A 115,343-nucleotide genomic window follows, 5' to 3' on the forward strand; every position below is an offset into this window, starting at 1 on the left:
CCAGTCCTGCGCGTCCGTTCGGCACCCTTTTCCTCACGTCTGCCTGTCAAGCGGAGCCTCAAGGAGCCAGTCCAGATGGCCAATTTCTCGAAGTCGAACGTGCCGCAGTTCTCCGTCGAGGTGTACCAGAACGAGTTCCTGCCGGAAGGCGGGCGCGAAGTGAACGCGATCGTCACCGTCACCTCCACCGGCGGAGGCACCAACGGTCGCGCCCCTACCTCCGGAACCGCCTCCTCCCCTTCGTCGATACCGGGGCAGCGCACGGACGCCGCTGTAGTGATCATGGTCGACTGCTCGGGCTCGATGGACTATCCGCCGACGAAGATGCGCAACGCGCGCGATGCCACGGCCGCCGCCATCGACACCCTGCGCGACGGCACGGCCTTCGCGGTGATCGCGGGTACGCATGTGGCCGCGGAGGTCTATCCGGGCGGTGGCCGGCTGGCGACCGCCGATCCCTCGACGCGGGGGCAGGCCAAGGAGGCGCTGCGCCGGCTGAGCGCGGGCGGCGGCACCGCGATCGGCACCTGGCTGCGCCTGGCCGACCGGCTGCTGGGCTCCGCCGACGTCACCATCCGGCACGGCATTCTGCTCACCGACGGCCGTAACGAGCACGAGTCGCCGGAGGATCTGCGGGCCGCCCTCGACGCGTGCGCGGGCCGTTTCACCTGCGACGCCCGCGGTGTGGGCACCGACTGGGAGGTCAAGGAGGTCACGGGCATCGCCTCCGCGCTCCTGGGCACGGCCGACATCGTCGCCGATCCGTCCGGCCTCGCCGCGGACTTCACGCGGATGATGGAGAACGCGATGGGCAAGGAGATCGCGGATGTCGCGTTGCGGCTGTGGACGCCCGTCGGCGTGGAAATCACGTTCGTGAAGCAGGTGGCGCCGACGGTCGAGGAACTGACCGGCCGGCGCACGGAGGCGAGCCCGCGCGCCGGGGACTATCCGACCGGTTCATGGGGCGACGAGTCCCGTGACTACCACGTGAGCGTGCAGGTGCCCCAGGCAGCCATCGGCCAGGAGATGCTGGCGGCCCGGGTCTCGCTGGTCCTTCCCGACCCGGCGGGCGGCACCCCGCAGACGCTCTCCCAGGGTCTGGTCCGGGCGGTGTGGACGGATGACATGGCGGCGTCGACGTCCATCAACCCCCAGGTCGCCCACTACACGGGTCAGGCCGAACTGGCGCACGTCATCCAACAGGGGCTCGATGCCCGCAAGTCGGGAGATTTCGACGGCGCCACGGCGAAACTGGGCCGGGCCGTGCAACTGGCGGCGGCCTCCGGAAACGAGGACACTGCGAAGCTGCTGGCGAAGGTGGTGGACGTCGTCGATGCGGCGACAGGTACTGTGCGGCTGAAGGCAAGGGTCGCGGAAGCGGACGAGATGACGCTCGAAACGCGCTCCACCAAGACAGTTCGCGTGAAGAAGTAAGTCACGCGGCGGTCACAAGCAGTCAGGAAAGCACAACGTGTCCGGCTCGCCGGCCGGACGAAGGAGAGGGGGAAGCGCCGACATGCCGACCTGCCCGAACGGACACCAGTCGGGTTCCGACGACTGGTGCGAGGTCTGCGGCCATCGCATGGCCGGGGCGGGGGCTCCGGCGGGCGCGGTTCCGCCGCCTCCTCCCCCGCCGCCCGGATACGGCCACCCGGGCCCGGGCGGCCCCGACGCCACGGCCCAGGCGGAGCTGTGCCCGCAGTGCCGTACGCCGCGCGAGCCGATGGCGCCGTTCTGCGAAGAGTGCCGCTGGAACTTCCTCACCAACACGGCGACGTCGTACACCCCCCTCGCCCCGCCCGGACGACCGGGCCCCGGAGGTCCCGGCGGCCAGGTGCCCGGGCTGAATCTGCCGCCCGGATTCCAGGCCCAGCAGCCTCCGCGCCCGCCGGACCCGTACGAGTACCAGGGCTCACGGCCCTCGCAGATGAACCGGCCCGCCGAGCCGCTGACCGGCGAAGCGTCCGCGCCGCGTCCTCCGCAGCCCGGCCCGCCGGCACCGCCCGCGTTCCCGCAGCCGGGCCCGCCCGGCCCGCCGGAGTTCCCGCAGCAGCACGGGCAGCCCGGCCAGCCCGGTCCGTCCGGCCCGCCGGAGTTCAGCCGGCCCGGTCCGCCCGCGCAGCAGCAGGGATTCCCGCCCGGGCCGCCGGCGCCGCCCGGATTCCCACAGGCCGTGCCGGCACCGTCGCAGCGGCAGCAACAGCCCCCGCAGTCGCAGGGAGGCGGGGACGACTGGATGCTGCCGCCACCCTCGCAGCAGCAGTCCCCGCAGCGGCCCACGCCGCCGCAGCCGCAGGCGCCGTACCAGCCCCCCGCCGGCTGGACGGCGGTCATCGCGCCCGACCGCGAGTACTTCATGGCGATGATGCAGCGCAGCGGCCCCGAGGCGGCCGGGCTGAACCTGCCCGCGTACTCCCCGGAGCAGCAGCTCCAGCTCTCCGGCAACCAGGTCACCATCGGGCGTCGCCGGCACTCCACCGGAGAGTCGCCCGACATCGACCTGTCGGTTCCGCCGGAGGACCCGGGCGTCTCGCACCAGCACGCGGTCCTGGTCCAGCAGCCGGACGGCTCCTGGGCCGTGGTCGACCAGAACTCCACGAACGGCACGACGGTGAACGGCGGGGAGGACCCGATCCAGCCCTACGTCCCCGTCCCGCTGATGGACGGCGACCGGGTGCATGTGGGCGCCTGGACGACGATCACCATCCGTCGCGGCTGACGATCACCGTCGACGGCGGCCGGCACTCGTCGTCCGCCGCCGACGGTCACCGCCCGGCATCGCCGGGCACGTCGAGGGGCCAGGCGTACGGCCCTTCGGGATCGTCCAGCCAGGCCCACTGGCGGCCGCCGCTGACCGTGGCACCGAAGCGCTCCCGTTCCGGCCGCTGCTCACGCTGCCAGAGCGAGAGCGCTTCGTGCGGATCCAGGCTCCCCGCGGTCAGCGTGAGCAGGAAGCGGAACAACTCGCTCCCGGCCACGCGCCGCGGCAGCCCGCCGACATGCGGTATCGCCGTCCGCACGGGCCCGCCTCCGCGCAGGGGGACGAAGAACGCGGGGGTGTGCAGGAAATGACCCTCCGCATGGTCCGCGTCACGCACCCGCAGCAGGATGAGACCGTTGGCGAGCGGGGCGAGGACCAGCCCGCCGGGCCGGCACTGCGGCAGCCATGACTGCGGTACGGACGGCAGGGCGCAGGTCGCGATGACCCGGTCGAAGGGGGCGCGCCCGGGACAGCCGCGGGCGCCGTCGCCGGTGATCACGGTGGGGTGGTACCCGGCCGCCTGGAGATGGCTTCGCGCGGACTCGGTGATCTCCGGATCGAGATCGACGGTGGTCACGTGCGAGTCGCCGAGGCGGTGTGCCAGCAGGGCCGCGTTGTAGCCGGTGCCGGCGCCGATCTCCAGCACGCTGTGCCCGTCCCGCACCTCCAGCGCGTCCAGCATCCGGGCCATCAGGGACGGCTGACTGCTGGAGGAGACCAGTTCACCGTCGCGTACCCGGGTGGCGAGCGGCCCGTCGGCGTAGGCGCCCCTCAGCCAGCGCTCCCGCCGGTCCGGATCGGAGTCGCCGGACCACAGCCGCTCGTACCCGGCGAAGGTCGACACGTAGTAGTACGGCACGAACAGATGGCGGGGCACCTCGGCGAAGGCCGCCCGCCAGGCCGGATCCTCCAGCGCCCCGGTAGCGGTGATCCGGCGCAGCAGCGCCGCGCGTACTTCGGCAGCGGGACCCGCGAAGGGATCCCGCATGCGCGCGTCCTGGTCTGCACCCATACCTCCACTTTCCTGCGCCCCCGCGCGGGAGGCGAGGACCCGGCGGGTGCTTTTCGCCGGGGTCCGGCCGAAGTCCTAGGGCCCAGGTCCTCGTCCGGTCCGTCTGAGACCATGGACCGGTGAACGAGATTCCGCGGGGCACACTTCAGGAGCAGACCTTCTACGAGCAGGTCGGCGGCGAGGAGACCTTCCGCCGTCTGGTGCGACGTTTCTACGAAGGCGTCGCCGAGGACCCCCTGCTGCGCCCGATGTACCCCGAGGAGGACCTGGGCCCGGCCGAGGAGCGCCTGAGGCTCTTCCTGATGCAGTACTGGGGCGGCCCCCGCATCTACAGCGAGAACCGCGGCCACCCCCGGCTCCGGATGCGCCACGCGCCGTTCACCGTCGACAAGGCCGCGCACGACGCCTGGCTGAAGCACATGCGGGTCGCCGTCGACGAACTGGGACTCTCGGAGGAGCACGAGCGGCAGCTCTGGAACTACCTCACGTACGCGGCCGCATCCATGCTGAACACGGCGGGCTGACCGGCCGGCCCACGGCGCGGGCCACCGGGCGGCCACCCCGCCCCAACGCGTCAGCAGCGCGAGCGCCCGGGTGCGTTGCACGTCACAGCGGCCTGCCTGGAGCGAACAGGTCGATGGGGTGGGCGGTGCCGCCGGTCAGCGCGAGATCGGCGAGGATCTCGCCCACCACGGTGACGAACTTGAAGCCGTGGCCGGAGAATCCGCAGGCGACGGTCACGGACTCCGGGTGCGCGGGGTGCCGGGCGATCACGAAGTGCTCGTCGGGCGTGTTGGAGTACATGCAGGTGGCGGCCCTGAGGAAGGTGCCGGGAAGACCGGGGAGACGGGGAGCGACCTGGTCCGCCATGGCCCGGATCTCGTCGTCGTGGACCGTGCGGTCGATGGTCTCCGGTGTGCAGACCGTGCCCTTGCGGAAGAAGGCGACCTTGGCGCCCCCTTCGGGGCCGTCGATGGCGGGGAAGCCGTAGAAGTGGACGCCCGCCTCGTCCTCCCAGACGTAGATGGGATGCCGGTCGGCGGTGTAGGGGCCGGTACCGCCGGTGGGCTGGAACCAGTACATGACCTGGCGCTCGATCGTGATCGGCACCCCGAGACCGGCGAGCAGCTCGGGCGCCCACGCTCCGGGGCAGACGACGAGCTGTCCTGCCGTGTACACGCCGGTGGCGGTGTGCACCCGTACGCCGTCGCCGTACGCCTCCCAGCGGGTCACCGGCTCCTCGAAGCGCAGCTCGGCCCCGCCACGGGCGGCGAGCCGGAGCTGGGCGGACACGGTGCTCTCCGGCCGCAGCAGCCCCGCCTTGGCCTCGTACAGGGCGACCTCGTCGTCCTGCGGGGCGAACGTCGGGAAGCGGCGCCGGAGTTCGCGCGCGTCGAGCAGCTCGTGCGGCAGGTCCCACTGGCGGGCCGAGCGCAGGGCCCCGGCGACGGGAAGGGACTCCGGGCGGCCGACCATGAGGCCGCCGCAGAGGGTGGCGATGTCCTGACCGCTGTCGCGCTCCAGCCGCTCGTACAGCTCGTACGCGCGCAGCAGCAACGGCACATAGGCCGGGTCCTCGAAGTACGACTGGCGGGTGATGCGGGAACCGCCGTGGCTGGAGCCCTTGTTGTGCGCCGGGCCGAACTTCTCCAGGCCGAGGACACGGGCACCGCGCTCCGCGAGATGGTGCGCGGCGGCGCTGCCCATACCGCCGAGTCCCAGGACGATCACGTCGTACGTCGTCTGTGCCATCTGCCGCTCCTCGGCGTCGGATGCGGTCGTCCGCGGTCGGCCTCAGGCCGGGGTGACGGTCAACGCGCCGAGCCCGGCCCTGCGTATCGCGATCGAGCCGAACGGCGTCCGCAACCGGAGCCAGCCGCCCGAGGCGAGCAGCGCCGCACCGGTGACGTCATCGGGGGTCGGGCGCAGAAAGCCCAGCGACTGGGCGGCGTGCACGGCCCGCAGCGGCAGTTCCGTGTCGCCGAGGGTCCGGGACCAGATCTCCCGCCCGATCCTGTCGCGCTCGGCCCGGGTGCGCCGCTCCGCGGGCAACACCTCGTCACGGGCGCGGAATTCGGCGACCGCGGCGGCCACCGCGCCTCGCATCTGTACGACTCCGGGCAGCCCCGGCAGCTCCCGCCAGCCTCCTCGGGGCGGCAGCACACCCGCCCACGGCGGGCCCGTGACGGCGGCGGGCACGGCGAGCGCCGTGCCCTCGACGGACTCCAGCAGCTCACCCGCCGAGACGGTGACATCCAGCTCCACCGGCTGCGCCAGCCGCGCCGTACGGATCGCGAGGACCTCGAACGACGGCGGACGGCCGAACACGGCGAGCGCGCCCCCGCCCGCCTGCAACCGGACCGCGGCGGCCCGGTCGTAGTGGATCAGCCGACCGAGGAAGGCGGCGAGATCCGCCGCCTCCCTCGCGTCGGCCAACCACAGGGCCTGCACGGGCGCAGTCATGCCGCGAGCGCGTCCTTCACCGCGTCGTCCAGGTACTCCTGGAGGAAGGACTTCTCCTCGGCACTGATCCGGCGCGGACGCGCCGCCGCCAGGTCGTAGGGGACGACGACGGTCGAGGCCCGGACGTACACCTGGTCCGGATCCTTGATCTCGTACGCGATCGTCAGCGACGCAGCGCCGATCTTCGTCACCCAGGACTCGACGGTCACCGGCTCGTGCCGGTGCACCAGCGGGCGTACGTAGTCGATCTCGTGGCGGGCCACGACGGACCCGCCGGAGAACGACGGCGAGCCGTCCCCCGGCGCCAGCCGGAACATGAAGTCGATGCGGGCCTCCTCCAGATAACGGAGGAAGACCACGTTGTTGACGTGCCCGAAGGCATCCATGTCCGACCAGCGCAGGGGGCAACGGTAGATGTGACGTGCCAAGAGATCAGCCCCGGGTGAGCTTCTTGTAGGTGGCGCGGTGCGGACGTGCGGCGTCCGCGCCGAGCCGCTCCACCTTGTTCTTCTCGTACGACTCGAAGTTGCCCTCGAACCAGAACCACTTCGATTCGCCCTCGTACGCCAGGATGTGCGTCGCGACCCGGTCCAGGAACCAGCGGTCGTGGGAGACGACCACGGCGCAGCCCGGGAAGTCGAGCAGGGCGTTCTCCAGCGAGGAGAGCGTCTCGACGTCGAGGTCGTTGGTCGGCTCGTCGAGGAGCAGCAGGTTGCCGCCCTGCTTCAGGGTGAGCGCCAGGTTGAGGCGGTTGCGCTCACCGCCGGAGAGGACCCCGGCCGGCTTCTGCTGGTCCGGGCCCTTGAAGCCGAACGCCGACACATAGGCACGCGACGGCATCTCGACCTGGCCGACGTTGATGTAGTCCAGCTCGTCGGAGACGACGGCCCACAGCGTCTTCTTGGGGTCGATGTTCTCGCGGCTCTGGTCGACGTACGAGATCCTGACGGTCTCGCCGATCTTGATGTTGCCGGAGTCGGGCTTCTCCAGACCCTGGAGCATCTTGAACAGCGTGGTCTTGCCGGCGCCGTTCGGGCCGATGATGCCGACGATGCCGTTGCGGGGCAGGGTGAAGGAGAGGTCGTCGATGAGGACCTTGTCGCCGAAGGCCTTGTTCAGGTTCTCGACCTCGACGACGACGCTGCCCAGACGCGGGCCCGGCGGGATCTGGATCTCCTCGAAGTCCAGCTTCCGCATCTTGTCGGCCTCGGCCGCCATCTCCTCGTAGCGCGCCAGACGGGCCTTGGACTTGGCCTGGCGTCCCTTGGCGTTGGAGCGGACCCACTCGAGCTCTTCCTTGAGCCGCTTCTGGCGCTTGGCGTCCTTCTGGCCCTCGACCTTGAGGCGGGACGACTTGTTCTCCAGGTACGTGGAGTAGTTGCCCTCGTACGGGTGGGCGCGGCCGCGGTCGAGCTCCAGGATCCACTGGGCGACGTTGTCGAGGAAGTACCGGTCGTGGGTCACGGCGACGACGGTGCCGGGGTACTTGGCGAGGTGCTGCTCCAGCCACTGCACCGACTCGGCGTCCAGGTGGTTGGTGGGCTCGTCGAGCAGCAGCAGATCGGGGGCTTCGAGCAGCAGCTTGCACAGGGCGACACGGCGGCGCTCACCACCGGAGAGGTTGGTGACCGGCCAGTCGCCGGGCGGGCAGCCCAGCGCGTCCATGGCCTGCTCCAGCTGCGTGTCCAGGTCCCAGGCGTTCGCGTGGTCGAGGTCCTCCTGGAGCTTGCCCATCTCCTCCATCAGCGCGTCGGAGTAGTCGGTCGCCATCAGCTCGGCGACCTCGTTGAAGCGGTGGAGCTTCCCCATGATCTCGGCGGCGCCGTCCTGGACGTTCTGCAGGACGGTCTTGGACTCGTCGAGCGGGGGCTCCTGGAGGAGCATGCCGACGCTGTACCCGGGCGAGAGGAAGGCGTCACCGTTGGACGGCTGCTCAAGACCGGCCATGATCTTCAGCACGGTGGACTTACCGGCGCCGTTCGGGCCGACCACACCGATCTTCGCACCGGGCAGGAAGCTCAGCGTGACGTCGTCAAGGATCACCTTGTCGCCGTGCGCCTTGCGCGTCTTGCGCATGGTGTAGATGTACTCAGCCAAGAGAAACCGTCCGGCAATCAGTGAGTGGGCAGATACACCCCATCTTGCCTGACCGCCACCCCTGGAACGAAACCCGTATCTGGCGGGCCTCCTGAGCTGCCGGTTCCCCGGCCTCCCTGTAGTGGATCTGTCACCGGTCGTCGCCGTCGGCCGCCGACGGGCGCGCTCCGGAAGGCAGGATGGAGCCCCCGCCGGCTGTGGCCGAGCCCGGCGGAGGCTGGTCGTTCCGTCGCTCACTCCTCGGTGGAGGGAGCCTTCTTCCTGCGGACGAAGAGGATGGCGGCGCCGCCGATGACGACGAGGCCGATCGCCGTGCCGGCGATGATCGGGGTGACATTGGACGCGCCGGTCGCGGCGAGGTTCTCGTCACCGCCGAAGGTGCCGCCCGCCGAGGCTGCGCTGGGCTGGGGAGCCGGCTCGGCCGGGGCCGGTCCTGTGCTGCCGGTGGTCTTGCAGTCCAGCACGCCCTTGAAGTTCTTCGAGAACCCGCCGGGCCCGGTGATCGTGAAGTCGTACGCCTGGTCCTCGGGGACCGGGACGGTGACGGTACGGGACTCACCGGGGGCTACCGAGTGCTTGAAGCCCATCAGGCTGAAGGTGAACGCCTCGTCGCCCTTGTTGGTGGCGGTGATGTCGACGCTGCCCGTGGCGCAGTTCTTCTCCGCGGTGAGCGCGGGGATCGGACCGGCCTTGGCCCACGTGGCGGTCGCCGTCGAGGAGACCGTGGACTGGCTGGACCCGGCGAGGATCTGGGTCTGGCTCTTGGTCACCCCGGCGAACGCCCGCCCGACGGGCACGTTGGTGGTGGCCTGCACGCTCAGCGCCGCGGTGCCGTCAGGGGTGCCGGACGGTATGCCGAAGTAGAGCCGGCTGCCGTCGGCCGCGGTCGTGACGCGCTTGCCGGCCTCGTCCGTCACCGTGACACCGCTGGCGGCGGAATCGGCGGGCGGGGTGACGGCGACGCGGTCGGCGTCGGTGCGGACCGTGACCGGTCCGAGCCGCCCGCCCGCCTTCCCGGAGACCGCGCTGGGCTCCAGGCTCAGCGAGGCCCGGGGCTCCGCCACGTTCTTCGCCTTCTTCTCCAGCCAGTCGGCGAGCTTCTCGGCCGCGGGGTCGATCGCCTCGACATCGGCACCGTCCGAATAGCGCCAGATCGCGACCTGGGTGCCGGCCGCGGCGGTCCGCTCGGTGAGCGCACCCGTCCCGGCCCGCTCGGCCAGCCCCATGAGGTCGTCGACCTGGGGGTAGGAGTGCTGCAGAATCCAGCGGATCCGGCCGGCGTCCTTGTTCGCACCGAGCGAGGTCTGGTCCCAGGGGGTCTCGAGGTACTTCGCCTGCTCCTGGGTGGGGTTGTGGATGTCGATGCAGTACGTCTTGAGCCTGCCACCGCCGTCGACGGTCATCTCGAACAGCCCGGCGGGCAGCTCGTGCTCCTGCCCGCCGTCGCGCAGCACGGCGCGGTCGAACGTGGTCAGGCCGTCCAGCGTGGCGGAGGCGCCAGCCTGGTGCTGGGGAGTCTCCTCGGCGGCGGCAGGTCCCGCGCCGGCCAAGGCACCCGTCGCGAACAGACCGGACACCAGGGCCACCGCGGCGCGCCGGGCGGCTCCCCGCCCACGTACAGAGAACGCAGAAAACACAGAATTCCCCTCCGGGCGAGGCCCTTTCGCTTGGGGTGCGTGGGGGGAGTGCCTCGCCAGCAGACTCAAGTGCCCCGTGAGTACTGAGAAATCCTAGGGACGCGATGCGACCCGATCTCCCGTCATGCCGTCAGATAACCATTCCGAATCAGAATCGTTATCGCCGACTGCACATCCCCCCGATTGACTATCGACAAATCTCCACAACCGCAGGTCAGTGCGGTCAGGGCACGGCCGCGGGAGTCCCGGCTTCGGCAGCTACGGCGCCCGGACCGCCGGCCGGCCCCCGGCCGGCCGCGTGGTCCTGCCCGTTCGAGCCTGGCGGTCCCGGCGGGCCGCCGTCCGGGCTCGACGGCCCCGTACGCACGGGGAATTCGGGCGAGTCGAAGGGGCTCGCGAACCCGGATGGATCGGCAGGACGGCCCGTCAGATGTGGTTCGCCTTTCATCGTTCGCCGGAATGCCGATGTCCCTCGGGTCATGTCGTGTCCGACGGCGACCGCGTCGACGTCGACGGACGTCCGGCGCTGCCCCTCCTTCTCCTCCTCCCGCACCTTCAACCGGCCGTGCACCACAAGCGGTTCGCCGACGGCCACCGAGGCCGCGAGATTCACGCCCAGCGTCCGCCGGGCCCACACCGTGTAGAAGCTCGTCGGCCCGTCGGCCCACAGCTCCCGCTGCCGGTCCCAGTGGCGCGCGGTCACGGCGAACCGGAACCGCGCCCATCCCCCGGTCGCCGACTCCCGGTACTCCACGGCGGTCGCGACATTGCCCACCAGCGTCACCATCGTCTCGTTCATGACGATCCCCTCCCGCTTTCCTGCTTCCGGCCGGTCCGGCCGTTGCGCTGACGGATCTCATGCTCGACCGGCCGGCGGATTCCCGCTCACGCCTGTGGAAACCGGAGCAGCTGTGGAAAACCCCGCCACCCTCCCGGGTGACGGGGCCGCCGTGTCCCAGCGTCAGAAGGACCTCTCAGGGCCTGAAGGACGTCTCAGGGCCTGAAGGACGTCTCAGGGCCTGAAGGACGTCTCAGGGCCTGAAGGACGTCTCAGGGCCTGAGGGATCTCCTCAGAGCCCGTGGAAAGCGGAGGAACCTCCTCAGGGCCCGTGAGAAAGCCTCCGAGAGCCCCGACACCTCTCAGGACGCCTCAGGTCGCCTCACGACGCCTCACGACGCCTCACGACGCCTCACGACGCCTCAGCGTTTGAGAGACACCGTCACGTACTGCTCCCGCACCTCCTGGTACCGCAGCAGCTCCGCCGCGATCGGATCCAGGACCTTCGCCCGCCCGCAGGCCGCGGCGGCCTCCCGCAGGCGCCGCTCCGCGTCCTGCCCGTACCGCCGTGCGGGCCCCTTCGCGGCGGTCGCGCACGCCCACTCCACCAGCGGCCCGCCGATGATCCCGCCGAGCATCACCAGCACCGGCGGCACCAGTCCCGGCTCCAGGACCCCGATGATCTGGCCCAGCAGCCACAGCCCTCCGAAGATCTGCAGCAGCGTCATGGCGGCCTGCGCCAGCACCGCGGCCGGCCACCACGCGGGCCGCGGCGGGCGTTCGTTCGGCGTGCCCAGCGTGACGGCGAGCTCGTCGAGCTCCTCGGGCAGCCCCTTCGACCCGCGCACCGCCGCCTCGCGCACGGCCTGTGCCCACGGCACCGGCAGCCCGTGGGCCGCGTCGTCCGCGACGGTGCGTACCGCCTGTTCGACCCGCTGCCGCGCCGTCAGCTCCTCCTCCGCGGGCTCCGGGGGCTGCGGCAGCCCGCCGCCGGGGGTGCGGACGCGCTCGTACCAGCGCCACAGCCGCAGCCACGGCGTCCCGCAGGCGCGCCCGGCGTTCCTGCGCCACTGGCGTTCGGCCTCCTCGCCGACCGCCGTGGCCCCGACCGCGTTCGCCAGCCGGGCCGTGAAGTCGTCGCGGGCGCGCTCGCCGAGCCCCGGGCGCCCGTCGGCGACGTACACGGGCCGCAGTCGTTCCGCGGCCGCGTCGATGTCGGCGGAGATCCGCCGGGCCGCGGCGCTCTTCTCCTGGACGAGCCGACCGATCAGTTCGCGCAGGTCACCGACGCCCTCGCCGGTCAGCGCGGAAAGGGCGAGGACCGTGGCGCCGGGATCACCGTGCTCGCCGACGGCGATGCCGTCCTCGTCGAGGAGGCGGCGCAGATCGTCGAGCACCTGGTCGGCGGCCTCGCCGGGCAGCCGGTCGATCTGGTTGAGGACGACGAAGGTGACTTCGGCGTGCCCGGCGAGCGGACGCAGATAGCGCTCGTGGAGGGCGGCGTCCGCGTACTTCTCCGGATCGACGACCCACACGACCGCGTCGACGAGCGCCAGGACCCGGTCCACCTGTTCCCGGTGCACGGTCATCGCCGAGTCGTGGTCGGGCAGATCCACCAGGACGAGCCCCTGCAGCGCCTCGTCACCGCTTCCGCCCGCGAGGGGCCTGCGGCGCAGCCGGGGCGGGATGGCGAGCCGGTCGAGCAGCCCGGCGGCCCCTTCCGACCAGGTGAGGGAGATCGGCGCGGAGGTGGTCGGACGGCGCAGCCCCGTCTCCGAAATCGGCACCCCGGCCAGGGCGTTGAACAGCGTCGACTTGCCGCTGCCGGTCGCGCCCGCGATGGCGACGACGGTGTGCCGCGCCGACAGCTGCTGCCGTGCCGCCGCTTCGTCGAGCACCCGGCCCGCTTCGGCGAGGGCCTTCTCGTCGAGCCGGGCACGGGACAGGCCGACGAGCTCGCGGAGCGAGTCCAGGCGGGTGCGCAGCGGGGCGGCGTAGGGGCCGCCGATGGGGACGTGCCCCTCGTCGCCGACGAGGGACCCGTCGTCCCCGGCGAGGGCGGAAGGGTCGACGGCGCGGCGGGCGATGAGACCGTCGTCCCACCGTTCCCCGTCGGCGTCGGCGTCACCATCACCGTCGCGATGAGCGCCGTCGCTGCCGTCGGCTCCGTCACCGCCCTCGGCGAGAGCGGGCTGCTCGCCCTGCTCGTCCGGTGCCTGGGACTCCTGCCCCCCGGCCGGCCCGGCGACGCGCGTGCCCTCCGCGTCCTCCCCGCGCGCCCCCTCGGGGCCGATGTCGGGACGGGCGTCCGGACGGGCGTCGGGACCGTCGGGGCCCGCGACCGTTCCGGCCGCGGGCCCGTCCTCCGTCCCCGCCTCGGGGCCGGGCCCCGAGCGACGGCCCTCGGTCTCCCCAGTGACAGCAGTCACCGCGGTCACCTCTCCTTCTGCAGTACGGACAGCGCGGCGATCAGCTCGGCCTGCGGCTCCGGGCACAGCTCGAGAGCGTCGAGCGGGGCGAGCCGCCGGTCGCGCTCCTCGTTCAGTACGCGTTCGATGTACGTCATCACCAGCTCCCCGCCCTTGTCGCGGAGCCGCAACGCGCCCTGCGCCCCCATCCGCTCCGCCAGCCGCTCCCCCGCGACCCGGGCCCGCCGGCCGCCGAGCAGCGTGGTGGCGAGCAGCGCGGCGACGGTCTCGGGGTCGGGCGCGGCGGAGCGTTCCAGGTCCCGCACCTCCTCCTCGGCCAGCTCCTCGAGGACGCGCCGCCAGCGCCGCACGGCCATCCCGATGCGCTCGGGGGCCTCCAGGTCGGCTCGCGCGTTCCCGACGCCGGCCGCCCCGGCGGCCGGTTCGCGCCGCCACGCTTCCTGGAGCCGCTCGTCGGCGGCGGCCACGGCGCACTGCAGCAGGGCGGTCAGGCTCTCCGCGAGCGCGTCGAGGAGCTCCACGGCCGAGCTGTCGCGCGGATAGCCGCGCCAGCGGGTGCGTGCGTCCCCGGCGAGGACCGCGCCCCGGCGAACCAGCTTGCGCACCCGCTCGGCCTCCTGCGCGTACGCCTCCTCGACGGCACCGGAGAGCCGTACGGCGGCGGCGTACTGCGCGGCGACGGCACCCGCCAGCTCCGGCATACGGGCATTCAGGGAGTCGATGACGCCGGCGGCGGTACGGACGACGGTCTGCTGGCGCGCGGCGGGGTCCAGGGCGCGGTGGGCGAGCCATTCGCGGAGCGCGGCGACGGCGGTGTCCGGCAGCAGCCCCCTGCCACCGCCCGCGGACTCGGGCAGCTCCGGGATCGTGAAGCGCGGTACGTGTCCGAGGCCGGCCTTGGTCAGCAGCGCCGCGTACTGCCGGGACACCTCCGTGAGCACCTGGTGCGGCACCCGGTCGAGCACGGTCACGAGCGTGGCGTCGTACTCCTTCGCCGTGCGCAGCAGGTGCCAGGGGACGGCGTCCGCGTACCGCGAGGCGGTGGTGACCATCACCCACACGTCGGCGGCGCAGATCAGCTCGGCGGCCATGATCCGGTTCTCGACGACGAGGGAGTCGATGTCGGGCGCGTCGAGCAGGGCGAGTCCGGGCGGCAGCGACGCGGAGGTCTCGATCCGCAGCGCACGTTCCTCGGGCTTCCCTCGTGCCCCGACAGGCGACGACGTCGCCTCGGTCTCCTCCTGCTGCGGCAGCCATACGCGGGTGAAGTTCGGCAGTACGCGCATGTCGGCGAACCACTGGTGATCGTCCGGGTGGCATACGAGCACAGGCGTACGCGTCGTGGGCCGCAGCACCCCGGCCTCGGTCACCCGTCGCCCCACAAGAGAGTTGACCAGCGTGGACTTGCCGGCTCCCGTGGACCCTCCGACGACCGCGAGCAGCGGTGCTTCGGGGTCTTTCAGCCGGGGCACCAGATAGTCGTCGAGCTGCGCGAGAAGCTCGGCCCGTGTCTGCCGCGCCCGCGGAGCACCTGGAAGGGGGAGTGGAAGACGCACGGCAGCGACTCGGTCGCGCAGGGCGGAGAGTGCGTCGATCAGCTGAGGCCGTACTTCCATGGTCACCACATGCGAAGAATGCCCAATTTTGGCTGCTTTTTGAAGCGTATGGACCCTCCTGCGCGCCGATCAGGCAGACGGGACAGACGGGACGAGTGGGGCGCAGGCATAACGAGTGCACAACACCCGAGGTGTCAGGCGAAAAAAGCGCTGCGAGAATCGCACCTGCCTGCGATTATCGGTTCGCTTCACCGAACCTCCACATCGTGCCACGGAGGTGAAGCAACCGGGTCAAGGCGATCGGAGCCCTATCCTTGTCCCGGCAAGGTCACGGACGACCCATTTGGGGCTCCAGGCCACCGAGGCCACATCCGGGCCCCCGTAGCTCAGTGGATAGAGCAGGCGCCTTCTAAGCGCTTGGCCGCAGGTTCGAGTCCTGCCGGGGGCGCACAGTTCGGACGACGGTTCGGCCCTCCCACCGGGAGGGCCTTTTTGCTGGTCGGAGGCAATCTAGCGGGGGCGTCGTAGCGAGGACGTAAACGACGGACCACTCCCAGGTGATCATGAGAGCGGCCCGGTACCGTCCGGCTGCGACCGGGCTTCCGGCCTCCGGCGTGCTCGGGATCCGCTTCCGGCGGGACCTTGAGCCGGCCGCGAGGCAGCGGGCCGGCGCGGCGAGCAGAGCCCGTAAGCCGCCGCCCGCGCGTCCCGCGGCCCGCGATCCGGGGGCGAGCCACGCCGACATCGGCGGCTCCCGGGTCTCCTGCGGCGCGCCCTCTTTGCCGTACAACAGGGCGCGGCGCCCCTATGCGCCCATGAAGCCGCCCCACTCCCGATCTCGCATGACCGGCCGGACAGCAGCCCTTGCTGACGGCCCGCCGTTGCGTGACGCATGGCGGTCAGTCGCAGGGCGACTTCACGGCCAGGTGGTCGGCAACCGCCCGTTCCAGCCGTTGACTTGAGTCGTGAGGCTCCACCAACTTTGATCTGCCTCCGACTGCGGACGCAACTTCTGGTAGGAAGCAGCCATGGAGGCTGCACTGGTCGGACTTGCAGGTACAACGGTGGGGGCTGTGACCGGCTTTGCGGGCGCATGGCTTGCTCAGCGCGGGCAGGTACGCATCCAGCAGGAACAACGGGCGCATGCGGAACAGGTCCGCTGGTTGGACGACAAGAAGGGCCTGTACAGGGACCTGTTGATCACTCTGTACGGCTGGCACGACTCTCTTGCCTCCATCCTGAGAGGCGAGGACGACGGCAAGCTGTCCGAGCATCGGTCGGCCGCCTACAAGTGGATCGTCGAGGCGTCCCTGATAGCCGACGACGAGGTTCGCTCCGCTGTGAGTGAGGTGCACCATGCCCTGCTGCGGGTTCAGCCCGTGGTCTTCGAGGGCACTTCGGCGACGGACGAATGGCCGCTTGAGGCGGTGGAGGGCGGCCTTTCAGCGCTGGAGGACGCGCTTCGGGCCGAACTGGCCATGCCGGGCCGTGTGGGTGCGCGCCCCAGGCTGGGGCGCCGTTGACGAACGGTGCTGTGCAGAACGCGGGGCGGTGTCTCACCTGAGGCTGCCGCGCGCTGACATATCGGGATGAATGGCCATCCAGGTTGAAGGGCCGGTGAATATCCCACCATCCTTTCCGCCATGCCTCTCGCATCTGCCGCTCTCGATGTGTCCGGCCCGCGTGACTACGCCTTCGACTGGGCGCTGGTGGACGTGGAAACCTCGGGGTTGGTCGCGCGCCGGGACCGGGTGCTGTCCGTGGCCGTGGTCACGCTCGGCCCGGACGGTGAGCAGACCGGGGAGTTCTCCACCCTGCTCGAACCCGGCTGCGATCCCGGACCGGTGCATGTGCACGGTCTGACGGCCGAGCGGCTGAGTGGTGCACCGACCTTCGACCAGGTCGCCGGGCGGATCGGGGCGATGCTGCAGGACAGGGTGCTGGTCGCGCACAACGCGCAGTTCGACTACGACTTCCTCGCACACGAGTTCGCTCGGGCACGGATGTGGCTGCCCGTCTCCCAGCGGCTGTGCACCCTCGCGCTGAACCGCCGCGTCGACCCGCCGACCGGCGATCTGAAGCTGGGCACGCTCGCCGCCCACTACGGCGTCCGGCAGCTCAGGGCGCACGACGCACTGGACGACACCCGCGTGCTGGCCGGAGTGCTGCGCCCCTCGCTGCGGGAGGCCGCGCGGCTGGATCTGCCGTTGCCGCTGGTGGCCTGCCCACCGCGACAGGACCCGCAGTTCGCGCCCAAGCCGCCGAAGACCGCGTGTTCCTTCCGCAACCCGGGGCGGCTGTCACCGGGCGGCCCGCTGGTGCAGGGAATGAAGATCGCCATGACCGGGGAGACCGCGACGTCGCGGGCCGAACTGGTCGGGCGCTCGGTCGCCGCCGGGCTGAACATGATGGCCTCGGTCAGCCGGCACACCAGCGCGCTGGTCACCAACGACTCCTCGTCGGGGTCGGCGAAGGCGCGGCGGGCCGCGGCCGAGCGCGTTCCCATCATCGACGAGTACACCTTTCTGCGGCTGCTGCGCGACGTACGGCCGGGGACGCCGCACACGCCGACCACCGCCACGACCACCGCCACACCCGTACCCGTGCCCGTACCGGCCTCCATTCCGCCGGCGCGCGCACCGCAGGATGCCGCCGATACGCCCGCCGCCGCGCCCCTGCCCATGCCCGCACCCGCACCCACGCCCCCCGCGAAACCGGCCGCTCCGGTCAGGGCGCTGGCCGGGCGTCGCGTGCTCGTCCTCGGCGGCACCCACCCGGACGCCGCGGCCGCCCGCGCCCGCGTCGTCGAGCTCGGTGGAGCCGCCGCGATCAACCTCTCCGCGAGCGTCACCGACGTCGTGCTCCTCACCGGCGGCGACGCCGACCGCCGTATGCGCCGGATCTCCTCCCTCGCCCTTCCCACGTACGGCGTCGGCTGGCTCGACGCACCGGTCATCGCCCCGCTGCCCGGGCTCAACGACCGACGGGAGGCAACACACGTCCTGCCCCGCGGCGGTGTCATCGATCTGCCCGACGGGAAGGCCGCGGCCGCCCGTTGGACCGTCACGGCGTCCTGGGCCCAGCAGACCGCCTGCGAGATCGACGTGGTCGCGCTCGTGGTCGACGAGGACGAGCAGGTCTCCTTCGACGAGGACTTCGTCTTCTACGGAGCACCGGAGAACCCGGGCGGCACCGTCCGCCTCCTCGGCGACGGGCCGACCGAGCAGACCGTCAGCATCGATCTCGCCACCCTGCCGCCCGCCGCCCACAAGGTCGTCGTCGCCGCGTCCATCGACGGCCCACCCACCTTCGGCGACGTCGGCGCCATCCAGATCAGCGCCGGCCCCGGGACCAGCGCGGCACCGCTCGTCCAGGCCACGCTCGACGCCGCGACCACCGAACGCACCATGCTGCTCGCCGAGATCTACCGCCGTGGCCCGCGCTGGCGTCTGCGCGCGGTCGGTCAGGGTTACGACGACGGCCTCGGCGCCCTCGCCCGCAGCTACGGGGTCGACGTCGCCGAGTGACCCACGGGCGAGCCATGGTCAGGCGCGGAGTTCGACGGGCCGGCCGGGCTGGTGGCGGGGCCCGCCCGATGCGCGGAATGCCGTGATCGTTTGTTGTGCCGCAAGTCTCACGTACCTCAACTCCAGGCACTACTTTGTGCATTGCCCTCTCGACAGGCCGACTGGAGACGACCCCATGACCGACGCCACGGCAGCTTCCGATGACCTGCGCGACAGAATCAACACCACACAGCCGCACACCGCCCGCATCTGGAACTACTGGCTGGGCGGGAAGGACAACTACGAAGTCGACCGCGTGACCGGGGACCAGATCCGCAAACTGCACCCGGGCATCGGCGACTACGCCCTCGCTGACCGGCAGTTCCTCGGACGTGCCGTGAGCCACCTCGTGAACGAGTGCGGCATACGCCAGTTCCTCGACGTCGGCACGGGCCTGCCGAGTGCGGACAACACTCATGAAGTCGCCCAGCGGCTGGCTCCGGAGTCCCGCATCGTCTACGTCGACAACGACCCGTTGGTGCTCGCCCATGCACGTGCCCTGCTGACCAGTACGCCCGAGGGCAGGACGGACTACCTGGACGAGGACCTGCGCAACGTCGATGCCATCCTCGAACAGGCGGCGAAGACACTGGACTTCAGCCGACCGGTGGCGCTCATGCTGCTCGGCGTGGTCATCTTCATCGGGGACGACGAGGAGGCCTCCGGGATCGTCCGGCGCCTCTTGGACGCGCTCCCGTCCGGCAGTCACCTGGTGCTGACCCACACCATCACCAGCCCCGCCATGCCCGATGTCGACGCCGCGGTGGCGTTCTGGAACGAGCACGGCACTCCGAAGCTGACCCAGCGCACGCCCGAGGCCATCGCTCGGTACTTCGACGGTCTGGAACTCCTCGAGCCCGGTGTCGTGTCCTGCAACCACTGGCGTCCGGACGCGGACGGTGAGCCGCTGCCCGACGAGGTGGCCATGTTCGGCGGGGTCGGGCGCAAGAACTGATCCACGAGGCGGGCCGGGCATCCGACGTCGCGGCGGCGACTCCGCGGCGTCGGGCGGCCGGCAGGGCCCACCCTGCCCGGCCACCCCGCCCGACCGGCCCGCCCCGGTCGGCCCCGGTCGGCGCCGAGCGCCGTCCCCATGCCGCAGCACCTGCGCGGCCCGTCGGTGATCGCCGTCTAGGGTGTGCAGACCGGGCGCGTTCTCCCGTGCCTGCGGCTCCACGCTCTTCTCAGGAGGATCACATGCCCTGGACGCTCTGTGCGGAGCCACGGGCCCTCGCGCCGCTCCGGCTGGTCTGCTTCCCGCACGCCGGCGGCTGGCCCTTCTTCTTCCAGAGCTGGAGCAAGGAACTGACCGATTTCGAGGTCCATTCCGTGTGCTACCCGGGACGCGCCGAACCCGTTGCCGAGGAACCGGTCCGGGAACTCGTCCCGATGGCCCGTCTGATCGCGGAGGAGACCGCAGCGTCGGCCGACGGCCGGGGCCTCGTCCTCTTCGGGCACAGCATGGGGGCGATCGTCGCCTACGAGACCGCACGAGCTCTTGAGGCCCGCGACTGTCCGGTGGACCGTCTCATCGTGTCGGGCGCTCGTGCACCGCAGTTGCTGGCGGCCGGGTCGCCGAAGGTCCCGCGCGGCGAGCAGGCCGTCATCGAGACCGTGACCGAACTCGGGGGTACGGACCCTGAACTGCTGCGCGACCCCGACTTCCGTGAGCTGCTGCTTCCTGCGATCACCGCCGACTTCGAGATGCTGGGCGCGTACGTGCAGACGGACCGCGCTCCCCTGGAATGCGCTGTCACCGCACTCGTCGCGGACGCCGATCCCCGGGTGACGGTCGCGGAGGCCGCCGCCTGGCAGGAGTCGACCCGCGGCCCGTTCCGGTTGCGGACCGTGCCCGGCGGCCACTTCTATCTGGCCTCGGATCCGCCGTTCGATGCCGTACGCGAGGACTGCGGGCGGTGAGGAGGGCCTGGCACCGGGGTTACGGCCCATGTCCGGCCACAGGGGAATGGCCGCTTTCGCCCGCGCCCCGGGATCACGACGCGGAGTAACATGCGTGGCTTTGGGGTCCGGCGTGGATCTGGTGGGGGTCGAGCGCAGGAGGAGTAAGTAATGGCGCCGTCTTCCCGGCCAGGCGTGCTCGCGCGGCTGGCGGAGCTGACCAGTGGCGTACCCGCAGGTCAGGGTGGGGCGCTGTGGCGGCTGGCGGAGGAGGGGAGACAGCTGGATGCGAATGTGGTGCGGCTCCCTCCGCACGGCCGGGTGGCCGAGCATGTGGAACCCGATCTGGATGTGTTGCTGTACGTGACCGCCGGGAGCGGCTTCCTCGAACTGGAGGGAATCCGGCAGAACGTGGTCGCGGGTTCGGTGGTGTGGCTGCCGCGTGGCAGCGTTCGCCGGCTGCACGCGGGCCCTGACGGTCTGGTGCAGCTGAGCGTGCACCGTCGGCGTCCCGGACTGACCATCAAGGCCAGTGCGGAGAAGGCGGCGGGCGGTGAGCCCGCGTGTCTGCTGGACCGGGTGTGCGCGGAATGCGGGCGCCTCGCGACGGAGTCGGACGCGCGGTTCTGCGGCCGTTGCGGTGCGAGCCTGCCCGGCCGCTGAACCGGTCCGGAAAGGGGCTGCCCGTCCGGAAGGGGGACGGGCTGCCCCGGGTGGGGGAAGTCGACCCCCGTCGGCGTGGGGGAACGACCGGGACAGCCCGCCCCCGGCCTCGTCCGGCGGTCGGTCGTGCGTCGTGCGTCGTGCCGGAAGTTCGGTCGGCCGAGTCAACCGCGCCTGCCGAGTCTGCTGATTCTGCTGGGAACGACAACGTTGTCCGCATGTGCCGCTACGAACCGTACCGGGACACCCGCCCTTGTGAGAGTCGGTTGTGCGCCACTGTCGGGTTTCCGTCACGCCAGCGAGGCGCCGGCGAGGAGGGCGAACGAGACGACGATGAGGGCCGTACGGATGCGGTGGAGTTGGTTCCACCTGCCCTCGAAGGCGGCGCGGACCTCGGAGTCGGGCTCCGACTCGGACGACGCCAGCGCGTTGTTCAGCGGAATGTTCCCGGCGATCGTGATCAGGTGATTGAGCACGGCGCACACAAGGCCCGCCACGATCAGCCACATCCGGGTGTCCGAGCGGTCCTCGCCCGGGACGGCGAGTGCGGCCGCCGGAAACACCACGACGGCCAGAAAGACCGCCAGGAACACGGCGCGCGGCACCTCTTCGTTGATGCGCCGCATGGCCGGTACGAACTGGTCGTCGGAGAGCCTGGCCAGCGCGGGCATGATCCCGATCTGGAAGATCAGCATGAAACCCGCGTACAGGCCGGTGGAGATGACGGCAAGGGCGAGCAGCAAGGTAGCCATGGCGGACATCATGTCGCGGACAACCTCCTTGCGCAGCAGGCCTGGTAGGCCGAGGGCCCCGGCGGAAGGCCGGGGCCCGGGCGGAAGGGCCGGGCCCACGCCCGCTCCCTCCGTCCGGCCCGCCCATCCGCCCTGGTTCGCTCGTCCGCCCTGGCTCGCCCTCGCCGCCCCGCCTGTTCAGTCCAGCAACGCGTCAGCGCTGCGTATCGACTCGGCCAGCTGGCGTACGGAAGCATCCTCCGTGCTCCGCGCGAGGCTTCCGGCCCGTTCCGCGAGATCGCCCAGTCGGGGCGCGCCCGGGGTCTCGGCGCCTCGGAGCCGCTGGGCGAAGTAGGCGGCGACGGCGCTGACCTGCAGTCGCGGCGCGGTCCGTGGCGCCCACAGGTCCCTGTCGAGGGCGCCGGCCTCCACGGTGCCCGTCGCCTCGTGCGGCGCCCGGGTCCGCGGGTCGAGCCAGCGCACGGTCGCCGTGGCGACGTGTCCGCTCGCCCCTTCCTTCAGCCGTACCGCGTACAGCGCCGTCACGGTGTGGCCGGGGCCGACCTCGCCGCCGTCCACCCGGTCGTCGCGGAAGTCCTCGTCGGCGACCGCCCTGTTCTCGTACCCGATCAGCCGGAACTCCTTCACCGTCTGCGGGTCGAAGGCGACCTGTGCCTTGGCGTCCCGGGCACGCAGCTCCACGTGGGCGGGCAGCTGGTCGACGAAGACCTTCCTGGCCTGCGCCGACGTGGACACGTACGTGGTGTGGCCGTCGCCCCGGTTCGTGAGCCGTTCCATCAGACTGTCGCCGTACTCGCTGCCGACTCCGACGCCGAAGAGCGTGATGCCGAACTCCCTGCGGGAGCTGTCGATCCGCTCCAGGATCGCGTCGGCCTCGGTCTCGCCGGTGTTGGCGAGCGCGTCGGAGAGGAGCACGACCCGGTTGTTGGCGCCGCGCCTGCGGCCGTCCACGGCGGCGTCGTAGCCGGTGCGGACGCCCGCCTCCACATTGGTGGAATCGGACGGCTCCAGCGAGTCGACGATGTCGTGGATCCGTGACCTGTTGCCGTCGATCCGGGTCATCGGCAGCCGTGTCTCGGCCTCGCCGCTGAAGGTGACCAGGGCGAGGGAGTCGTCGTCGCGGAGCTGGTCCGTGAGGATGCCGAGCGACTCCTTGACGAGGTCGAGCCGGCCCGGCTCGGCCATCGACCCTGAGATGTCGACCACGAAGGTCAGGGCGGCCGGGGGCCGTTCGGCGGTCCTGGTCGACGCACGGGTGGCCAGGCCCACGCGCATCAGCGACCAGCCGTCACCGCCTCCGTTGCCCGCCCGGGCACCGTCCACGGTCACCGAGAAGCCGTTGCCCCCTGGGCGTGGATAGTCCTGGCGGAAGCTGTTGACGAACTCCTCGGGGCGTACGGAGTCCGGGGCCGGCAGCCTGCCCTCGGAGAGGCTGCGCCGTGCGTAGCCGTACGAGGCCGTGTCCACGTCCAGAGCGAAGGTGGAGAGGTAGTCGGGCGCCGGTGCGAAGTCCCGTTGCGCATCGTCTTTCTGCTCGCCCTCGCGCCCTTCGCCACGGTCGCCCTCGGCGCCCTCGGCGCCCTCGGCGGGCCGGCCGCCGCCGTCGGGCGGCATCGGCGCCTGTTGGCCTTCGTCGGCGCGCTGCGCGCCGCCCCCGGTCGCGCGGTCCGTCTGCCCTCCCGCGCCGCAGCCGGTCAGCAGCACGGCCCCGGCGAGCAGCGCCACGAGTGCTCCCCTGTACGTCCTTGCGGACGCCTTTCCGCGGATTTCCATCCCCGCCCCCTCCATCGTCAGCACTTGTGAATGTGACGTGCGAGACGGCCGGAAGGAGCAGTCGAACGAGTTGCGGATGAATCTCAATGCGGCAACGGCCGACGGAGGGGGGAACCTCCATCAGCCGTTCCGGAGGAGCGAGTTGCCGCGCCGCCGCTGCCGGCTTCGGCGCCGACACCCGTGCGACCTCGGCCGAAGCCAGACAATCGCAAGCCCAGACCATCGCAGCCGCGGCGCGCGGCGCGTGCCGGAGGCCCGGCCGGTGTCAGGACACGATGTCCTTACGGGCGAACCCGCGGAAAGCCAGGGCGAACAGCACGAGAGCGTAGGTCACGGACACCGCCGCGCCCTTCAGCATCCCGCCCCACTCCAGTTGGGGCTGCAGCGCGTCCGCCCAGGCGAACTGCCAGTGCGCCGGAAGGAAGTCGCGCCAGGACCCCAGCGCCGTCACGGCGTCCAGGACGTTCCCCACGATCGTCAGCCCGACCGCACCGCCGACGGCGCCCAGCGGCGCGTCCGTCTTGGTCGACAGCCAGAAGGCCAGCCCGGCGGTGACCAGCTGGGAGACGAAGATGAACGCGACGACGAGCGCGAGCCGCGGCAAGGTGTCCGCGGTCGCCAGGGATCCGCCGGTGGGCAGTTGCAGCGGCCCCCAGCCGTACGCCACGGTGCCGGCCGCGAGCGCGACCAGCGGCAGCAGCAGCATCGCCGCCGCGCTGAAGCCCAGCGCGACCGCCAGCTTCGACCACAGCAGCCGGGACCGCGGCACCGGTGCGGCGAGCAGATACCGCAGCGAGGACCAGCTCGCCTCGGACGCCACGGTGTCCCCGCAGAACAGCGCGACGGGCACCACCAGCAGGAACCCGGCCGACACGAAGAGGCAGGTGGCCGCGAAGTTCGCGCCGGACGCGGTCGCCGTGTCCATGAGCGTGATCCGGCCGCCGCCCCCGCCCCGCTCGTCCGGGGTGCCGCCGATCGCGAAGGCGACGATCAGCACGAACGGCAGCGCCGCCAGGATCGCGCCCATCACGAGCGCCCGCCGTCGCTTCAGCTGCCGCACCGCCTCGACGCGCAGCGGGAGCGTGTGCCGAGCCCGGTAGCCGGGCGCGGTCGCCACGGCAGCCCCGCCGCTCACCGTCCTCGTGTCACCACCGGTACTGCCGCTACCGGCAGTACCGCCAGTTTCGGTACCGGTGCTGGTGCTGGTGCTGGTGCTCATGCGGATGCTCCTCCGATCAGGGTGAGGAACGCGTCCTCCAGGCGCCGGTGCGGTCCCGCACCGGTCACCGGCACGTCCAGCCGTACGAGTTCGGCGATCAGCCCTGCCGCGCTCGCACCGTCCAGCCGGACCAGCAGCCCGGCTCCGTCGTCCGTCGGGACCGCGGAGCCGACCCCGGGCAGGGCCGCGATCTTCTCCACGAGCGGCGCGGACAGCTCTTCCGCCGTCGTCACCAGCAGCGTGTCGCCAGCGCCGGTGATCTCCGCGACCGGTCCCGCCTGCACCAGCCGGCCGCGGTCCATCACGACGAGATCCGTGCAGGACTGCTCGACCTCCGCGAGGAGGTGGCTGGAGACGATGACGGTCCGGCCCCCGGCCGCGTACCGGATCATCACGTCCCGCATCTCGCGGATCTGCGGCGGATCGAGCCCGTTCGTCGGCTCGTCGAGGATCAGCAGGTCCGGCAGGCCGAGCATGGCCTGCGCGATGGCCAGACGCTGCCGCATGCCCTGCGAGTACGTGCGTACCGCGCGGGCGAGGGCGTCGCCGAGGCCGGCGATCGCGAGGGCCTCCTCGATGTGGGAGTCCTCGGCGGGACGGCCGGTGGCGCGCCAGTAGAGCTCGAGGTTCTCCCGGCCGGACAGATGAGGCAGGAAACCGGCGCCCTCGACGAACGCGCCGACCCGGGAAAGGACGGGTGCGCCCGGCTTGATGGCGTGTCCGAAGACGCGGATCTCGCCGTCGTCAGGAGTGATGAGGCCCATCAGCATGCGCAGGGTGGTGGTCTTGCCCGCGCCGTTCGGGCCGAGGAGTCCGAGCACCTGGCCCTTCTCGACGCGGAAGGAGAGGTCCCGTACGGCGTACCGGTCGGCGGACTTGGCGTACCGCTTGGTGAGTCCGGTGATCTGCAGCGGAACGTCGGCGAGGCCGGGGTCGGGCGCGGGCGCCGACGTCCGGCGGCGCGCGGTGAGCAGCAGCGCGGCGGCGACGACCGCACCCGCGGCGGGCAGGCCCCACACCCACCAGGGCATCCCTGTGGCCTGTGTGGTGACTCCGGGTGCGGTGGGCACCGTGAGCGGCCCGGTGAGGGAGACGCGGTAGGTGGCGGGGGCGGCGGGCGAGGAGTAGCCGAGGTCGGTGGCCGCGAGGACGAGGCGCAGCCGGTGCCCGGCCTCGACCTCGTGGTCCACGGCGGGCAGGGTCAGCTCGACGGCCTTGCCCGCGGTGGCGCCCTCGACCCGGACCGGGGCGACGAGCTGCGCGGGGAGCACCTGCTGACGTCCGTCGGGTCCGACGTCGTACACCTTGCCGAAGAGGACCGCCTCCCCGCTGTCCGAGGCGACCTCGACCCGGACGGTGGGTGAGCCGGTGATCCGGGTGCCGCGGCCCAGGGGCGCGGAGTCGAAGCGTGCGTACTGCCCGGGGAAGTCGAGGGAGAGTCCGACGCCGAAGGAGGACAGCTGGGAGAGCCCGCCGCCCACGCCGGGTACGGCGGAGATCCCCGGCGGAGTCGCGCCCGCCGGGTTGCGGAAGGACTGCGGACGACCGGTGAGTTCGACCTCGCGGCCGCCCGCACGCAGGCCCGGGTACGCGGCGGCGGTGGCGCCGCGCAGGGTGGCCTGGCCGTCGGTGGAGTCGACGCCGCCGGTCCTGCTGACCCGGAAGCCGGGGCCGGTCCCGGCGGCCTCGTCCCCGTTCAGATACCGGTCGAACCAGGAGGAGACCCGCCCCCGGATCCGGTCCCCCTCCAGATCACCGCCGTCGTGCCCACCGGCGATCCAGTCGACGGCGACGGGCGCGCCGTTCCCCGAGATCGCCTTGGCCATCGCGTCGGCGTGCGACAGCGGGAAGAGCGAGTCGGACTGTCCCTGCACGATCAGTGCGGGCACCTTGATGCGGTCGGCGACGGCGGACGGGCTGCGCGCCTCCAGCAGGGTGCGGGCCTCGGCGTCGGGCTTGCCGCTGGTGGCGACGCGTTCGTACATGGCGCAGAGGGTGGGCTGGAAGCGTCCGCATGCGGCGGCCGCGGGCCCGGTGGGGGCGCTGGCCGCAGGCCTGGTGGAGGCGGTGGCCGCCTCGGCCCCGCCTCCCGTCCGCGCCGGTGCGTCCGCCGGAGCCTGTGTGCCTGCCGGGGCCTCGGGGGTGTCCGGTGCCTCACGGCTGTCCGGCGTGAGTCCGGCCGAGCTTGCCGAGCCGGTGGTGAAGAAGATCCCCGCCCAGAGTTTCTTGAAGACTCCGTCCGGGAACAGCGCGTCCGCGAGGTTCCAGTACGTGATCTCCGGAGCGATCGCGTCGACCCGCTGGTCGTACCCCGCCCCGAGGAGCGAGATCGCCCCGCCGTACGAGGCGCCGGTCAGCCCGACGCGCGGATCGCCCTTCTTGTCCAGCCGTACCTCGGGGCGCTCGGCGAGCCAGTCGATGAGCCGGGAGACGTCCTTGACCTCGTGGTCCGGGTCGTTCAGCCCGATCTGGCCGGTGGACGCGCCGAAGCCGCGCGCGGACCACGTCAGCACCGCGAACCCGTCCCGGGCCAGCGCCTCCGCCTGTGCGCGCACGGACTCCTTGCTGCCGCCGAAGCCGTGTCCGAGCAGCACGGCGGCCCGGCGGCCGCCGTTGCCGTCGCCGTCGCCAGAGGTGAAGTAGGAGGTGTCGATCCTCGCCCCGGGCATGCTCAGCACCTGGTCCTCGCGGTGCACGGAGGGCTGCTCCTCCGATGCGGCGACCGTCCATGTGCCCGCGCCGGCGAGCACGGCGAAGGCGGCGACGGCCGCGAGCCACCGCCCACGACGACGGGGCACGGCGGCCGGCCGGGGAAGTCGGATCTTCATGCTTGAAACCTTAGGCGGACGGCGACCCGGGTGCGGCTGCCGCCGGGCGGAACTCTGCGACCTCCTCGGGTAGTACCGGGTACCGTCCCCGTACACCAGACGCGGTACGCGACGGCGGGACGCGGACCCGGGACGCGGACCGGGATGCCGCGGCGTGCACGGACAGGGACCCGGGACGCGGAGCCGGAGACGGACGGGAGTCGGGAGAAGGGGAGGGGCCCTGCCATGGAGATCCGCCGTGCGACGACCGTCGCCGAGCTCATCGCCGCCGAGCATCTGTACGACGGCCCTGCGCGCACGGAGTGGGCGGAGCGCTTCCTCGCCGCCCCCGGCCATCTGATGCTGATCGCGTACGTCGACGGCGCCCCGGCCGGGATGGTCTCCGGCATCGAGATGCTCCATCCGGACAAAGGCGTGGAAATGTGCCTGTACGAGCTGTCGGTGGCGGAGAACCACCGGCGCCGCGGTATCGGCCGGGCGCTGACCGAGGCTCTCGCCGCGGCCGCCCGGGAGCGCGGCTGCTACGACATGTGGGTCGGCGTCGGCACGGACAACGACCCGGCGCTGGCGACGTACGGCTCCGCCGGTGCCGCGAACGAGGGTGAATTCACCATGCTGACCTGGGACTTCATGACAGGTGGCGGTTCGGGCGATTCGCGCTGACACACCACCGGGGGCGGGGCACCCCCCACGTGCGGTGCCGATGTCGGTGATGTCCGCCAAATTCCGCAGAACGCGCGGGCATTGAGTTGAACCCTTCAGTAACAACCCCTTGTGCACTCGATCACCGCACGAGACGCTGTGCCGCACATCCACTCCGCCACGTGGATGTTTGTCGTGTTCCGATCAAAGAGAGAGGTCAGGTGCACGAGATGAGATTCACTGCCCGCCGCTCCATACGTGTGGGCGCGCTGCTTCCCGCAGTCGCCCTCGCGGCCGGTCTCCAGTTCGCCGTCACCCCCACCGCGCAGAGCGCGTCGCTCGGCGATCTCCGTCTCGCCCCCACTGCAACCGCCGTACAGAACAGCTGGATCGTCGTCCTGAAGGACGGCAGCACTCGTGTCTCCGATCTCGCCGCCGACGAGGGTGTGACCCCCAAGCACACCTACCGCTCGGTCCTGAACGGCTTCTCCGCCTCGATGTCCAAGGCCAAGGCCGCGCGGCTCGCCGCCGACCCGCGCGTGGCGTACGTCGAGCAGAACAGCGTCATCCGCCTCAACGAGACCCAGTCGAACGCGACCTGGGGCCTCGACCGCGTCGACCAGCGCAACCTTCCGCTGTCGACCACGTACACGTACAACGCGACCGCGTCGAACGTGAACGCGTACATCATCGACACCGGCATCCGCACCTCGCACAGCGAGTTCGGCGGCCGCGCGCGTGTCGGCACCGACACCGTCGGCGACGGCCAGAACGGTCAGGACTGCCAGGGCCACGGCACGCATGTCGCGGGCACGGTCGGCGGCAAGACCTACGGCGTCGCCAAGTCCGTGAAGCTGGTCGCGGTGCGCGTACTGGGCTGTGACGGCTCCGGTACGACCGAGGGTGTCATCGCCGGCGTCGACTGGGTGACGGCGAACGCCGCCAAGCCGGCCGTGGCCAACATGAGCCTGGGTGGCGGCGCCAGCGCCGCCCTGGACAACGCGGTGAAGAAGTCGATCGCGTCGGGTGTCAGCTACTCGATCGCGGCCGGCAACGGCATCCTCATCGGCATCCCCGTGAACGCCTGCAACTACTCGCCGGCGCGGGTCCCCGAGGCGATCACGGTCGGCGCGACGGACAGGACCGACCGGCGGGCGTCGTTCTCCAACTACGGCAGCTGCCTGGACCTGTTCGCACCGGGCGTGGACATCACCTCCGCGTGGATGGACAACGACAGCGCCACGAACACCATCTCGGGTACGTCGATGGCCACCCCGCACACGGCGGGCGTCGCCGCGCTCTACCTGGGTGACCACCCCACGGCGACGCCGGCCCAGGTCCGCGACGCCCTGGTGAACAACGCGACAGACGGCAAGGTCGTGGACCCGCGCACGGGCTCCCCGAACAAGCTGCTGCACTCGTTGTTCTGACCCCGTCACCACCCCGGATGCCCGAGGAGCCCCTCCCCCACCAGGGAGGGCCGCTCCTCGGGCATCTGTCCTGACGATGACGCGTCGCGCGGTCGGCGTGTCGCTTCTCGTGTCGCCCTTCGTCGGTCCGGTGACCGTCCGTTAGGCTCGCGTCGCTCACCACGGTGCTGATCTTCACGGAGGGCAGGACGACGGGGATCAATCGAGAACGCCTCGTCAGAACACTGACGTTCTGGCTGCGGCCTGCCTTCACGTTGCGGGTCATCAACCGCTTCCAGAAGATCGTGGGTTTCGACCGCTCGATGGCCCTGGCATCCAGCGCCTTGACGGCACTGATCCCGCTCTCCATCCTCCTTGGCGCCGTCTTCGTGCACTACGACGCCGCAGAACAGATCATCGGGCGCTACCACCTCACCGGAGCAGGTGCCACCGCCGTCAGCTCGCTGTTCTCCGCCACGGACGGGACCAGTGTCAGCTTCGGCATCTTCGGGAGCGTGTTTCTGACGATCTCGGTGCTGAGTTTCGCCCGAGCCGCGCAGCGACTCTTCGAACAGACCTGGGAACTCAAGCCCCTGAGCGTACGCAACACGCGCAACGGCTTGTGGTGGATTCTCACCCTGGGCGGCTACGCGGTGGTCACCACGCTGCTCTCCGCGCTCCTCGGCGGTTACGCGCTGGGGCTGGCCGCCGTGGTGTGCCAGGTACCGGTGACCGCCGCGTTCCTCGTCTGGAGCGGCTGGATCCTGTCGGCGAAGCGGATCAGCCGGCCGGCCCTGCTTCCCTTCGGCGTGGTCGGCGCCGTTCTGACGGCAGCCTATTCGGTCGGCGCGACCATCTACATGCCGCGTCTCTTCACCTCCTCCGCAGCACGCTACGGAGTGGTCGGCGCGGTCTTCGCGATGATCTCCGCCCTCTTCGCGGCCATGCTCGTCCTGGTCGCGTCGGCGGCACTGGGACGAGAAGTACGGGACGAACTCAGCCGGATCCGTCGGGGCCACCGCCCTTCCGACCGCGAGGTCCGCCGGCAGTGGGACAAGGTGGTCGAGCAGACCCGGTCACAGTGGCGCACGGTACGGAAACAGATCTCTCATCGTCAGAACAAGAACAAGAACAGGAACGAGAACAAGAACTCGAATCCCTGATGGCACCACCGGCCACCGCCGGCATCCACGCTCCAGCGTCATCGGTCAGGGAACCGAACGCGGCGCGCGGCCCGTACGGGTCAGGGTTCCGTACGGGCCGCGCGGCGCTCTTCGTCCGACGAGTCGGCGTCAGTGGTTGCGGGGGAAGCCCAGGTCGACGCCGATGTGGCCCTCGGAGGGGTCGGGCCAGCGGGTGGTGACGACCTTGCCGCGGGTGTAGAACTGCACGCCGTCGTTGCCATAGATGTGCAGGTCTCCGAAGAGCGAGTCCTTCCAGCCGCCGAAGGAGTGGTAGCCCACCGGGACCGGGATCGGCACGTTGACGCCGACCATTCCGGCCTCGACCTCCATCTGGAAGCGGCGTGCGGCGCCGCCGTCGCGGGTGAAGATCGCGGTGCCGTTGCCGAACGGCGAGGAGTTGATGACCGCGAGGCCCTCCTCGTACGTCTCGGCGCGCAGCACGCACAGCACGGGGCCGAAGATCTCGTCCCGGTAGGCGTCGGAGTCCGTGGCGACCTTGTCGAGGAGGGACAGGCCGATCCAGTGGCCGTCCTCGAAACCGTCCACCGTGTAGCCCGTGCCGTCGAGCACGACATCGGCGCCCTGGTCCGCCGCACCGTGGACGTACGAGGCGACCTTGTCGCGGTGGACCTTCGTGATGAGCGGGCCCATCTCGGACGTCGGGTCGTTGCCCGGGCCGATCTTGATCTTCTCCGCGCGCTCGCGGATCTTGTCGACGAGCTCGTCGCCGATCGCACCGACCGCGACGACCGCGGAGATCGCCATGCAGCGCTCGCCCGCGGAACCGTACGCGGCGGAGACGGCGGCGTCCGCGGCCGCGTCCAGGTCCGCGTCCGGGAGGACGAGCATGTGGTTCTTGGCACCGCCGAGCGCCTGGACGCGCTTGCCGTTGGCGGAGGCGGTGGTGTGGATGTGCCGGGCGATCGGCGTCGAGCCGACGAAGGAGATCGCCGAGACGTCAGGGTGCTCCAGGAGACGGTCCACCGCGACCTTGTCGCCGTGGAGGACGTTGAAGACACCGTCCGGCAGGCCCGCCTCGGCGAGCAGCTCGGCGATCTTCAGCGACGGCGACGGGTCCTTCTCGCTCGGCTTGAGGACGAAGGTGTTGCCGCAGGCGATGGCGAGCGGGAACATCCACATCGGCACCATCGCCGGGAAGTTGAACGGCGTGATGCCGGCGACGACGCCGACGGGCTGGCGGATGGACGCCACGTCCACGCGGTTCGACACCTGGGTGGACAGCTCGCCCTTGAGCTGGGTGGTGATCCCACAGGCCAGGTCCACGATCTCCAGACCGCGGGCCACCTCACCGAGCGCGTCCGAGTGGACCTTGCCGTGCTCCGCGGTGATCAGCTCGGCGATCGCGTCACGGTTCGCGTCGAGCAGCGCGCGGAAGCGGAAGAGGATCGTGGTGCGCTGGGCCAGGGAGGACGTGCCCCAGGTCTCGTACGCGGCCTTCGCCGCGGCGACCGCCGCGTCGACCTCGTCGACGGAGGCCAGGGCGACCTGCGTGGTCACGGCCCCGGTCGCCGGGTCGGTGACCGGGCCCCAGTTGCCGGACGCGCCCTCGACGGTCTTGCCACCGATCCAGTGGTGGACGGTCTTCGTCATGTCGGAAAGCTCCTTCGGGTCCCTCAGAGATGGCGGCGTCGGGCTGCGACTTGCCGGTCGTACTCTCCCCGTGCCTTGACCGCCGACGGGCGGGTCGCGGTCTCGGCCACAGGAACATCCCACCACGCCTGCGCCGGGGGCGCGCCCGACACAGTGTCTGCCGTTTCGGTCTCGGTGTAGACACATGTGGGGCGGTCCGCCTCACGCGCCTCGGCGAGGGCTTCGCGCAGGTCACGCACGGTCTTGGCGCGGATCACCCGCATCCCGAGGGACTCCGCGTTGGCCGCGAGGTCGACCGGGAGCGGCGCTCCCGTGTACGCGCCGTCGGACTCTCTGTAGCGGTAGGCCGTGCCGAACCGCTCGGAGCCGACCGACTCGGACAGTCCCCCGATCGACGCGTATCCGTGGTTCTGCAGGACGACCACCTTGATCGGGACGTTCTCCTGCACCGCGGTCACGATCTCGGTCGGATTCATCAGATACGTACCGTCACCGACGAGCGCCCACACCGGCCGTCCGGGCGCGGCCATCGCGACGCCGATCGCGGCCGGGATCTCGTAGCCCATGCACGAGTAGCCGTACTCGACGTGGTACTGGTCGCGGGAGCGGGCGCGCCACAGCTTGTGGAGGTCCCCGGGGAGCGAGCCCGCCGCGTTGATCACGATGTCGTCCTCGGTGACCAGGCCGTCGAGCACGCCGAGGACCTGCGGCTGGGTGGGGCGCATGTCCTCGTCCGCCGCCTCGTAGACGGCGTCGACGCGGTGCTCCCAGCGCTCCTTGGCGTCCGTGTACTCCGTCTCGTAGCCGTCCTCCACATGGTGGCCATGGAGGGAGGCCATGAGGCCGTGGAGGCCCGCCCGGGCGTCCGCGACGAGCGGGAGCGCGGAGAGCTTGTGGGCGTCGAAACCGGTGATGTTGAGGTTGAGGAAGCGGACTCCGGGATGGGTGAAGAGGGTGCCGGAGGCGGTGGTGAAGTCGGAGTAGCGGGTGCCGACGCCGATGACCAGGTCCGCGGCGCGCGCCAGCTCGTCGGCGGTCGCGGTGCCGGTGTGGCCGATGCCGCCGACGTCCTGCGGATGGTCGTGGCGGAGCGAGCCCTTGCCCGCCTGGGTCGAGGCGACGGGGATGCCGGTGGCCTCGGCCAGCGTCTTCAGGGCGATCTCCGCACGGCTGTGATGCACGCCGCCGCCCGCGACGATCAGGGGACGCCGGGCCGACCGTACCGCCGCTGCCGCCGCCGCCAGTTGGTCCGGGTCGGGCTGCGGACGGCCTACGTGCCAGACGCGCTCGGCGAAGAACTCCTCGGGCCAGTCGTACGCCTCCGCCTGCACGTCCTGCGGAAGCGCGAGCGTGACCGCGCCGGTGGCGGCCGGGTCGGTGAGCACCCGCATCGCCGCGAGTGCGGCCGGGATCAGCGCTTCGGGGCGGGTGATCCGGTCGAAGTACGCCGACACCGGGCGCAGGCAGTCGTTGACGGACACGTCGCCCGCGTACGGCACCTCCAGCTGCTGGAGGACCGGGTCGGCGGGGCGGGTCGCGAAGGCGTCGCCAGGGAGGAGGAGGACCGGCAGCCGGTTGATGGTGGCGAGGGCGGCGCCGGTGACGAGGTTGGTGGCTCCCGGCCCGATGGAGGTGGTGACGGCGTGCGTGGAGAGCCTGCCCGACTGGCGGGCGTAGCCGACGGCCGCATGCACCATCGCCTGCTCGTTGCGGCCCTGGAAGTAGGGCATGTCCTCGGCGGATTCGAGCAGGGCCTGACCGATCCCCGCGACATTGCCGTGGCCGAAGATGCCCCAGGTGGCGCCGATCAGCCGCTGTCTGCGGCCGTCGCGCTCGGCGTACTGGCGGGCCAGGAAGCGCACCAGCGCCTGGGCGACGGTCAGCCTCTGTGCGCTCATCGGTAGCCCTCCGTGTGGTCGGGGTGGAAGCAGATCCGCCATTCCCGCTCGGGCCCGGGGCCCGCCATGACGTTCAGGTAGTACATGTCGTGGCCGGGAGCGGCGATGGACGGGCCGTGCCATCCGTCGGGGACGAGGACGGCGTCTCCGCTGCGGACCTCGGCGAGCAGATCGGTGCCGCCCGGGCGGGACGGGGACACCCGCTGATAGCCGAAGCCGTGCTCGCCCTGGATCTCGAAGTAGTAGATCTCCTCCAGCTTCGTCTCCTCGCCGGGCCGGTGCTCGTCGTGCTTGTGCGGCGGGTACGACGACCAGTTGCCGCCCGGGGTCAGGACCTCGACGGCGATGAGACGGTCGCAGTCGAAGGAGCCGGCGGCGGCGAAGTTGTTCACCCGGCGGGCGCAGCTGCCCGAGCCCCGGTCCTCGACGGGGACCTCCGGCGCGGGGCCGTGGCGAGCGGGGAGTCGTCGCTCGCATTTCGCTCCTGCCAAAGCGAAGCGGCCTCCCGCGCCGGAGGCGATCTGCGCATGGGCGTCGCGCGGAACGTACGCGAAGTCGGTGACTCCCGCGAACACGCTGTCCCTGCCCAGCAGTTCCATGGTGATGCCTTCGGTCTGCACCGTGCATCCGCCGCTCAGCGGCAGCACGATCCACTCGCTGCCCCCGGTGCCCAGGAGGTGGGAGCCGCCCGGGGGCAGCTCGAGGATCCGCAACGCGGAGTAGCCCCAGCCCGCCGTCTTGGGGTCGATGTCGAGCGCGTACGGCCCGTCGGCCGCGGTGCCCGCCCGTACGTGCCTGTCGTGTGCGGTGTCCCTGTGGTCCATGAGTCCTCCGTACCCCCTAGAGCAGTCCTACGGCCGTATCGACCGCTCCCGCGACGTCTCCGTCGACCGGATAGAGCAGCGAACGGCCCACCACCAGACCCTGGACGGTGGGCAGTTGCAGCGCGCTCCGCCACTTCTCGTACGCCGCCGCCTGGCCGTCGGCGGAGTCGCCCACGTCGCCGCCGAGGAGCACCGCGGGCAGCGTCGAGGTCTCCATCACCTGTGCCATGTCGTCGGGGTTGTCGGTGACGGGGATCTTCAGCCACGTGTACGCCGAGGTGCCGGCGAGGCCCGACGCTATGGCGATGGAGCGGGTGACCGCCTCGGCGGACAGATCATTGCGCAAAACCCCGTCCACCCGGCGGCAGATGAACGGCTCGACGAAGACCGGCAACCGGTGGGCCGCCATCTCGTCGATGGCGCGGGCGGTGGAGTGGAGAGTGGCGAGGGAACCGGGGTCGTCGTAGTCGATACGGAGGAGCAGCTTCCCCGCGTCGAAGCCGAGCCGGTCGAGGTCCTCCGCGCGGTAACCGGTGAACCGGTCGTCCAGTTCGAAGGCGGCGCCCGCGAGGCCGCCCCGGTTCATCGAGCCCATGACGACCTTGTCGTCGAGGGCACCGAGCAGGAGGAGGTCCTCCAGGATGTCGGCGGTGGCGAGGACGCCGTCGACGCCGGGACGCTCCAGGGCGGTGCAGATCCGCTCCAGGAGGCCGAGGCGGTTGGCCATGGCGAGCCGCTGGTCGCCGACGGAGAGCGCGCCTCGGGCCGGATGATCGGCCGCGATGATCATCAGCCGGCCGCTGCTTCCGACGAGCGGGCGCCTGCGCCGGCGGAGGGCCGCCTCGGCGACGGCCTCGGGGTGATGGGCCCTGATCCTGACGAGGTCGGCGACATCGACGCGGGTCACGACGCCGCTCCGGATTCCGGCGCCGCTCCGGGTTGGGGGCCAGAGGTCGGGTCGGGACCGGGTGCGTGGCCGTCGAGGAGGGCGTCCACCTCGGCGGCGTAGGGCATCGCCGAGGAGCAGGCGAGCCGGGCGGCGACGATCGCGCCCGCGGCGTTCGCGAACCGCATCACCCGCTCCAACTCCCAGCCGGCCAGCAGTCCGTGCACCATCGCCCCGCCGAACGCGTCTCCCGCACCGAGCCCGTTGACCACATCGACTTCCACCGGTGGAACTTCGGCGGTCGTGCCGTCCCGGCGTACGGCAAGCACCCCCTTCGGTCCCTGCTTCACCACCGCCAGCTCGACTCCCGCCCCGAGCAGCGCCCGGGCCGCGGCGCCCGGCTCGCGCTCGCCGGTCGCGATCTCGCACTCGTCGAGGTTGCCGACGGCGACGGTCGCATGGGCGAGCGCCTGGGCGTAGTACGGGCGCGCCTCGTCCGAGGCCGTCCGTGCCGTGCTCTCCCAGAACATGGGCCGCCAGTCCAGGTCGAACACGGTCGTCCCGGACTTCGCGCGGTGCTCCAGCGCGGCCAGGGTCGTGGCTCTGCTCGGCTCCGCGCACAGCCCCGTGCCGGTCATCCAGAACACCCGCGCCGAACCGATCGCCGCCAAGTCCAGCTCGTCCCCGCGCAGTTCGAGATCGGGCGCTTTGGGCTGACGGTAGAAGTACAGCGGGAAGTCGTCCGGCGGGAAGATCTCGCAGAAGGTGACGGGCGTCGGCAGCCCCGGCACCGGCGTCACCCAGCGGTCGTCGACCTCGAACTCGCGCAGCGCCTCGTGGAGATACTCCCCGAAGGCGTCCTGCCCGGTGCGGGTGATCACCGCGGTGCGCCGGCCGAGCCGGGCCGCCGCGACCGCCACATTCGTGGCGGAACCGCCGAGGAACTTCCCGAAGGTGTCGACCCGCGCCAGGGGGACCCCGGTCTGGAGGGGGTAGAGGTCCACTCCGATCCGGCCCATCGTGATCACGTCGTACGGCTGAGGCATACGTGTCCCTTCGGTTCCACGCCCGGCTGTTCCCTGGTCTAGCCCGCCTCCCGGAGCACTGTCAACATTTTGTCCTTACATTCGGACGAAAGCTTGACACCTTTCTCCGGCGGCCGGAAAGCTGACCGCCATGACCTCCTCCGCACCCTCGCTCAACCGCATCCGGATCGGGTCGGCCCCGGACTCCTGGGGCGTGTGGTTCCCCGACGATCCGCAGCAGGTCCCCTGGCAGCGTTTCCTCGACGAAGTCGCTCGGGCCGGTTACGAGTGGATCGAACTCGGCCCGTACGGCTACCTCCCCACCGACCCCGCCCGGCTCGCCGAGGAGACCTCCGCCCGGGGGCTCAAGGTCTCGGCCGGAACCGTCTTCACCGGACTGCACCACGGTCCGGCCGTCTGGGAGAAGACCTGGGCCCATGTCGCCGACATCGCCGCCCTCACCCGCGCGATGGGGGCGGACCATCTCGTCGTCATCCCCTCCTTCTGGCGTGACGACAAGACCGGTGAGGTGCTGGAGGACCGCACCCTCACGGCCGAGCAGTGGCGCGACCTCGCCGGCCAGACCGAGCGTCTCGGCCAGGAGGTCGGCGACCGGTTCGGGCTGCGGATCGTCGTCCATCCGCACGCGGACACCCATATCGACAGCGAGGACAACGTCAGCCGCTTCCTCGACGCGACCGACCCGGACCTGGTCTCGCTCTGCTTGGACACGGGGCACTACGCCTACTGCGGCGGCGACAGCGTCAAGCTCATCGAGACCTATGGCGAGCGGATCGGCTACCTCCATCTCAAGCAGGTGGACCCGGAGATCCTCGCCGAAGTGACCGCGAACGAGATGCCGTTCGGCCCTGCCGTGGCCCGTGGCGTGATGTGCGAACCGCCGGCCGGCGTGCCCGCGCTGGAGCCGGTGCTGGCAGCGGCCCAGCGGCTCGACGCCGAACTCTTCGCCATCGTCGAGCAGGACATGTACCCCTGTCCTCCGGACAAGCCCTTCCCCATCGCCGAACGCACCCGCCGCTTCCTCCGCTCCTGCGGCGCATGACACCCCGCCAGGCCTGCCGCACGGTCGGCGTCGGCCGGGTGGTCGTTGCCGAGCCGTGGCCCACCGCCCCCGTCGCCCCTTGATCCGCTTTACGTCACAGCAGTCGCCTCCTCGTTACACATGTCTCCGTTACGCGAGGCTTCCGTCACAGGCCCTCAACAGCCCCTCCCCTGTCATCACTCTGCGTCGTTCAACGGACACAGGCTCAGTGATCGCCAACGCCCGCGCCGCAGCTCCCCCGACGGCTCCCTGCCGCCGCTGCGGTGCGCGCAGGGAGGTGCCCCGGATGACGGACAGAAAGCTCTGGTCGTACAAGGAGATCGCCGCACACATCAAGGTGCAGCCGGACACGGTTCGTTCGTACCGCAAGCACGGTCTGCTGCCCCCTCCGGACCATGTGGAAGCCGGCAAGCCCTACTGGTACGCCGACACCATCCGCATCTGGGTGGCCAATCGCCCAGGCAACAGGGGACGAAGGGAGTGAGTTCCCCGGTCCTTACCCGCAGGCGCTGGGCCGGGGTGTGAAGGTTCAACCGCGGGCCGGCTCGATGACCGTCACGCCCGCGCCCGGCGCCTTGCCCATGGCGGACAGGGCAGCGGGGGCGGCGTTCAGAGAGATCACCGACGTCACCAGGAGGTCCGGCCGCAACGCCCCGGATCGGACCATCTCCAGCATGGGACCGTAGGCATGCGCGGCCATTCCATGGCTGCCGAGGATCTCCAGCTCCTCCCCGATGACACGGCCCATCGGCACCACGGGGTCTCCCGCGGCCGAGGGCAGCAGACCCACCTGCACATGCCGTCCCCGTCGGCGCAGGCCCTGCACCGAGGCCACGCAGGTGACCGGAGAACCCAGCGCGTCGAGCGAGAGATGAGCGCCGCCGCCCGTCAGCTCACGCACCGCCTCGGCGGTGCCGTCCGCGCCGGCGAGAGCCGTGGCGTCCACGCACTCCGCGGCACCGAACTTCCTTGCCAGCTCCAGGGCCCGGGGCGAGACGTCCACCGCGACGACCCGCGCCCCGCAGGCGGCCGCGATCATCACCGCGGACAGCCCGACCCCGCCGCAGCCATGGACCGCGACCCATTCACCCGCGGCCACCCGGCCCTGGGCGACCACGGCACGGAAGGCGGTCGCGAAGCGGCAGCCGAGTCCTGCCGCCGTCGCGAACGACAGCTCCTCGGGCACGCCCACCAGATTGACGTCCGCGTGCTCCAGCGCCACATACTCGGCGAAGGATCCCCAGTGGGTGAATCCGGGCTGTGTCTGGCGCTCGCAAACCTGCTGGTCCCCCACCGCACAGGCGGCGCAGCGACCGCAGGCGCAGACGAAGGGCACGGTGATCCGGGCTCCTGGCCGCCAGTTGACGACCCCGGGGCCGACCGCCTCGATCACTCCGGCCAGCTCATGGCCGGGGACATGCGGAAGGGTGATGTCCGGGTCGTGGCCCATCCAGCCGTGCCAGTCACTGCGGCAGAGGCCGGTGGCCTCGACGCGAACGACCACACCGTGCTCCGACGGCTCCGGGTCGGGCACCTCGCGCACCTCGGCGTCCTGCCCGTACCGCTCGAACACCACAGCCCTCATCGGCCCCGCCCTTCCCTGGCTCCGCCCGTCTGCTCGGCTCGAACCTATCCGCCCACCGGGACGTTGTCCCGGTCCCGGTCCCGGTCGTCGTCCCGGCCCTCGACGATGCCCTCCCCGGCGAGGCGCTCCGCCGGGGCGGGCCCGGGTATCTCGCCCTCGCTGAGCCCGAACCGTGCGTGGAAGGCCCGCAGCGGAGCAGGTGCCCACCAGGTGGCCCGTCCCGTCAGCTTCATCACCGACGGCACCAGGAGACTGCGCACCACCATCGCGTCCATGACGACGGCGAGGGCGATCCCGAGGCCGAGCATCTTGGTGTTGGTCACCCGCGAGGCGCCGATCGCGACCATCACCACCGCGAGGATCACGGCCGCGGCCGTGATCAGCCCACCGGTGCGGCGCAGTCCGTGGGCCACGGCGTGCTCGTGGTCGCCCGTCCGGTCGTACTCCTCCTTGATTCGGGAGAGCAGGAACACTCCGTAGTCCATGGAGAGTCCGAAGGCGACACAGAACATCAGCACCGGAAGCGTCGTCTCGATGTCGCCGGTGGAGGTGAAGGAGAGTGGCCCGGATAGGTGCCCCTCCTGGAAGACCCAGACGACGGCACCGAACATCGCCGTGAGACTGAGTCCGTTGAGCACGACGGCCTGGAGCGGGATCAGCACGCTGCCGGTGAGCAGGAAGACCAGCAGCAGCGTGACGACGGCGATGATGGCCGCCGCATACGGCAACCGGTCGCCGATCGCGTCCTTGGAATCCACGAGCATCGCCGCCGCGCCGGAGACGGACGTGTCGAACGGGGCCGGCTCCGCACGCAGTTCCCGGACGAGACGCTGGGACTCCTCGCCCACGGCCTCCTCCTCGGGCAGCACCGTGAACACCGCGTGCCCGGCGGAGACGAGCGGTCCGTCCACTCGCAGCACCCCGGGGAGCGCCTCGACACGAGTGCGGTACTCGGCGTACTGCGCGGAGGTGGCCGCACCCTCGGCGAGGACGTCGAGACTGCCGCCGGGGCTGCCGGGGAACCCGTCCCTGAGGTGCTGCTGCACGACATGCGACTCGGCGGTCGGCGGCAGCTGACGGTCGTCGGCGGGCCCGAACTTGACACCCAGGAAGGGCAGTCCGAGAAGCACCAGCCCGGCGGAGGTGGCCACGGCGAAGACCGGCGCCCGGCGCATCACCAGGGCCACGAGCCTGCCCCAGCCCGCGCCGTCGGTGTCGCCCGTGGAGCCGGATCCTGCGGCGGAGGACGAAGGAGACGACGAGTCCGTCCGGTCCTTGCTGCCGCGGCGCAGCAGGCGGCGCAGGTCCAGTGCGTTCACCCGCTCACCGAGCAGCATCAGGGCGGCGGGAAGGAGCACGAGTGCGGCCGCTGCGGCCAGCAGCACCACCGCGATCCCGGCATAGGCGAACGACCGCAGGAAGTACTGCGGGAAGACCAGCATCGCGGCGAGCGACACGGCCACCGTGAGCGCCGAGAACAGCACCGTACGGCCCGCGGTGCGGACGGTGGTCCCGATCGCCTCCCGGGTGTCGGATCCGCCGGCCAGCTCCTCCCGGAATCTGCGCACGATGAACAGGGCGTAGTCGATGGCGAGTCCGAGGCCGAGCGCCGTGGTCAGGTTCTGTGCGAAGACCGAGACATCGGTGAACTCGGTGAGTCCGCGCAGGACCGCGTTCGTCCCGAGGATGGCGACGATGCCGATGCCCAGGGGCAGCAGGGCCGCGACCGCGCTGCCGAAGACCATCACCAGCAGCACCAGGGTCACCGGGAGGGCGATCATCTCGGCCCGGAGCAGGTCCTCCTGGATGATCGTCTGCATGTCGTGCATGACCGCGACGGGGCCACCGACCGAGATCTTCACCGGGCCGTGCGTGCCCCGGTACTCGGGCGCGATGCGCTCCAGCACCTCGCCGGCAGCCTTCTCGTCGCCTTCTATGCGGGCGGCGATGAGTGCTTCGCGGCCGTCCTCGGCGCGCAGGGCGGGCGACTTGGTCTGCCAGTACGAGCCGACACCCGTGACGCCCTTCTCACGCGCGAGCCGCTCGGTCAGGCGCGCCGCCTCCGCGGCGACGGCCGGATCGTCCACGCCCGCAGGCCCGCTCTCGACGAGCAGCAGCAGATTGGGCCGCGCGGCCGGGAACTCGCGGTTGAGCACCTCGGTGGCATACGTCGACTGCGCCTCGGGGTCTTCCCATCCCCCGCTGCCCATGCGGTCGGCCACCCCGCTGCCCGCGAACACGGCGAGTGCCGTGACGACCAGGGCGAACAGCAGCGACAGCCGTGGTCGCGCCGTGACGAACCGGGTCCAGCCGCCGAGGCGCGGCCCACTGTTGACATCGGACATGGTGCGGTGTCCCCCCTACGCCGAGACCGTGTTACGCAGGAGGCAGCACGAATCGGCCGTTGCCATAGACTGACAAACACGAGTCTTCGCTCGCATTTCTCAAGAATGCGAGCGACCACTCGCGTTTGTCAACCCAACCTGGAAAGCCGGGGATTGGTGGTCCACATGCCAGAGGCACCCGACGACGGGGAGCAGGCCAAACCCGCACAGCCGCGCCGCCGCCAGGCCCGGGGCGAGCGCCGCATCGCCCAGCTCCTGGAGGCCGCGGCAGGGGTGTTCTGCCGCAGCGGGTACACCGCCGCCAGCACCAACGCCATCGCCCGCGAAGCAGGCGTCTCTCCCGGCACGCTGTACCAGTTCTTCCCGAACAAGGAGGCCATCGCCGTCGAACTCGGCGGGCAGCTGATGCAGCGCTGGCGCGAGACCCATGGCGCCGCATTCGACGCACTCGACCCCGCCCTGCCGCTCGACGAGCTGCTGGACTCGGTCCTGGACCCACTGATCGAGTTCAACTGCGAGAACCCGGCCTTCGCCGTCCTCATGCACGGCTCCGAGATCCCGGGCCGGATCACCGAGGAGCACGACGCCGTCCACTCCGCGCTGCTGGAGCGCGTCGAGGGCATCCTCGGCGAATTCCTTCCGGACGCCGGCCCCGCCGAGCTGAAACGCACGGCGAACATGACGTTCTGCGTGGTCAAGGCGGGACTGGAGCTGATCCTCGCGTACGAGGGGGACGAGCGGGACGCCTACAAGGCGGAGCTGAAAGCGCTGGTGTACCGCTACCTCTCGCCACTCTTCGACGAGACGTCGCGGCCGGGGCACACGTCGATTCATACCCCCTAGGGGTATTATCGAGTGAGAGCCGGGGAGTCCCGTCTTCCCCAGGACTCCCCTGAGGCACCATGACTTCGTTGCACGAAGTGATCGCGAAGCGACACACCCTCGAAGAGGAGAACGCCATGACCGTCGAGACGACGACCGGAACCCCCGCCGCCACCGGCTCCTGCTGCTCGCCCTCCGGTTCCTGCCACGGCGGCGCGGCCGACGTCCAGATCGGCAGCACCACGGTGTACGAGGTGAAGGGCATGACGTGCGGCCACTGCGAGGGGGCCGTGACCGAGGAGATCTCCGCGATCCCCGGCGTCACGTCCGTCAAGGCGGTCGCCGCGACCGGTCAGGTCACGGTGGTCTCCGCGGCACCTCTGGAGGAGTCCGCGGTACGCGCCGCGATCGACGAGGCCGGCTACGAGCTGGTCGGCCGGGCCTGACCCCCGCCGGGCCGGGCCGCCCCCGTGGCGGGAGCCCCACGACGGGGGCGGCCCGCGCCCGATGCCCGCGTCACCCACAGTGGCGGCGCACAGCGCCCTCCGGGCGCGCACGAGACGTTCCGTACCGCCACCCGGACGGATCCGTCGCCACCGCCGCCGCGACGATCACCGCGGTGGTCACACGATCGTCACCGTCAGGCCTCACCGCGATCAAGGGCAGACCTTTTTCGAGACGTCACCCGCAGCCTCGCGACGCCGCAGCCGACCCTCTCCGACCTGCCGAAACCCATGATCACGGGAATTTCCACGGGTTTCTCGTACGTTTTCGTGGTCAGCAAGAGGCTTCGTCTGCGATCCTTCACGTGGTACACAGGACCTTCACAAAGAGATCCAGATCACAGATATTTGAGGGTAACCATTCGGGCTCTTCGCGAGTCTAAGTGGGCGATGCCAGAGCGTCTTGGGGGACGTTCATGGGATGTCTTGGGGGACGTCCCAGGCAAGCGTTGGCCGGGGCACGTACGACCGGGGAGCTTTGAGCGGCCCTCCCGTAGATACGTACCCCGGCAGACCGCGTCGCGAAGAGCTTCTGCTGGATTACCAGCAGACGCCCGGCCGGATCCCGTGGGGGGAATCCGCACCGGGGATATGGGAAGCGCCCCGCTCGTCGACCCGTGGGGGGATCGGCAGCGGGGCGCTTCTCGTCGTTTCAGGTCCCGGAGTACCTCGACGGATCAGCGGGCCTCGACGGGGACGAAGTCGCGCAGGACCTCGCCCGTGTAGATCTGGCGCGGGCGGCCGATACGGGAACCCGGCTCCTTGATCATCTCGTGCCACTGGGCGATCCAGCCGGGCAGCCGGCCGAGGGCGAACAGCACCGTGAACATCTCGGTGGGGAAGCCCATGGCCCGGTAGATCAGGCCGGTGTAGAAGTCGACGTTCGGGTAGAGGTTGCGCGAGACGAAGTACTCGTCGGAGAGCGCGTGCTCCTCCAGCTTGAGGGCGATGTCGAGCAGCTCGTCGGACTTGCCCAGCGCCGAGAGGACGTCGTGCGCCGCCGCCTTGATGATCTTGGCGCGCGGGTCGAAGCTCTTGTAGACGCGGTGGCCGAAGCCCATCAGACGAACGCCGTCCTCCTTGTTCTTCACCTTGCGGATGAAGGAGTCGACGTCACCACCGTTGGCCGAGATGCCCTCGAGCATCTCCAGCACCGACTGGTTGGCGCCACCGTGCAGCGGGCCCCACAGGGCGGAGATACCGGCGGAGATCGAGGCGAACATGTTCGCCTGCGAGGAGCCCACGAGGCGCACGGTGGAGGTCGAGCAGTTCTGCTCGTGGTCCGCGTGCAGGATGAGCAGCTTGTCGAGCGCCGCGACCACGACCGGGTCGAGCTCGTACTCCTGCGCCGGGACCGAGAAGGTCATCCGCAGGAAGTTCTCCACGTACCCGAGGTCGTTACGCGGGTAGACGAAGGGGTGACCGATCGACTTCTTGTAGGCGTACGCCGCGATCGTCGGCAGCTTGGCCAGCAGCCGGATCGTGGAGAGGTGACGCTGCTTCTCGTCGAACGGGTTGTGGCTGTCCTGGTAGAACGTCGACAGCGCGCTGACCACGGAGGACAGCATGGCCATCGGGTGGGCGTCACGCGGGAAGCCGTCGAAGAACCGCTTGACGTCCTCGTGCAGGAGGGTGTGCTGGGTGATCTCGCCCCGGAAGGCGGCCAGCTCGTCGACGGTCGGCAGCTCACCGTTGATCAGCAGGTACGCCACCTCGAGGAAGGAGGAGCGCTCGGCCAGCTGCTCGATCGGGTAGCCGCGGTAGCGCAGGATGCCCTGCTCGCCGTCGAGGTAGGTGATCGCGGACTTGTAGGCGGCCGTGTTGCCGTACCCGCTGTCCAGGGTCACCAGACCGGTCTGCGCCCGGAGCTTCCCGATGTCGAAGCCCTTGTCACCAACGGTGCTCTCGACCACCGGGTAGGTGTATTCACCGTCCGCGTACCGCAGTACTACAGAGTTGTCGCTCACGTCATCCCTCACCGACGTAGTGCCTCTTCTTCGAGGTGCCCTGACTGTCTCTACCATCCCCCATTTGGCTGAGGAGAGTGCACTCGGGGTCGACCATTCGGCCGCTCGACGGCACTCAGTGCCGTCCAGCCTGCTCATCCTGCCCCCTTCGCCCCGGTTCCGGAAGTGTTAGGTGATCTTTCCCACGAAGCCTCCACCTGCCAGCCGATGGTCGAGTGCGGTAAAACGCCGCCCTGCCGAAACCGTGCGAACCGCCTGCCCTATGGCCTTGCGGGAGCCGACGAGCACCACGAGCCTCTTGGCGCGCGTGACGGCCGTGTAGAGCAGATTGCGCTGGAGCATCATCCAGGCCCCGGTCGTGACCGGGATCACCACGGCCGGATACTCGCTGCCCTGGGAGCGATGGATCGTCACGGCGTAGGCGTGTGCGAGCTCGTCCAGCTCGTCGAAGTCGTACGGCACCTCCTCGTCCTCGTCCGTCAGCACCGTCAGCCGCTGGTCGTCCGGATTGAGCGAGGTGACCACGCCGACCGTGCCGTTGAAGACTCCGTTCTTCCCCTTCTCGTAATTGTTGCGAATCTGGGTGACCTTGTCGCCGACGCGGAACACCCTTCCGCCGAATCTCTTCTCCGGCAGATCGGGACGGGCGGGAGTGATCGCCTGCTGCAGCAGCCCGTTGAGCGTGCCGGCCCCGGCGGGGCCGCGGTGCATGGGGGCGAGCACCTGCACATCGCGGCGCGGGTCCAGCCCGAAGCGGGCTGGGAGGCGCCGGGCCGCCACGTCCACGGTGAGCCTGCCCGCCTCCTCGGTGTCGTCCTCGACGAAGAGGAAGAAGTCGTCGAGGCCTTGGGTGAGGGGGTGCGACCCGGAGTTGATGCGGTGGGCGTTGGTGACGACCCCGGACTGCTGGGCCTGGCGGAAGATCCGGGTCAGACGGACGGCCGGGACCGGGCTGCCGTCGGCCAGCAGGTCACTGAGCACCTCGCCGGCGCCGACGCTCGGCAGTTGGTCCACATCTCCGACCAGCAGCAGATGCGCGCCCGGGGCCACGGCCTTCACCAGTTTGTTGGCCAGCAGCAGATCCAGCATGGAGGCCTCGTCGACCACGACCAGGTCGGCGTCGAGCGGACGGTCCCTGTCGTATGCCGCGTCGCCGCCCGGCTTCAGCTCCAGGAGCCGGTGCACGGTGGACGCCTCTGCTCCGGTGAGCTCGGCGAGCCGCTTGGCCGCCCGTCCCGTCGGCGCGGCGAGCACCACCTTGGCCCTCTTGGCGCGGGCCAGCTCGACGATCGAGCGCACCGTGAAGGACTTGCCGCAGCCCGGGCCGCCGGTCAGGACGGCGACCTTCCGGGTGAGGGCGAGGCGCACGGCCTGCTCCTGCTCGGGCGCCAGCTCCGCGCCCGTACGCTCCGAGAGCCAGGCCAGCGCCTTGTCCCAGGCCACGTCCTGGAAGCCCGGCATACGGTCCTCGTCGGTGCGCAGGAGCCGGAGCAACTGGGCGGAGAGGGACAGCTCCGCGCGGTGGAACGGCACCAGATAGACCGCGGTGACCGGAGCCCCGCCGTCCGGTCCCGGCACCTGCTCGCGCACGGCTCCTTCGGCGTCGGCCGCGAGCTCGGCCAGGCAGTCGATGACCAGGCCCGTGTCGACCTGGAGGAGCTTCACGGCGTCCGCGATGAGCTGCTCCTCCGGGAGGTAGCAGTGACCCTGGTCCGTGGACTGCGACAGGGCGTACTGCAGACCGGCCTTGACCCGGTCGGGGCTGTCGTGGGGTATCCCGACCGCCTGGGCGATCCGGTCGGCGGTGAGGAACCCGATGCCCCAGACGTCCGCCGCAAGGCGGTACGGCTGGTTCTTCACCACGGAGATCGAGGCGTCGTCGTACTTCTTGTAGATCCGCACGGCGATGGAGGTGGAGACGCCCACTCCCTGGAGGAAGACCATGACTTCCTTGATGGCCTTCTGCTCCTCCCACGCGGCGCCGATCATCTTCGTGCGCTTGGGGCCGAGGCCGGGGACCTCGATGAGCTTCTTCGGCTCCTGCTCGATGACGTCGAGGGTGTCCGCGCCGAAGTGGTCGACGATCCGCTCGGCGATTCTGGGGCCGATGCCCTTGATGAGGCCGGAGCCGAGATAGCGGCGGATACCCTGAACGGTGGCGGGGAGGACCGTCGTGTAGTTCTCGACGGTGAACTGCTTGCCGTACTGGGGATGGGAGCCCCAGCGGCCCTCCATCCGCAGCGATTCACCCGGCTGTGCGCCGAGGAGCGAGCCGACGACCGTGAGGAGCTCACCGCCGCCGCGACCGGTGTCGACGCGGGCGACCGTGTACCCGTTCTCCTCGTTGGCGTAGGTGATCCGCTCGAGGACCGCTTCGAGCACTGCCGGATTGGACATGAGCCGACGCTACCGCCCCGGTCGGACACCGTGCCGGGCCTGTGGAAAACCTCGCGCGACCGCGTCGCCAACGACATCCGACGGCATCTGGCGCGGCTCCGGGGCAACTTCAAGGGGCCCGGTCGATTGACCGGGCCCCGCGTACCCCCCGCATTCAGAGCTCCCCGATCCCCCCAGACCCCTCCCCGGGAACCCTGACACCACATACGACTCGCGTCACGCCGGAAGGGTTGCACGACTGCGGGCAGTAATTTTTCCGGAATCTCGAAGTGCCGACATAACGGGGCACCCTTAGCGTTTTCGGCATGAGCGACGATTCGTTTCAGCGGGAAGTACTGAACGAGCTCGGGGACGGCGGGCTTCAGGAGATCGCGGACGCGCTCGGTACCGACGCGACCGGGGCGCAGGATGCCGTCGGCACCTCGGTGTCCGCCCTGTCGGGCGGTCTGCGGGAGGCCGCGGCCGAACCGGCACAGGCCGACGAGGTGCGCGAGGCCGTCGGTGACATCTCCGAGCCGCCCCTGGAAGGCGTCGTGACGCTGGGCGGCGGGCTGGGCGGCGGCCTGATGGCGGGAGTCCTCGCGAAGCTGGCCAGGCCCGCCGCCGCCGCGCTCGCCAAGCGGACCGGCATGCCCGTGGCCACGGTCAGCCGGGTCTTCGAGGTGGTGATCCCGGTGGTGGTGACCGTCCTCGCCCAGCGCGCGGCGAGGCGCCGTTCCGCGGGAGCCGCACCCGGCTCGCCCGGTTCACACGGCACGCCCGGCCCCTCGACGGGCAGCGTGGGCGATGTGCTCGGCGACCTGCTGGGCGGCGGCCCGCGGAAGCCCTGACCGCAGGGGTGAGGGCGCCGCGGGCCACACCGGCAGGGGCGTGGACGCCGGCGGGCGATGCCGCAGCACCGGCTACACCGTGTGCCGCACGTACCGCATCGCCGTCTCCGACAGGACCTCGACGCCGTCCCGCGCCCACAGCGCGTCGTTGAAGAGCTCCACCTCGATCGGGCCCGTGTAGCCCGCCGCGTCGACCTGTTCGCGCCACGCCCGCAGATCGATCGCACCGTCGCCCAGCTGACCGCGGCCGTTGAGCACCCCCGCCGGCAACGGAGTGACCCAGTCGGCGAGCTGGAAGGAGTGGATCCGGCCGCCCGCGCCCGCTCGTGCGACTGCCGCGGGCGCCTGGTCGTCCCACCAGATGTGGTACGTGTCCACGACGACGCCCACCTGCTCCGCGGGGAACCGCTCCGCGATGTCGAGCGCCTGGGTCAGCGTGGAGACCGCACAGCGGTCGGCCGCGAACATCGGGTGCAGCGGCTCGATCGCGAGGCGCACGCCGTGCTCCTGTGCGTACGGAGCGAGGATGCCGAGTGCGTCCGCGATGCGCTCCCGCGCACCGGGCAGATCCCGGCTGCCGGGCGGGAGTCCGCCCGAGACCAGGACGAGTGTGTCCGTGCCCAGCGTCGCCGCTTCGACGACGGCCGCGCGGTTGTCGTCCAGTGCCCGGGTCCACTCGTCCGCGTCCGTCGCGGTCAGGAAACCGCCCCGGCACAGCGTGGTGACGGTGAGCCCCGCCTCGCGCACGAGCTTGGCCGCCGCCTCGACGCCGTACGCCTGAACGGGTTCGCGCCAGAGGCCGATCCCGGGGACGCCGAGCCCCAGGCACGCCTCCGTGAGCTCCGGCAGGCTGAGCTGCTTGACGGTCATCTGGTTGATGCTGAACCGGGAGAGGCCGTCGGAGGTACCGGGCCGACCGGGGGAACCGGCGTCCGCGGTGCGGGGTTGAAGGTGGGGTCGGTCGGTCACTGGGTGGCTCCGTACACCGTGAGCAGGGATGTCATCCGGACTTCGGCCAGCTCCGGGTCCGGGAACAGGCCCAGCCGGTCGGCCAGTTCGTACGCCCGCGCGAGATGGGGCAGCGACCGCGCGGACTGGAGGCCACCCACCATGGTGAAGTGCGACTGGTGGCCCGCCAGCCAGGCCAGCAGGACGACTCCCGTCTTGTAGAAGCGGGTCGGCGCCGCGAAGAGATGGCGGGACAGTTCGACGGTCGGGTCGAGCAGTTCGCGGAAGCCCTTGGCGTCGCCCCTGTCCAGGACGCGGACCGCTTCGGCGGCCAGCGGTCCCAGCGGGTCGAAGATCCCGAGCAGGGCGTGGCTGAAGCCCTGGTCGTCACCTGCGATCAGCTCGGGGTAGTGGAAGTCGTCGCCCGTGTAGCAGCGCACCCCCCGGGGGAGCCGGCGTCGCAGGTCGATCTCCCGCTGGGCGTCCAGCAGGGAGATCTTGACGCCGTCGACCTTGTCGGGGTGTTCGGCGATCACCTTGAGGAAGGTCTCGGTGGCCGCGTCGAGGTCGGTGCTGCCCCAGTAGCCGTCGAGGGCGGGATCGAACATCGGCCCGAGCCAGTGGAGGACGACCGGCTCGGACGCCTGCCTCAGGAGGTGGCCGTAGACGGCGAGATAGTCCTCGGGGCCGCGGGCGGCCGCGGTCAGCGCCCTGGACGCCATGAGGATCGCCTGGGCGCCGCAGTCCTCGACGAGGGCGAGCTGCTCCTCGTACGCCGCGCGGACGGTGGCGAGGTCGGCTGGGCGGTCGGCCGGGACCAGCTGGTCGGTTCCGGCGCCGCACGCGATCCGGCCACCGACCGCCTTCGCCTCCGACGCCGAGCGCCGGATCAGCTCCGCCGCGCCCGCCCAGTCCAGCCCCATTCCCCGCTGTGCGGTGTCCATCGCCTCGGCGACACCGAGCCCGTGCGCCCACAGATGGCGCCGGAAGGCGAGCGTGGCGTCCCAGTCGACGGCGGCCGGTCCGTCCGGGGTCGTGTCCGCGTACGGATCCGCGACGACGTGCGCCGCCGAGAAGACCGTACGGGAGACGAGTGGAGCACTGCCTACGGAGTAGGCAGTGCTTTCGGTGCGCGGCTCGTACGTACGGAAGGTGCCGTCCGCGCCCGGGAGTCGGATCGTCACAGGGTCAGCTCCGGAACGTCGAAACGGCGCCCCTCCGCGGACGACTTCAGCCCCAGCTCGGCGAGCTGGACGCCCCGCGCGCCCGCGAGCAGATCCCAGGTGTAGGGCTCCCCCAGGGCGACGTGCTTGAGGAACAGCTCCCACTGCGCCTTGAAGCCGTTGTCGAAGACGGTGTTGTCGGGCACTTCCTGCCACTGGTCGCGGAAGGACTCGGTGGCGGGCAGGTCCGGGTTCCACACGGGCTTCGGTGTGGCACTGCGGTGCTGGACACGGCAGCGGCGCAGCCCCGCGACGGCCGATCCGTGCGTACCGTCCACCTGGAACTCGACGAGTTCGTCGCGGTTCACGCGGACCGTCCAGGAGGAGTTGATCTGGGCGACGGCCCCGCCCTCCAGCTGGAAGACGGCGTACGCCGCGTCGTCGGCGGTCGCCTCGTACGGCTTGCCGCGCTCGTCCCAGCGCTGCGGGACGTGGGTCACGACGTGTGCCTGAACGCTCGTCACCCGGCCGAAGAGCTCGTGCAGTACGTACTCCCAGTGCGGGAACATGTCGACGACGATGCCGCCGCCGTCCTCGGAGCGGTAGTTCCAGGAGGGACGCTGGGCCTCCTGCCAGTCGCCCTCGAAGACCCAGTAGCCGAACTCTCCGCGTACGGAGAGGATCTCGCCGAAGAAGCCCCCTTCCACCAGGCGCTTCAGCTTCAGCAGCCCGGGCAGGAAGATCTTGTCCTGGACGACGCCGTGCTTGATGCCGGCGGCTTGCGCCAGGCGGGCCAGTTCGAGGGCGCCCTGCACGTCGGTCGCGGTGGGCTTCTCCGTGTAGATGTGCTTGCCGGCGGCGATCGCCTTCTTGATGGCACCGACCCGGGCGGAGGTGACCTGCGCGTCGAAGTAGATGTCGATCGTCTCGTCGGCGAGCACCGCGTCGAGGTCCGTGGACCACTCGGTCAGCCCATGGCGCTCGGCGATCTCCCGCAGAGCCGGCTCGCGGCGGCCGACGAGGACCGGCTCGGGCCACAGGACCCCGCCGTCACCGAGGTCGAGACCGCCCTGCTCACGGATCGCGAGGAGCGAGCGCACCAGGTGCTGCCGGTATCCCATCCGCCCCGTGACGCCGTTCATGGCGATCCGCACTGTCCTGCGTGTCACGAAGTTGCCTCCATGTTTCCTCGATACGGCAGCGAAACCGTGATAGCAAGCGCTTTCTATACGCTATGACGCTAGCCTGCGGACAGCAGGCCGGACAAGGGCCTGGCGAGATCTCCCTCGGAGGAAAGCGATGACAGTCACGCTGGCTGATGTGGCGGCCCGCGCCCGGGTGTCCCCGGCCACCGTCTCCAGGGTTCTCAACGGCAACTACCCGGTCGCCGCGTCGACACGGGAACGGGTGCTCCGTGCGGTGGACGAACTCGACTACGTGCTCAACGGACCGGCCAGCTCGCTCGCCGCCGCCACGTCCGACCTGGTCGGAATCCTCGTCAACGACATCGCCGACCCGTTCTTCGGGATCATGGCCGGGGCGGCTCAGACCGCGATCGGCGAGGGTGCGTCGGGTCGGGCAGGCGGCGAGAAGCTCGCCGTCGTATGCAACACGGGCGGCTCGCCGGAGCGCGAACTGACCTATCTCACGCTGCTGCAACGGCAACGGGCAGCGGCGGTCGTCCTCACCGGAGGGGCACTGGAGGACCCGGCCCACATCGCCGCGATGTCGGCGAAGCTGGCGCGGCTCGCGGACGCGGGCACGACGGTGGTGCTGTGCGGCCGGCCGCCCATGTCCGGCGGCGCCGTCACGGCGACCCTCACCTTCGACAACCGGGGCGGCGGACGCCGGCTCGCCGAACACCTGATCGCGCTCGGCCACCGGCGGATCGGATACGTCGCGGGCCCGGCGGAACGGACGACGACCCGGCACCGGCTGGAGGGCCACCGGGCGGCACTGGCCGCGGTGAGCGCCGCCGACGGCGCGGACGGCGGCGCCGGGACCGGGCCCGTGCCCGACGATCAGGAGAGGCTCACGATCCACGGCCCCTACGACCGCCGTTCGGGTTACGACGCCACGCTGGAACTGCTGCGCCGGGATCCGGACCTGACCGCCATCGTCGCGGCCAACGACACCGTGGCACTGGGTGCCTGCGCGGCCGTGCGGGATCTGGGACTGCGCATTCCGGAGGACGTCTCGGTGGCCGGCTTCGACGATCTGCCGTTCTCGGTGGACGCGGTGCCGGCACTGACGACGGTGCGGCTGCCGTTGCACGAGGCGGGGGTGCGGGCGGGCCGGCTCGCCATGGGCAAGGAGGCCCCGCCGCCGGGCGGTATCGCGACGATCGGCGCCGAGTTGATGGCGCGGGAGTCGACAGCGCCACCGCGCAAGCTCTGACCTGCCGGTTTCCGCCCCGGCGGGGCGGGCCGGCTGGAGTTTTCCACAGGCCTTGCCGAGGGTTGACGCCCGAACCTAACCTTGACTCAGTCAAAGGAAAGGTCGGGACACGTCATGGCCGTTCACGAGATCCGCGCCTTCAACCGCTTCTACACGAACCTCATCGGCGCGCTCGACTACAGCAAGCATCTCTACACGCCGTACACGCTCACCGAGTCGCGAGTGCTCTACGAGCTGGCCCATGCCCCGCGCACCGACGCCGCCGACCTCAGGCTGGAGCTGTCCCTGGACGCGGGCTACCTGAGCCGGCTGCTCGGCAAGTTCGAGCGCGACGGGCTGGTCGAGCGCTCCCCTTCCGCGGTGGACTCGCGTCGCCAGCGCATCACGCTGACGACGCGCGGGCGCGAGGCGACCGCGCTGCTGGACGAGCGTTCCCGGGAGGCCGTGGGCAAGCTCGTGGCCGCCGTGCCCACGGACGACCGGCCCCGTCTGACGGAGGCGATGCGCACGGTGCGGGACATACTGGCCGAGGCCAGGCCCGACCAGGGCCCGCGCGGCGAGGGTCCGGTGCTGCGCGATCCCGCACCCGGCGACCTGGGCTGGATCGTCCAGCGCCACGGCGCGCTCTACGCCGCCGAGTACGGGTGGAACACGGACTTCGAAGGCCTGGTCGCCCGAATAGTCGCCGACTTCGCCCAGGACCACGACCCGCATCTGGAGCGCGTGTGGATAGCCGAGCTGGACGGCCGCCCGGTCGGCTCGGTGATGTGCGTGCGGGACGAGGCACCGGCCACCGCACGGTTGAGGCTGCTCCTGGTCGAGCCCGCAGCACGCGGACACCGCCTCGGAGAACAACTGGTGGGCGCCGTCGTGGATTTCGCCCGTGAGGTGGGGTACCGGGAGCTGGTGCTCTGGACCAACGATGTCCTGGCCTCCGCCCGCAGGATCTATCAGCGCGCCGGGTTCACTCTCGTCGCGGAGGAACCGCACCGCTCGTACGGGGCCGATCTCGTCGGCCAGCACTGGCGGCTCCCCCTTCAGGAAGGATCACCCAAGTGAATTTCGCGTTCTCGACCCTCGGTGTCCCCGGTATGCCCGTCTCCGAGGTGGCCGACCTCGCCGTCGCGACCGGCTGTCACGGCGTGGAGCTGCGCACCCATCCGGAGGAGCCGGTCCACCTGCGGATAGGGGCGCGTGAACGGGCGGCGGTGCGGGAGGAGTTCGCCCGGGCCGGAGTGGAGATCCTGACGATCGCCGGTTACGCACGGGTGGCGGCCGCGGGCGACGAGGAGGCCGTGGCCGAGGAGCTCTCGGAACTGGTCCGGCTGGCCAGGGACTTGGGAGCGTCCTTCGTGCGGGTCTTCCCCGGCGGCGGCGACCAGGATCCGGAGATCGCGGACGCGACGGCCGCTCGCCGGCTCGCCCTCGCGGCGGAGAGGGCGGCCGACGCGGGGGTGCGGATCGTGCTGGAGACCCACGACTCCCACCGCACGGGCGCGGCGGTGTCCCGCGTCGTCGGCCAGGTCGGCCACGGGCACGTGGGCGCGCTGTGGGACGTCATGCATCCCTGGCTGGGGCATGAGCGGCCCGCAGCCACCCATGCGGCGCTGAGTCCCTATCTCGGCTATCTCCAGGTCAAGGACGTCGCCTCGGCGGAGGACCTGACCCCGCTGCCGCTCGGGGCCGGTGTGCTGCCGCTCGCGGAGTGCCTGGCGCTCACCGGCGACGACGGCTGGGTCTGCTGGGAGTACGAGAAGCGCTGGCACCCGGACGCGGAGGACCTGCCGGGGATACTGGCGGCTGGCCGGCAGCATCTGGAGTCACTGGCCCACGCCTGACGCACCGGCCCAGGCCCTGCGCACCGGGTCGGGCATGGTGGGCGCGCCACTCGCCGGCGGGACACCGAGGGCACCGCGCCGCCCGGCCGGACACCCCCGGCAGGCGACTCCGGCAGGTCGCTGCAGGCAGGACACCACCGGCCGGACACCCCGGCCGGACCTCCCAACCGGAGACCACCGGCAGTCCACTCCCGGCAGGCCACTCCCGGCAGGACACCGCCGACCGGACACCGCCGGCCGGACACATCGGACAGATCACCTGCGGACCTGCCGCAGTAGGCTGATCTCCATCGGCGACCCGTGGAGAACGCCAGTGAGCCACCGCCCTCAGGACCCGCAGCATCAGGACCCCGCCGTCATCGGCTGGAGCCACGGCGACCATGCCGTCCGCTGGTCGCACGCGGACCGGACGGTGGAGAAGGAGTTCGCCGGCCCCACACAGGCCGCATTGGCGTGGGGCAGCCGGATCCTCGTGGTCGAGGCGCTGGACGACACGCCCTACACCCCCACGGACAACGCGGTCGTGTACGAGGCCGACGGGACGGAGCTGGTCCGGCTGAGGCCGCCGCGGGACCTGGTCGCCGAGCCGTCGTGGGTGTTCGGGTTCTTCACGGCGCACCTGGACAGCGAGGGGCGGCCGGTGCTGGTGATCGCGACCCAGGTCGGGGACTTCTGGGGGCATCCGGATCTGGCGACGGGCACGGTCGTCGACGTACAGGAGTGGCGCTGAGACCGGAGGGACGCAGCGGGGTGCGCAGGGCCACAGCGGAAGGAAAGGGCCACATCCGCAGCATCCGCACCTTCGTCAGGAAACCCAAGAACCTTCGCAAGACGGGAACCCGTGACGCCTCCTAGGCGTCCAAGTGCCGTGCTGCCGGTGAGTCACCGCAGAGCGGCGTCGGCCTCGTTGCCGGCGCGATCGCTGACTCCCTCTCCAGCCGTCTGCGGCCTGCGGCACGCCGCCACCGGTGCACCCCCTCCCCTGCTCCGGTGGCGGCCCCTCGCCGGCGCGCCCGCCTCCAGCCACCCCGTCCCGCGCGCCCGTCCAGCCGAATCCCTTGACTGGCAGTAACTTTCCGGATATCCGTGACCCTTGGAAGTTTCCTTCACGGAAGGAGCACTCGTGCCCGCCCGGAGCACCCCGTCCAGACGTACTCTCCTCACCGCGACCGCCGCCGCGGCGTCCGCCGTTCTCGTCTCCCCACCCGCACACGCCGCCACCCCCGCCGCCCACGCCGGCACCCGTGACCGCCTCCGGCGGCTCATCTCCCGGATGAGTCTTGAGGAGAAGGTCGGCCAGCTCTTCGTGATGCGGGTCTACGGACACTCGGCGACGTCCCCCGACCAGGCCGACATCGACGCCAACCTCAGCGAGATCGGCGTCCGTACGGCGGCCGAGCTGATCGAGCGTTACCACGTCGGCGGGATCATCTATTTCGCCTGGGCGCACAACACCCGCGACCCGCACCAGATCGCCGATCTCTCCAACGACATCCAGCAGGCGGGCCTCGCGAAGTCCACGCCCATACCGCTGCTGGTCTCCACCGACCAGGAGCACGGCATCGTCGCCCGGGTCGGCAAGCCCGCCACGCTCGTACCGGGCGCGATGGCCCTGGGCGCGGGCGGTTCGCGCTCCGATGCGCGCGAGGCCGCGCGGATCGCGGGCGCCGAACTCGCGGCGATGGGCATCGTGCAGAACTACGCGCCGGTCGCCGACGTGAACGTCAATCCGGCCAACCCGGTCATCGGCGTACGGTCGTTCGGCGCCGATCCGCAGGCCGTGGCCGGGCTGGTCGCCGCACAGGTCCGCGGCTATCAGGGTGCGGGCATCGCCGCCACGTCCAAGCACTTCCCGGGGCACGGCGACACCAAGGACGACAGCCACTTCGCGCTGCCCACGATCCATCACACCCGCGAGCAGTGGCTGGAGTTGGACGCTCCGCCGTTCCGGGCCGCGATCGCGGCCGGGATCGACTCGATCATGACCGCGCACATCGTGGTCCCGGCGCTGGACCCGAGCGAGGACCCGGCGACGCTGTCGCGCCCCATCCTCACCGGCATTCTGCGCGAGGAGCTCGGATACGACGGCGTCGTGGTCACGGACTCGCTCGGCATGGCGGGCGTGAGGGAGAAGTACGGCGACGACCGTGTACCCGTGCTCGCGCTGAAGGCCGGCTGCGACCAGTTGCTCAACCCGCCCAGCCTCAGCATCGCCTGGAACGCCGTCCTCCAGGCCGTGAGGAACGGCGAGCTGACGGAGGAGCGCATCGAGGAGTCGATCCTGCGCATCCTGCTCCTGAAGTCGAAGCTGGGGCTGTTCCGCGATCCGTTCGTCTCCCACCGGGACGTGGACCGCACGGTCGGCAAGCGGTCCCATCTGGCCGCCGCCGACCGGATCGCCGACGAAACCACCACCCTGCTCGCCAACGAGAACGGCCTCCTGCCGCTCTCCCGCCGCACGCACCGCAACGTCCTGGTCGTCGGCGCTGACCCGGCATCCCCGTCCGGGACCACCGGTCCGCCGACGACGACGCTCGCCGGTGCCTTCACCGAACTGGGATTCACCGCGACGGCGCTGTCCACCGGCATCACCCCGACCGCCGCGAAGATCGACGAAGCGGTGGCCGCGGCAGCCGGGAAGGACGTGGTGATCGTCGGCACGTACAACGTCTCGGCGACCAGTCCGCAGCGCACCCTGGTCTCCCGGCTGGCCGCGACCGGTGTGCCGGTGGTCACCGTCGCCATCCGCAATCCGTACGACATCGCCCAGCTGACGGGCACCGGCTTCGCGGCCTCGGTCGCCGCGTACAGCTGGACGGACGTCGAACTGCGGGCGGCCGTCAGGGCGATCGCGGGCCGGTCGGAGCCGGAGGGCAGACTTCCCGTGCCCGTTCAGCGAGCGGACGACCCGACGCAGGTGCTGTACCCGATCGGATACGGCCTGAGGTACTAAGACGTAGCGCGGTGTACGCCGCGCTACCGGCGCACCACCCTCACACGACGGAAAGCCCCCTGCTCCACTGGCGTGCGCCCGCTCCGGCGGGTCACGCTGGGTCCACCGAGCAGGGGGATTCATGCGTGTACGGCGTCTTTGGGTGGGGGTGGTGTGCGTGCTCGCCATGGCCTGCCAACGGATTCCGGGAAGCGACGGAAGCCAGACGTCCGGCGGGGGCGGGCTCCGGGAGACGCAGAGCGCGGCACCGTCCGGGTACGGGGCGGTGTTCCTGGACCGGGGTGACTGCAGCGGCCGGGACGGGGACGGCGTCCACGAGGTGCCCTGCACGAGCGAGAAGGCGGCGGCTCGCGTCCTCGCACGCCACGAGGGAGGAGGGACGGACGGTCATGCCTGCCCGGCCGTCACCGACTTCGTGCTGCACCTCTCGGAGCGCCGTCCGGGGCTCGACGAGGACGGCGACGGTTCGGTGCCCCAGGGATACGCCTGTATGCGCAATCTGGAGCCGCCGCATCCCGGCGATCCGGGAGGCGGCGGCGGACCGCACACGGTGGTCGGCGACTGTCTCTCCAGCTCACGCAAGGGCCAGGTGAAGGAGACGGCCTGCGACGGATCGGGCGAGCAACGGCCCGAGTTCGAGGTGACGGCGGCCGTGGACAAGCGGTCCACCTGCCCGCCCTCGACCGATCTGTTCGTCCAGCTGCCTGCCGGGAAACGGCCGGTGGGCTGTGCCCGCCGCGTGTGACACACCCGGTCAGGCACAGCCCACGGCAACCCACAACGCCTAGACACCTACATGCCTACGCGCCTACGCGCCTACGCGCCTACGGCCGCAGCATGAACGGCTCGCGCTCGACGTCCTGCCTGTCGAGCTTCGCGTCGTACCGCGTCAGCCGCTTCGCGAGCCCGGGGTTCTCCTGGACGGCGGCCGGGGCCACGCCCGCCCACTCCAGGATGCGGGCGGTCGCCTTCGTGCGGTCGGCGTCCCGCAGGCCCGCGACGCTGGCGCCGTGGTTGCCGCCGTACTCGGTGAAGACGTACGCGTCGCGCGAGCCCTTGCCGGTGCGGAAGCGCTCCGCGCCGTACGGGTCGTTCTCGCCGTACACCCACATCATGCGCTGGGCGTTGTGCCGCAGCCAGCCGTCGACGTCCGCCATCGCCCGCCGGTCGAACTTCGGCATCGGGATGTCACGCGGCACGTACGAGCGCGGGCTGAAGTAGCCCGGGTAGCGCAGCAGGTCCTTCAGCAGCGGGTAGGCGAGCGTGGGCGCGCCGAGCTGGGTGCCCGCCTGGTAATAGTACGGCGTGTACGGCTCCAGGCCCTGGTCGGTGTAGAAGGCGAAGCCCGAGATCGCGTCGAGGGAGTCGTAGATCTCCTGGTCGGTCGCGGTCCGCGCGTCCGGCACGGAGGCGCAGTCGGCGAGCAGGCTGTACTGCCAGAAGGCCCAGGCGTAGTCCGAGACGAGGCTCTCGTACGCCTTGTCGAGCGAGCCCATGGTGCGGAAGGTGCCCGCGTTGGCAGTGGCCCACTCCCGGTACGTGGCGGTGAGCGCGGCGCGCCGCTTGCCGAGCGCCTCGCGCTGCACGGCCGTCAGCCTGTCGCGGCACTCCTTGGTGCCGACCTTCTCGAAGAACCGGTCGTACGCCGAGTCCTCCTTGTCGTTCACGTCGTTGGGGGCGACGTACGCGACGATGCCGTCCATGTCCCGCGGGTAGAAGCGCTCGTAGTACGTCGCCGTCATCCCGCCCTTGGAGATGCCGGTGGCGATCCACTTCTTTCCGTAGATCTTCTTCAGCGCGGCGAAGACGCGGTGCTGGTCGCTCGCGGCCTGCCAGATGTCCAGCTTGCTCCAGTCGGCGGGACTGGGGCGGGAGGGGGTGAAGAAGCGGTACTCCATGTCGACCTGGTTGCCGTCGACGATCTGGGTGGGCTCACGGCGGCGCGGGGTCGTTCCGACGTGGTAACCGCTGGTGTAGAAGACGGTCGGCCGGGTGGTGTCCTTGTGCAGCACGGTGATGCGCTGCTGGAAGGTGCCCTTGGACGGGCGCCGGTGGTCGACCGGCTGGGTGTACTCGAGGACGAAGTAGCGGTAGCCGGGGTACGGCTTCTCCTCGACGAGGCTCATTCCGGGGATCGCGAGGATCCGGTCCTTGATGTCCTCGGACGTACCGTCCTGGGACGTGGTGTCACCGGGCGCGGTGCCCCGGGGCGTTCCCGGTGAGCCGATGGCCGGCTCGGCGGCGGTGGCCGCACTCGCCGTCGTCCCTGCCATGCCTATGAGCACCACGAGCGACAGCAGCCATCTCAGCGTTCTGCGCATGCGCACACTCCCCTTGGTTCACAGCGGTCGCGGGTGAACCTAGCGGGGTCAATGCGTATACCGCCAGGGCAAGTTGTACGGGATCGCGGAAGTCAGCACAGGATCCAGCCGGTCGAGGCGCTCTTCCCGGCGACGGCGCCCGAGACACGGACGCAGCGGTTGAGGGCGTGCACGGTGACGGGGCCCGCCTGCCGGGTGAAATCTCCCTTGTCGACGGCCGCACGCCCGCCGCGCGGCTGGAGGGACACCGACATCGCCCTCCGGGTGCCGGGGTTCTTGGCGACGGTCATGGCACACGCGTACTGCCGCTGCTTGTAGACGCGCAGTTCCCCGGTGGCGAACCCCACCGTCTTCACCGGCCGGCCGGCACAGGCGGACATGGCCTCGGCCGACTGCACGCCCGGACCCGTCAACGACACGGCCCCCACCATCGCGAGCACCGCGAGTACATGCCTCAGTAGTCTTCCGAACACACTTGCTCCCCTCCTTCACCGAGCCGTACTGACGTACGACGCAACGAGGGCCCGGACGGTTGCCGTCCGGGCCCTCGGCCGTGCCGCATCAGGCCATGCGCCTGCTCAGGCCGGGGTGGGTGCCTGCTCCCCGATGAACGTCCGCCACAGCTCGGCGTACCGCCCCTCCAGCGCCAGCAGTTCGTCGTGCGTGCCGTCCTCGACGACGCGGCCGTGATCCATGACGACCACGCGGTCGGCGCGGGCCGCGGTGGTGAGGCGGTGGGCGACGACCAGCGTCGTACGCCGGCCGGTGAGCCGGTCGGTGGCCTGGTTGACCTGCGCCTCGGAGGCGAGGTCCAGTGCCGCGGTCGCCTCGTCGAGCAACAGCACGTCCGGGTCGACGAGTTCCGCCCGGGCCAGGGCGATGAGCTGGCGCTGGCCGGCGGAGAGGTTGCGGCCGCGCTCGGAGACCTCGTGGAGATAGCCGTCGTCCAGCGTGGCGATCATGTCGTGCGCCCCGACCGCGCGGGCGGCCGCCTCGACCTCCGCGTCGCTCGCACCGGGCCGCCCGTACGCGATGGCGTCACGGACCGTACCGGCGAAGAGGTACGCCTCCTGCGGGACGACGCCGAGGCGGTGCCGGTACGCCGTGAGGTCCAGGTCGCGCAGGTCGGTGCCGTCGGCCGTGACCCGTCCGCTCGTCGGGTCGTAGAAGCGCGCCACGAGTTTGACGAGGGTCGACTTGCCCGCGCCGGTCTCGCCGACGAACGCGACGGTCTGCCCGGCCGGGATCCGCAGATCGACGCCGCCGAGCGCCGCTTCCTCCCCCTTGCCGGTGTCGCCGCCGTAGCGGAAGGAGACGTTCTCGAAGGCGATCTCGCCGCGCAGCGACAGCACGTCGAGGGGCTCGCGGGCCTGCGCCGTCGACGTCGGCTCACGCAGCAGCTCGCGGATCCGGCCCAGCGACACCGTGGCCTGCTGATAGCCGTCGAAGACCTGGGACAGCTGCTGCACGGGGGCGAAGAACAGATCGATGTAGAGGAGGTAGGCGACGAGCGCGCCCGTGGTGAGCGTGCCCGCCTCGATCCGGCCGGCGCCGACGATCAGCACGGCCGCCGCGGCCACCGAGGCCAGCAGCTGTACGAAGGGGAAGTACACGGAGATCAGCCACTGGCCGCGTACCCGCGCCTCGCGGTAGCTCTCGCTGCGCTCCACGAAACGCCGGTTCCCCGAGCGCTCACGGCGGAACGCCTGCACGATCCGCAGCCCGCTCACGGACTCCTGCAGGTCGGCGTTGACGACGCTGATCCGCTCACGGGCCAGCTCGTACGCCTGCACCGACCGGCGACGGAAGAAGAACGTCCCGACGACGAGCACCGGCAGGGTCGCGAAGACCACCAGCGCCAGCTGCAGATCGAGCACGACCAGCGCGACCATGATCCCGAAGAAGGTGACGACGGAGACGAACGCGGTGACCAGCCCGGTCTGCAGGAACGTGGACAGCGCGTCCACGTCCGTCGTCATCCGGGTCATGATCCGGCCGGTCAGCTCGCGCTCGTAGTAGTCGAGGCCGAGCCGCTGCAGCTGGGCGAAGATCTTCAGCCGCAGGGCGTAGAGGATGCGTTCGCCCGTGCGTCCCGTCATCCGGGCGGCGCCGATCTGACCGGCCCACTGGATGACGACGGTCAGCAGCGCCAGCGCGGAGGCCGCCCACACCGCGGCCATCACGGCCCGCTCGACGCCCTGGTCGATGCCGTGCCGGATCAGCACCGGAAGCAGCAGGCCCATGCCCGCGTCGATGGCGACCAGCAGCAGGCTGAACAGCAGCGGCAGCCCGAAGCCGCCCAGCAGCCGGCGCAGACCGTACGACTCCTCGCGCATCACGGCCCGCGCCTCGTCGACCTGCGGGGTGTCCTCGGCCGGCGGCAGCGCCGCGACCTGGGCGAGGAGTTCGGGGGTGGCACCGGCCACCTCGTCCTCCTCCGCCTCCTCCTTGCGGACCCACAGCGGCGGCGTGATGCCGCGCCCCGCGTCGAACTCGGCGTCCATCTCGGCGCGCAGCGTGCGGTCCTCGGGGATCTCGACGGGGAAGGTGTGGCCCGGGGACACTCCGCCCAGCTCGTCGGGGTCGGTCAGCAGCCGCCGGTACAAGGCGGAGCGTTCCTGCAGCTCCTCGTGGGTGCCGATGTCGGCGAGCCGGCCGTCGTCGAGGACGGCGATACGGTCGGCGAGTCCGAGGGTGGAGCGGCGGTGGGCGATCAGCAGGGTCGTGCGCCCGGCCATCACATCGCGCAGCGCCTCGTGGATCTCGTGCTCGACGCGTGCGTCGACGGCGGAGGTGGCGTCGTCGAGGAGCAGCAGCCGAGGATCGGCGAGGATCGCGCGGGCGAGCGCGATGCGCTGGCGCTGGCCGCCGGACAGGGTGAGGCCGTGCTCGCCGACCTTGGTGTCGTAGCCGTCGGGCAGTTCGCTGATGAAACGGTCCGCTTGTGCCGTTCGCGCGGCCTGGACGATCTCCTCGTCCGTCGCGTCCGGCTGTCCGTACGCGATGTTGGAGCGGACGGTGTCGGAGAAGAGGAAGCTGTCCTCCGGTACGAGCCCGATGGCGGCCCGCAGCGAGTCCAGGGTCAGCTCGCGGACGTCGTGTCCGCCGACGAGGACGGCGCCGTGGGTGACGTCGTAGAAGCGCGGCAGCAGCAGGGAGACGGTGGACTTGCCGCTGCCCGAGGAGCCGACGACGGCGACGGTCTCGCCGGGGCGGATCTCCAGCGAGAAGCCGTCGAGGACCGGGCGGGCGCTCTCTCCCTCCCCGTAGGAGAAGGCGACGTCGTCGAACTCGACGGTCGCCGGGGCGTCGGCCGGGAGTTCCTTGGTGCCGTCCTTCATGGTCGGCTCGGTGTCGATCAGTTCCAGCACCCGCTCCACACCGGCCTGCGCCTGCTGGCCGACGGTGAGCACCATGGCCAGCATCCGCACGGGCCCGACGAGCTGGGCGAGATATGTCGAGAAAGCGACGAACGTTCCGAGGGTGATCTGCCCCCGGGTGGCCAGCCAGCCGCCGAGCGCCAGCATCGCCACCTGCCCGAGCGCGGGCACGGCCTGCAGTGCCGGGGTGTACTTCGCGTTCAGCCGTACGGTGCGCAGCCGGCCGGCGAACAGCCTGCGGCCGACGTCCCTCAGCTTTCCGGTCTCCTGGTCCTCCTGGCCGAAGCCCTTGACGACCCGGACACCGGAGACGGCCCCGTCGACGACTCCCGCGACGGCGGCCGCCTGCTGCTGTGCGTACCAAGTGGCGGGGTGGAGCTTCACCCGGCTGTGCTTGGCGATGAACCAGAGGGCCGGGGCGACGGCGAGCGCGACCAGGGTGAGGGGCGGCGACAGCCAGGCCATGATGCCCAGGGAGATGAGGAAGAGCAGGAAGTTCCCGATGGTCATCGGGAGCATGAAGAGCAGGCCCTGGATGAGCTGGAGGTCGCTGGTGGCGCGGCCCACGACCTGGCCCGTGGACAGCTCGTCCTGACGGCGCCCGTCGAGCCGGCTGATCGTGCGGAACATGTCGGTCCGCAGGTCGTGCTGGACGTCGAGAGCAAGACGTCCGCCGTAGAAGCGGCGGACGTAGGTGAGCGCGTAGACGACGGCCGCGGCGGCGACCAGCAGACCGGTCCAGACGGCCAGTGACCGGGAGTGGTTGCCGATGACGTCGTCGATGACGACCTTGGTGATCAACGGGACGACGGCCATCACGGCCATTCCGGCGAGGGACGACCCGAGTGCGAGCACGACGTTGCGCCGGTACCGCCAGGCGTATCCGGCCAGCCGTCGTGCCCACGTATGCTCTGTCGCCGACGTCACCGATACCTCCCGTTGTCCTGCTCTGCCGGAAGGCTGCAACGCGGACGGGAGCGGATTTCATCCCGCCGCAACGTGCCGGGACGAAGTACGGTCCCTGGTCCTAGGACCAGGGACCGTACGCATACGTCGTACGACCGACGCTCGTGCGTCGCACGAGCGACGGAACGACGAGGCCGGGGTCGGCTACCGGAGCGCCGGGTTCGCAGGCACCGCGTCCCGCGCCGGGCGTCCCGGGACGGCCGGGATCGCTTCCTCCGGAGTGGCCGTCGGTACGTAACCGAGGCGTGCCGGAGCGGTGGGGTTGAGGTCCTTGTGGACGGCACGGGCGACGGCCTGGATGGTGTTGATGCCGTCGTTCATGGTCTTGTTGTCGTGCGTGAGCACGGTGATCTGGTAGTTGTGCGTCGGGCCGGTGAAGGCGCCGATCGAGTGGACCCGCCAGCCGTGCGTGGCCCGGGACAGCCAGCCGTTCTTCACGTGGATCTTGGCCGTGGAGGGCGCGCCGGCCGGGGTGCCCCAGCGCTGCGACGACACCACGGAGTTCATCAGCTGCAGGACGTAGCCGCGCGAGGCGTCCGTCAGGACGTTGTTCTTCGCGGTGAGCATCCCCAGCAGTTTCTGCTGGTCACGGGCGGTGATCTGGGTGAGCCCCCAGTAGCCGTTGGCGCCGGGGACGGTCTTGGTCATGCCGACCGCGGTGAGGAAGCCCTTGACCTTGGTCGTGCCGAGCTGCTTCCACAGCGCGCTGGTGGCGTCGTTGTCGGACTTCGTGATCATGGCCGTGGCGCGCGACTTCTCCGTGGCGGTCAGCTGGCGGCCCGTCTTCTGCGCGTCCCAGAGGAGCGTCGCGAGAACGGTCACCTTGACCACGCTGGCGGAGTCGAACTGCGTGTCCGGCCGGAGTATGCAGCTGGTCTTGGTGACCCTGTCGTTGACCAGCACGGCGGTGGTCGAGGCCCGGCCCTTGAGGGCCGCGGTGATGTCCGTGACCAGCTTGGCCGCGAGACCGGCCTTCTGCGAGGTGCAGGCCACGGCGGGCGTCGCAGCGCCGGCGGAGTCCTGGGTGGCGCTGACGGTGATCGGCACGAGGACGCCGAGGGCCGCGGCCGCACAGAGAGCCCCGCGTCTGCGGCGAGGTATGGAGTGTCTCTTCACGCCTAGATGACTCCGCAGGACACGAAAGGTTGTAGGGAAACCGGGTGGTTGTGCGAAGTGGCACGACGCGTCCGAGGCGCGGGTCGTGGGTAGTCATGATCGGCACGCGTCGGACGGGGCGGACGGGCCGGACAGCTGGAACGGGGGAGGTCGGTCGATGGCGGACGGGCAGGAGAGCGAAGCGTACCGGTGCGGGCGGTTGTGGGCGGCCCTGCACACGTTGCGTTCCCTGGGTGGCGGCAGGGACAGGCGGAAACTGGCGGCGCCGGACGAGGTCCGCCAGGCGGAGAAGCAGCCGCACATCCACATCCCGCGGCAGCTGGACAAGATCGGCGGGCATTTCCTCGCGGCCCGCAAGCGGGGCGCCGAGCACGGGAAGGCGGCCGACGCACTTGTCAGAACGGCCCTGGACCTCCTGCCGGACGGCGTCAGGTTCCCCCAGAACCGGACCGTGGCCGAGCAGGACGACTTCCGCAAGGGGTTCCACGCCGGACTGAGCCACTACGAGACCACGCATCGGTCACTCATGGAGTGACCGGTGCGTGGCCGCGCGAGCGTTCGACCGCGTGGACTCAGAGGTGCGTCGGCGCGAACATCCGCAGCAGCGCGGGCAGCACGACGACCGAAGGGCCGGGCTGTGCGAGGGCCTTCGTCAGGTCCTCGCGGAGCGACTCCGTCGTCGTACGGACCGCGGGCACGCCGAACGACTCGGCGAGCGCCACGAAGTCCGGGCGGGACAGCTCGGTCGCGGTGGCCTCGCCGAAGGCGTCGGTCATGTACTCGCGCAGGATGCCGTAGCCGCCGTCGTCGACGATCAGCCACGTCACCGGCAGGTTGTACTGCCTGGCCGTCGCCAGCTCCGCGATCGAGTACATCGCGCCGCCGTCACCGGACACCGCGAGCACCGGCTTCGTACGGTCCGCGGCGGCGGCGCCGATGGCGGCGGGGAAGCCGTAGCCGAGGCCGCCCGCGCCCTGTGCGGAGTGCATCGTGTTCGGGTGCCGGGCGTCGAACGCGGACCAGGCCCAGTAGGCCAGGATCGTCATGTCCCAGAAGCTCGGGGAGTCGTCCGGAAGCGCCTCACGGACCGCGGCGAGCACCTCCTGCTCCAGGGTCAGCTCCTGGCCGGCGATCCGCTCCCGCACCTTCGCCAGCAGGGTCGCGACCCGCTCGGCGCCCGACGGGCCGCCGCTCCCCCGTGGCCCTTCGGACACCGGAGATGCGCCCTCGACCGTCTCCAGGAGCGCGGCGAGCGCGATGCGGGCGTCGGCGTGGATGCCGAGGCAGGCGTGGTTGGACTCCAGCTTGCCGAGGTCCGCCTCGATCTGGACGACCCGGCCGCGCGGGGCGAACGTGTGGTAGTTCGACGAGAGTTCGCCGAGCCCCGAGCCGACGACCAGCAGGACGTCGGCGTCCTCCAGCAGGTCCGTGGTGTGCCGGTCCTCCAGCCAGGACTGCATCGACAGCGGGTGCTCCCACGGGAAGGCGCCCTTGCCGCCGAAGGTCGTGACGACCGGCGCGTCCAGCTTCTCGGCGAGCGCCCGCAGCTTGCCGGACGCGTCGGCTCGTACGACACCGCCGCCGGCGATGATCGCCGGGCGCTCGGCGTTCTGCAGCAGATGCGCGGCGACGGCGGTGAGTTCGGGGCGCGGCACGAGGTCGTGCGGGGTCGCGTCCATGGCCGTGACGACCGGCAGGGTCGTCTCGGCGAGCAGCACGTCCTGGGGGATCTCCACCCAGACGGGGCCGTGCGGGGCGGTCAGCGCGGACTCCCAGGCGGCGGCGATCGCGGACGGGATCTGCGAAGCGGCCCGTACGGTGTGCACGGACTTCACGATGTCGCGGAACGACGCCTTCTGGTCGCGCAGTTCGTGCAGAAAGCCGTGGCGGCCGCCGCCGAGACCGGCGGACGGGATCTGGCTGGAGATCGCCAGCACGGGGGCGCTGGCCGCGGCGGCCTCCTGGAGCGCGGCGAGCGAGGTCAGCGCGCCGGGCCCGGTGGAGAGCAGCAGCGGGGTGGCCTGGCCGGTGATCCGGCCGTACGCGTCGGCGGCGAAGCCCGCGTTGTTCTCGACCCGCAGCCCGATGTACGTCAGGCCGGAGCGGCGCAGCGCGTCGAACATTCCGAGCGCGTGCTGTCCCGGCAGGCCGAAGACGGTGTCCGCGCCGAGCCCGGTCAGCGTCTCGATGACGAGGTCACCGCCGTTCCGCCCGGCGGGCGGGTCGAGCGCGGCCGCGGTCTGCTGCGGCGTCGGCCGCAGTACGAGGTCGTGGTCGTGGGTCATGCGGTGTCCCTTTCTTGGTGCCCGTCCGCCGAAACGCACCGGCCGCCGTGGTCGTGGGCGCCGGCCGGGCCGTGACCACGCTGGCCTCGGTACCGGCCCCGGTTCCGGCCCGGGCTCCGGCTCAGGCTGCCGCCCGGTGCCTGCGCCGACGCCGGGCCCGGGTCCTGCTCTTGGGTCTGTTTCCGGTTCTCGTGCCGACGGTGGCACTCGGCCCGGCCCGGCCCGGTCCGGCCGCCGACCGCCGCCGCGGCTCGAATCAAGCCCGGGCGGGCTGCCCGGCCCGGGCTCGATCCCCAGCCGGCCGGATGCTCCGGCCGATGGTCCGGGACCGTCCCGGTCCCGATCCGGGATCCGTCCCCGTCCCGATCCGGGCCCGGCCGGTCCGGTGGACCGGCCGTCCGGCGCGCCGTGTGCCGCGTACGAGGGCCCGGCTCCGGACCCTCGCGCGCGGAACCGCGCGGAACTACTTGGCGCCGGCCGCCCGGCCCGCCGCGATCTGGCGGGACATGATCGTGGTCAGCTCGTAGGCGGTGTGGGAGGCCGCGACCGAGGTGATCTCGGCGTGGTCGTAGGCGGGGGCGACCTCGACCACATCGGCGGACACCAGGTTGCAGGAGGCGAGCCCCCGCAGGATCTCCAGCAGCTCGCGGGAGGTGATGCCGCCGGCCTCGGGGGTGCCGGTGCCGGGCGCGTGGGCCGGGTCGAGGACGTCGATGTCGATCGAGATGTAGAGCGGACGGTCGCCGATGCGCTGGCGGAGCTGGTCCGCGACCTCGTCCGCGCCGCGCCGGTAGACGTCGGCCGAGGTGACGATGCCGAAGCCCATCTTCTCGTCGTCGGTCAGGTCCTGCTTGCCGTAGAGCGGGCCGCGCGTACCCACGTGCGACAGCGCCTCGGTGTCGAGGATGCCCTCCTCGACGGCCCGGCGGAACGGAGTGCCGTGGGTGTACTCGGCGCCGAAGTACGTGTCCCAGGTGTCCAGGTGCGCGTCGAAGTGGAGCAGCGCGACCGGGCCGTGCTTCTTGGCGACCGAGCGCAGCAGCGGCAGCGCGATGGTGTGGTCGCCGCCGAGGGTCATCATGCGGGCGCCGGTGCCGAGGATGTCGTCCGCGGCGGCCTCGATGGTCTCGACGGCCTCGTTGATGTTGAACGGGTTGGCGGCGATGTCACCCGCGTCCGCGACCTGCGCGAGCGCGAAGGGCGAGGCGTCCTGCGCCGGGTTGTACGGGCGCAGGAGCCTCGACGCCTCTCGGATGGCGTTGCCGCCGAAGCGCGCGCCGGGCCGGTAGGAGACCCCGGCGTCGAAGGGCACACCGACGACGGCGACATCGGTGGTGCCGACCTCGTCGAGCCGTGGCAGCCGGGCGAACGTCGCGGGTCCGGCGTACCGCGGGACGCGGGACGAGTCGATGGGGCCGCGCGGCGTCTCGTTGCTGCTCATGACCTATGCCTTCTTCCTACGCTTTTCCTACTGTTCGCAGTCGTTCGACTGTAACGGGGTTCAGGGGGTGGCCGGGACCGACGTCGCGTCTGCCGGCTGCTCGGCGGACTCGGGACCGCCGCGGCCCGCGAGGCGCTCGCGCCAGTTGGCCAGGATCGCCTCGTCCGTCGGCTTGGTGGCCAGCGAGACGACGACGTACGTGACGAGGGAGGCGAGCAGGCCGTAGTAGATGGGCTCGTTGGCGAGGATGCCGAACTTCCACATCAGGGTGATGACGGCCAGTCCGCCGACGACCACGGCGGACAGCGCGCCGTTCACGGTGCCGCGCTTCCACAGCAGTCCGCCGAGGATCGGGACGAGCAGCCCGCCGACGAGCAGGTTGTAGGCGACCGTCAGGGCCTCGACCACGTTGTTCAGGGCGATCGCGATGCCGATCACGCCGACGCCCATCACCAGGATGAACATCCGGTTGCCCTTGACCTCGTCGTGCGCTTCGCCGTCGGCGCGGTGGGTGACGACGCCGCGCAGCCGCTGCCAGATGTCGTTGTTGGCGACGGTGGCGCAGGCGATCAGGGCGCCGGAGGAGGTGGACATCACCGCGGCGAGCGCCGCGGCCAGCACCAGGCCGCGCACACCGATGGGGAGTTCGTTCTTGACGATGGTGGCGAAGGCGTCGTCGGCGTTGGCGAGGTTCGGGTAGAGCACCTTCGCCGCCGTGCCGATGACGGCGCCGGCGAGGGCGTAGACGAGGCAGTACGTACCGGCGACGGTGCCGCCCCAGCTGGCGACCTTGTCGTTGCGGGCGGTGAAGACGCGCTGCCAGATGTCCTGGCCGATGAGCATGCCGAACGTGTAGATGAGCACGTACGTGAAGATCGTCTCGCCGCCGATGCCGAGCGGGGCGAAGTACTCGGTGGGCAGCTGGGCCTTCATCTCGGCGAAGCCGCCGGCCTTGATCACGGCGATGGGCAGCAGCAGGATCAGCACGCCGATCGTCTTGACGACGAACTGCACCATGTCGGTGAGGGTGATCGACCACATGCCGCCGAGCGCGGAGTAGGCGACGACGATCGAGCCGCCGAGGATGATCGCGATCGTCCGGTTCATGTCGAAGAGGACGTCGAAGATCGTGGCGTAGGCGATGGTCGAGGTCACCGCGAGCATCAAGGTGTACGCCCACATGACGACACCGGTGATGAGTCCGGCCCGGCCGCCGTAGCGCAGGTCGAGCATCTCGGAGACGGTGTAGACCTTCAGCCGGGCGATGCGCGCGGAGAAGAAGACCGAGAGGGCGAGGAGGCCGAGGCCGATGGCGAAGACCATCCAGGCGCCGGAGAGCCCGTACTTGTAGCCGAGGCCCACGCCGCCGATGGTGGAGGCGCCGCCGAGGACGATCGCCGCCATGGTCCCGGAGTACATCCAGGGTCCGAGCCGGCGGCCGGCGACCAGGAACTCGCTCTTGGACTTGGCGCGGCGCATGCCCCACCAGCCCATCGCGAGCATGCCGGCCAGATAGACGACGATCAATGCGTAGTCGACGGCCATGGGGCCCTCCTTCGTTACCTCGGTGGCGTGTCGTGCAGAAAGACGAGGGGGACGCAGCGGCTCTTGCGCGGGGACATCCGCCCGTACCCGCGGCCGCTGGACGACTCGACGATAGGTGGCCGAAAAGCGACGATGAAGTGTACGTTTCCTCCATTCTCGAAGACGATCACGGATGGAACGTCCACCATGCCGGACCGCACCGCTCACACCCCCGCCCCATTGGCCCCCTCTGCCCCTTCGGCCCCACCGGCCCCGCCGGTTCCGCTGACCGCGCTGCTGGCCCGTGAGGACCTGGGGCTGCGGCTCGTCACCGGCCCCGAGGACGTCGACATCCAGTGGGTCCACACGTCGGAGATGGCCGACCCGTACCCGTACCTGCTCGGCGGTGAGCTGCTGCTGACGGCGGGCGTCCTGCTGGAGGACCCGGAGATGTACGCGGCTCGGGTGGTCGAGGCCGGCGGCGCGGCGATCGGCTTCGGTGTCGCCCCGGTGTACGACACGGTCCCGGACGCCCTCGTCGCCGCGTGCGAGCGGCACCGGCTGCCGCTGATCGAGGTGCCGCCGCAGACCCCCTTCACCGCGATCGCCCGCGCGGTGTGGCGGCTGATGGCACAGGCACGCCTGCGGGAGGTGCGCCGGGTGAGCGAGGCCCAGCAGGGCCTGGCCGTCGCGGCGGCCAGGCCGGACCCGGTCCCGGCCGTGCTGCACCAGCTGGCCTCGCGCCTGGGCGGCTGGGCGGTCCTGCTGGCCCCGGACGGTTCGGCGCTGCAGATGGCCGGGCGGGCGCCCTCACGGGAGGCCCGCGAGGCACTGGGGCGGCTGGCGCGCGTGGTGAGCCCGGAGGCGGATGACGAGGAGGAGGGCGCGGGGGACCCCGGGTCCCGCGCGGGCGCCGGACAGCCGGAGGCCGGCGGCCCCTCCCCCGCCGCGGGAGGCTCCGCCGGGGACGGCCGGCCCCCGGGAGACGGACGCTCCGGCCCTGACGGCTTGTCCCCGGCCGACACGCGAACGGAGCCCGGCGCCCCGGCCGCGGGCACCGCGCGCCGGCCCCCCTCGTCCGCGACCGACTCCGTCGGGGACACCCATCTCGCCGCCTACGCCCTCGGGGGCGCCGAGGGCCTCGTCCTCGGCGTCGCCGCCGAGGGGCGCGAGAGCGGCGGACACACGATCGCGGGAGTCGCCGTCGTCCTGCTGTCGCTGCTGACGGCACCGCACCAGGGGACCGGCGCGACCGGGCGGGCCGCCGCGCTGGTACGACTGCTGCTGGGGGCCGCCCCCGCCGAGGTGGCCCCGGCGCTGGGTCACGGGCCGTGGACCGTGGTGCACGGGACACGTCCGGGACAGCCCGACCGGATCGCGGCGTCGGCGCTCGGCGCCGCGCTGGGCAGCGCCCTCGTCGACGCGGACGGCGAGACCGTACGGATCCTGCTCTCCGGTGACCGGCGGATCGAGCCGCAGCCGGGCTGGACCCTGGGCGTGAGCGCCCCGGCCGGGCCGGCGGACCTCGCCGCCGCCGACACCGCCGCCGCACGGGCCCTGCGCCGGGCCGAGGCGACCCGGGTCCCGCTCGCCCGCCAGCGCGACGCGGGCCTCGGCGAGCTGATCGCCCCCGACGAGGCCGCCACCCACGCCCGCACCCTGCTCGCACCGGTCGCGGACTCCCCCGCGCTCACGGAGACCCTGCGCGTCTGGCTCTCCCTCCACGGCAGCTGGGACCGCACGGCGGTGGCCCTGGGCGTCCACCGCAACACCGTCCGCCAGCGGATCGCACGCTGCGCGATGCTCCTCGGCGTCGACCTGGACGACGCGGACGTACGGATGGAGCTGTGGTTCGCGCTGCGGTACGTGTGACGGGGCCGCGGCGTCGCGGTTCCGTCAGGAGTCCACGACTCCGGGGCCGGAACGCTGTGGGCATCATGCCAAGTCCCTTGTGCCACAGGCGTGTTGGAATGCCCGCATGACATTGTCCGCCGACGGAACCGTGACCCTGACCCCGGGCGACCCCGGGCGACGACTGCGTGCCGAGGTCGAGCGGCTGCGGGAGGAGGCGGCCAGGCAGAGGGCGCTCGCGCACAAGCGGGCGGATTTCTGGACCCGGCTGGACATCGCCCTCGGCTTCCCCGCGGCCCTGCTCGCCGGTACGGCGGGCGCTGCCGGACTGGCCACGGCGGACGCGCGTATCCCCGCCGCACTGATCGCCCTGGCCTCCGCCGGTTTCGCGGCCGGCGCGGGCTTCCTCCGCAGCGACACCCGCCGCCGGGCCAACAAGCGCGCCCGGCACGCCTGGGCGGACGTGGAGGGCCGGGCCACGGTGAAGCTCGCCCAGGAGCGTCTGACCCCCGAGGACCTCGGTGAACTCCTCGAACGCCGCCAGGCGGCACTCGCGGCCTACGACGGCGAGGCGCCCCTGCCGGAGCCACCACCCGGCCCGCCGCCGCTCACCCCCGGCTGAGCCTCAGGCGTCCCCGTCCGCCGCGCCGAGGTCCCGCACGGCCGCACACCGGTCGTCCCGCGCCGCTGCCGGGCGCCGTTCCCCGCCGTCATCGACACGGGCCGATCGCACGGCCGCCGGGGCGCGGCGAAGGCGGCGGATGGGAGGCGCCGCGACGAGAGCGACGGCACAGCACAGGCCGACGAGGGCGGCGACCAGCAGGAGTCGATGAATGCCGAAGAAGGTCCCGGCGGGCCCGGCGATCGCGTAGCCGAAGGGGACGGCGAGGATGGAGCCGCCGATCTCGTAGGCGGCCACCCGGTTGAGGCGGTCCTCGGGGATCTGGGTCTGCACGGTGGTGGCCCACTGGACGCTCCAGAACGCCCAGCCCACCCCGCTCACCGCGTACCCGAGCATGATCAGTGGCAGGCTCGGGACCAGGGCCGCCGCGAGCGGCATCAGCGGGAACAGGAACATCGCGAGCCCGCCGCCGAAGAGCGGGCGGGCCGGGCGGATCCGGTACGCGGCCAGTGCCCCGAGGACACAGCCGGCACCGAACGCGCCCTCGGCGAAGCCGAACGCGGCGTTGCCGTGCGCGGCGATGACGGAGGCCGCGCCCAGCGGGGTGACCGGGCCCCAGACGAAGACGCCGAGCACCCACCAGATGAGGATGACGCCCCACAGCCAGGACCGGGAGCGGAACTCGTCCCAGCCGGTGCGCAGGTTCACCAGGGTGGACGCCGACCGGTCCACCTCGTACCTGGGCAGCCGCAGCGCGACCAGGCAGATCCCGCTGACCGCGTAGGTGGCCGCGTTGAGGGCGAACGCCGAGGCCGCCGAGGTGGTGGCGACGAGCATGCCGGCGATCGCGGGCCCGGCCATCGCCGAGATCCCTTCGCTCAGCCGCACCACCGCGTTGGCCTTCTGCGGGTCGGCGGCGACCTGTGGCACCAGGCCGGAGACGCCCGGCTGGAACATGGCGGTCGCGATCCCGCGCAGCGCCGCGCCGACGATGATGAACCACAGCGGCGGATGGCCGAACCAGAGGTACGCCGCGAGCCCGCCCTGGATCAGACACCGGGCCGCGTCGGAGCCGATCATCAGGGGCCGGGGGTGGAACCGGTCCGCCAGCACTCCGCCGAACACGACGAAGAGCGCGAACGCTCCCATCCAGGCGGCGAGCGCGAACCCGACTCCGCTCACCCCGTATCCGAGCGAGAGCATCGCGACCGACAGCGCGACCGGGACCATCGCGTCGCCCAGCATCGAGACGATCCGGGCGGTGAAGTAGAGGCTGAAGTTCCGGGTCCAGAGCCGGGACGGCGCGGCGGCAGACGAGAGCACGCGGGCACCCTGTCAGCGGCCCGCTTCCCGGACAACCCAATTACGGCATGTTCACGACCCTCCGGGCTCCGGAGGGTGGCCACCCTCACTCTGGACAGACGTGCGAACCGCCGGGTAACTTTGTCTGAGCAAGCGCTTAGACAGTCTGCACCCACGCAGTTACGAGGAGGCGTCCGTGCGCCGGACCGTATTCAACGAGGACCACGAAGCGTTCCGGGAGACCATCCGCGCCTTCATCGAGGCCGAGGTCGTTCCCGTCTACGACGAGTGGTTCGCCGCCGGCCAGGCGCCGCGCGACTTCTACTACAAGCTCGGCGAGCTGGGCGTCTTCGGCATCAACGTCCCCGAGGAGTTCGGCGGCGCGGGCCTGGACACGCACAAGTTCGAGGCCGTGCTCTACGAGGAGACCTCGCGCGCGGGCGTGAACTTCGGCGGATCCGGTGTGCACGTGCTGCTCGCCCTGCCGTACCTCAAGATGCTCGCCACCGACGAGCAGAAGAAGCGCTACCTGACGAAGTTCGTCACCGGCGAGGAGATGTGGGCGCTGGCGATGACCGAGCCGGGCACCGGCTCCGACGTCGCCGGCATGAAGACCACCGCCAAGCTCACGGAGGACGGCAGCCACTACGTCCTCAACGGCGCCAAGACGTTCATCACCGGCGGCGTGCACGCCGACCGCGTGATCGTGTGCGCCCGCACCTCCGCCCCGCGCGAGGACGACCGCCGCTTCGGCATCTCCCTCTTCGCGGTGGACACCACGTCCGCGGGCTACTCCGTGGGCCGCAAGCTGGACAAGCTCGGCCTGCGCACCTCCGACACCGCCGAGCTGGCCTTCGTCGACGTCAAGGTCCCGGTCGAGGACCTGCTCGGCGAGGAGAACAAGGGCTTCTACTACCTCGGCCAGAACCTGCCCTCCGAGCGCTGGGGCATCGCGTTCGGCGCGTACGCCCAGGCCAAGGCCGCCGTCCGGTTCGCCCAGCAGTACGTGACGGACCGCACGGTCTTCGGCAAGCCGGTCGCCAGCTTCCAGAACACCAAGTTCGAGCTGGCCGCCTGCCAGGCCGAGGTGGACGCCGCCGAGGCCGTCGCCGACCGTGCCCTGGAGGCGCTGGACGCCGGCGAGCTGACCGCGGCCGAGGCCGCCTCCGCGAAGCTGTTCTGCACCGAGGTCGCCCACCGCGTCATCGACCGCTGCCTCCAGCTGCACGGCGGCTACGGCTACATGAACGAGTACCCGATCGCCCGCCTCTACGCCGACAACCGCGTCAACCGCATCTACGGCGGCACCAGCGAGGTCATGAAGTCGATCATCGCCAAGTCGATGGGCCTGTAGTCCAGGTGACGAAGGCGCTCGACGACCTGCTCGATCTGCTCGACCTGGAGCAGATCGAGCAGGACTACTTCCGGGGCCGCTCGCGGTCGGCGATCGTGCCCCGGGTCTTCGGCGGACAGGTCGCGGCCCAGGCGCTCGTCGCCGCGGGCCGCACCGTCCCCGACGACCGCACGGCCCACTCCCTGCACGCGTACTTCCTGCGCATGGGCGACCCCGGTGCCCCGATCGTCTACACGGTCGACCGCATCCGTGACGGCCGCTCCTTCACGACCCGCCGGGTCGTCGCCGTCCAGCACGGCCAGCCGATCTTCCATCTCTCGGCGTCCTTCCAGACGTACGAGGAGGGGCTCGACCACCAGGCGCCGATGCCGGCCGCCCCGGACCCGGACACCCTGCCGACGGCGGAGCAGACCCTGCCTCGCTACGTGGACAGGTTCGTGCACCCCAGCGTCGTGGACCGGATGCTGGAGGCCCGGGCTGCCGTCGATCTGCGGTACGTGGACGCTCCTCCGTACGCCAGCGTCGGCGAGCCCCGCGAGCCGCGTTCGCAGGTGTGGTTCCGCACGAACGGCGAGCTCGCGGACGACCCCCTGCTGCACGTCTGCCTCGCGACCTACGTCTCGGACATGACCCTGCTCGACTCGGTACTGCTGGCCCACGGGCGCGGCGGCTGGGCGGTCGGCGATGTCGTGGGAGCGTCGCTGGACCACGCGATGTGGTTCCACCGGCCGTTCCGCGCCGACCAATGGCTGCTGTACGACCAGGAGTCGCCCAGCGCGCACGGCGGGCGGGGCCTCGGCCAGGCCCGTATCTACACCCAGGACGGGCAGCTGGCGATCTCGGTGATCCAGGAGGGCGTGGTCCGCGTCCCGCACGACTAGGGCTTGTTCGCCGGTCCGCCGCTCCGCCGGTCCGCCGGTCCGCCGCTCCGCCGGTCCGCCGGTCCGCCGGTCCGCCGGTCCGCCGGTGGTCTCGTACCGGCGCGCGGTCTCGTACGGACATGCCTCTCGTGCCGCCGGCTCTCAGGCCCGGGCCAGGTGCCGTTCGATCGCCCGGCGCGCGGTCTCCAGGACCGCGGCACGGCCGGGGGCCCGGGTCGCGGGAGCGGTCACGCCCGCCGGGTGCGGTGAGGAAGGCCCGTCGTCGCGTGGGCCGTTCACGACGGGCGCGTCGGGAGCCAGGCCGGCCGCCGCGTCGATGAGCGTGGCCGGTTCTTCGTCGCCGAGCCGGCGCAGCAGCTCGGCGAGGTTGCGCAGGGTCGTCCACAGATGCGTCCAGTTGCCGGTGCGGGCGAAGTAGTCGATGACGTCGCGGTAGCCGGCGAGCGCCTCGTGGACACGGCCCGTGGACGCGCGCACCGACTGGAGCCCGACGGTGGCGACGCCGACGAGGAAGGTGGCGCCCGATTTCCTGGCCAGGTCGATGGCACGGACGTAGTTCCGCTCGGCCCGCTCGCCCTGGCCCGCGAGGCTGTCGATCTCCCCGGCGACGTACGCGCCCCAGGAGAGCATCGAGGGCGACACCGCGGCGGCCAGCCCCCGGTCGTTCAGTGTCCGCGCCCCGTCGAGATCGCCCGCGTAGGCCTTCGCGAGGGCGGCGATCCCCAGGCACTCCCGGTGCGGGCCGACGAGCGCGGCCGCGGCGAGGGCGTGCTCGACCACGTCGCCGTAGGCGCCGCGGGCGAGGTCGGCCACCGAGAGCACCAGCAGACAGCGCCCCGACCCGACGCTGTCCGTCGTCGTCTCCAGTCCTCTGCGGGCGAGCCGGTCCGCCTTGCGGTAGTCACCGCGGTGGTAGGCGGCCTCCGCCGCGGTTCCCAGTACGGCGGTCGCACGCGGGTGTGCGGCGAGCGCCCGGTCGTCGGCGAGTTCCTCCGCCCAGGCCCGGATCTCGACGAGGTCGCGGTAGGTGATCGCGTCGTACAGCGCGACGATCATCGCCGAGGCGTCGTCCAGGGACCCCCGGCCGCGCGCCAGCCGCCACGCCGCCCGCAGGTTCGGCAGCTCGCGGCGCAGGACGGCATCGGCCTCGGGCTCCCGCTCGGTGGTCATGGCCGTGGCGATCCACGAGGTCAGCTCGACGGCCCAGCGCAGCATGCGCTCCGCGGCGGCCTCGTCCTCGCCGGCGGCGGCCAGCCGGTCCTGCCCGAACGCCCGCAGCGTGTCGAGCATGCGGTAGCGGGTGGCTCCCTCGAAGGAGGCGTCGAGCACGGAGGCGTCGACGAGGCGGGCCAGTGTGCTTCCGGGGTCGTTCTCCAGGCCCAGTTCGGCGGCCAGCCGCTCGGCGGTGTCGAGGTCGACGCCGTCGGCGAAGACCGACAGCTGCCGGAACAGCCGCCGTTCGTCCTCCGTGAGGAGCCGGTACGACCAGTCGATGGTCGCCCGCAGCGTCCGGTGCCTGGCGTCCGCGACGGTGCTGCCGCCGCCGAGCAGGTCGAGCGCGCGGTCCAGGCGGTCGCGCAGATCGGTGAGGGAGAACGTGGAGAGCCGGCCGGCCGCGAGCTCGATGGCCAGCGGCATCCCGTCGAGCCGGTGCACGATGTCGGCGACCGTACGCAGCTCCGCGGGCGTCGGCGGCGGCCCGGGGCGAACCCGTCGGGCCCGGTCCAGGAAGAGCGCGGCGGACGGCACCTGGGAGGGGTCCTGGTCGGGGTGCGGCAGTGGGAGCGGTGCCAGCCGCCAGACGTACTCCCCGGGCAGGCCGAGGGGTTCGCGGCTGGTGGCGAGCACCGAGATCCCCGGGCAGGAGGCGAGCAGCACGTCCACCGTGTCCCGGACACCGTCGAGCAGGTGCTCGCAGTTGTCGATGAGCAACAGGCCGGGGGTGTCGCCCAGCAGGGCGACACAGGCGGAGAGCACGTCGCCCTGGTCGGTCTTGAGGTTCAGGGCCGCCGTCAGCGCGTACGGAATGGCGGCGGGATCGGTGACCGGTGCGAGCAGCAGCACGGTCGCCGCGCCGCTGTGTCGGGCGACCTCCTGGGCGACGCGGGTCTTGCCGACGCCGCCCGGCCCGACGAGTGTGATGAGCCGCTCGGCCGCCAGCAGCCGGTGCAGGGAGGCGACCTGCGCGTCGCGGCCGATCAGTGCGGTGGCCGGCCGGGCGCTCTCCCCGGGCCGGGCGGACATCCGGCCGCCGCCCCCGCTGATGATGTCGCGTTCGAGCTCGTCCAGTGCGGGTGAGGGGTCGAGGCCGGTCTCGTCGGCCAGCCGGCGCCGGTAGTCGCGTCCGATGCGCAGCGCCTCCGGTGCCTGCCCGGCCGCCGCCCGCGCCCGCATGTCCAGGAGGACCGCGGGCTCCCGCAGCGGGTCGGCCGCCGAGGACGCGGCGGCGAGGCCCAACACCTCCTCGGCCCGTCCTGCGTCGACGGCGCTCGCGACCAGCGCGTCGGTCACCTCGTGGCGCAGCTGCGCGTACTCCTCGACCGCGGCGGCGATGGGCGCGACGTCGGTGAGGTCCGCGAGAACCGGGCCACGCCACAGTCCGTGCGCCTCCTGGAGCAGGCGGAGCGCACCGGAAGGGTCCAGCCGAACCGTCGTACGGGCCGTGGCGAGCAGCGCCCGCGCCTGTGCCGCGTCCAGTTCGTCGTGGCCGAGCGCCAGCCGGTAGCCGTCGTGGCACGTCTCGAGCCGGGCAGCCGCCGGGCCGAGGTGCCCGCGCAGCCGGGACACATGGTTGTGCAGGGCCTGCCGCCCCGATTCCGGTACCTCCGACGGCCACAGCGCGTCGAGGAGGCGGTCGACGGTCACGATCCGACCCTCGGCGAGCGCGAGCAGCGCGAGCACCGCCCGCCTCTTGGTGCCGGGTACGTCCACCGGAGCGCCGTCGACGAGCAGCCGCAGCGGCCCGAGCACTTCCGCCCGGACCGACGACGGCGGCGGTGGCGGTGGCTGACGACCGGCTGCCATGGCTTCCCTCGTGTCCCGCATGTCCTGTGACCATGGTCCGCGACGGCGACGGACTCAGCCTCTCAGCGCGGCGACCGCTCGTGCGAGGGCCCTGACAGCTCGTGCGAGGGCCGTGACAGGTCTCCGGCCGAGGCTTGCTGCCGTGACCGGAACGAGCCGGTCCGGCGGCAGGGAAGGAGCCCGGTGATGGACCACGACAAGGTGAAGGAGTTCCTCGGGCGGTTCGTGGCGGACCTGGGCGCGGCCGGCGCCGCCGGATCGGTGGTGATCGGTCACCGGCTCGGCCTCTACCGCGCGCTCGCCCAGGGCGCGGCGACGCCTGAGCAGTTCGCCGAGCGCACCGGTTGCCACGTGCGCTATCTGACCGAGTGGCTGCGCGGACAGGCCGCGGGCGGGTACGTGAGCTACGACCCGGCGACGGAGGCGTTCTCGCTGACCGAGGAGCAGGCGTTCTGCCTGGCCGACCCCGACGGCCCGGACGTGTCGGCGGCGTTCCTCGTCGTGCTCGGCTATCTGCGCGCCGAGCCGCGCATCACCGAGGCCTTCCGTACCGGCGAGGGTGTCGCCTGGCACGAACACGACGAGGACGTCTTCGTCGGCTGTGACGCGTTCTACCGGCCCGGCTACGTGGCCGAGCTGATCCCGAACTGGATCCCGGCGCTGGACGGCGTCGACGAGAAGCTGACCGCCGGGGCCCGCGTAGCCGACCTCGGCTGCGGCCTCGGCTCCTCGTCACTGCTCCTCGCCGAGGCGTACCCCCGCACCTCCGTCGTCGGCTCGGACTACCACGCCGAGTCGATCGAGCGGGCGCGCAAGAAGGCCGCGGAAGCCGGGAGCGGCGACCGGGTCTCCTTCGAGGTGGCGAGCGCGCAGACCTTCTCGGGCACGGACTACGACCTGGTCATGATGTTCGACTGCCTGCACGACTTGGGCGATCCGCTCGGCGCCGCCCGGAGGGTGCGTCAGGCGCTGGCGCCGGACGGCACATGGCTGCTGGTGGAGCCGTACGCCTCCGACGAGGTCGAGGAGAACTTCAACCCGGTCGGTCGGCTGTACTACAGCGGCTCCACGTTCCTGTGCGTGCCCAACGGGCTCTCCCAGCCGGGCGGCCGCGCCCTGGGCGCGCAGGCCGGCGAGGCCGCGGTCCGCCAGGTGATGGCCGACGCCGGCTTCACCCGGTTCCATCGCGCCGCCCGGACCGCGTTCAACCTGGTGTACGAGATCCGGCCGTGAGCCTCCGGGTGGCGCGGGCATGGGGAACCACGCCCGCGCGGCCCGGACACAACGGACATACGCTCCCTTCATGGCGAGCGACAAGATCACCGGCGGCGGCCCGGAGGGACCGGGCGGTCCCGTCGGTCCGCCCGGCGGCCCCGTCGGTGAGCCGGCCGACGCCCCCGTACCGCCGCCGGAGCGGATCGAGCCCGGGGAGGTGCCGGATAGCACCTTCACGGTGATCGTCGCGGGGCTGGCGAATCTCGGCATCGCGGTGGCGAAGGCCGTCGCCGGCGTGATCAGCGGTTCGAGCGCGATGCTGTCCGAGGCCGCGCACTCGGTCGCGGACACCGTCACGGAAGTGCTGCTGCTGACCGCGCTCAAGCGGAGCGCGAAGCCGGCCGACGAGGAGCATCCGCTCGGGTACGGGCCCGAGCGGTACATCTGGGCGATGCTCGCGTCCGTCGCCACGTTCGTCGGCGGCGCGGTCTTCTCCGTCTACGACGGCGTCCACACCCTCGCGCAGGGCGAGGAGCTGGGCGATCCGCTGCCCTCGTACATCGTGCTCGCCGTCGCCGCCGTGCTGGAGGGCTACTCGCTGCGGACCGGTGTACGGCAGATCCGCGGGGAGGCGGCACGCTTCGGCACGCCCGCGCGGCGCTATCTGCGCTACACCCCGGACACCGCGGTCAAGTCCGTGGTGATGGAGGACGCCGCGGGGCTGAGCGGTCTGCTGCTCGCGGCGGGCGGTCTGGCCGGGGCGCAGCTCACGGGCTCCTCCGTCTGGGACGGCATCGCCTCGATCCTCATCGGGCTGCTGCTGGTGTACGTCGCCTGGGTGCTGGGCCGCAGCAACGCCCAGCTGCTGATCGGGCGCCCGCTGCCGCCGTCGATGAGGGACGCGGTGCACGAGGAGCTGCTCACCGTGCCGCACGTCGTCGAGGTGCTGGAGCTGACCACGCTGATCCAGGGCCCCACCGAGATCCTGATCGCCGCGAAGGTGAACTTCCGGGACGTCGCCTCGGCCGAGCAGGTCGAGTGGGCCTGCGAGGACGCCGAGGAACAGCTGCGCCAGCGCTTCCCGGCGATCCGCAGGGTGTACCTGGACGCGACACCGGGGGTGCACCAGGTACGGCCGGCGGGTGTGCACGACGCGCGGCCGCCCGACGGGGGCCGGTGAACCGTCCGAAGTCGGAGAAGGCCCGTGAACCGTCCCGAAGTCGGAGAAGGCCCGTGAACCGTCCCGGGGTCGGAGACGGCCGGTGAACCGTCCGAGGTCAGAGAAGGCCCGCGGCGTCCAGGAGGTAGGCCGTCAGCGGGTCGTAGAAGCGCGGGTCCGTGACGTGGTCGTCCAGCGGGACGGTGACCTGGAGGGTGCCCTCCGCCTCGGCGATGAACAGCGCCGGGTCGTTGCAGTCGGCGTATCCGACGGCGTCGATGCCCCGCTGGCCCGCGCAGCCCGCCCATCCGTGGTCGGCGACCACGAGGTCCGGCCGGGGCCGGCCCTCCCGCTCCAGTCCGTCGAGGATCGCGGCCATCGGCTCCGGGGAGTGGGTGTGCCAGAGCGTCGCGCCGCGCTCCAGCATCGCGACATCGGCGAACTGGAAGACCATGCCCTCGTCCGCCATGAGCCCGGACGGGATCCGGACGATCTCGCAGCCCGCGGATCTGAGCGCGTCCGCCGTCTGCCGGTGCACGTCGAGAAGCCCGCCCGGGTGACCGGTCGCGAAGAGCACCGACTCCCGTCCCGCGGCGGCCTCCTTCAGCCGTGCCCCCATCCGGTCCAGCGCGTCGACGGTCAGCTCCGGGTCGATGGTGTCCTGCCCGAACCGGTACTGCGGATCGTCGTTGACCCCGCAGCGCTCGGCCATGACGGCCAGTACGTCCTGCTCGTCGCTCCAGCGGTCGCCGAGCTCCAGGCCGAGCCAGTAGTGGCGGTCCCCGTTGGCGAGCTTGCGGTAGTGGGAGAGGTTGTTGTCGCGTGGGGTGGCGACGTCTCCGGCGATACGTGTGCGGACGAGGTGGTCGACGAGGGCGGCACGGTTCGGTATCGGCATGTGCCCATTGTGCCGTCCGGTGTGCGGAGCGTGCTCGGCGTCCCGCTGGCCGGACGGCCGTCGCGGCCGTTTCACGCCGACAGCGACGCGAACGCCCCGTGGGCCAGCTTGCGCAGCAGCACCTCCATGGCGGCACGGCCCGGCAGGCCGTTCCCGTACGAGCCGAGGTGGGGGGTGGAGTTGAGCAGGCCGAACACGGCGTGGACGGCCGCCCGGACCTGGCCCTCGGCGGCGTCGGGGTGCAGGGTGCGGACCACGTCCACCCACAGCTCGACGTACTGGCGCTGGAGCTGCCGCACGAGCTTGCGGTCGCTGTCGCGCAGCCGGTCCAGCTCGCGGTCGTGCAGGGTGATCAGCGGGCGGTCGTCGAGGGCGAAGTCGATGTGCCCGTCGATGAGCGAGGAGAGCACCTGCTCCGGGACGCCGTCGGCCTCGGCGACCCGGCGCCTGCCGCCGTCCAGCAGCCGGCCGGAGATGCCGACCAGCAGCTCGGCGAGCATCGCGTCCTTGCCGGCGAAGTGCCGGTACAGCCCGGGCCCGCTGATACCCACGGCGGCGCCTATCTCGTCGACGCCGACGCCGTGGAAGCCGCGCTCGGCGAAGAGCCGGGCGGCCTCCTTGAGGATCTGTTCGCGGCGGGTCGGCGCGTCGGTCCTGGTGGTCATGCCATTGATTCTAGACAAGCCAGTTAGCGCTCGTTAACCTGTGGGAAATGGGTTAACGCTCATTAACAAGAACGATGCTCTGACAGGGGGCTCGACACGATGCGGCAGGCACCTGTGCTGACGAGTGCTGGGGGCACCTCCCCGCGAAGCGAGGGGGAGGATCCCGCCTCCGATGCCTGGCAGGCCAACGAGGCGGCACACCACGCCCTGGTCGACACGCTGCGCGCGAAGCTGGCGGCGGCCCGGCTGGGCGGCGGGGAGAGAGCCCGGGCGCGGCACACCGCGCGCGGGAAGCTGCTGCCGCGGGACCGCGTGGACACGCTGCTGGATCCGGGCTCTCCGTTCCTGGAGCTGGCCCCGCTCGCGGCCGACGGGATGTACGACGGGCAGGCCCCGGCCGCCGGGGTGATCGCCGGTATCGGCCGGGTCAGCGGCCGCGAGGTGGTGGTCGTCGCCAATGACGCCACGGTCAAGGGCGGCACGTACTACCCGATGACGGTCAAGAAGCATCTCCGCGCCCAGGAGGTGGCGCTGGAGAATCGGCTGCCGTGCGTCTATCTCGTCGACTCGGGCGGCGCCTTCCTGCCGATGCAGGACGAGGTCTTCCCCGACCGTGAGCACTTCGGCCGCATCTTCTACAACCAGGCACGGCTCTCCGGTGCCCGGATCCCGCAGATCGCGGCGGTGCTCGGCTCCTGCACGGCCGGCGGCGCCTATGTCCCGGCGATGAGCGACGAAGCCGTGATCGTGCGGAACCAGGGGACGATCTTCCTGGGGGGTCCGCCGCTGGTGAAGGCCGCGACGGGCGAGGTCGTCACGGCCGAGGAGCTGGGCGGCGGCGAGGTCCACTCCCGCGTCTCCGGGGTCACGGACCATCTCGCGGAGAACGACGCGCACGCGCTGAGGATCGTGCGGAACATCGTGGCGACCCTGCCGGAGCGCGGCCCGCTCCCCTGGTCGGTGGAGCCCGCCGAGGAGCCCAAGGTCGATCCGTTCGGGCTGTACGGTGCGGTGCCGGTGGATTCCCGCACGCCGTACGACGTCCGGGAGGTCATCGCCCGGATCGTGGACGGCTCGCGGTTCGCCGAGTTCAAGTCCGAGTTCGGCACGACCCTGATCACCGGCTTCGCCCGGATCCACGGCCACCCGGTCGGGATCGTCGCCAACAACGGCATCCTGTTCGCCGAATCCGCCCAGAAGGGCGCGCACTTCATCGAGCTGTGCGACCAGCGCGGGATCCCCCTGCTCTTCCTGCAGAACATCTCGGGATTCATGGTCGGCAAGGACTACGAGGCCGGGGGCATCGCCAAGCACGGCGCGAAGATGGTGACGGCCGTGGCCTGCACCCGCGTGCCGAAGCTGACGGTCGTCGTCGGCGGCTCGTACGGCGCGGGGAACTACTCGATGTGCGGACGGGCCTATTCGCCGCGCTTCCTGTGGATGTGGCCCAACGCCAAGATCTCGGTCATGGGCGGCGAGCAGGCCGCCTCGGTGCTCGCGACCGTCAAGCGCGACCAGATCGAGGGCCGTGGCGAGGCGTGGCCGGCCGAGGAGGAAGAGGCCTTCAAGGCCCCGATCCGCGCCCAGTACGAGCAGCAGGGCAACGCCTATTACGCGACGGCCCGGCTCTGGGACGACGGGGTCATCGACCCGCTGGAGACCCGGCAGGTGCTGGGTCTGGCTCTGACCGCGTGCGCCAACGCCCCGCTGGGTGAGCCCGGCTTCGGCGTCTTCCGGATGTGAGGACTGCTGTGACACTCGAAGGACAGGCAATGTTCGACACTGTTCTGGTCGCCAACCGAGGCGAGATCGCGGTCCGCGTCATCCGTACGCTGCGGGCCCTGGGGGTGCGTTCGGTCGCCGTGTTCAGCGACGCGGACGCCGACGCCCGGCACGTCCGGGAGGCGGACACGGCCGTGCGGCTGGGGCCTGCACCGGCGGCGGAGAGCTATCTCTCGGTCGAGCGGCTCCTCGACGCGGCCCGCCGCAGCGGGGCCCAGGCGGTCCACCCCGGTTACGGCTTCCTCGCGGAGAACGCGGGATTCGCGCAGGCCTGCGCGGACGCCGGCCTGGTCTTCATCGGGCCGCCGGCCGAGGCGATCTCCCTGATGGGCGACAAGATCCGCGCCAAGGAGACCGTGCGGGCCGCCGGAGTGCCCGTCGTGCCGGGCTCCTCGGGCTCAGGTCTCACGGACGACCAACTGGCCGAGGCCGCCCGGGAGATCGGGATGCCGGTGCTGCTGAAGCCCTCGGCGGGCGGCGGCGGCAAGGGCATGCGCCTCACGCGCGTCGAATCGGCGCTGCTGGAGGAGATCGCGGCCGCCCGGCGCGAGGCGCGGGCGTCGTTCGGCGACGACACACTGCTCGTGGAGCGGTGGGTCGAGCGTCCGCGGCACATCGAGATCCAGGTGCTCGCCGATGGACACGGGAACGTGGTGCATCTCGGCGAGCGCGAGTGCTCGCTGCAGCGCCGCCACCAGAAGATCATCGAGGAGGCGCCGTCCGTCCTCCTGGACGAGAAGATCCGCGCGGCGATGGGCGAGGCGGCGGTCCAGGCGGCCCGCTCCTGCGGGTACCGGGGCGCGGGCACGGTCGAGTTCATCGTCCCTGGCGGCGACCCGTCGTCGTACTACTTCATGGAGATGAACACCCGTCTCCAGGTCGAGCACCCGGTGACCGAGCTGGTCGTGTCGATCGCGGGGAGCGGCCTGGACCTGGTGGAGTGGCAGCTGCGGGTCGCGGCGGGCGAGAAGCTCCCCTTCACGCAGGACGACATCAGCCTCACCGGCCACGCCGTCGAGGCCCGTATCTGCGCCGAGGACCCTTCCCGTGGATTCCTCCCCTCCGGCGGCACGGTCCTGTCCCTGCGCGAACCCCAGGGTGACGGTGTCCGCACCGACTCGGGCCTGACCGAGGGCGTGGAGGTCTCCAGCCTCTACGACCCGATGCTGTCGAAGGTCATCGCGTACGGACCCGACCGGGCGACCGCGCTGCGCAGGCTGCGCGCCGCCCTGGCGGACACGGTCATCCTCGGCGTTCCGACGAACGCGGGCTTCCTGCGCCGGCTGCTGGCCCATCCCGCGGTGGTCGCGGGCGACCTGGACACGGGGCTCGTGGAGCGCGAGGTGGACGGGCTGGTCGACACCATCGTGCCGACGGAGGTGTACGAGGCGGCGGCGCTGCTGAGACGCCCGGCGCCTGCCGCAGGCCCGGACGGCTGGGTCGACCCGTTCTCGGTCCCGAGCGGCTGGCGGCTCGGCGGCGAACCGGCCGCGGCGGTGCACCACTTCCGGGTCCCGGGCCACGACCCGGTCGAGGTCCGCTCCCTTGGGGACACCGAGGGCGCCGCACCGGGCGGGAGCACCGTCACCGTCGAACTCGGCGGTGTCAGGCACACCTTCAGCCACGCCACGGCTCCCGGAGGGATCTGGCTCGGCCGGGACGGCGACTCGTGGCACGTCCAGGACCACGATCCGGTCGCGGCGGATCTCGGCGGCGCCGCCCACCAGGGCGCGGACACGCTCGCCGCGCCCATGCCCGGCACCGTCACGGTCGTGAAGGTGGCGGTGGGCGAGGAGGTCGCCGCCGGACAGAGTCTGCTCGTGGTCGAGGCGATGAAGATGGAGCACGTCATCTCCGCCCCGCACGCCGGCACCGTCACCGAGCTGGACGTCACACCGGGCGCCACGGTCGCCATGGACCAGGTGCTCGCTGTCGTCACCCCGCACCAGGACGGCGAGAAGGAGGGTGGGCGATGACCGAGGTACTGGCCCTGGGACTGCCGATGGAGGTGCCCGCCACGGCCCTTCCGCCGCGGGTGCGGATCCATGAGGTCGGGCCCCGGGACGGGCTGCAGAACGAGAAGGAGACCGTCCCGACCGACGTCAAGGCGGAGTTCGTCCACCGGCTCGCCGGTGCCGGGCTGACGACCGTGGAGGCGACCAGCTTCGTCCACCCCCGGTGGGTGCCCCAGCTGGCCGACGCCGAGGAGCTGTTCCCCCGGCTCGCGGACATCGAGGGCGTCGCCCTGCCCGTCCTCGTGCCGAACGAACGCGGACTGGACCGCGCCATCGCCCTCGGTGCGCGCCGGATCGCGGTGTTCGGGTCCGCGACGGAGACCTTCGCGGCCCGCAATCTCAATCGCACGATCGACGAGTCGCTCGCGATGTTCGAGCCGGTCGTGGCCCGCGCCAAGGACGACAAGATCCATGTCCGCGGCTATCTGTCGATGTGCTTCGGCGACCCCTGGGAGGGCAAGGTCCCGGTCCACCAGGTCGTCCGTGTGGCCAAGCGGCTGATGGACCTGGGCTGCGACGAGCTGAGCCTCGGCGACACGATCGGTGTCGCCACCCCGGGCCATGTCCTCTCCCTCCTCGCCGAGCTGAACGAGGAGGGCGTGCCCACCAGCGCCATCGGGGTGCACTTCCACGACACCTACGGCCAGGCGCTGGCCAACACCTTCGCGGCACTGGAGCACGGCGTCACCACCATCGACGCCTCCGCGGGCGGTCTGGGCGGCTGCCCGTACGCGAAGAGCGCCACCGGAAACCTCGCCACCGAAGACCTCGTGTGGATGCTCCACGGCCTCGGCATCGAAACCGGGGTCGACCTCGGCCGGCTCACCGCCACCAGCGTGTGGATGGCCGAGCAGCTGGGCCGTCCCAGCCCCTCCCGCACCGTTCGCGCCCTTGCGGGCACGGCTTCCCACAAGGAGTCCTAGCCATGTCGCTCGACCACCGCCTCACCCCTGAGCACGAGGAACTCCGACGCACCGTCGAGGAGTTCGCCCACGACGTGGTCGCCCCGAAGATCGGCGACTTCTACGAGCGGCACGAGTTCCCGTACGAGATCGTCCGCGAGATGGGCCGGATGGGCCTGTTCGGCCTGCCCTTCCCCGAGGAGTACGGCGGCATGGGCGGCGACTATCTCGCCCTCGGCATCGCCCTGGAGGAGCTGGCCCGTGTCGACTCGTCCGTCGCGATCACCCTGGAGGCCGGGGTGTCGCTGGGCGCCATGCCCCTCCACCTCTTCGGCACCGAGGAGCAGAAGCGCGAGTGGCTGCCCCGGCTGTGCTCCGGTGAGATGCTCGGCGCCTTCGGGCTGACCGAGCCGGACGCCGGTTCCGACGCGGGCGGCACGAAGACCACGGCCGTGCGCGACGAGAAGACCGGCGAGTGGGTGATCAACGGCTCCAAGTGCTTCATCACCAACTCCGGTACGGACATCACGGGCCTGGTCACGGTCACCGCGGTCACCGGCCGCACCTCCGAGGGCAAGCCGCTCATCTCCTCCATCATCGTCCCGTCCGGCACCCCCGGCTTCACCGTCGCCGCCCCGTACTCGAAGGTCGGGTGGAACGCGTCGGACACCCGGGAGTTGTCGTTCTCCGACGTCCGTGTGCCGTTCGCGAACCTGCTGGGCGAGGAGGGCCGTGGCTACGCCCAGTTCCTGCGCATCCTCGACGAGGGCCGGATCGCCATCGCCGCGCTCGCCACGGGCCTGGCCCAGGGCTGTGTGGACGAGTCCGTGAAGTACGCGAAGGAGCGCCACGCCTTCGGCCGCCCGATCGCCGGCAACCAGGCCATCCAGTTCAAGATCGCCGACATGGAGATGCGGGCGCACATGGCGAGGATCGGCTGGCGGGACGCGGCGTCCCGGCTCGTCCTCGGTGAGCCGTTCAAGAAGGAGGCGGCGGTGGCGAAGCTGTACTCCTCGACGGTCGCCGTCGACAACGCGCGTGAGGCCACCCAGATCCACGGCGGATACGGCTTCATGAACGAGTACCCGGTGGCCAGGATGTGGCGGGACTCCAAGATCCTGGAGATCGGCGAGGGCACGAGCGAGGTCCAGCGCATGCTGATCGCAAGGGAGTTGGGCCTGACCGGGTAGTCCGCACCCGGATGCCGCGGCGGCGATCGCCCGGGGACGGTCCCGACCGTTCCCGGGCGGTGATCAGCGTCACGGGGGGCCGCCCATGGACATGATCTGAGGTTAGGCTAACCTACCTTCGACTTGCCCAGAGGCCGCCACACGGCACGCACCGAAAGCGAAACCCTCATGTCCAATGCCCGTGCTTCCCACCTCACCCGCCGCGGCCTGCTCGCCGCGGGCGGCGCCATCGGCCTCGGCGCCGCACTCACCGCCTGCGGCTCCGAGAACAAGAGCGACTCGGCCTCCGACGCGAAGAAGAGCGGCCCCTGGGAGTTCAAGGACGACCGCGGGCAGGTCGCCAAGACGAAGGCCGCCCCCAAGAACATCGTCGCCTTCACCGGCATGGCGGCCGCGCTCCACGACTTCGGCATCGAGGTGAAGGGCGTCTTCGGCCCGACGTACGTCGAGGACAAGGCGAAGGGCACCAAGACGCCGGACGTCCAGGCGGGCGACCTCGACATCAACAAGGTCAAGGTCCTCGGCAACGTGTGGGGCGAGTTCAACGTCGAGCAGTACGCGGCGCTCGCGCCGGACGTGCTGATCACCGACATGTGGGAGAAGAACGCCCTCTGGTACGTGCCGGACCAGTCCAAGGACAAGATCCTCAAGCTGGCCCCGAGCGTCGCCCTGTGGGCCTCGGACTACTCGATGCCGAAGGTCCTGCAGCGCCACGTCGACCTGGCCGAGTCCCTCGGCGCCGACGTCAAGGCCAAGAAGGTCACCGACGCCAAGGCCGCCTTCGAGAAGGCCGCCGCCCGGCTGCGCGCCGCCGCGAAGGCCAAGCCCGAGATCAAGGTGCTCATCGGCTCCGCGAGCGCCGACCTGTTCTACATCTCCACCCCGGCCCGGCCGACCGACACGCTCTACTTCAAGGAGCTCGGCGTCAACTTCGTGACGCCCACCAAGCTCGACGCCGGCGGCTGGTTCGAGGGCCTCAGCTGGGAGAACGTCGACAAGTACAAGGCCGACATCATCATGATGGACAACCGCGCCTCGGCCCTTCAGCCCGACGCCCTGAAGTCCAAGCCGACCTGGGCCCAGCTGCCCGCCGTCAAGGCCGGCCAGGTCATCCCCCGCGTCACCGAGCCGATCTACTCGTACGAGAAGTGCACGCCGATCCTCGAGGACCTGGCGAAGGCCATCGAGAACGCGAAGAAGGTCGCCTGACCATGTCGACAGCCGTGGCCGCCCCGTTCCGTTTCTTCCCCCTTCAGGTCGTACGGACGCGGCGGCTCGGCCCGTCGCTGGTACGCGTCACGTTCGGAGGGGAAGCCCTGAAGGACTTCGCTTCCGGAGGGCGCGATCAGTCCCTGTCGCTCTTCCTGCCGCACCCCGGCCAGGACGAACCGGTCGTGCCGGTCGCCGAGGACGGGGACATGTACGCCACGCTCGGCGCCTGGCGGGCGCTGCCCGACGACGTACGGGCCGTGATGCGCTCGTACTCCGTTCGCGAGCAGCGCCCCGATGCCGGTGAACACGGCGAGGTCGACATCGACTTCGCCGTCCACGAGGACGGCGGCCCGGCCTGCCGGTGGGCGCAGAAAGCTTCCTGCGGAGACCGGGTCACCGTTCTCGGCCCCGCGGTCGCCGACAACACCGCCGTGCGCTTCCGGCTGCCCGAGGACGCCGACTCGGTGCTGATCTGGGCGGACGAGACGGCACTTCCCGCCGCTTCGGCGATCCTGGAGTCGCTGCCCGCCGGGCTCCGCGCACAGGTCTGGCTCGAGGTCCCGCACGCCGGCGACCGGCTGGAGCCCGTGACGGCCGCCGACGCCACCCTCACCTGGCTCGTGCGGGACGCGGGAGCGCCGTCGGCGGTCGAGGCGGTGCGCGCCGCCGAGTTCACCGGCTCGACGCCGTACGCCTGGATCGCGGGCGAGTCCGGCTCCGTCAAGGCGCTGCGGCGGCATCTCGTGAACGAGCGCGAACTCGACCGCCGGCGCGTCACGTTCGTCGGCTACTGGCGCAAGGGCGTCAGCGAGGACGCCCTGCGCGAGGCTCCCGACGACGACGCATAGCGTCCGTCAGCCGGGCCGGGCCGGATCAGCGCGCCCGGGCCGGGCCGGCCGGCGTGCGAGGTCCGGCTCTCAACTGCGCCACCCCGCACGGCAGTCGCACTCCGCCGCGCCCCGAAATGTGATCCACCTCGCTGCGTCCCCTGGGAAGCAAGGGACGAGTGGTGCAGGAACTTAGGTTAGGCTAACCTAAGTTCGACTCGCCCCCATCCCTCACCTGTCCCCGGGGGGCGGACCCCGTCCCCGTACCGGGAGGACCCTCACCATGCGCTCGCACCTGCTCAACGACACAACGGCGGAGCACTATCGGCGCTCCGTGACCGAAGGAGTCGAGCGGGTGGCGAACAAACTCGCCACGACCCGGCGGCCGTTCACCGGAGTGACCCCCGACGAACTCGCCCCCACGGTCGCCGCCGTCGACCTCGACCAGCCGCTCGGGAACGCGACCGCCGCGCTCGACGAGCTGGAGGAGGTCTATCTGCGCGACGCGGTCTACTTCCACCACCCCCGCTACCTCGGCCACCTCAACTGCCCGGTCGTCATCCCCGCCGTCCTGGGCGAGGCCGTCCTCTCCGCCGTCAACTCCTCGCTCGACACCTGGGACCAGAGCGCCGGCGGCACCCTCATCGAGCGCCGGCTCGTCGACTGGACGACCGGCCGGATCGGCCTCGGCCCCGCCGCCGACGGCGTGTTCACCAGCGGTGGCACCCAGTCCAACCTCCAGGCGATGCTGCTGGCCCGCGAGGAGGCCAAGACGGACGACCTGTCGAAACTGCGCATCTTCTCCTCCGAGTGCAGCCACTTCAGCGTCCAGAAGTCCGCGACCCTCCTCGGCCTCGGCCGCGACGCCGTCGTCTCCATCCCGGCCGACCGTGACCGCCGTATGCAGACCGTCGCCCTCGCCGCCGAGCTGGAGAAGTGCAAGCGCGCCGGGCTGGTCCCGATGGCGGTCGTCGCCACCGCCGGCACCACCGACTTCGGCTCCATCGACCCGCTGCCCGAGATCGCCGGGCTGTGCGAGGAGTACGGGGCCTGGATGCACGTCGACGCGGCCTACGGCTGCGGGCTGCTCGCCTCCCCCACCCGCCGCCACCGTCTCGACGGCATCGAGCACGCCGACTCCGTCACCGTCGACTACCACAAGTCCTTCTTCCAGCCGGTGAGTTCCTCGGCCCTGCTGGTCCGGGACGGGGTCACGCTGCGGCACGCCACGTACCACGCGGACTACCTGAACCCCCGCCGCACCATCGAGGAGCGCATCCCCAACCAGGTCGACAAGTCCCTGCAGACCACCCGCCGCTTCGACGCGCTGAAGCTGTGGATGACGCTGCGCGTCATGGGCGCGGACGGCATCGGCAGCCTGTTCGACGAGGTGTGCGACCTGGCCGCCGAAGGCTGGCAGCTGCTCGCGGGCGACCCGCGCTACGACGTCGTGGTCGAACCCCAGCTGTCCACCCTGGTCTTCCGCTACATCCCGGCCCAGGTCACCTCGCCCGCCGAGATCGACCGCGCCAACCTCTATGCCCGTAAGGCCCTGTTCGCCTCCGGCGAGGCCGTCGTCGCCGGCACCAAGGTCGACGGCCGCCAGTACCTGAAATTCACCCTGCTGAACCCCGAGACGACCGTGCACGACATCGCCGCCGTCCTCGACCTGATAGCCGGCCACGCCGAGCAGTACCTTGGAGAGAACCTTGTCCACGCCTCCTGAGCACCGTGACATCCACGATTTCATCGGTATCGGACTCGGTCCGTTCAACCTCGGCCTCGCCTGCCTCACCGAGCCCATCGACGAACTGAACGGTGTCTTCCTGGAGTCCAAGCCGGACTTCGAATGGCACTCGGGCATGTTCCTCGACGGCGCGCATCTGCAGACGCCGTTCATGTCGGACCTGGTCACCCTCGCCGACCCGACCTCCCCGTACTCCTTCCTCAACTATCTGAAGGAGAAGGGGCGGCTCTACTCGTTCTACATCCGCGAGAACTTCTATCCGCTGCGCACCGAGTACAACGACTACTGCCGCTGGGCCGCCGCCCAACTGAGCAGCATCCGCTTCAGCACCACGGTGACCAAGGTCGAGTACGAGGCCGAGGGCGAGCTGTACGCCGTGCACACCACCGGCGGCGAGACGTTCCGCGCCCGCCGGCTCGTCCTGGGCACCGGCACCCCGCCGTACGTCCCGGACGCCTGCCAGGGCCTCGGTGGCGACTTCGTCCACAACTCCCGCTACCTCCAGTCCAAGGCGGAGCTGCAGAAGAAGAAGTCGATCACGCTGGTGGGCAGCGGCCAGAGTGCCGCGGAGATCTACTACGACCTCCTCGCCGAGATCGACGTGCACGGCTACCGGCTCAACTGGGTCACCCGCTCCCCGCGGTTCTTCCCGCTGGAGTACACCAAGCTGACCCTGGAGATGACCTCTCCCGAGTACATCGACTACTTCCACGCGCTGCCGGAGACCACCCGCTACCGGCTGGAGTCGGAGCAGAAGAACCTCTTCAAGGGCATCGACGGCGAACTCATCAACGAGATCTTCGACCTGCTCTACCAGAAGAACCTCGGCGGCCCGGTCCCGACCCGGCTGCTCACCAACACCGCGCTCCACTCGGCCTCGTACGAGGACGGCACGTACACCCTGGGGCTGCGCCAGGAGGAGCAGGAGAAGGACTTCACGCTCGACACCGAGGGCCTGATCCTGGCCACCGGCTACAAGTACGTCACTCCTGAGTTCCTGGAGCCGGTGCGCGACCGGATCCGCTGGGACGGCCAGGGCCGCTTCGACGTCGCCCGCAACTACGCCGTCGACACCACCGGGCGCGGCATCTTCCTGCAGAACGCGGGGGTGCACACGCACTCGATCACCTCGCCCGACCTGGGCATGGGCGCGTACCGCAACGCGTACATCATCGGTGAGCTGCTCGGCAGCGAGTACTACCCCGTAGAGAAGACGATCGCGTTCCAGGAGTTCTCCGTATGAGCACCACCGCCCCCGCCCTGGGGACGTTCTCCGTCCGTCCCCTCGACCCGATGGCCGACGCCGAGCTGCTGCACGGCTGGGTCACCCACCCCAAGGCCGCGTTCTGGATGATGCAGGACGCCAAACTCCACGACGTCGAGCGGGAGTACATGGCGATCGCGGCCGCCGAGCACCACGACGCGTTCATCGGCCTGCACGACGGCGAGCCCGCGTTCCTGATGGAGCGGTACGACCCGAAGCACGTCGAGCTGGTCGGGCTGTACGAGCCCGAGCCCGGCGATGTCGGCATGCACTTCCTGGTCGCCCCGACCGAGAACCCGGTGCACGGATTCACCCGCGCCGTGATCACGGCGGTGATGCGGGAGCTGTTCGCGGACCCGGCGACTCGGCGCGTCGTCGTCGAGCCCGATGTCTCGAACAAGGCCGTGCACGCGCTCAACGAGGCCGTCGGCTTCGTACCCGAGCGCGAGATCGACAAGCCCGAGAAGAGGGCGCTGCTCAGCTTCTGCACCCGGGAGCAGTTCGAGGCCGCGGTGGGAGGCGAGGCCCGGTGAACCCCGTCGAGAGCGTCTCCCACCTCACCCCCGAGCTGTGGGCCGAGGCCAACCGCCTGCTGATCCGTAAGGGCCTCGCCGAGTTCTCCCACGAGCGGCTGCTCACGCCCGGTGACCTGGGCGAGGGCCGGTACGCGGTGTCGAGCGACGACGGCAGGACCGAGTACCGGTTCACCGCCGGCCGGCTCGCGCTCGACCACTGGCAGGTCGACGCCGCCTCTATATCCCGCCACCGCGACGGTGCGCAGCTCCCGCTGGACGCCCTGGAGTTCTTCACCGAACTGCGCGGCGCGCTCGGCCTGTCCGACGCGATCCTGCCGGTCTACCTGGAGGAGATCTCCTCCACCCTGTCCGGTACGGCGTACAAGCTCACCAAGCCCGACGTGTCCGCCGCCTCGCTCGCCGCGGCGGACTTCCAGGCGATCGAGACGGGGATGACCGAGGGGCACCCGTGCTTCGTCGCCAACAACGGGCGGCTCGGCTTCGGCATCCACGAGTACCACCGGTACGCGCCGGAGGCCGCGGCCCCGGTCCGGCTGCTGTGGGTGGCCGCGCATCGCTCCCGCGCGACCTTCACGTCCTGCACGGACCTCGGCTACGAGAACCTGATGCGGGCCGAGCTGGGCCAGGAGACCCTGGACCGCTTCGACGCCCGGCTGCGCGGCCTCGGTCTGGACCCGGACGACTATCTGCTGATGCCGGTCCACCCCTGGCAGTGGTGGAACAAGCTCTCCGTCACCTTCGCCGCCGAGGTGGCCCAGCGCCGGCTGGTCGCGCTCGGCGAGGGCGAGGACGCGTACCTGGCCCAGCAGTCGATCCGTACGTTCTTCAACACCAGCGACCCGGCCAAGCACTACGTGAAGACGGCCATGTCCGTCATCAACATGGGCTTCATGCGCGGCCTTTCGGCCGCGTACATGGAGGCCACGCCCGCCATCAACGACTGGCTGGCCTCGCTCATCGCGAGCGACGACGTCCTGCGGGCGGCCCGCTTCTCGATCATCCGCGAGCGTGCGGCGGTGGGCTACCGGCACCTGGAGTACGAGGCGGCCACGGACCGCTTCTCGCCCTACCGCAAGATGCTCGCCGCGCTCTGGCGCGAGAGCCCGGTGAACACGATCCAGGACGGTGAGCGGCTGGCCACGATGGCCTCGCTGCTGCACGCCGACCGGTCGGGCAAGTCGTTGGCGGGCGCGCTGATCACCGAGTCGGGGCAGGCGCCCGAGGTGTGGCTGCGCCGCTATCTGGACGCCTATCTGCTGCCGGTGCTGCACTGCTTCTACGCGTACGACCTCGTCTACATGCCGCACGGCGAGAACGTCATCCTCGTCCTCGACGAGGACGGCTCGGTGCAGCGCGCGATCTTCAAGGACATCGCCGAGGAGATCTGTGTGATGGACCCGCACGCGGTCCTTCCGCCGATGGTGGAGCGGGTCCGCGCCGAGGTCCCGGAGGACATGAAGCTGCTGTCGGTCTTCACCGACGTCTTCGACTGCTTCTTCCGGTTCCTCGGCGCCACGCTGGCGACGGAGGGCGTACTGGACGAGGACGCGTTCTGGCGGACGGTCGCCGAGTGCGTGACCGCGTACCAGGAGTCGATGCCGCATCTGGCCGACAAGTTCGCCCAGTACGACATGTTCACCGAGGAGTTCGCGCTGTCCTGCCTCAACAGGCTGCAGCTGCGCGACAACAAGCAGATGGTGGATCTGGCGGACCCGTCGGGCGCGCTCCAGCTGGTGGGCACCCTGGAGAACCCGATCGCACGGTTCCGGTAAGCGGGACGACAAGCCGGCGGGCGCCCTGCGGAGTACGGTCCTCCGCAGGGCGCCCGCTTCGTCGTTCCCCCTGACCTATCCGGCGGGCCAGGGCACCTGCGGCGAGCGGTAGTAGTCGATGCCGAGCGCGGCCATCCGCGGCCCCTGCGCCGCGAGCCGCACCTTGTACGCGTCCCAGTCGTGCGTGGACGCCGGGGACCAGCCGAGTTCCGCGACGCCTGGCAGCCTCGGGAAGGCCATGAACTCGATGTGGTCGCTGGTCGAGATGGTCTCCGACCAGAGCGGCGCCTCGACCCCGGCGATCGACGACGCGGGCGCGCCGGGCAGATACGCGCCCGGGTCCCAGTCGTAGGAGCGCTGTACCTCGACATAGCCGGCCCAGGCCAGGCCCAGCGGGGTGTCCTTGTCGTACTTCATGTCGAGGTAGATCCGGTCGGCGGGCGACAGGATCAGCTTGGTGCCGTTCTGCGCGGCCTTGGCGACCTGTGCCTTCTCCGCGGCGCTGGTGCCGTCCAGACCCCAGTACTGGGCGACCGCGCCCTCGACGGGCTCGGCGCCGGTCAGCTGGTGCCAGCCGACCACGGTCTTGCCGTACTTGGCGACGACGGCCTGGGCCTTGTCCATGAACGCCACATAGTCCTCGTGGCTGGTGGAGTGGGCCTCGTCGCCGCCGATGTGGAGGTACTTGCCGGGCGTGAGCGCGGCCAGTTCGCGGACGACGTCGTCCACGAAGTCGTACGTCACGGCCTTCGGCACGCACAGCGAGCTGAAGCCGACGGCCGTGCCGGTGTAGAGCGGCGGGGCGACGCCGTCGCAGTTCAGCTCCGCGTACGAGGACAGCGCGGCGTTGGTGTGGCCCGGCATGTCGATCTCCGGGATCACCTCCAGATAGCGGGAGGCGGCGTGGGCGAGGATCTCCTTGTACTGGGCCTTGGTGTAGTACCCGCCGGGACCGCCGCCGACCTGGGTGGAACCGCCGTGGGTGGTGAGCCGCGGCCAGGAGTCGATGGCGATGCGCCAGCCCTGGTCGTCGGAGAGGTGCAGATGCAGCTTGTTGATCTTGTAGAGCGCGAGCTGGTCGATGTAGAGCTTGACCTGGTCGACGGTGAAGAAGTGCCGTGAGACGTCGAGCATCGCGCCGCGGTGGCCGAAGCGCGGGGAGTCGGTGATGGTGCCGCCCGAAATCTGCCACGGGCCCGCCTGGCGGGTGTCCTTCTCCACGGCAGCGGGCAGCAGCTGGCGGAGCGTCTGGACACCGTGGAAGAGGCCCGCCGGCTTGCGGGCGGTGATGGTGACCCCGCCGCGTCCCGACTCCAGCCGGTAGCCCTCCTCGCCGAGGCTCCTGTCGCGCGAACCGAGCGCGAGACGGATGCCGCCGCGGCCGTGGTCGTCGGTGACCGGCAGCGCGTAGCCCGTGGACGGGCGCAGTACGGCGGCGAGATAGGAGCCGATGCGGCGAGCATCGCGCGAATCGTCGTCGACCCGGATCCGGGTGGCGGCGGTGAGGGTGTACGGCGCACCGGCCGGCCGTACGGAGGCGGGTGCCGGGACGATCTCACCGAGCGGTCTTGCGGCGGTGGCCTGCGCCGGAGCGGGGGCGGCTCCGACGCAGGAGATGCCCGCCGCGGCGACCAGCAGCAGCGAACCGAGAAGACGGGGGAACGTTCTGCGCTGTCTCACAGGCTGGATCCCTTCCGAGGGGCGTCACGACTGTGGTGCTGAGCAACCGAACGGTCACCATGCGTACCGTGCGCCTCAGACGTGGTCAAGGTGTAGACCACTTCCCGGGACCGGATCTGCGGAGCCGGAGCCTCCGCGGAGCGGGTGCGACAATCGCACGCATGGCGGAAATCATCCAGAAGGACGGCACTTGGGCCTTCGACGGCGACGTGGTCCGGATCGTGCCCGGCAGCGGCGGCAAGACGCATCCCGTGCGGCAGGCCCTCGGTGAACTCGCCGTACCGCTCCAGGCGTTGGCCGGCGTCGCGTTCGAACCGGGGCGGCGCAGCGGACGGCTGCGGCTGAAGCTGCGCGACGGCAGCGACCCTCTCCTGCTGGCCGCCGACGGCCGACTGCCCGAGACCTCCGATCCGTACCGGCTGACCGTCGACAACGACCGGACCGGCGTGGCCGAGTACTTCGTGGACGAGCTGCGCAACGCCCTGCTGCTGGACCAGGTCCCGGAAGGACCGGTGGACCGCTTCCTGCTGTCCGGCCCCGCCGTGCCCGTCTCCGGCGGCGGAGGTGACGGCACCGCGGCCTTCGACGGTGAGGCGATCAGGCTCTCGTGGAACTGGAAGGCCGAGGAGTCCAAGAGCGCGTCCGGCGCGAGCACCTTCCCGCTCGCCGAGGTGACCGGGGTGCGGTGGCTGCCCGCGATCGGCCTGGAGAACGGCCATCTGCGCTTCACCCTGCGCGGCCGGCCCGCCTCCGGCCCCGCCAAGTACGACCCGTACGCCCTCGACCTGTGGGGGCTCTCCCGCAAGGAGCACACCGCCGTCCTGGTCGCCGCCGCCGTGATCGCCAGGCTTCCGCACCCGAGATCTCCCCAGCAGGACGCGACGCCGCCGGCCGAGCTGCCCACGTCGAGGTCGGCGGTGGCGGCGCCCGCACCCGCCACCCCTGCCGCCCCTGCCGTCCCGGCCGCCGACGATCATGACGTACTGCTGCGTCGGCTGCGTGAGCTGGGAGAACTGCACCTGGCGGGGATCCTGACCGAGGAAGAGTTCTCCGCGGCCAAACAGGCCGTCCTCAAACGCATGTGAGACGGCCCGTAAAGCTGCCGTAAATACCGGCTGTAACCATGATCACGCAGGTTTCTGCCCGAAATCGGGCAGGAATGTTGCGTTGAGGCCGACAGTGACCCCAATATCTACGGGTGCTCGAACGCCGCTCGTCCCATGACGATCTCATCGACCACCTGGTGCGCAGCACCGCGCTCCAGCGCGGTGAAGCGGCCCGGGTGGTGCTCGATGTGCTGGCGTTCTTCGACGAGACCACCGAGGAATTCGTCCGTCGGCGCCACCGCGAGCTCCAGTCCGGCGGGGCCGTGAACACGGACATCTTCGAGCGGATCGCGGCCGAGCTGCCGTACCGCGCCGTGGCACCCCCGGAGCTGTCGCTGCGGCAGCTGCGCCGCATCGTCTACGGCTGAGCACACACCTGAACGTCATCGGAGGGGCAGAGACTCTATGTGCGGAATCGTCGGTTACATCGGGAAGCGCGATGTCGCGCCGCTGCTGCTGGAAGGACTGGCGCGGCTGGAATACCGGGGCTACGACTCCGCGGGCATGGTGATCAGCAGCCCGAAGTCCGCCGGGCTGAAGATGGTCAAGGCCAAGGGCCGCGTCCGTGACCTGGAGGCCCGCGTCCCCAAGCGCTTCGCCGGCACCACCGGCATCGCCCACACCCGCTGGGCCACGCACGGAGCCCCCAGCGACGTCAACTCGCACCCGCACCTGGACCCCGAGAACAAGGTCGCGGTGGTCCACAACGGCATCGTCGACAACGCGTCCGAGCTGCGCGCCAAGCTGGAGGCCGACGGCGTCGTCTTCGCCTCCGAGACCGACACCGAGGTGCTCACCCACCTGATCGCCCGCTCCCAGGCCGACTCCCTGGAGGAGAAGGTCCGCGAGGCGCTCAAGGTCGTCGAGGGCACGTACGGCATCGCCGTCATGCACGCCGACTTCAGCGACCGCATCGTCGTCGCCCGCAACGGCTCGCCCGTCATCCTCGGCATCGGCGAGAAGGAGATGCTCGTCGCCTCCGACGTCGCCGCGCTGATCGCCCACACCCGCCAGGTCGTCACCCTGAACGACGGCGAGATGGCCACCCTGAAGGCCGACGACTTCCGCACGTACACGACCGAGGGTTCGCGGACCACCGCCACTCCCGAGACCGTCGAGTGGGAGGCCGCCTCCTACGACATGGGCGGCCACGACACGTACATGCACAAGGAGATCTCCGAGCAGCCCGACGCCGTGGACCGCGTGCTGCGCGGCCGCATCGACGACCGGTTCTCCACCGTGCACCTGGGCGGCCTCAACCTGGACGCCCGCGAGGCCCGCGGCATCCGCCGCGTCAAGATCCTCGGCTGCGGCACCTCGTACCACGCGGGCCTGATCGGCGCCGGGCTCATCGAGTCCCTGGCCCGTATCCCCGCGGACTCCGAGCCCGCCTCCGAGTTCCGCTACCGCAACCCGGTCGTGGACCCCGACACCCTCTACATCGCCGTCTCGCAGTCCGGTGAGACGTACGACGTGCTCGCGGCCGTCCAGGAGCTCAAGCGCAAGGGCGCACGGGTCCTGGGCGTGGTGAACGTGGTCGGCTCCGCGATCGCCCGTGAGACGGACGGCGGCGTGTACGTGCACGCGGGCCCCGAGGTCTGCGTGGTCTCCACCAAGTGCTTCACCAACACGGTCGTCGCCTTCGCGCTGCTCGCGCTGCACCTGGGCCGCATCCGTGACCTGTCCGTCGCCGACGGCAAGCGGATCATCGAGGGCCTGCGCAAGCTGCCCGCGCAGATCTCCGAGATCCTCGAGACCGAGGACGAGATCAAGAAGCTCGCCGCCGAGTACGCCGAGGCCAAGTCGATGATGTTCATCGGCCGGGTGCGCGGCTACCCGGTGGCGCTGGAGGCCTCCCTGAAGCTCAAGGAGATCTCCTACATCCACGCCGAGGCCTACCCGGCCTCCGAGCTGAAGCACGGCCCGCTGGCGCTGATCGAGCCCGCGCTGCCGACCGTCGCCATCGTCCCGAACGACGAGCTGCTGGAGAAGAACCGCGCCGCCCTGGAGGAGATCAAGGCCCGCAGCGGCAAGATCCTCGCGGTCGCGCACCAGGAGCAGGAGAAGGCCGACCACACGATCCTCGTCCCGAAGAACGAGGACGAGCTGGACCCGATCCTCATGGGCATCCCGCTCCAGCTCCTCGCGTACCACACGGCCCTGGCCCTGGGCCGCGACATCGACAAGCCGCGCAACCTCGCCAAGTCGGTGACGGTGGAGTAGTTCCGCCCGCTTTCGAAGGCCGAGGAGACGGCCGGAGAAGCGACTGAGGCGACCCCCTTGCGCACGCCACCAGTAGCGCGAGGGGGTCGCCTCTTTTCCGTTGCCGGCGCCGTCAGGACGACGCCGGCTGTGGCCGCTCAGCCGGTGGCCGTCACCCCCCGGCCGGCAGCACGCCCGGTGAAGGTGGGCCAGTGCGCCAACGCCGCGGTGGCGCCGTACCAGGCGGCGAGCCCCGCCACGGCGCCGACCCAGCCGCCGGCCTTGGCGAGACCGTCGTTCTGCGCGAACGACGCGATGGCGAGGAGCAGCATCGAGACGAACAGCAGCCCGTAGACGCCCTGTCCGAAGACTCCGCTGCCCGCGGAGGCGGCGGTGAGGGTGAGTGCCAGCAGCGCGAACAGCAGCAGGAAGAGTCCCGCGGCCTCCGCCGAGACCTCCGCGCCCGCGCCGGTGCCCCAGGTGAACCAGAAGGCGCCGAGGCCCGCGAAGGCCGTACCCGTACCGCCGTTGCCCGCACGGAACTCGAGCAACCCGACGATGAACAGTGCGACCCCGCCCACCCAGGTCGCGAGCGATGCGGCGTCGGACGCCGCGACATTGTCGATCACACCGGTGTTGCCGACACCGAAGGCCAGCAGAGTCAGACCCAGTGCGAGGTGGCCGAGAGTAGTTGACGTGGCGCTTCCCGCGGAGACTTCGTTGTCCACGGCGGGCTCCCTTCGTGCGCGCGTTGGTGCTGTGTCCCAGCCACCCTTATGTACCCTTCACAAGCGCACAATCCACCCTGTACGGACGAGTAGATTTGACGGTCGTCAAAAAGTTATGAAACGTGGCCCGACCTGGAACGACCCGGCAGAACGAGGGGTGACGAGAGGGCCTGGTGAGACTCAGGGGACTCAGGGAATGACGACGACGGGACGCTGCGCACGACGCGCGAGCCGGCCGGCGACCGACCCGAAGATCCGTCCGACGATGCCGTGCGTGGAGCCGACCACGATGGCGTCCGCCGAATACTCTCGGCCGACTTCCTCGAGCTCGTGGCAGATGTCGCCGCCGCGCTCCACGAGGATCCACGGCACCTCGGACAGGTAGTCGGCGCAGGCCAGTTCAAGCCCCAGCACCTCGGTGCGATGGTCCGGTACGTCGACGAAGACCGGCGGTTCGCAGCCCGCCCACACGGTGGTGGGGAGGCGGTTGGCGACATGCACGATGATCAGGCCCGAACCGGAGCGCCTGGCCATGCCGATGGCGTACGCGAGCGCCCGCTCACTGGAGGTCGATCCGTCGAAACCGACCACGACTCCGTGCCGGAAGGCAGGATCGCAGGAATGACGTGACTGTGCCGCCGCCTGCAGATCCGACGAGGGGTCGGCGACCTGCTTGCGGTCCGCGGGTTCGGGAAATTCGTGACCGGCCATCGGTTTTCTCGGCGTTCAGATCCTCAAGGGGAGGACGACGGTTGGCAGCGGAGCTCTGTCCGGGAATCATCTTCCCAACCCCATACCCCTAAGGGTACGGCGACACTCCTCGCCTGCCCAGAGCTCGTAGCCCTACTCGCGGCGCGCCAAGGAGCAGGCGTTCCAGGGAGCATGCACGAGCACGCTCTGTATGGCAATGGCGCCTGCACCGTACAGGCTTCGCCCCGGCGCGACCGCTCACGGACAATGGCCCGCGGCACCTGCGGTACCCGCGGTGCGGGCGCAGTGACCGCAGGACCGCGGCCCTCGTTGGTACACGGACCCCCGACCCCGCCGCCTGGAGCTTCCGTGCCCGTACCCCCGGCCCGTCGCGCCTCCGTTCCGACGCCCGCCCGGGCCCCGGCACGGGGCCGTCGCAGGGCGTCGCGGCCGGCGGCCCCGCCCGTGGCGCCCTCCGGTGTGCCGGCGGCCCGGCCGGGCCGCGGGGGCGCCACGGGCCGCGCGGGCTCCCGGGGCTCCGGGACCCCGCGGAGCGCCGACGGTGGCGGTGTCCGGGGCGAGGGCGGCGGTGCGCCGGTGGGCGCCACGGCGGGCGACTCCGTGGGCGAGGTGGTCCGCTGGGCGACTTTCAGCTGTGCCCTGGTCCCGGTCGTTCTGGTGGCGTACGGCGCACCCGTCGGAGGGGCCGTCGCGGTCGCGCTCGGCCTGGCGGCCGTGACCGCCGCCTGCGCGGCGCTGATGCGCCGGTCCGAGCGCGCCGCGGCACGTCCCGTACGGACGAGCGGGCGCAGAGGCGCGGGCAGGCGCGCACGGAAGACTCCGGAGAGCTGACGGGTTCGCACGCGCGCACCCGTATATTTTCAGCCAACTTCCCGGCTGCGGTGATTCCTTGGGGAAATGACCCGTCAACCCCCGTGCGACCAGGGAAGAAAGGACCGCACGCACCGCACGCACCCTACGGGGATGGGCCATGAGTGCGACGCGCACTTCCCTGCGCGGCCCGTGGATGAAACGCTTCGTGATCGAATGCTTCGCGCCAAGTTGCCTTGTCGACAATGTGCCGGATCGAGAACTTGTCACGCCGGCACCACGGGACGCAGTAGATTCGATCATGAGTATCGAAGGCTGGGGACTCGTGCAGAACCGAGGGGAAACGTGCAGGAGCGACAGGTCCGACAAGAACGGGGAGACGCGAACACCGAGGGGGGCTTAGCGTCATGAGTCAGGACTCCGCCGCGCCGGAGGCCGTACGGAAGCTGTCCGGGCGCCGCCGCCGGGAAGTCGTCGCGGTGCTGCTGTTCAGTGGCGGCCCGATCTTCGAGAGTTCCATTCCGCTCTCGGTGTTCGGAATCGACCGCCAGGATGCCGGAGTTCCCCGCTACCGGCTGCTCGTATGCGCCGGAGAGGAGGGCCCCCTGCGGACCACAGGGGGACTCGAACTCACCGCGCCGTACGGGCTGGAGGCGATCGGAAGGGCCGGCACCGTCGTGGTACCGGCCTGGCGGTCCATCACCTCACCACCGCCACCGGAAGCGCTCGACGCGCTGCGCCGCGCCCACGAGGAAGGGGCCCGCATCGTCGGGCTGTGCACCGGGGCGTTCGTACTGGCGGCAGCGGGGCTGCTGGACGGCCGTCCGGCGACCACACACTGGATGTACGCGCCGACACTGGCCAAGCGCTATCCGTCGGTCCACGTCGACCCGCGGGAGCTCTTCGTCGACGACAGCGACGTACTGACCTCCGCCGGGACCGCGGCAGGCATCGACCTCTGCCTGCACATCGTCCGGACGGACCACGGTGTGGAGGCCGCCGGGGCACTGGCCCGCCGGCTGGTCGTCCCACCACGGCGCAGCGGCGGGCAGGAGCGCTACCTCGACAGATCTTTACCCGAGGAAATCGGCTCCGACCCGCTCGCCGAGGTCGTGGCCTGGGCGCTGGAGCACCTCCACGAGCAGTTCGACGTGGAGACCCTGGCGGCGCGCGCGTACATGAGCAGGCGGACCTTCGACCGCAGGTTCCGCTCACTCACCGGCAGCGCTCCCCTGCAGTGGCTGATCACCCAGCGGGTGCTGCAGGCGCAGCGACTGCTGGAGACCTCCGACTACTCCGTCGACGAGGTCGCGGGCCGCTGTGGCTTCCGCTCCCCGGTGGCGCTGCGCGGCCATTTCCGCCGCCAGCTGGGCTCCTCCCCGGCCGCGTACCGGGCCGCCTACCGGGCCAGGCGCCCACAGGGCGAGTCCGGTGGGCCTCCGGGGCCGGAGCATCAGGTGGTTCCGGCACAGACCTCCGGGGCACAGTCGAGGCGGCACCCGGCCGCCGCGGCGGCGTCCGGGGGGCCTCCGGAACCGGGCAAACCGGGCTCCGACGCCTACGCTCCCGGCCGTCCGGCGCTCCCGGGTCAGCGGAGTGCGCCATAAGGTAGGACGCATGAACGATCGCATGGTGTGGATCGACTGCGAGATGACCGGGCTCTCGCTGGCCGACGACGCACTCATCGAGGTGGCCGCCCTGGTCACCGACTCGGAACTGAACGTGCTCGGTGAAGGGGTGGACATCGTGATCCGCCCGCCGGACGCGGCGCTCGAGACCATGCCCGAGGTGGTGCGGCAGATGCACACCACCTCGGGCCTGCTCGACGAGCTCGCGGCCGGCACGACCCTCGCCGACGCCGAGGAGCAGGTCCTTGCGTACGTACGTGAACACGTCAAGGAGCCGGGCAAGGCCCCGTTGTGCGGAAACTCGGTCGGCACCGACCGCGGCTTCCTGCTCCGCGACATGCCGAAGGTGGAGGAGTACCTCCACTACCGGATCGTCGATGTCTCCTCGGTCAAGGAGCTGGCCCGCCGCTGGTACCCGAGGGCGTACTTCAACAGTCCGGAGAAGAACGGCAACCACCGGGCACTCGCCGACATCCGCGAATCCATCGCCGAGCTGCGCTACTACCGCGAGGCGATCTTCGTCTCCCAGCCCGGCCCCGACTCCGACACGGCGAAGACGATCGCGGCACGCCACGTCCTGCCCGCGTCCCCTTAGGACCCGGGCGCCCGTGTACAGGGTCCCGCGACAGGAGCACGTAAACGCGGGCGCGAGCACCCTCTCGGACCCTGTACACTTTTTCTCGGCCGGTCGGGAAAGCGACCGGTCATGGTGGGTGTAGCTCAGCTGGCAGAGCACCTGGTTGTGGTCCAGGATGTCGCGGGTTCAAGTCCCGTCACTCACCCTGATCGATCAGCCGGTGACCTGGAAACAGGTCACCGGCTGATCTTTTTTGTCCGCCGCCGGAAGCGGCCGGAGATCGCCGGGACGGGCCGCAGGCCGGAACGGCCCGGCCGGAAAAACTCGCGCGACCGCGGATGACCTTCGTGGCTACAGTTGCGCTCAGCCCAGGTGCGAAGGAGCGGGTTACTTCCACTGTTAATGGGGTGGTTGTGGGTTCGAGTCCCACCGACGGCCGGAAGGCCGCCGTAGCTCAATCGGCAGAGCACCTTGTCACCTGCACCGAACTTGACCTCTGGGCGCACAACTTCACGCACCTCCCGGTGCGCAGGCCCGCGGCTACTTCTTTGGGTGAACCACGCCGCGCGGCCGTTCTGGATCTCGGGAGGCACACAGCATCGGGGCGCCCGGTGCGCAGGCAACGGGTACTTCTCCTGTCAAGAGCGAGACGCGGGTTCGAATCCTGCCGCCGGCTTCGTGCCGGTGTCGTCCAGCGGCCCAGGACACGTACGTCCCCGTCGCCGACCCTGATCTCGGGCGCCCCCTTGCTGAGCCTCTCCTCCACAGTGAGGGGGACGTTCTTCATGGCACGCTTCAACACCCGCACCGCCCGCCCCGCGGGCAGCTCGCCCGTGACCACCACCGGGCGGACGACCACGACGTACGAGGGCGCGACCGGGCACCTCCGGGACGCGAAGAGCGAACTCTTCCTCCTCTCGATCAGCAACCTCGTCGGCGTCGACACCTTCTACGAGGCGGGCGCCGAGCGCGACGACCGCTTCGAGCGGCTGGTCCGCCGGCTCGCGGTCGAGGACCCCGAGTGGACCGCCGGCCTGCTCGCGTGGCTGCGTACCGAGGGCAACATGCGTACCGCCGCTCTGGTCGGCGCGGCCGAGTTCACCGCCGAGCGCCTCCAGCGCCAGGCGCCGGGGCACTCGCGGCAGGTCATCGCCTCCGTCCTGCGGCGCGCGGACGAGCCGGGTGAGCTGCTCGGCTACTGGACCTCGCGCTACGGCCGGGCCGTCCCCAAGCCCGTGAAGCGCGGGATCGAAGACGCTCTCGGGCGCCTCTACACCGAGCGGGCTCTGCTCAAGTACGACACCGACTCGAAGGGCTACCGCTTCGGCGACGTCGTCGAGCTGGTCCACCCGAAGCCGGCGGCCGCCTGGCAGGGCGACCTGTTCAAGCACGCCATCGACCGGCGGCACGGCCGGGGCGAGGACATACCCGAGAGCCTGCGGATGCTGCGCGCTCGCGCGCACCTGATGAGCCGACCCGTCGAGGAGCGGCGCGCGCTCGTCGCCGAGCCGGCGGCGCGGACGGCGCTCAAGGACGCGGGCATGACGTGGGAGTCGCTGGCGGGCTGGCTCCAGGGGCCGATGGACGCCGCGGCGTGGGAAGCCGTGATCCCGTCCATGGGGCTGATGGCGCTCGTACGGAACCTGCGGAACATGGACCAGGCCGGGGTGTCCGACGAGGTCGCCGCCCAGGTCGCGGCGAAGATCGCGGACCCGGAGCAGGTGCGCGCCTCGCGCATGTTCCCGTTCCGGTTCTGGGCGGCGTACAAGCACGCGCCCTCGCTTCGGTGGGCGCACGCCCTGGAGACGGCACTGCGGCACTCGCTGTCCGACGTGCCCGCGCTGTCGGGGCGGACGCTGATCCTGGTCGACCGCTCGCCGTCCATGTTCCCGGGCTACGGCTACTCGACGCCGAACCGGTCGGACATCCCGCTCGCCGAGCAGGCCGCGGTCTTCGGCGCGGCCCTGGCGGTGCGCGCGGCCGCGCCGACGCTGGTGGAGTTCGGCATGACCAGCTCCGTGGTGGACGTACCCAAGGGCGGCAGCGTGCTCAGGCTGATCGAGCGCTTCGGCCAGATCCAGGGCACGGACATCCCGTCGGCGGTCAAGCAGCACTTCGCCGGGCACGGCCGGGTCGTCATCGTCACCGACGAGCAGACCCGGGCGGGCTGGCTGCCGTCGAACTGCCACGGCCACTGGGGCGGCATGCCCGAGACGCGGATCGACGACCTGATCCCGAAGAGCGTGCCGGTGTACATGTGGAACATGGCGGGATACAAGGCCGGTGCGATGCCGTCGGGTTCGGGGAACCGGCACACGCTGGGCGGGCTGACGGACTCGGCGTTCGGGCTGATTCCGCTGCTGGACGCGGGGCGGGATGCGAAGTGGCCTTGGGAGTAGCGGGGAAGCAGGCCCTCGCATGCGGATGCGACGGCGATCAGCTGGGTGAGGCGGTCCGCTCCCGTCCTTCACCCTGATCGGTCAAGGTCCGGCCTGGGGGAACAGGCCGGGCCCTCGTCGTGTCGGACCTCGGTCCCCGTTGCCGGACCCGGAGTGCGCTTGTGCCCTCCGCGCTCAGCCCTTCTCGCCCAGTGCCTCGCGCAGCCAGTCGAGCGACCCCTGGTTCAGAAGCTCCTCCGCCAGCCGCCGCCCCGTCTCCGTGACGATGCGACCCTTGCTGTTGTCGATCCAGCGCTGGGCGTTCTCGTACCCCTGCGCCTTGTACTCGATCCCCTGGAGCAGGCATTCCAGCTTGTCCGCGTCCCGGGCGCAGATCGCCTCCGGCGACTCCTTGGCCTCGTACTCCGCGACCAGCTCACGCACCGCCGCGGCCAGCACCTCCGGCATCCCCTCCGTCTGCTCCGCGGTCACGGCCTGCGGGTCGGCCTCGGTCGAGTACTTCTTCCCGAGGTAGTTCACGTCGCCGGTGCGCGTCTCCTGAGTGTCGTGCCACACCGCGAGGAAGGAGGATCGCGCCGGATCGGCGCCTTCCAGCTTGGCGATGATCGAAGCGATCAGCGCGGTGCGCCAGGCGTGCTCCGCAACGCTCTCCGGGTCACGCACACCGGCCATCCACCAGCCCGTGCGGCGGGCGTGCTTCAGCGTCCCGGCCTCGTACAGGAAGTGCGCCACCGCGGACAGGTCGTCAGCCACCGCTCGTCTCCTCTCACGCCTCGGAGAGGCGGATTGCGTACCGGATGCCCTCGAGTTCGCGACGCGCCCGCGCCGACAGCTCAGGGCCATCCAACATCACGGGGAGGCGGTCGCGCAGAGCCCTCCCCGTCCCGCCCTGGCGCAGGAGTGCCGGTCGTAAGGAGAGCAGGGCCCACAGGGTGTGGACGTTGAGGTCGAGGAATCCATGGTCCGGGGTGAGACCGCGGATCAGGTGGCGCATCAACTTGTCGCCGGGCCAGTGGCGGGGGTCCGCGGCCGCTATGAAATGGTCCGACAGCTCCGGGTGAGGAGCCTCACCGATCCAGTAGGCCCAGTAGTTGAGATTGGCTGCCTCCCCGGCGTCATCGCCATCCAGCGCGCTGTCGATGAAATGGGTCATGCGGTCCCGATCGCCCTGTCTCGCGGCGACGGCCGCGACTGAACGAGCGTTGAGCCACCCGGTCAACCAGTCGTCGGGGCGTTCGGTTCGCTGCTGGCGGGAAAGCCACTCGGCCGTGTCCGCCGCATCGTCATATCCGGCCAGGTAGAGGGCCTGGCGCCGCAGAAGAAACTGGTCGGCGCCGCGAGCCGTCTCGGCGGTGCGGCGCATGCGCGCGAAGAACCGCCGACGATCGGTGGCAGTGACCTCGGGGCCCTTGGGCACAGGTCCTCGCCGTGGGCGCGGGGGCACGGACAGGCTCCTCAGCGGTGTCGGTGCCACCCCGTTGAGTGGCCAGGCCAGCACTTCGACCAGGTCACGCTGCATCACCCAGGCGCCTAGCGGGTCCTGGGTGGCGGACCGGTCCTCGTCGAGTGCGCACGCCAGCAGCACGTCGGCCTCCATGGCCCTTTCGAGAGCCAGAACGAGGGCTGGTGCGGCACCGAGGTGCAGCAGGCGATGCCGGTGCACGAGCGTCTGCCCCACCGGGACGGCGGTGAGCGGCCGACGGCCGGTCTCCCATCCGGCGAGCGTGTCCGCGGCGACCCGCATGTGCTCGGCCAGCGTCTCCTGTGTGTGTCCGAGCTGTTCGCGGATGAGCCGGAACACGTACCCGGAGATGATCCCGCAGCGTCGGCGCTGAGGGCTTCCCTGACCACGAGTCAGGGTCGTTCGCAGTGTGCCGTCCATGGCGTTCCTCTTGGCCTGTGGATCCTGGCCGGTACCCGTACCCGCAGTCACTACTTCCGGACGGCGCGGCTTTCTACCGTCGTACCAGCGACGAAGGCAACTCAGCGTAGTAGAAGGAGTCCACTCCGTGAACGCACATGTGAAGAGACCGAGTTCCCCCGTCGGCGCCCTGCCTCCGATCGGGTCGCTCACGCAGCGACAACAGCGTGGCATGGACTGCGTGTTCTGCGGGGTCGTGCTCACCCCGGAAACGGCGGTCGATCTCGGATCGCGAAGGCTGCGCATCGCCGACTGGGTCACTTGCTGGTTTCCGCGGAGCTGCCGCAACTGCCCGAAGGAGAACGGGTCGTGATCTGTACACGGTGTCAGCAGACCATCGAGCCCGGGGAGCCCTATCGAGCCTACGACATCCACTCCGCCTCCGGTGCCGGCGGTGTCGTGCACCAGCACGTCGTCTGTCCCCCGCGGCCACCTGAATGAGACTCCCCGCCCGCCGAGGTACGGCGGACCGTACGGGCGGGGCATGTTGCACCACAGCCGCCGGACCACACACCGCACGACAACAGGAGGTCAGATCATGAGCGATGCCGGCAAGCACGGTGGGGAGCCCAGCGACAAGCCGTGGACGCCACCGCCGACTCCGCCGTCGCCCGACGGCAGCGGGCCCGGCAAGGTCGCGGAGGGCTGACACCGTGACCACCGCCCAACCGGGCGGGTACACCGCGCTCGTGCGGCAGTTGCACGAGCGCGGTCTGCTCGACCCCACATGGCGCGCGGTGTGGGAAGCCGTGCCCCGCGAGCGGTTCATCCCCGGGCGGGCGTGGCGGCAGGACGCCGACCGCTGCGTACCGCTCGTCTCGTACGCGGAGCGGATCGCCCTCATCCACAGCGACGAACCGGTCGTGATCCAGCTCGACGACGGCGTCGACGGCGGGCCCGGCGTCGCCACCTCGTCGAACTCGCAGCCGAGCATGGTCGCCCGCTCGCTCGGTCTGCTCCAGGTCGACGACGGAGCCCGGGTGCTGGAGATCGGCACCGCCTCGGGACACGTCGCCGCGCTGCTGTCCGAGCGGCTCGGCGCCGAGCGGGTGTTCAGCATCGAAGTCGATCCCGCGCTCGCCGCGCACGCCGGGACCGCGCTGGACGCCGCCGGCTACCGGCCGCACCTGCGCTGTGGCGACGGCGGGGCGGGGTGGCCCGAGGCGGCACCTTTCGACGGCGTCATCGCCACGTGCGCGCTGCGGCACGTTCCGCGTGCGTACGTCGACCAGGTCCGGCCCGGCGGAAGCATCGTCGCGCCGCTGGACCGCGAGTTCTGGAGCGGCGTCCTGGTCCAGCTCACGGTGCGCCGCGACGGCACCGCGTCCGGACGTTTCCACGGCGGCGCCTCGTACATGCCGATGCGGTCGCATCGGGCCGTCGCGGGCGCCCCGGTCGACAGCTCGACCGTCCGGGCCCGCAGGACCGACCTCGCGGGCTCCGCGATCCTCCGTCTCGGATTCGCCCTGTACGCGGGTACCCGGCTGCCCGGCGTCCGTCTGTGGCACGCCGACGGCCCGGCAGGTGTCCAGGTGTGGGCGCAGCACCCGGGCGGATCCGCGGCGACCGCCGTCGACGGTGACGTATGAGAGTACGGACCGCGCGCGTTGTGGGCCGAGATCGAGCGTACGCACGGCGAGTTCGTCGCCCTCGGCTCCCCGGACGCGGATCGGTTCGGGCTCACGGTGAGCGCCGAGGGAGAACACCTGTGGTGGCTGTGCGGCCCCGGCAACGTGATCGCGCCGATACGCGACGTGCAGGAATCGGCGTAGACGGCTCGGCCGGCTCCGGCCCCGATGACGGTTGGGGCGTCGCAGCCGCTCCTGGTCAGGACGAGTCGCGGACCACCAGCTCGGTCGGCAGCACGATCCTCGGGCGCTGCGGTCCGCTGCGGTCCGCGATCTCCTGAAGGAGGAGTCCGGCCATGGTGCGGCCCATGTCCTCGATCGGCTGGCGGACGCTGGTCAGCGCCGGGTCCATGTGGCGGGCCACGGCGGAGTCGTCGAAGCCGACCAGCGCGACGTCGTCGGGGATGCGGCGTCCCGACTCGCGCAGGACCTGGCGGGCGCCGGCCGCCATGACGTCGGAGGCGGCGAAGACCGCGTCGAGGGCGGGGCGGCGGTCCAGCAGGGCGCGCATGGCGCGGCGGCCGCCTTCCTCGGTGAAGTCGGCGGGGGCGATCAGTTGTTCGTCGGCGGCGACGCCTGCCGTGGCGAGGGCGTCCCGGTAGCCGTCGAGGCGGCACTGGGCGCCGTAGACGTCGAGGCGGCCGGTGATCGTGGCGATGGTGCGGCGGCCGCGGGACAGGAGGTGGGTGACGGCCGCGCGGGCGCCCTCGGTGTTGTCGGAGTCGACGGCGGCCAGGGGTTCGTCGGCCGAGCGGCGGCCGCTGATGACGGCCGGGATCGCGAGCTGTTCCAGCAGGTCGGGCAGCGGGTCGTCGGCGTGCACGGACACCAGCAGGACGCCGTCCACGCGTCCCGCGGCAAGGTACTCGGCGAGTCTGCGTCGTTTGCGGTCGGAGCCGGCGAAGGTCAGCAGCAGTTGCATGTCCGTGTCGGCGAGGGCCGCACCGACACCGCGCACGATGTCGGAGAAGTACGGTTCCGCGAAGAAGCGCGCCTCGGGTTCGGGGACGACGAGGGCGATGGCGTCGGTGCGGTTGGCGGCGAGCGCGCGGGCCGCGCGGTTGGGTACGTAGCCGAGTTCGGCGACGGCCGCCTCGACGGCGGCCCGGGTCTCGTCGCTGACCCTTGGCGAGCCGTTGATCACGCGGGAGACCGTGCCGCGGCCGACTCCGGCCCGCGCGGCGACCTCTTCGAGGGTCGGTCGGCCGCCGCTTCTGCCTCCGGTACGGGCGCGCACAGCGCCGGCCCGGACACCGGCATTCCGGCGATCCACCATGATCCGCCTCCCGTGCTCCCCTGGCCGAGAACATTACGCGTCGGGTGGGTTGACACCCCTTCGGGGAGCCGCGACCCTTCAACACATCACTCATGGGAGCGCTCCCACCGTACCTGACTCATACAGAACCCGCACGTTCCCCGCCCGAGCCGCAGCTTCAACCAACGGGCGCACCGTGACAGTTGGCCGGGGGGTCGGCACGTCAGGGCACTAGGAGGACGCAATGCGCAGGACCGTAATCCTGGCGGTCGTCGCGGCGCTCGGCGCCGGGCTGCTGGCCGGCTGTGCCGAGGACAGCGAGGAGCCCGGCGCAGGCTCCGCCGGCGGGGCCGGCGGCGCCAAGGGCAGAACCACGATCACGGTGGGGGTCTTCGGGGCCTTCGGTCTCAAGGAGGCCGGGCTCTACGACGAATACATGAAGCTCCACAAGAACATCGAGATCAAGCAGACCTCGATCGAACGCAACGAGAACTACTACCCGCAGCTGCTCACCCATCTGGGCAGTGGCAGCGGCCTCGCCGACATCCAGGCCGTCGAGGTCAACAACATCGCCGAGATCACCACCACCCAGGCGGACAAGCTCGTCGACCTGGGCAAGACCGAGGGCGTCAGCAAGGACAGCTTCCTGCCGTGGAAGTGGGCCCAGGCCACGAACAAGGACGGGAAGACGATCGGCCTCGGCACCGACATCGGCCCGCAGGGCATCTGCTACCGCAAGGACCTCTTCGCCAAGGCGGGGCTGCCCACCGATCGTGAGGCCGTCGGCAAGCTGTGGGCCGGCGACTGGAACAAGTACCTCGCGGCGGGCAAGCAGTACAAGGCGAAGGCGCCCAAGGGCACGACCTTCGTGGACTCCGCGTCCGGAGTGATGGCGGCGATCACCGGCAGCAGCGCCAAGCGGTTCTACGACGAGAGCGGCGAGGTCGTCTACAAGACGAACCCGGCCGTGAAGGACGCCTTCGACACCGCCGCGGCCTTCGCGACCGAGGGCCTGAGCGGCAAGCTCCAGCAGTTCACGCCCGCCTGGGACCAGGGTTACGCCAACGGCACCTTCGCCACGGTCTCCTGCCCGGCCTGGATGCTCGGCTACATCCAGGACAAGGCGGGACCGGCGGGCAAGGACAAGTGGGACGTCGCCCCGGCGCCGAAGCCCAGCAACTGGGGCGGCTCGTTCCTGATCGTCCCCGAGGCGGGCAAGAACAAGACCGAGGCGGCGAAGCTCGCGGCCTGGCTGACCGCGCCCGAGCAGCAGGCGAAGCTCTTCGAGAAGCGCGGCAGCTTCCCGAGCGCCCAGGCCGCCTACTCGCTGCCCGCCGTGTCCGGCGCCAAGCACGAGTACTTCGGCAACGCCCCGATCGGGCAGATCTTCTCCCAGGCCGCCGAGGGCATCCCGGTGCTGATCGTCGGTCCGAAGGACCTGGTCATCGCCCAGAACCTGGCGGACGTCGGCATGCTCCAGGTCGGCCAGAAGGGCAAGTCCCCCCAGGAAGGCTGGGACGCCGCCGTGAAGGCCATCGACAACGCGCTGGACCAGTGACGGGGCCGGTGACCCGTCAGGTGACCGGCATGGCGAGTGACATCCCTGCCGCCGCGCCCTCCCAGGGGGAGGAGGGCGCGGCCCCGGCGCAGCCGTCCCCGACGGTCGACACCGCCGCGGCCGAACGGCGCCGGGCGCGCCGCAGCCGCTGGTACCGGCGGGACGT

General features: G+C 71.1%; 91 protein-coding genes, 2 tRNA genes and 1 pseudogene (1 of these 94 running past the window's edge). 52 read left to right on the forward strand and 42 right to left on the reverse strand.

Annotation, left to right across the window (positions count from 1 at the left end):
* Positions 1 to 75 precede the first annotated feature (75 nt).
* Both OG766_RS12040 and OG766_RS12045 read left to right on the forward strand, forming a co-directional pair.
* On the forward strand, positions 76 to 1,434 hold the full coding sequence (locus OG766_RS12040; protein WP_266374153.1) for a vWA domain-containing protein: 1,359 nt from the start codon (positions 76 to 78) through the stop codon (positions 1,432 to 1,434).
* 82 nt (positions 1,435 to 1,516) lie between these two features.
* Positions 1,517 to 2,719 carry an FHA domain-containing protein gene (locus OG766_RS12045; RefSeq protein WP_266374152.1) on the forward strand — a complete coding sequence of 401 codons (1,203 nt, stop codon included), beginning with the start codon at positions 1,517 to 1,519 and terminating at the stop codon, positions 2,717 to 2,719.
* Between the two features lie 46 nt (positions 2,720 to 2,765).
* Here the strand turns inward: OG766_RS12045 and OG766_RS12050 are convergent, their stop codons facing one another.
* Positions 2,766 to 3,773, reverse strand: a complete 1,008-nt coding sequence (locus OG766_RS12050) for a methyltransferase domain-containing protein (protein ID WP_266374151.1) — start codon at positions 3,771 to 3,773, stop codon at positions 2,766 to 2,768.
* Between the two features lie 119 nt (positions 3,774 to 3,892).
* Between OG766_RS12050 and OG766_RS12055 the strand changes: the two genes are divergently transcribed.
* Positions 3,893 to 4,297, forward strand: a complete 405-nt coding sequence (locus tag OG766_RS12055) for a globin (RefSeq protein WP_266374150.1) — start codon at positions 3,893 to 3,895, stop codon at positions 4,295 to 4,297.
* Positions 4,298 to 4,379: 82 nt separating this feature from the next.
* Here OG766_RS12055 and solA read toward each other — a convergent pair whose 3' ends face one another.
* The 8 genes and pseudogenes from solA to OG766_RS12095 all read right to left on the reverse strand — a co-directional run bounded on the left by solA (position 4,380) and on the right by OG766_RS12095 (position 14,793).
* Positions 4,380 to 5,525 carry an N-methyl-L-tryptophan oxidase gene (gene solA / locus OG766_RS12060; protein WP_266374149.1) on the reverse strand — a complete coding sequence of 382 codons (1,146 nt, stop codon included), beginning with the start codon at positions 5,523 to 5,525 and terminating at the stop codon, positions 4,380 to 4,382.
* Positions 5,526 to 5,567: 42 nt separating this feature from the next.
* On the reverse strand, positions 5,568 to 6,236 hold the full coding sequence (locus OG766_RS12065; protein WP_266374148.1) for a hypothetical protein: 669 nt from the start codon (positions 6,234 to 6,236) through the stop codon (positions 5,568 to 5,570).
* Complete coding sequence (locus tag OG766_RS12070; protein ID WP_266374147.1) at positions 6,233 to 6,664, reverse strand: acyl-CoA thioesterase; 432 nt, start codon at positions 6,662 to 6,664, stop codon at positions 6,233 to 6,235. Before OG766_RS12070 ends, OG766_RS12065 begins: the two co-directional genes overlap by 4 nt.
* 4 nt (positions 6,665 to 6,668) lie before the next feature.
* On the reverse strand, positions 6,669 to 8,333 hold the full coding sequence (gene ettA, locus OG766_RS12075; RefSeq protein WP_266374146.1) for an energy-dependent translational throttle protein EttA: 1,665 nt from the start codon (positions 8,331 to 8,333) through the stop codon (positions 6,669 to 6,671).
* Between the two features lie 233 nt (positions 8,334 to 8,566).
* A complete protein-coding gene (locus OG766_RS12080; protein WP_328725280.1) occupies positions 8,567 to 9,970 on the reverse strand; it encodes a Cys-Gln thioester bond-forming surface protein in 1,404 nt (467 codons plus the stop codon).
* A gap of 415 nt (positions 9,971 to 10,385) precedes the next feature.
* Positions 10,386 to 10,769: pseudogene (locus OG766_RS12085) on the reverse strand (single-stranded DNA-binding protein); the annotation flags it as partial.
* 401 nt (positions 10,770 to 11,170) lie between these two features.
* The gene (locus tag OG766_RS12090) at positions 11,171 to 13,186 is read right to left on the reverse strand and encodes a YfjP family GTPase (protein ID WP_266374143.1); all 2,016 of its coding nucleotides are present in this window, start codon (positions 13,184 to 13,186) and stop codon (positions 11,171 to 11,173) included.
* Positions 13,183 to 14,793 (reverse strand): dynamin family protein, encoded by a 1,611-nt coding sequence (locus OG766_RS12095; protein WP_266374142.1) that lies wholly within the window; start codon positions 14,791 to 14,793, stop codon positions 13,183 to 13,185. Before OG766_RS12095 ends, OG766_RS12090 begins: the two co-directional genes overlap by 4 nt.
* 315 nt (positions 14,794 to 15,108) lie before the next feature.
* Here OG766_RS12095 and OG766_RS12100 point away from each other — a divergent pair.
* The 6 genes from OG766_RS12100 (at position 15,109) to OG766_RS12125 (ending at position 20,861) form a co-directional block, all read left to right on the forward strand.
* Positions 15,109 to 15,181 (forward strand) — tRNA-Arg (locus tag OG766_RS12100).
* A 580-nt stretch (positions 15,182 to 15,761) separates the two neighbouring features.
* Positions 15,762 to 16,256 carry a hypothetical protein gene (locus OG766_RS12105; protein WP_328725281.1) on the forward strand — a complete coding sequence of 165 codons (495 nt, stop codon included), beginning with the start codon at positions 15,762 to 15,764 and terminating at the stop codon, positions 16,254 to 16,256.
* A 120-nt stretch (positions 16,257 to 16,376) separates the two neighbouring features.
* Positions 16,377 to 18,260 carry a TerD family protein gene (locus tag OG766_RS12110; protein WP_328725282.1) on the forward strand — a complete coding sequence of 628 codons (1,884 nt, stop codon included), beginning with the start codon at positions 16,377 to 16,379 and terminating at the stop codon, positions 18,258 to 18,260.
* Between the two features lie 175 nt (positions 18,261 to 18,435).
* Positions 18,436 to 19,254: an SAM-dependent methyltransferase gene (locus OG766_RS12115; protein ID WP_328725283.1), complete on the forward strand. Its 819-nt coding sequence runs from the start codon at positions 18,436 to 18,438 to the stop codon at positions 19,252 to 19,254.
* 242 nt (positions 19,255 to 19,496) lie between these two features.
* Complete coding sequence (locus OG766_RS12120) at positions 19,497 to 20,219, forward strand: thioesterase II family protein (protein ID WP_266374113.1); 723 nt, start codon at positions 19,497 to 19,499, stop codon at positions 20,217 to 20,219.
* A 150-nt stretch (positions 20,220 to 20,369) separates the two neighbouring features.
* Entirely contained in the window at positions 20,370 to 20,861 is a 492-nt protein-coding gene (locus tag OG766_RS12125; RefSeq protein WP_266374111.1) for an AraC family ligand binding domain-containing protein, read from the forward strand.
* A gap of 290 nt (positions 20,862 to 21,151) precedes the next feature.
* On the opposite strand, the gene OG766_RS12130 is transcribed toward OG766_RS12125, so the two are convergent.
* The 4 genes from OG766_RS12130 to OG766_RS12145 form a co-directional block, all read right to left on the reverse strand.
* A complete protein-coding gene (locus tag OG766_RS12130; protein WP_328725286.1) occupies positions 21,152 to 21,613 on the reverse strand; it encodes an anthrone oxygenase family protein in 462 nt (153 codons plus the stop codon).
* Between the two features lie 177 nt (positions 21,614 to 21,790).
* On the reverse strand, positions 21,791 to 23,386 hold the full coding sequence (locus tag OG766_RS12135; protein WP_266374107.1) for a vWA domain-containing protein: 1,596 nt from the start codon (positions 23,384 to 23,386) through the stop codon (positions 21,791 to 21,793).
* 265 nt (positions 23,387 to 23,651) lie between these two features.
* Positions 23,652 to 24,605, reverse strand: a complete 954-nt coding sequence (locus OG766_RS12140) for an ABC transporter permease (RefSeq protein WP_328725288.1) — start codon at positions 24,603 to 24,605, stop codon at positions 23,652 to 23,654.
* On the reverse strand, positions 24,602 to 27,433 hold the full coding sequence (locus OG766_RS12145; protein WP_328725289.1) for an alpha/beta fold hydrolase: 2,832 nt from the start codon (positions 27,431 to 27,433) through the stop codon (positions 24,602 to 24,604). Before OG766_RS12145 ends, OG766_RS12140 begins: the two co-directional genes overlap by 4 nt.
* A gap of 225 nt (positions 27,434 to 27,658) precedes the next feature.
* Between OG766_RS12145 and OG766_RS12150 the strand changes: the two genes are divergently transcribed.
* The 3 genes from OG766_RS12150 to OG766_RS12160 all read left to right on the forward strand — a co-directional run bounded on the left by OG766_RS12150 (position 27,659) and on the right by OG766_RS12160 (position 30,647).
* Positions 27,659 to 28,096, forward strand: a complete 438-nt coding sequence (locus OG766_RS12150; RefSeq protein WP_266374101.1) for a GNAT family N-acetyltransferase — start codon at positions 27,659 to 27,661, stop codon at positions 28,094 to 28,096.
* A 209-nt stretch (positions 28,097 to 28,305) separates the two neighbouring features.
* Entirely contained in the window at positions 28,306 to 29,505 is a 1,200-nt protein-coding gene (locus OG766_RS12155) for a S8 family peptidase (protein WP_266374099.1), read from the forward strand.
* Between the two features lie 164 nt (positions 29,506 to 29,669).
* Positions 29,670 to 30,647: a hypothetical protein gene (locus OG766_RS12160; protein ID WP_266374097.1), complete on the forward strand. Its 978-nt coding sequence runs from the start codon at positions 29,670 to 29,672 to the stop codon at positions 30,645 to 30,647.
* 129 nt (positions 30,648 to 30,776) lie between these two features.
* Here OG766_RS12160 and OG766_RS12165 read toward each other — a convergent pair whose 3' ends face one another.
* From OG766_RS12165 to iolC, 5 genes are read right to left on the reverse strand one after another with little or no spacing between them, the layout of a single operon-like run.
* Positions 30,777 to 32,279: a CoA-acylating methylmalonate-semialdehyde dehydrogenase gene (locus OG766_RS12165; RefSeq protein WP_266374096.1), complete on the reverse strand. Its 1,503-nt coding sequence runs from the start codon at positions 32,277 to 32,279 to the stop codon at positions 30,777 to 30,779.
* 23 nt (positions 32,280 to 32,302) lie between these two features.
* Entirely contained in the window at positions 32,303 to 34,177 is a 1,875-nt protein-coding gene (gene iolD, locus OG766_RS12170; protein ID WP_328725292.1) for a 3D-(3,5/4)-trihydroxycyclohexane-1,2-dione acylhydrolase (decyclizing), read from the reverse strand.
* The gene (gene iolB / locus OG766_RS12175) at positions 34,174 to 35,001 is read right to left on the reverse strand and encodes a 5-deoxy-glucuronate isomerase (RefSeq protein ID WP_328725293.1); all 828 of its coding nucleotides are present in this window, start codon (positions 34,999 to 35,001) and stop codon (positions 34,174 to 34,176) included. The genes iolD and iolB overlap by 4 nt, the downstream gene beginning before the upstream one ends.
* Before the next feature lie 16 nt (positions 35,002 to 35,017).
* Complete coding sequence (locus OG766_RS12180; protein ID WP_266374090.1) at positions 35,018 to 35,908, reverse strand: Cgl0159 family (beta/alpha)8-fold protein; 891 nt, start codon at positions 35,906 to 35,908, stop codon at positions 35,018 to 35,020.
* Complete coding sequence (iolC, locus tag OG766_RS12185) at positions 35,905 to 36,933, reverse strand: 5-dehydro-2-deoxygluconokinase (protein ID WP_266374088.1); 1,029 nt, start codon at positions 36,931 to 36,933, stop codon at positions 35,905 to 35,907. The genes OG766_RS12180 and iolC overlap by 4 nt, the downstream gene beginning before the upstream one ends.
* Before the next feature lie 130 nt (positions 36,934 to 37,063).
* Here iolC and OG766_RS12190 point away from each other — a divergent pair, with 130 nt between their 5' ends.
* Together OG766_RS12190 and OG766_RS12195 are read left to right on the forward strand one after the other, a co-directional pair.
* Positions 37,064 to 37,975, forward strand: a complete 912-nt coding sequence (locus OG766_RS12190) for a sugar phosphate isomerase/epimerase family protein (RefSeq protein ID WP_266374087.1) — start codon at positions 37,064 to 37,066, stop codon at positions 37,973 to 37,975.
* 286 nt (positions 37,976 to 38,261) lie between these two features.
* The gene (locus tag OG766_RS12195; protein ID WP_266374085.1) at positions 38,262 to 38,459 is read left to right on the forward strand and encodes a helix-turn-helix transcriptional regulator; all 198 of its coding nucleotides are present in this window, start codon (positions 38,262 to 38,264) and stop codon (positions 38,457 to 38,459) included.
* A 45-nt stretch (positions 38,460 to 38,504) separates the two neighbouring features.
* On the opposite strand, the gene OG766_RS12200 is transcribed toward OG766_RS12195, so the two are convergent.
* Together OG766_RS12200 and OG766_RS12205 are read right to left on the reverse strand one after the other, a co-directional pair.
* Positions 38,505 to 39,560, reverse strand: coding sequence for a zinc-dependent alcohol dehydrogenase family protein (locus tag OG766_RS12200; protein WP_328725294.1), 1,056 nt, complete (start codon positions 39,558 to 39,560; stop codon positions 38,505 to 38,507).
* A gap of 44 nt (positions 39,561 to 39,604) precedes the next feature.
* Positions 39,605 to 41,905, reverse strand: coding sequence for an MMPL family transporter (locus OG766_RS12205; RefSeq protein WP_328725295.1), 2,301 nt, complete (start codon positions 41,903 to 41,905; stop codon positions 39,605 to 39,607).
* Positions 41,906 to 42,070: 165 nt separating this feature from the next.
* On the opposite strand from OG766_RS12205, the gene OG766_RS12210 reads away from it, so the two are divergent.
* Together OG766_RS12210 and OG766_RS12215 are read left to right on the forward strand one after the other, a co-directional pair.
* On the forward strand, positions 42,071 to 42,748 hold the full coding sequence (locus tag OG766_RS12210) for a TetR/AcrR family transcriptional regulator (RefSeq protein ID WP_328725296.1): 678 nt from the start codon (positions 42,071 to 42,073) through the stop codon (positions 42,746 to 42,748).
* A gap of 116 nt (positions 42,749 to 42,864) precedes the next feature.
* The gene (locus OG766_RS12215; protein WP_266377976.1) at positions 42,865 to 43,173 is read left to right on the forward strand and encodes a heavy-metal-associated domain-containing protein; all 309 of its coding nucleotides are present in this window, start codon (positions 42,865 to 42,867) and stop codon (positions 43,171 to 43,173) included.
* Positions 43,174 to 43,907: 734 nt separating this feature from the next.
* Here OG766_RS12215 and OG766_RS12220 read toward each other — a convergent pair.
* Complete coding sequence (locus tag OG766_RS12220; RefSeq protein WP_266374077.1) at positions 43,908 to 45,197, reverse strand: citrate synthase; 1,290 nt, start codon at positions 45,195 to 45,197, stop codon at positions 43,908 to 43,910.
* A gap of 168 nt (positions 45,198 to 45,365) precedes the next feature.
* Entirely contained in the window at positions 45,366 to 47,594 is a 2,229-nt protein-coding gene (gene recD2 / locus OG766_RS12225; RefSeq protein WP_328725298.1) for an SF1B family DNA helicase RecD2, read from the reverse strand.
* 305 nt (positions 47,595 to 47,899) lie between these two features.
* On the opposite strand from recD2, the gene OG766_RS12230 reads away from it, so the two are divergent.
* A complete protein-coding gene (locus OG766_RS12230) occupies positions 47,900 to 48,424 on the forward strand; it encodes a DUF937 domain-containing protein (protein WP_266374073.1) in 525 nt (174 codons plus the stop codon).
* 72 nt (positions 48,425 to 48,496) lie between these two features.
* Here the strand turns inward: OG766_RS12230 and OG766_RS12235 are convergent, their stop codons facing one another.
* The 3 genes from OG766_RS12235 to OG766_RS12245 all read right to left on the reverse strand — a co-directional run bounded on the left by OG766_RS12235 (position 48,497) and on the right by OG766_RS12245 (position 51,704).
* A complete protein-coding gene (locus OG766_RS12235) occupies positions 48,497 to 49,294 on the reverse strand; it encodes a sugar phosphate isomerase/epimerase family protein (protein WP_266377973.1) in 798 nt (265 codons plus the stop codon).
* A gap of 95 nt (positions 49,295 to 49,389) precedes the next feature.
* On the reverse strand, positions 49,390 to 50,556 hold the full coding sequence (locus tag OG766_RS12240; RefSeq protein WP_328725299.1) for a dihydrodipicolinate synthase family protein: 1,167 nt from the start codon (positions 50,554 to 50,556) through the stop codon (positions 49,390 to 49,392).
* On the reverse strand, positions 50,553 to 51,704 hold the full coding sequence (locus OG766_RS12245; RefSeq protein WP_266374068.1) for a Gfo/Idh/MocA family protein: 1,152 nt from the start codon (positions 51,702 to 51,704) through the stop codon (positions 50,553 to 50,555). The genes OG766_RS12240 and OG766_RS12245 overlap by 4 nt, the downstream gene beginning before the upstream one ends.
* Positions 51,705 to 51,834: 130 nt before the next feature.
* On the opposite strand from OG766_RS12245, the gene OG766_RS12250 reads away from it, so the two are divergent.
* From OG766_RS12250 to OG766_RS12275, 6 genes are all read left to right on the forward strand, one after another.
* On the forward strand, positions 51,835 to 52,932 hold the full coding sequence (locus OG766_RS12250) for a LacI family DNA-binding transcriptional regulator (RefSeq protein ID WP_266374066.1): 1,098 nt from the start codon (positions 51,835 to 51,837) through the stop codon (positions 52,930 to 52,932).
* Between the two features lie 114 nt (positions 52,933 to 53,046).
* A complete protein-coding gene (locus OG766_RS12255) occupies positions 53,047 to 53,991 on the forward strand; it encodes a bifunctional helix-turn-helix transcriptional regulator/GNAT family N-acetyltransferase (protein WP_328725300.1) in 945 nt (314 codons plus the stop codon).
* Positions 53,988 to 54,770 (forward strand): sugar phosphate isomerase/epimerase family protein, encoded by a 783-nt coding sequence (locus OG766_RS12260; RefSeq protein WP_266374062.1) that lies wholly within the window; start codon positions 53,988 to 53,990, stop codon positions 54,768 to 54,770. Before OG766_RS12255 ends, OG766_RS12260 begins: the two co-directional genes overlap by 4 nt.
* Positions 54,771 to 55,083: 313 nt before the next feature.
* Complete coding sequence (locus OG766_RS12265; protein ID WP_266374060.1) at positions 55,084 to 55,500, forward strand: hypothetical protein; 417 nt, start codon at positions 55,084 to 55,086, stop codon at positions 55,498 to 55,500.
* 393 nt (positions 55,501 to 55,893) lie between these two features.
* Positions 55,894 to 57,723, forward strand: coding sequence for a glycoside hydrolase family 3 protein (locus tag OG766_RS12270; RefSeq protein ID WP_328725301.1), 1,830 nt, complete (start codon positions 55,894 to 55,896; stop codon positions 57,721 to 57,723).
* 121 nt (positions 57,724 to 57,844) lie between these two features.
* Positions 57,845 to 58,468 carry an LppU/SCO3897 family protein gene (locus OG766_RS12275; protein WP_328725303.1) on the forward strand — a complete coding sequence of 208 codons (624 nt, stop codon included), beginning with the start codon at positions 57,845 to 57,847 and terminating at the stop codon, positions 58,466 to 58,468.
* Between the two features lie 79 nt (positions 58,469 to 58,547).
* On the opposite strand, the gene OG766_RS12280 is transcribed toward OG766_RS12275, so the two are convergent.
* The 4 genes from OG766_RS12280 to OG766_RS12295 form a co-directional block, all read right to left on the reverse strand.
* Positions 58,548 to 60,044, reverse strand: coding sequence for an aminopeptidase (locus OG766_RS12280; RefSeq protein WP_328725304.1), 1,497 nt, complete (start codon positions 60,042 to 60,044; stop codon positions 58,548 to 58,550).
* Between the two features lie 92 nt (positions 60,045 to 60,136).
* Complete coding sequence (locus OG766_RS12285) at positions 60,137 to 60,517, reverse strand: hypothetical protein (protein WP_266374051.1); 381 nt, start codon at positions 60,515 to 60,517, stop codon at positions 60,137 to 60,139.
* 105 nt (positions 60,518 to 60,622) lie between these two features.
* On the reverse strand, positions 60,623 to 64,351 hold the full coding sequence (locus tag OG766_RS12290) for an ABC transporter ATP-binding protein (protein WP_328725307.1): 3,729 nt from the start codon (positions 64,349 to 64,351) through the stop codon (positions 60,623 to 60,625).
* 183 nt (positions 64,352 to 64,534) lie between these two features.
* Positions 64,535 to 65,491 carry a serine hydrolase gene (locus tag OG766_RS12295; RefSeq protein WP_423247176.1) on the reverse strand — a complete coding sequence of 319 codons (957 nt, stop codon included), beginning with the start codon at positions 65,489 to 65,491 and terminating at the stop codon, positions 64,535 to 64,537.
* Between the two features lie 172 nt (positions 65,492 to 65,663).
* Between OG766_RS12295 and OG766_RS12300 the strand changes: the two genes are divergently transcribed.
* Positions 65,664 to 66,041, forward strand: coding sequence for a hypothetical protein (locus tag OG766_RS12300; RefSeq protein ID WP_266374046.1), 378 nt, complete (start codon positions 65,664 to 65,666; stop codon positions 66,039 to 66,041).
* Positions 66,042 to 66,078: 37 nt separating this feature from the next.
* Here OG766_RS12300 and OG766_RS12305 read toward each other — a convergent pair whose 3' ends face one another.
* The 3 genes from OG766_RS12305 to OG766_RS12315 all read right to left on the reverse strand — a co-directional run bounded on the left by OG766_RS12305 (position 66,079) and on the right by OG766_RS12315 (position 70,777).
* On the reverse strand, positions 66,079 to 67,791 hold the full coding sequence (locus tag OG766_RS12305) for a thiamine pyrophosphate-binding protein (RefSeq protein WP_328725308.1): 1,713 nt from the start codon (positions 67,789 to 67,791) through the stop codon (positions 66,079 to 66,081).
* 463 nt (positions 67,792 to 68,254) lie between these two features.
* Complete coding sequence (gene speB / locus OG766_RS12310) at positions 68,255 to 69,232, reverse strand: agmatinase (RefSeq protein ID WP_266374042.1); 978 nt, start codon at positions 69,230 to 69,232, stop codon at positions 68,255 to 68,257.
* A 60-nt stretch (positions 69,233 to 69,292) separates the two neighbouring features.
* Positions 69,293 to 70,777, reverse strand: a complete 1,485-nt coding sequence (locus OG766_RS12315; protein ID WP_266374040.1) for a sodium:solute symporter — start codon at positions 70,775 to 70,777, stop codon at positions 69,293 to 69,295.
* 186 nt (positions 70,778 to 70,963) lie between these two features.
* Between OG766_RS12315 and OG766_RS12320 the strand changes: the two genes are divergently transcribed.
* Both OG766_RS12320 and OG766_RS12325 read left to right on the forward strand, forming a co-directional pair.
* Positions 70,964 to 72,628 carry a PucR family transcriptional regulator ligand-binding domain-containing protein gene (locus tag OG766_RS12320; protein WP_328725311.1) on the forward strand — a complete coding sequence of 555 codons (1,665 nt, stop codon included), beginning with the start codon at positions 70,964 to 70,966 and terminating at the stop codon, positions 72,626 to 72,628.
* Positions 72,629 to 72,734: 106 nt separating this feature from the next.
* Entirely contained in the window at positions 72,735 to 73,229 is a 495-nt protein-coding gene (locus tag OG766_RS12325; RefSeq protein ID WP_266374036.1) for a hypothetical protein, read from the forward strand.
* A 3-nt stretch (positions 73,230 to 73,232) separates the two neighbouring features.
* Here the strand turns inward: OG766_RS12325 and OG766_RS12330 are convergent, their stop codons facing one another.
* Positions 73,233 to 74,552 carry an MFS transporter gene (locus OG766_RS12330; RefSeq protein ID WP_266374033.1) on the reverse strand — a complete coding sequence of 440 codons (1,320 nt, stop codon included), beginning with the start codon at positions 74,550 to 74,552 and terminating at the stop codon, positions 73,233 to 73,235.
* Positions 74,553 to 74,727: 175 nt separating this feature from the next.
* Between OG766_RS12330 and OG766_RS12335 the strand changes: the two genes are divergently transcribed.
* Positions 74,728 to 75,885 carry an acyl-CoA dehydrogenase family protein gene (locus tag OG766_RS12335; RefSeq protein WP_266374031.1) on the forward strand — a complete coding sequence of 386 codons (1,158 nt, stop codon included), beginning with the start codon at positions 74,728 to 74,730 and terminating at the stop codon, positions 75,883 to 75,885.
* 5 nt (positions 75,886 to 75,890) lie between these two features.
* Positions 75,891 to 76,766, forward strand: a complete 876-nt coding sequence (gene tesB, locus OG766_RS12340; protein WP_266374028.1) for an acyl-CoA thioesterase II — start codon at positions 75,891 to 75,893, stop codon at positions 76,764 to 76,766.
* Positions 76,767 to 76,907: 141 nt separating this feature from the next.
* On the opposite strand, the gene OG766_RS12345 is transcribed toward tesB, so the two are convergent.
* Positions 76,908 to 79,790, reverse strand: coding sequence for a BTAD domain-containing putative transcriptional regulator (locus OG766_RS12345; RefSeq protein WP_328725312.1), 2,883 nt, complete (start codon positions 79,788 to 79,790; stop codon positions 76,908 to 76,910).
* A gap of 186 nt (positions 79,791 to 79,976) precedes the next feature.
* On the opposite strand from OG766_RS12345, the gene OG766_RS12350 reads away from it, so the two are divergent.
* Together OG766_RS12350 and OG766_RS12355 are read left to right on the forward strand one after the other, a co-directional pair.
* Entirely contained in the window at positions 79,977 to 81,023 is a 1,047-nt protein-coding gene (locus OG766_RS12350; RefSeq protein ID WP_328725313.1) for a class I SAM-dependent methyltransferase, read from the forward strand.
* 70 nt (positions 81,024 to 81,093) lie between these two features.
* Positions 81,094 to 82,185, forward strand: a complete 1,092-nt coding sequence (locus OG766_RS12355) for a cation diffusion facilitator family transporter (RefSeq protein ID WP_328725314.1) — start codon at positions 81,094 to 81,096, stop codon at positions 82,183 to 82,185.
* Between the two features lie 97 nt (positions 82,186 to 82,282).
* On the opposite strand, the gene OG766_RS12360 is transcribed toward OG766_RS12355, so the two are convergent.
* Positions 82,283 to 83,062, reverse strand: coding sequence for a phosphatase (locus tag OG766_RS12360; protein WP_266374018.1), 780 nt, complete (start codon positions 83,060 to 83,062; stop codon positions 82,283 to 82,285).
* Positions 83,063 to 83,133: 71 nt separating this feature from the next.
* Complete coding sequence (locus OG766_RS12365) at positions 83,134 to 83,727, reverse strand: SACE_7040 family transcriptional regulator (RefSeq protein WP_266374016.1); 594 nt, start codon at positions 83,725 to 83,727, stop codon at positions 83,134 to 83,136.
* Positions 83,728 to 83,826: 99 nt separating this feature from the next.
* Between OG766_RS12365 and OG766_RS12370 the strand changes: the two genes are divergently transcribed.
* From OG766_RS12370 to OG766_RS12415, 10 genes are all read left to right on the forward strand, one after another.
* Entirely contained in the window at positions 83,827 to 85,470 is a 1,644-nt protein-coding gene (locus OG766_RS12370) for a carboxyl transferase domain-containing protein (protein ID WP_266374014.1), read from the forward strand.
* A 29-nt stretch (positions 85,471 to 85,499) separates the two neighbouring features.
* Positions 85,500 to 87,485, forward strand: coding sequence for an acetyl/propionyl/methylcrotonyl-CoA carboxylase subunit alpha (locus OG766_RS12375; protein WP_266374012.1), 1,986 nt, complete (start codon positions 85,500 to 85,502; stop codon positions 87,483 to 87,485).
* Between the two features lie 26 nt (positions 87,486 to 87,511).
* Positions 87,512 to 88,447, forward strand: a complete 936-nt coding sequence (locus tag OG766_RS12380) for a hydroxymethylglutaryl-CoA lyase (RefSeq protein WP_423247177.1) — start codon at positions 87,512 to 87,514, stop codon at positions 88,445 to 88,447.
* A gap of 2 nt (positions 88,448 to 88,449) precedes the next feature.
* Positions 88,450 to 89,616 (forward strand): acyl-CoA dehydrogenase family protein, encoded by a 1,167-nt coding sequence (locus tag OG766_RS12385; RefSeq protein WP_266374010.1) that lies wholly within the window; start codon positions 88,450 to 88,452, stop codon positions 89,614 to 89,616.
* A 168-nt stretch (positions 89,617 to 89,784) separates the two neighbouring features.
* Entirely contained in the window at positions 89,785 to 90,825 is a 1,041-nt protein-coding gene (locus tag OG766_RS12390; protein ID WP_266374007.1) for an ABC transporter substrate-binding protein, read from the forward strand.
* 2 nt (positions 90,826 to 90,827) lie between these two features.
* Positions 90,828 to 91,676: a siderophore-interacting protein gene (locus OG766_RS12395; protein ID WP_266374004.1), complete on the forward strand. Its 849-nt coding sequence runs from the start codon at positions 90,828 to 90,830 to the stop codon at positions 91,674 to 91,676.
* A gap of 262 nt (positions 91,677 to 91,938) precedes the next feature.
* Entirely contained in the window at positions 91,939 to 93,381 is a 1,443-nt protein-coding gene (locus tag OG766_RS12400) for a pyridoxal phosphate-dependent decarboxylase family protein (protein WP_328725317.1), read from the forward strand.
* Positions 93,365 to 94,645: a lysine N(6)-hydroxylase/L-ornithine N(5)-oxygenase family protein gene (locus tag OG766_RS12405; protein WP_328725318.1), complete on the forward strand. Its 1,281-nt coding sequence runs from the start codon at positions 93,365 to 93,367 to the stop codon at positions 94,643 to 94,645. Before OG766_RS12400 ends, OG766_RS12405 begins: the two co-directional genes overlap by 17 nt.
* Entirely contained in the window at positions 94,642 to 95,199 is a 558-nt protein-coding gene (locus OG766_RS12410; RefSeq protein WP_266373999.1) for a GNAT family N-acetyltransferase, read from the forward strand. The genes OG766_RS12405 and OG766_RS12410 overlap by 4 nt, the downstream gene beginning before the upstream one ends.
* Positions 95,196 to 96,974, forward strand: coding sequence for an IucA/IucC family protein (locus OG766_RS12415; RefSeq protein WP_328725319.1), 1,779 nt, complete (start codon positions 95,196 to 95,198; stop codon positions 96,972 to 96,974). Before OG766_RS12410 ends, OG766_RS12415 begins: the two co-directional genes overlap by 4 nt.
* Positions 96,975 to 97,049: 75 nt before the next feature.
* On the opposite strand, the gene OG766_RS12420 is transcribed toward OG766_RS12415, so the two are convergent.
* Complete coding sequence (locus OG766_RS12420; RefSeq protein ID WP_328725321.1) at positions 97,050 to 98,654, reverse strand: beta-N-acetylhexosaminidase; 1,605 nt, start codon at positions 98,652 to 98,654, stop codon at positions 97,050 to 97,052.
* Positions 98,655 to 98,815: 161 nt separating this feature from the next.
* Here OG766_RS12420 and OG766_RS12425 point away from each other — a divergent pair, with 161 nt between their 5' ends.
* The 3 genes from OG766_RS12425 (at position 98,816) to glmS (ending at position 101,983) form a co-directional block, all read left to right on the forward strand.
* Positions 98,816 to 99,739, forward strand: coding sequence for a DUF4429 domain-containing protein (locus tag OG766_RS12425; protein WP_328725322.1), 924 nt, complete (start codon positions 98,816 to 98,818; stop codon positions 99,737 to 99,739).
* 113 nt (positions 99,740 to 99,852) lie between these two features.
* On the forward strand, positions 99,853 to 100,128 hold the full coding sequence (locus OG766_RS12430; RefSeq protein WP_266373992.1) for a hypothetical protein: 276 nt from the start codon (positions 99,853 to 99,855) through the stop codon (positions 100,126 to 100,128).
* A 37-nt stretch (positions 100,129 to 100,165) separates the two neighbouring features.
* The gene (gene glmS / locus OG766_RS12435; protein WP_266373990.1) at positions 100,166 to 101,983 is read left to right on the forward strand and encodes a glutamine--fructose-6-phosphate transaminase (isomerizing); all 1,818 of its coding nucleotides are present in this window, start codon (positions 100,166 to 100,168) and stop codon (positions 101,981 to 101,983) included.
* A 137-nt stretch (positions 101,984 to 102,120) separates the two neighbouring features.
* Here glmS and OG766_RS12440 read toward each other — a convergent pair whose 3' ends face one another.
* Positions 102,121 to 102,690 (reverse strand): acetate uptake transporter, encoded by a 570-nt coding sequence (locus OG766_RS12440; RefSeq protein ID WP_266373989.1) that lies wholly within the window; start codon positions 102,688 to 102,690, stop codon positions 102,121 to 102,123.
* 189 nt (positions 102,691 to 102,879) lie between these two features.
* Positions 102,880 to 103,401 (reverse strand): universal stress protein, encoded by a 522-nt coding sequence (locus OG766_RS12445; RefSeq protein ID WP_266373987.1) that lies wholly within the window; start codon positions 103,399 to 103,401, stop codon positions 102,880 to 102,882.
* A gap of 348 nt (positions 103,402 to 103,749) precedes the next feature.
* Here OG766_RS12445 and OG766_RS12450 point away from each other — a divergent pair, with 348 nt between their 5' ends.
* From OG766_RS12450 to OG766_RS12470, 5 genes are all read left to right on the forward strand, one after another.
* Positions 103,750 to 104,232 carry a hypothetical protein gene (locus OG766_RS12450; RefSeq protein ID WP_328725323.1) on the forward strand — a complete coding sequence of 161 codons (483 nt, stop codon included), beginning with the start codon at positions 103,750 to 103,752 and terminating at the stop codon, positions 104,230 to 104,232.
* A 386-nt stretch (positions 104,233 to 104,618) separates the two neighbouring features.
* Positions 104,619 to 105,818, forward strand: coding sequence for a GlxA family transcriptional regulator (locus tag OG766_RS12455; RefSeq protein WP_328725325.1), 1,200 nt, complete (start codon positions 104,619 to 104,621; stop codon positions 105,816 to 105,818).
* Between the two features lie 10 nt (positions 105,819 to 105,828).
* Complete coding sequence (gene orn / locus OG766_RS12460; RefSeq protein ID WP_266373979.1) at positions 105,829 to 106,434, forward strand: oligoribonuclease; 606 nt, start codon at positions 105,829 to 105,831, stop codon at positions 106,432 to 106,434.
* A gap of 114 nt (positions 106,435 to 106,548) precedes the next feature.
* Positions 106,549 to 106,621, forward strand: a tRNA-His gene (locus tag OG766_RS12465).
* Positions 106,622 to 107,201: 580 nt separating this feature from the next.
* The gene (locus OG766_RS12470; RefSeq protein ID WP_328725326.1) at positions 107,202 to 108,815 is read left to right on the forward strand and encodes a TROVE domain-containing protein; all 1,614 of its coding nucleotides are present in this window, start codon (positions 107,202 to 107,204) and stop codon (positions 108,813 to 108,815) included.
* A 174-nt stretch (positions 108,816 to 108,989) separates the two neighbouring features.
* On the opposite strand, the gene OG766_RS12475 is transcribed toward OG766_RS12470, so the two are convergent.
* Together OG766_RS12475 and OG766_RS12480 are read right to left on the reverse strand one after the other, a co-directional pair.
* Positions 108,990 to 109,568, reverse strand: a complete 579-nt coding sequence (locus OG766_RS12475) for an HD domain-containing protein (protein WP_328725327.1) — start codon at positions 109,566 to 109,568, stop codon at positions 108,990 to 108,992.
* Positions 109,569 to 109,581: 13 nt separating this feature from the next.
* Complete coding sequence (locus OG766_RS12480) at positions 109,582 to 110,697, reverse strand: helix-turn-helix domain-containing protein (protein ID WP_266373973.1); 1,116 nt, start codon at positions 110,695 to 110,697, stop codon at positions 109,582 to 109,584.
* Between the two features lie 692 nt (positions 110,698 to 111,389).
* Between OG766_RS12480 and OG766_RS12485 the strand changes: the two genes are divergently transcribed.
* Together OG766_RS12485 and OG766_RS12490 are read left to right on the forward strand one after the other, a co-directional pair.
* Positions 111,390 to 112,325 (forward strand): methyltransferase domain-containing protein, encoded by a 936-nt coding sequence (locus OG766_RS12485; protein ID WP_328725328.1) that lies wholly within the window; start codon positions 111,390 to 111,392, stop codon positions 112,323 to 112,325.
* Positions 112,326 to 112,343: 18 nt separating this feature from the next.
* Positions 112,344 to 112,508 (forward strand): hypothetical protein, encoded by a 165-nt coding sequence (locus OG766_RS12490; RefSeq protein WP_328725329.1) that lies wholly within the window; start codon positions 112,344 to 112,346, stop codon positions 112,506 to 112,508.
* Between the two features lie 55 nt (positions 112,509 to 112,563).
* Here the strand turns inward: OG766_RS12490 and OG766_RS12495 are convergent, their stop codons facing one another.
* Positions 112,564 to 113,640 carry a LacI family DNA-binding transcriptional regulator gene (locus tag OG766_RS12495; protein ID WP_328725330.1) on the reverse strand — a complete coding sequence of 359 codons (1,077 nt, stop codon included), beginning with the start codon at positions 113,638 to 113,640 and terminating at the stop codon, positions 112,564 to 112,566.
* Between the two features lie 223 nt (positions 113,641 to 113,863).
* Between OG766_RS12495 and OG766_RS12500 the strand changes: the two genes are divergently transcribed.
* Positions 113,864 to 115,177, forward strand: coding sequence for an ABC transporter substrate-binding protein (locus tag OG766_RS12500; RefSeq protein WP_328725331.1), 1,314 nt, complete (start codon positions 113,864 to 113,866; stop codon positions 115,175 to 115,177).
* 29 nt (positions 115,178 to 115,206) lie between these two features.
* On the forward strand, positions 115,207 to 115,343 hold the 5' portion of the coding sequence (locus OG766_RS12505) for a carbohydrate ABC transporter permease (protein ID WP_266373966.1). Its footprint extends 877 nt past the window's final position; the window shows 137 of its 1,014 coding nt (coding positions 1-137); the start codon lies at positions 115,207 to 115,209; its stop codon lies beyond the right edge, outside the window.

This window comes from Streptomyces sp. NBC_00259 (assembly GCF_036181745.1).
Lineage (GTDB): Bacteria > Actinomycetota > Actinomycetes > Streptomycetales > Streptomycetaceae > Streptomyces > Streptomyces pratisoli.

Coding starts and splice junctions, on each gene's coding strand:
- solA (WP_266374149.1), bottom strand. CDS start 5,525: ATGGCACAGACGACGTACGACGTGATCGTCCTGGGACTCGGCGGTATG.
- OG766_RS12255 (WP_328725300.1), top strand. CDS start 53,047: ATGGCCGTTCACGAGATCCGCGCCTTCAACCGCTTCTACACGAACCTC.
- glmS (WP_266373990.1), top strand. CDS start 100,166: ATGTGCGGAATCGTCGGTTACATCGGGAAGCGCGATGTCGCGCCGCTG.
- OG766_RS12065 (WP_266374148.1), bottom strand. CDS start 6,236: ATGACTGCGCCCGTGCAGGCCCTGTGGTTGGCCGACGCGAGGGAGGCG.
- OG766_RS12045 (WP_266374152.1), top strand. CDS start 1,517: ATGCCGACCTGCCCGAACGGACACCAGTCGGGTTCCGACGACTGGTGC.
- OG766_RS12040 (WP_266374153.1), top strand. CDS start 76: ATGGCCAATTTCTCGAAGTCGAACGTGCCGCAGTTCTCCGTCGAGGTG.
- OG766_RS12410 (WP_266373999.1), top strand. CDS start 94,642: ATGAGCACCACCGCCCCCGCCCTGGGGACGTTCTCCGTCCGTCCCCTC.
- OG766_RS12125 (WP_266374111.1), top strand. CDS start 20,370: ATGGCGCCGTCTTCCCGGCCAGGCGTGCTCGCGCGGCTGGCGGAGCTG.
- OG766_RS12200 (WP_328725294.1), bottom strand. CDS start 39,560: ATGAGGGCTGTGGTGTTCGAGCGGTACGGGCAGGACGCCGAGGTGCGC.
- orn (WP_266373979.1), top strand. CDS start 105,829: ATGAACGATCGCATGGTGTGGATCGACTGCGAGATGACCGGGCTCTCG.
- OG766_RS12380 (WP_423247177.1), top strand. CDS start 87,512: ATGGAGGTGCCCGCCACGGCCCTTCCGCCGCGGGTGCGGATCCATGAG.
- OG766_RS12095 (WP_266374142.1), bottom strand. CDS start 14,793: ATGGAAGTACGGCCTCAGCTGATCGACGCACTCTCCGCCCTGCGCGAC.
- speB (WP_266374042.1), bottom strand. CDS start 69,232: ATGAGCAGCAACGAGACGCCGCGCGGCCCCATCGACTCGTCCCGCGTC.
- OG766_RS12305 (WP_328725308.1), bottom strand. CDS start 67,791: ATGACCCACGACCACGACCTCGTACTGCGGCCGACGCCGCAGCAGACC.
- OG766_RS12495 (WP_328725330.1), bottom strand. CDS start 113,640: ATGGTGGATCGCCGGAATGCCGGTGTCCGGGCCGGCGCTGTGCGCGCC.
- iolC (WP_266374088.1), bottom strand. CDS start 36,933: ATGCCTCAGCCGTACGACGTGATCACGATGGGCCGGATCGGAGTGGAC.
- OG766_RS12400 (WP_328725317.1), top strand. CDS start 91,939: ATGCGCTCGCACCTGCTCAACGACACAACGGCGGAGCACTATCGGCGC.
- OG766_RS12105 (WP_328725281.1), top strand. CDS start 15,762: ATGGAGGCTGCACTGGTCGGACTTGCAGGTACAACGGTGGGGGCTGTG.
- OG766_RS12235 (WP_266377973.1), bottom strand. CDS start 49,294: ATGACCGTCAAGCAGCTCAGCCTGCCGGAGCTCACGGAGGCGTGCCTG.
- OG766_RS12050 (WP_266374151.1), bottom strand. CDS start 3,773: ATGGGTGCAGACCAGGACGCGCGCATGCGGGATCCCTTCGCGGGTCCC.
- OG766_RS12325 (WP_266374036.1), top strand. CDS start 72,735: ATGACATTGTCCGCCGACGGAACCGTGACCCTGACCCCGGGCGACCCC.
- OG766_RS12390 (WP_266374007.1), top strand. CDS start 89,785: ATGTCCAATGCCCGTGCTTCCCACCTCACCCGCCGCGGCCTGCTCGCC.
- OG766_RS12445 (WP_266373987.1), bottom strand. CDS start 103,401: ATGGCCGGTCACGAATTTCCCGAACCCGCGGACCGCAAGCAGGTCGCC.
- OG766_RS12215 (WP_266377976.1), top strand. CDS start 42,865: ATGACCGTCGAGACGACGACCGGAACCCCCGCCGCCACCGGCTCCTGC.
- OG766_RS12455 (WP_328725325.1), top strand. CDS start 104,619: ATGAGTCAGGACTCCGCCGCGCCGGAGGCCGTACGGAAGCTGTCCGGG.
- OG766_RS12480 (WP_266373973.1), bottom strand. CDS start 110,697: ATGGACGGCACACTGCGAACGACCCTGACTCGTGGTCAGGGAAGCCCT.
- OG766_RS12130 (WP_328725286.1), bottom strand. CDS start 21,613: ATGGCTACCTTGCTGCTCGCCCTTGCCGTCATCTCCACCGGCCTGTAC.
- OG766_RS12250 (WP_266374066.1), top strand. CDS start 51,835: ATGACAGTCACGCTGGCTGATGTGGCGGCCCGCGCCCGGGTGTCCCCG.
- OG766_RS12320 (WP_328725311.1), top strand. CDS start 70,964: ATGCCGGACCGCACCGCTCACACCCCCGCCCCATTGGCCCCCTCTGCC.
- OG766_RS12300 (WP_266374046.1), top strand. CDS start 65,664: ATGGCGGACGGGCAGGAGAGCGAAGCGTACCGGTGCGGGCGGTTGTGG.
- OG766_RS12350 (WP_328725313.1), top strand. CDS start 79,977: ATGGACCACGACAAGGTGAAGGAGTTCCTCGGGCGGTTCGTGGCGGAC.
- OG766_RS12385 (WP_266374010.1), top strand. CDS start 88,450: ATGTCGCTCGACCACCGCCTCACCCCTGAGCACGAGGAACTCCGACGC.
- OG766_RS12395 (WP_266374004.1), top strand. CDS start 90,828: ATGTCGACAGCCGTGGCCGCCCCGTTCCGTTTCTTCCCCCTTCAGGTC.
- OG766_RS12355 (WP_328725314.1), top strand. CDS start 81,094: ATGGCGAGCGACAAGATCACCGGCGGCGGCCCGGAGGGACCGGGCGGT.
- recD2 (WP_328725298.1), bottom strand. CDS start 47,594: ATGTCCAATCCGGCAGTGCTCGAAGCGGTCCTCGAGCGGATCACCTAC.
- OG766_RS12150 (WP_266374101.1), top strand. CDS start 27,659: ATGGAGATCCGCCGTGCGACGACCGTCGCCGAGCTCATCGCCGCCGAG.
- OG766_RS12155 (WP_266374099.1), top strand. CDS start 28,306: ATGAGATTCACTGCCCGCCGCTCCATACGTGTGGGCGCGCTGCTTCCC.
- OG766_RS12140 (WP_328725288.1), bottom strand. CDS start 24,605: ATGAGCACCAGCACCAGCACCAGCACCGGTACCGAAACTGGCGGTACT.
- iolB (WP_328725293.1), bottom strand. CDS start 35,001: ATGGACCACAGGGACACCGCACACGACAGGCACGTACGGGCGGGCACC.
- OG766_RS12135 (WP_266374107.1), bottom strand. CDS start 23,386: ATGGAAATCCGCGGAAAGGCGTCCGCAAGGACGTACAGGGGAGCACTC.
- OG766_RS12210 (WP_328725296.1), top strand. CDS start 42,071: ATGCCAGAGGCACCCGACGACGGGGAGCAGGCCAAACCCGCACAGCCG.
- OG766_RS12165 (WP_266374096.1), bottom strand. CDS start 32,279: ATGACGAAGACCGTCCACCACTGGATCGGTGGCAAGACCGTCGAGGGC.
- OG766_RS12375 (WP_266374012.1), top strand. CDS start 85,500: ATGTTCGACACTGTTCTGGTCGCCAACCGAGGCGAGATCGCGGTCCGC.
- OG766_RS12115 (WP_328725283.1), top strand. CDS start 18,436: ATGACCGACGCCACGGCAGCTTCCGATGACCTGCGCGACAGAATCAAC.
- OG766_RS12110 (WP_328725282.1), top strand. CDS start 16,377: ATGCCTCTCGCATCTGCCGCTCTCGATGTGTCCGGCCCGCGTGACTAC.
- OG766_RS12500 (WP_328725331.1), top strand. CDS start 113,864: ATGCGCAGGACCGTAATCCTGGCGGTCGTCGCGGCGCTCGGCGCCGGG.
- OG766_RS12425 (WP_328725322.1), top strand. CDS start 98,816: ATGGCGGAAATCATCCAGAAGGACGGCACTTGGGCCTTCGACGGCGAC.
- OG766_RS12230 (WP_266374073.1), top strand. CDS start 47,900: ATGAGCGACGATTCGTTTCAGCGGGAAGTACTGAACGAGCTCGGGGAC.
- OG766_RS12145 (WP_328725289.1), bottom strand. CDS start 27,433: ATGAAGATCCGACTTCCCCGGCCGGCCGCCGTGCCCCGTCGTCGTGGG.
- OG766_RS12205 (WP_328725295.1), bottom strand. CDS start 41,905: ATGTCCGATGTCAACAGTGGGCCGCGCCTCGGCGGCTGGACCCGGTTC.
- OG766_RS12315 (WP_266374040.1), bottom strand. CDS start 70,777: ATGGCCGTCGACTACGCATTGATCGTCGTCTATCTGGCCGGCATGCTC.
- OG766_RS12195 (WP_266374085.1), top strand. CDS start 38,262: ATGACGGACAGAAAGCTCTGGTCGTACAAGGAGATCGCCGCACACATC.
- OG766_RS12470 (WP_328725326.1), top strand. CDS start 107,202: ATGGCACGCTTCAACACCCGCACCGCCCGCCCCGCGGGCAGCTCGCCC.
- OG766_RS12190 (WP_266374087.1), top strand. CDS start 37,064: ATGACCTCCTCCGCACCCTCGCTCAACCGCATCCGGATCGGGTCGGCC.
- OG766_RS12365 (WP_266374016.1), bottom strand. CDS start 83,727: ATGACCACCAGGACCGACGCGCCGACCCGCCGCGAACAGATCCTCAAG.
- OG766_RS12345 (WP_328725312.1), bottom strand. CDS start 79,790: ATGGCAGCCGGTCGTCAGCCACCGCCACCGCCGCCGTCGTCGGTCCGG.
- OG766_RS12275 (WP_328725303.1), top strand. CDS start 57,845: ATGCGTGTACGGCGTCTTTGGGTGGGGGTGGTGTGCGTGCTCGCCATG.
- OG766_RS12360 (WP_266374018.1), bottom strand. CDS start 83,062: ATGCCGATACCGAACCGTGCCGCCCTCGTCGACCACCTCGTCCGCACA.
- iolD (WP_328725292.1), bottom strand. CDS start 34,177: ATGAGCGCACAGAGGCTGACCGTCGCCCAGGCGCTGGTGCGCTTCCTG.
- OG766_RS12120 (WP_266374113.1), top strand. CDS start 19,497: ATGCCCTGGACGCTCTGTGCGGAGCCACGGGCCCTCGCGCCGCTCCGG.
- OG766_RS12370 (WP_266374014.1), top strand. CDS start 83,827: ATGCGGCAGGCACCTGTGCTGACGAGTGCTGGGGGCACCTCCCCGCGA.
- OG766_RS12280 (WP_328725304.1), bottom strand. CDS start 60,044: ATGCGCAGAACGCTGAGATGGCTGCTGTCGCTCGTGGTGCTCATAGGC.